At 63.1% G+C, this 113,211-nt stretch carries 106 protein-coding genes, 1 tRNA gene and 1 riboswitch (2 of these 108 running past the window's edge); of the genes, 58 read left to right on the top strand and 49 right to left on the bottom strand.

The window, feature by feature from the left end; all coding sequences use genetic code 11:
• A protein-coding gene (locus M3484_RS08895) for a sarcosine oxidase subunit beta family protein (RefSeq protein WP_249496593.1) crosses the window boundary here: on the bottom strand, positions 1-132 show its beginning. The gene continues 1,125 nt to the left of window position 1, outside the view; the window shows 132 of its 1,257 coding nt (coding positions 1-132); the start codon lies at positions 130-132; its stop codon lies off the left edge, out of view.
• A gap of 211 nt (positions 133-343) precedes the next feature.
• On the opposite strand from M3484_RS08895, the gene M3484_RS08890 reads away from it, so the two are divergent.
• The 8 genes from M3484_RS08890 to xylB are packed head-to-tail and all read left to right on the top strand — an operon-like array spanning position 344 to position 9,940.
• Entirely contained in the window at positions 344-1,432 is a 1,089-nt protein-coding gene (locus M3484_RS08890) for a LacI family DNA-binding transcriptional regulator (RefSeq protein ID WP_249496592.1), read from the top strand.
• On the top strand, positions 1,429-2,745 hold the full coding sequence (gene xylA, locus M3484_RS08885) for a xylose isomerase (RefSeq protein WP_283258370.1): 1,317 nt from the start codon (positions 1,429-1,431) through the stop codon (positions 2,743-2,745). Before M3484_RS08890 ends, xylA begins: the two co-directional genes overlap by 4 nt.
• A gap of 25 nt (positions 2,746-2,770) precedes the next feature.
• Complete coding sequence (locus M3484_RS08880; protein WP_249496591.1) at positions 2,771-3,823, top strand: sugar phosphate isomerase/epimerase family protein; 1,053 nt, start codon at positions 2,771-2,773, stop codon at positions 3,821-3,823.
• 16 nt (positions 3,824-3,839) lie between these two features.
• Positions 3,840-4,973 (top strand): Gfo/Idh/MocA family protein, encoded by a 1,134-nt coding sequence (locus tag M3484_RS08875; RefSeq protein WP_249496590.1) that lies wholly within the window; start codon positions 3,840-3,842, stop codon positions 4,971-4,973.
• A complete protein-coding gene (locus M3484_RS08870; RefSeq protein ID WP_249496589.1) occupies positions 4,970-6,481 on the top strand; it encodes a sugar ABC transporter ATP-binding protein in 1,512 nt (503 codons plus the stop codon). The genes M3484_RS08875 and M3484_RS08870 overlap by 4 nt, the downstream gene beginning before the upstream one ends.
• The gene (locus M3484_RS08865; RefSeq protein WP_249496588.1) at positions 6,478-7,464 is read left to right on the top strand and encodes an ABC transporter permease; all 987 of its coding nucleotides are present in this window, start codon (positions 6,478-6,480) and stop codon (positions 7,462-7,464) included. The genes M3484_RS08870 and M3484_RS08865 overlap by 4 nt, the downstream gene beginning before the upstream one ends.
• Positions 7,465-7,498: 34 nt before the next feature.
• Positions 7,499-8,440: an ABC transporter substrate-binding protein gene (locus tag M3484_RS08860; RefSeq protein ID WP_092895628.1), complete on the top strand. Its 942-nt coding sequence runs from the start codon at positions 7,499-7,501 to the stop codon at positions 8,438-8,440.
• Positions 8,441-8,494: 54 nt separating this feature from the next.
• Positions 8,495-9,940, top strand: a complete 1,446-nt coding sequence (gene xylB, locus M3484_RS08855; protein ID WP_249496587.1) for a xylulokinase — start codon at positions 8,495-8,497, stop codon at positions 9,938-9,940.
• 9 nt (positions 9,941-9,949) lie between these two features.
• On the opposite strand, the gene M3484_RS08850 is transcribed toward xylB, so the two are convergent.
• The 10 genes from M3484_RS08850 to M3484_RS08805 form a co-directional block, all read right to left on the bottom strand.
• A complete protein-coding gene (locus tag M3484_RS08850) occupies positions 9,950-10,267 on the bottom strand; it encodes a DUF3775 domain-containing protein (protein WP_198837978.1) in 318 nt (105 codons plus the stop codon).
• Between the two features lie 36 nt (positions 10,268-10,303).
• On the bottom strand, positions 10,304-10,642 hold the full coding sequence (locus tag M3484_RS08845) for an AzlD domain-containing protein (protein ID WP_249496586.1): 339 nt from the start codon (positions 10,640-10,642) through the stop codon (positions 10,304-10,306).
• A complete protein-coding gene (locus M3484_RS08840; RefSeq protein WP_249496585.1) occupies positions 10,639-11,343 on the bottom strand; it encodes an AzlC family ABC transporter permease in 705 nt (234 codons plus the stop codon). The genes M3484_RS08845 and M3484_RS08840 overlap by 4 nt, the downstream gene beginning before the upstream one ends.
• A gap of 140 nt (positions 11,344-11,483) precedes the next feature.
• Positions 11,484-14,330 carry an aminomethyl-transferring glycine dehydrogenase gene (gene gcvP, locus M3484_RS08835; RefSeq protein WP_249496584.1) on the bottom strand — a complete coding sequence of 949 codons (2,847 nt, stop codon included), beginning with the start codon at positions 14,328-14,330 and terminating at the stop codon, positions 11,484-11,486.
• Positions 14,331-14,474: 144 nt separating this feature from the next.
• On the bottom strand, positions 14,475-14,843 hold the full coding sequence (gene gcvH / locus M3484_RS08830) for a glycine cleavage system protein GcvH (RefSeq protein ID WP_349306268.1): 369 nt from the start codon (positions 14,841-14,843) through the stop codon (positions 14,475-14,477).
• 10 nt (positions 14,844-14,853) lie between these two features.
• Positions 14,854-15,975 (bottom strand): glycine cleavage system aminomethyltransferase GcvT, encoded by a 1,122-nt coding sequence (gene gcvT / locus M3484_RS08825; RefSeq protein WP_283258368.1) that lies wholly within the window; start codon positions 15,973-15,975, stop codon positions 14,854-14,856.
• A 156-nt stretch (positions 15,976-16,131) separates the two neighbouring features.
• Positions 16,132-16,236, bottom strand: a riboswitch (glycine riboswitch).
• Positions 16,237-16,349: 113 nt separating this feature from the next.
• The gene (locus tag M3484_RS08820) at positions 16,350-17,753 is read right to left on the bottom strand and encodes an MATE family efflux transporter (RefSeq protein ID WP_249496583.1); all 1,404 of its coding nucleotides are present in this window, start codon (positions 17,751-17,753) and stop codon (positions 16,350-16,352) included.
• Between the two features lie 113 nt (positions 17,754-17,866).
• Positions 17,867-19,210, bottom strand: coding sequence for a glutamate--tRNA ligase (gltX, locus tag M3484_RS08815; RefSeq protein ID WP_249496582.1), 1,344 nt, complete (start codon positions 19,208-19,210; stop codon positions 17,867-17,869).
• Positions 19,211-19,373: 163 nt separating this feature from the next.
• Positions 19,374-20,315 (bottom strand): MBL fold metallo-hydrolase, encoded by a 942-nt coding sequence (locus tag M3484_RS08810; RefSeq protein ID WP_249496581.1) that lies wholly within the window; start codon positions 20,313-20,315, stop codon positions 19,374-19,376.
• A 152-nt stretch (positions 20,316-20,467) separates the two neighbouring features.
• Complete coding sequence (locus M3484_RS08805) at positions 20,468-20,878, bottom strand: metallopeptidase family protein (RefSeq protein WP_092895606.1); 411 nt, start codon at positions 20,876-20,878, stop codon at positions 20,468-20,470.
• A 112-nt stretch (positions 20,879-20,990) separates the two neighbouring features.
• On the opposite strand from M3484_RS08805, the gene polA reads away from it, so the two are divergent.
• Positions 20,991-23,804: a DNA polymerase I gene (polA, locus tag M3484_RS08800; protein ID WP_249496580.1), complete on the top strand. Its 2,814-nt coding sequence runs from the start codon at positions 20,991-20,993 to the stop codon at positions 23,802-23,804.
• Positions 23,805-24,027: 223 nt separating this feature from the next.
• On the opposite strand, the gene M3484_RS08795 is transcribed toward polA, so the two are convergent.
• The 5 genes from M3484_RS08795 to ruvC form a co-directional block, all read right to left on the bottom strand.
• Positions 24,028-24,213 (bottom strand): zinc-finger domain-containing protein, encoded by a 186-nt coding sequence (locus M3484_RS08795; protein ID WP_092895602.1) that lies wholly within the window; start codon positions 24,211-24,213, stop codon positions 24,028-24,030.
• A gap of 133 nt (positions 24,214-24,346) precedes the next feature.
• Positions 24,347-25,378, bottom strand: a complete 1,032-nt coding sequence (ruvB, locus tag M3484_RS08790; RefSeq protein WP_092901266.1) for a Holliday junction branch migration DNA helicase RuvB — start codon at positions 25,376-25,378, stop codon at positions 24,347-24,349.
• Between the two features lie 170 nt (positions 25,379-25,548).
• Positions 25,549-26,460: a zinc metalloprotease HtpX gene (htpX, locus tag M3484_RS08785; RefSeq protein ID WP_249496579.1), complete on the bottom strand. Its 912-nt coding sequence runs from the start codon at positions 26,458-26,460 to the stop codon at positions 25,549-25,551.
• A gap of 81 nt (positions 26,461-26,541) precedes the next feature.
• Positions 26,542-27,225, bottom strand: a complete 684-nt coding sequence (gene ruvA, locus M3484_RS08780) for a Holliday junction branch migration protein RuvA (protein ID WP_092895598.1) — start codon at positions 27,223-27,225, stop codon at positions 26,542-26,544.
• Positions 27,226-27,238: 13 nt separating this feature from the next.
• On the bottom strand, positions 27,239-27,751 hold the full coding sequence (gene ruvC / locus M3484_RS08775; RefSeq protein WP_249496578.1) for a crossover junction endodeoxyribonuclease RuvC: 513 nt from the start codon (positions 27,749-27,751) through the stop codon (positions 27,239-27,241).
• A 322-nt stretch (positions 27,752-28,073) separates the two neighbouring features.
• On the opposite strand from ruvC, the gene M3484_RS08770 reads away from it, so the two are divergent.
• Positions 28,074-28,277 (top strand): DUF1127 domain-containing protein, encoded by a 204-nt coding sequence (locus M3484_RS08770; protein ID WP_092895596.1) that lies wholly within the window; start codon positions 28,074-28,076, stop codon positions 28,275-28,277.
• 324 nt (positions 28,278-28,601) lie between these two features.
• Here the strand turns inward: M3484_RS08770 and M3484_RS08765 are convergent, their stop codons facing one another.
• Positions 28,602-28,961 (bottom strand): hypothetical protein, encoded by a 360-nt coding sequence (locus tag M3484_RS08765; RefSeq protein WP_249496577.1) that lies wholly within the window; start codon positions 28,959-28,961, stop codon positions 28,602-28,604.
• 120 nt (positions 28,962-29,081) lie between these two features.
• Positions 29,082-29,954 carry a 50S ribosomal protein L11 methyltransferase gene (locus M3484_RS08760; protein WP_249496576.1) on the bottom strand — a complete coding sequence of 291 codons (873 nt, stop codon included), beginning with the start codon at positions 29,952-29,954 and terminating at the stop codon, positions 29,082-29,084.
• Between the two features lie 163 nt (positions 29,955-30,117).
• On the opposite strand from M3484_RS08760, the gene M3484_RS08755 reads away from it, so the two are divergent.
• From M3484_RS08755 to M3484_RS08730, 6 genes are all read left to right on the top strand, one after another.
• A complete protein-coding gene (locus M3484_RS08755) occupies positions 30,118-30,537 on the top strand; it encodes a cytidine deaminase (RefSeq protein ID WP_249496575.1) in 420 nt (139 codons plus the stop codon).
• 1 nt (position 30,538) lies between these two features.
• A complete protein-coding gene (locus M3484_RS08750) occupies positions 30,539-31,894 on the top strand; it encodes a thymidine phosphorylase (RefSeq protein ID WP_249496574.1) in 1,356 nt (451 codons plus the stop codon).
• On the top strand, positions 31,895-33,091 hold the full coding sequence (locus M3484_RS08745; RefSeq protein WP_249496573.1) for a phosphopentomutase: 1,197 nt from the start codon (positions 31,895-31,897) through the stop codon (positions 33,089-33,091).
• Positions 33,092-33,148: 57 nt separating this feature from the next.
• Positions 33,149-34,135 carry an adenosine deaminase gene (locus tag M3484_RS08740; RefSeq protein ID WP_249496572.1) on the top strand — a complete coding sequence of 329 codons (987 nt, stop codon included), beginning with the start codon at positions 33,149-33,151 and terminating at the stop codon, positions 34,133-34,135.
• A 3-nt stretch (positions 34,136-34,138) separates the two neighbouring features.
• On the top strand, positions 34,139-34,786 hold the full coding sequence (gene upp / locus M3484_RS08735) for a uracil phosphoribosyltransferase (RefSeq protein WP_092895584.1): 648 nt from the start codon (positions 34,139-34,141) through the stop codon (positions 34,784-34,786).
• Between the two features lie 165 nt (positions 34,787-34,951).
• Positions 34,952-36,223 carry an SPOR domain-containing protein gene (locus tag M3484_RS08730; protein ID WP_249496571.1) on the top strand — a complete coding sequence of 424 codons (1,272 nt, stop codon included), beginning with the start codon at positions 34,952-34,954 and terminating at the stop codon, positions 36,221-36,223.
• A gap of 60 nt (positions 36,224-36,283) precedes the next feature.
• Here the strand turns inward: M3484_RS08730 and M3484_RS08725 are convergent, their stop codons facing one another.
• Entirely contained in the window at positions 36,284-37,330 is a 1,047-nt protein-coding gene (locus M3484_RS08725; RefSeq protein WP_249496570.1) for a hypothetical protein, read from the bottom strand.
• A 188-nt stretch (positions 37,331-37,518) separates the two neighbouring features.
• On the opposite strand from M3484_RS08725, the gene M3484_RS08720 reads away from it, so the two are divergent.
• Positions 37,519-38,448: a DMT family transporter gene (locus M3484_RS08720; RefSeq protein WP_249496569.1), complete on the top strand. Its 930-nt coding sequence runs from the start codon at positions 37,519-37,521 to the stop codon at positions 38,446-38,448.
• Between the two features lie 54 nt (positions 38,449-38,502).
• Here the strand turns inward: M3484_RS08720 and M3484_RS08715 are convergent, their stop codons facing one another.
• Positions 38,503-39,090 carry a thymidine kinase gene (locus M3484_RS08715; RefSeq protein ID WP_249496568.1) on the bottom strand — a complete coding sequence of 196 codons (588 nt, stop codon included), beginning with the start codon at positions 39,088-39,090 and terminating at the stop codon, positions 38,503-38,505.
• 508 nt (positions 39,091-39,598) lie between these two features.
• Between M3484_RS08715 and M3484_RS08710 the strand changes: the two genes are divergently transcribed.
• Positions 39,599-40,051, top strand: coding sequence for a hypothetical protein (locus tag M3484_RS08710; RefSeq protein ID WP_092895578.1), 453 nt, complete (start codon positions 39,599-39,601; stop codon positions 40,049-40,051).
• A gap of 49 nt (positions 40,052-40,100) precedes the next feature.
• Here the strand turns inward: M3484_RS08710 and M3484_RS08705 are convergent, their stop codons facing one another.
• From M3484_RS08705 to carB, 3 genes are all read right to left on the bottom strand, one after another.
• Positions 40,101-41,462 (bottom strand): DEAD/DEAH box helicase, encoded by a 1,362-nt coding sequence (locus M3484_RS08705; RefSeq protein ID WP_249496567.1) that lies wholly within the window; start codon positions 41,460-41,462, stop codon positions 40,101-40,103.
• Positions 41,463-41,761: 299 nt separating this feature from the next.
• The gene (locus M3484_RS08700) at positions 41,762-42,349 is read right to left on the bottom strand and encodes a PRC-barrel domain-containing protein (RefSeq protein WP_249496566.1); all 588 of its coding nucleotides are present in this window, start codon (positions 42,347-42,349) and stop codon (positions 41,762-41,764) included.
• A 219-nt stretch (positions 42,350-42,568) separates the two neighbouring features.
• Entirely contained in the window at positions 42,569-45,898 is a 3,330-nt protein-coding gene (gene carB, locus M3484_RS08695) for a carbamoyl-phosphate synthase large subunit (protein WP_249496565.1), read from the bottom strand.
• A 202-nt stretch (positions 45,899-46,100) separates the two neighbouring features.
• On the opposite strand from carB, the gene M3484_RS08690 reads away from it, so the two are divergent.
• The 5 genes from M3484_RS08690 to M3484_RS08670 all read left to right on the top strand — a co-directional run bounded on the left by M3484_RS08690 (position 46,101) and on the right by M3484_RS08670 (position 52,617).
• Positions 46,101-47,258, top strand: a complete 1,158-nt coding sequence (locus M3484_RS08690; RefSeq protein WP_249496564.1) for an aminodeoxychorismate synthase component I — start codon at positions 46,101-46,103, stop codon at positions 47,256-47,258.
• Positions 47,216-47,833: an aminotransferase class IV gene (locus tag M3484_RS08685; protein WP_249496563.1), complete on the top strand. Its 618-nt coding sequence runs from the start codon at positions 47,216-47,218 to the stop codon at positions 47,831-47,833. Before M3484_RS08690 ends, M3484_RS08685 begins: the two co-directional genes overlap by 43 nt.
• Before the next feature lie 575 nt (positions 47,834-48,408).
• Complete coding sequence (locus M3484_RS08680; protein ID WP_249496562.1) at positions 48,409-48,765, top strand: hypothetical protein; 357 nt, start codon at positions 48,409-48,411, stop codon at positions 48,763-48,765.
• A 328-nt stretch (positions 48,766-49,093) separates the two neighbouring features.
• Positions 49,094-51,229: a dynamin family protein gene (locus M3484_RS08675; RefSeq protein WP_249496561.1), complete on the top strand. Its 2,136-nt coding sequence runs from the start codon at positions 49,094-49,096 to the stop codon at positions 51,227-51,229.
• The gene (locus M3484_RS08670) at positions 51,226-52,617 is read left to right on the top strand and encodes a hypothetical protein (protein WP_249496560.1); all 1,392 of its coding nucleotides are present in this window, start codon (positions 51,226-51,228) and stop codon (positions 52,615-52,617) included. Before M3484_RS08675 ends, M3484_RS08670 begins: the two co-directional genes overlap by 4 nt.
• Before the next feature lie 23 nt (positions 52,618-52,640).
• On the opposite strand, the gene recQ is transcribed toward M3484_RS08670, so the two are convergent.
• A complete protein-coding gene (recQ, locus tag M3484_RS08665; protein WP_249496559.1) occupies positions 52,641-54,704 on the bottom strand; it encodes a DNA helicase RecQ in 2,064 nt (687 codons plus the stop codon).
• On the bottom strand, positions 54,704-54,991 hold the full coding sequence (locus M3484_RS08660) for a YggT family protein (RefSeq protein WP_092895560.1): 288 nt from the start codon (positions 54,989-54,991) through the stop codon (positions 54,704-54,706). The genes recQ and M3484_RS08660 overlap by 1 nt, the downstream gene beginning before the upstream one ends.
• Positions 54,992-55,594: 603 nt before the next feature.
• Between M3484_RS08660 and M3484_RS08655 the strand changes: the two genes are divergently transcribed.
• The 5 genes from M3484_RS08655 (at position 55,595) to M3484_RS08635 (ending at position 60,017) form a co-directional block, all read left to right on the top strand.
• Entirely contained in the window at positions 55,595-57,073 is a 1,479-nt protein-coding gene (locus M3484_RS08655) for an MFS transporter (protein WP_249496558.1), read from the top strand.
• Positions 57,070-57,990 carry a penicillin-insensitive murein endopeptidase gene (gene mepA, locus M3484_RS08650; protein ID WP_249496557.1) on the top strand — a complete coding sequence of 307 codons (921 nt, stop codon included), beginning with the start codon at positions 57,070-57,072 and terminating at the stop codon, positions 57,988-57,990. The genes M3484_RS08655 and mepA overlap by 4 nt, the downstream gene beginning before the upstream one ends.
• A gap of 263 nt (positions 57,991-58,253) precedes the next feature.
• Positions 58,254-58,874: a queuosine precursor transporter gene (locus M3484_RS08645; protein ID WP_249496556.1), complete on the top strand. Its 621-nt coding sequence runs from the start codon at positions 58,254-58,256 to the stop codon at positions 58,872-58,874.
• Positions 58,875-59,125: 251 nt separating this feature from the next.
• Positions 59,126-59,548 (top strand): alternative ribosome rescue aminoacyl-tRNA hydrolase ArfB, encoded by a 423-nt coding sequence (arfB, locus tag M3484_RS08640; protein WP_092895552.1) that lies wholly within the window; start codon positions 59,126-59,128, stop codon positions 59,546-59,548.
• The gene (locus M3484_RS08635; RefSeq protein ID WP_249496554.1) at positions 59,541-60,017 is read left to right on the top strand and encodes a GNAT family N-acetyltransferase; all 477 of its coding nucleotides are present in this window, start codon (positions 59,541-59,543) and stop codon (positions 60,015-60,017) included. The genes arfB and M3484_RS08635 overlap by 8 nt, the downstream gene beginning before the upstream one ends.
• A gap of 171 nt (positions 60,018-60,188) precedes the next feature.
• Here M3484_RS08635 and M3484_RS08630 read toward each other — a convergent pair whose 3' ends face one another.
• From M3484_RS08630 to pncA, 3 genes are all read right to left on the bottom strand, one after another.
• Complete coding sequence (locus M3484_RS08630; protein ID WP_249496553.1) at positions 60,189-60,497, bottom strand: DUF2834 domain-containing protein; 309 nt, start codon at positions 60,495-60,497, stop codon at positions 60,189-60,191.
• 43 nt (positions 60,498-60,540) lie between these two features.
• Positions 60,541-61,833: a nicotinate phosphoribosyltransferase gene (gene pncB / locus M3484_RS08625; protein WP_092895550.1), complete on the bottom strand. Its 1,293-nt coding sequence runs from the start codon at positions 61,831-61,833 to the stop codon at positions 60,541-60,543.
• Positions 61,834-61,909: 76 nt separating this feature from the next.
• A complete protein-coding gene (gene pncA, locus M3484_RS08620; protein WP_249496552.1) occupies positions 61,910-62,524 on the bottom strand; it encodes a bifunctional nicotinamidase/pyrazinamidase in 615 nt (204 codons plus the stop codon).
• Positions 62,525-62,620: 96 nt separating this feature from the next.
• Between pncA and trhO the strand changes: the two genes are divergently transcribed.
• Positions 62,621-63,538, top strand: coding sequence for an oxygen-dependent tRNA uridine(34) hydroxylase TrhO (trhO, locus tag M3484_RS08615; RefSeq protein WP_249496551.1), 918 nt, complete (start codon positions 62,621-62,623; stop codon positions 63,536-63,538).
• A gap of 135 nt (positions 63,539-63,673) precedes the next feature.
• On the opposite strand, the gene M3484_RS08610 is transcribed toward trhO, so the two are convergent.
• Entirely contained in the window at positions 63,674-64,804 is a 1,131-nt protein-coding gene (locus M3484_RS08610; RefSeq protein ID WP_249496550.1) for an S-(hydroxymethyl)glutathione dehydrogenase/class III alcohol dehydrogenase, read from the bottom strand.
• Between the two features lie 192 nt (positions 64,805-64,996).
• Positions 64,997-65,125 (bottom strand): hypothetical protein, encoded by a 129-nt coding sequence (locus M3484_RS23625; RefSeq protein ID WP_283258366.1) that lies wholly within the window; start codon positions 65,123-65,125, stop codon positions 64,997-64,999.
• Between the two features lie 22 nt (positions 65,126-65,147).
• On the opposite strand from M3484_RS23625, the gene M3484_RS08605 reads away from it, so the two are divergent.
• The 3 genes from M3484_RS08605 (at position 65,148) to M3484_RS23965 (ending at position 66,266) form a co-directional block, all read left to right on the top strand.
• Positions 65,148-65,453, top strand: a complete 306-nt coding sequence (locus tag M3484_RS08605) for an I78 family peptidase inhibitor (protein WP_249496549.1) — start codon at positions 65,148-65,150, stop codon at positions 65,451-65,453.
• Positions 65,454-65,489: 36 nt separating this feature from the next.
• The gene (locus M3484_RS08600) at positions 65,490-65,792 is read left to right on the top strand and encodes an I78 family peptidase inhibitor (protein ID WP_092895542.1); all 303 of its coding nucleotides are present in this window, start codon (positions 65,490-65,492) and stop codon (positions 65,790-65,792) included.
• Positions 65,793-66,134: 342 nt separating this feature from the next.
• A complete protein-coding gene (locus M3484_RS23965; RefSeq protein WP_502942442.1) occupies positions 66,135-66,266 on the top strand; it encodes a hypothetical protein in 132 nt (43 codons plus the stop codon).
• A 328-nt stretch (positions 66,267-66,594) separates the two neighbouring features.
• Here the strand turns inward: M3484_RS23965 and M3484_RS08590 are convergent, their stop codons facing one another.
• The gene (locus M3484_RS08590; protein WP_171909443.1) at positions 66,595-67,026 is read right to left on the bottom strand and encodes a c-type cytochrome; all 432 of its coding nucleotides are present in this window, start codon (positions 67,024-67,026) and stop codon (positions 66,595-66,597) included.
• Between the two features lie 795 nt (positions 67,027-67,821).
• The gene (locus M3484_RS08585) at positions 67,822-68,085 is read right to left on the bottom strand and encodes a penta-EF hand family protein (RefSeq protein WP_249496548.1); all 264 of its coding nucleotides are present in this window, start codon (positions 68,083-68,085) and stop codon (positions 67,822-67,824) included.
• A gap of 478 nt (positions 68,086-68,563) precedes the next feature.
• On the opposite strand from M3484_RS08585, the gene M3484_RS08580 reads away from it, so the two are divergent.
• Positions 68,564-69,469, top strand: a complete 906-nt coding sequence (locus M3484_RS08580; RefSeq protein WP_092895536.1) for a LysR family transcriptional regulator — start codon at positions 68,564-68,566, stop codon at positions 69,467-69,469.
• A gap of 86 nt (positions 69,470-69,555) precedes the next feature.
• On the opposite strand, the gene M3484_RS23775 is transcribed toward M3484_RS08580, so the two are convergent.
• From M3484_RS23775 to M3484_RS08565, 3 genes are read right to left on the bottom strand one after another with little or no spacing between them, the layout of a single operon-like run.
• On the bottom strand, positions 69,556-70,584 hold the full coding sequence (locus M3484_RS23775) for an OmpA family protein (protein WP_249496547.1): 1,029 nt from the start codon (positions 70,582-70,584) through the stop codon (positions 69,556-69,558).
• A gap of 55 nt (positions 70,585-70,639) precedes the next feature.
• On the bottom strand, positions 70,640-71,347 hold the full coding sequence (locus M3484_RS08570) for a GNAT family N-acetyltransferase (protein ID WP_249496546.1): 708 nt from the start codon (positions 71,345-71,347) through the stop codon (positions 70,640-70,642).
• Entirely contained in the window at positions 71,344-72,063 is a 720-nt protein-coding gene (locus tag M3484_RS08565) for a competence/damage-inducible protein A (protein ID WP_092901235.1), read from the bottom strand. Before M3484_RS08565 ends, M3484_RS08570 begins: the two co-directional genes overlap by 4 nt.
• A 204-nt stretch (positions 72,064-72,267) precedes the next feature.
• Between M3484_RS08565 and map the strand changes: the two genes are divergently transcribed.
• From map to scpC, 3 genes are all read left to right on the top strand, one after another.
• Positions 72,268-73,077, top strand: a complete 810-nt coding sequence (map, locus tag M3484_RS08560) for a type I methionyl aminopeptidase (protein ID WP_092895530.1) — start codon at positions 72,268-72,270, stop codon at positions 73,075-73,077.
• A complete protein-coding gene (locus tag M3484_RS08555) occupies positions 73,077-73,547 on the top strand; it encodes a YbaK/EbsC family protein (RefSeq protein WP_249496545.1) in 471 nt (156 codons plus the stop codon). The genes map and M3484_RS08555 overlap by 1 nt, the downstream gene beginning before the upstream one ends.
• A gap of 134 nt (positions 73,548-73,681) precedes the next feature.
• Positions 73,682-75,166, top strand: a complete 1,485-nt coding sequence (gene scpC, locus M3484_RS08550; protein WP_249496544.1) for a succinyl-CoA:acetate CoA-transferase ScpC — start codon at positions 73,682-73,684, stop codon at positions 75,164-75,166.
• A gap of 116 nt (positions 75,167-75,282) precedes the next feature.
• Here the strand turns inward: scpC and M3484_RS08545 are convergent, their stop codons facing one another.
• From M3484_RS08545 to M3484_RS08535, 3 genes are all read right to left on the bottom strand, one after another.
• Positions 75,283-75,675, bottom strand: a complete 393-nt coding sequence (locus M3484_RS08545) for a hypothetical protein (RefSeq protein WP_249496543.1) — start codon at positions 75,673-75,675, stop codon at positions 75,283-75,285.
• A gap of 10 nt (positions 75,676-75,685) precedes the next feature.
• Positions 75,686-76,459, bottom strand: coding sequence for a DUF6478 family protein (locus M3484_RS08540; RefSeq protein ID WP_092895522.1), 774 nt, complete (start codon positions 76,457-76,459; stop codon positions 75,686-75,688).
• Positions 76,460-76,632: 173 nt separating this feature from the next.
• Positions 76,633-77,349, bottom strand: a complete 717-nt coding sequence (locus M3484_RS08535; RefSeq protein WP_249496542.1) for a hypothetical protein — start codon at positions 77,347-77,349, stop codon at positions 76,633-76,635.
• A gap of 299 nt (positions 77,350-77,648) precedes the next feature.
• Here M3484_RS08535 and pheT point away from each other — a divergent pair, with 299 nt between their 5' ends.
• Positions 77,649-80,069 carry a phenylalanine--tRNA ligase subunit beta gene (pheT, locus tag M3484_RS08530; RefSeq protein ID WP_249496541.1) on the top strand — a complete coding sequence of 807 codons (2,421 nt, stop codon included), beginning with the start codon at positions 77,649-77,651 and terminating at the stop codon, positions 80,067-80,069.
• 54 nt (positions 80,070-80,123) lie between these two features.
• Positions 80,124-80,903, top strand: a complete 780-nt coding sequence (xth, locus tag M3484_RS08525; protein WP_249496540.1) for an exodeoxyribonuclease III — start codon at positions 80,124-80,126, stop codon at positions 80,901-80,903.
• A gap of 6 nt (positions 80,904-80,909) precedes the next feature.
• On the opposite strand, the gene M3484_RS08520 is transcribed toward xth, so the two are convergent.
• A complete protein-coding gene (locus M3484_RS08520) occupies positions 80,910-82,091 on the bottom strand; it encodes an FAD-dependent monooxygenase (RefSeq protein ID WP_249496539.1) in 1,182 nt (393 codons plus the stop codon).
• Between the two features lie 142 nt (positions 82,092-82,233).
• Entirely contained in the window at positions 82,234-82,707 is a 474-nt protein-coding gene (gene dksA, locus M3484_RS08515; RefSeq protein ID WP_502942441.1) for an RNA polymerase-binding protein DksA, read from the bottom strand.
• Between the two features lie 132 nt (positions 82,708-82,839).
• On the opposite strand from dksA, the gene M3484_RS08510 reads away from it, so the two are divergent.
• From M3484_RS08510 to M3484_RS08485, 6 genes are all read left to right on the top strand, one after another.
• Complete coding sequence (locus M3484_RS08510; protein ID WP_092895512.1) at positions 82,840-83,679, top strand: AAA family ATPase; 840 nt, start codon at positions 82,840-82,842, stop codon at positions 83,677-83,679.
• Positions 83,680-84,418: 739 nt separating this feature from the next.
• Complete coding sequence (locus M3484_RS08505) at positions 84,419-85,798, top strand: DUF2927 domain-containing protein (protein ID WP_249496538.1); 1,380 nt, start codon at positions 84,419-84,421, stop codon at positions 85,796-85,798.
• A 57-nt stretch (positions 85,799-85,855) separates the two neighbouring features.
• Positions 85,856-86,023, top strand: a complete 168-nt coding sequence (locus tag M3484_RS08500) for a hypothetical protein (protein WP_171909442.1) — start codon at positions 85,856-85,858, stop codon at positions 86,021-86,023.
• 17 nt (positions 86,024-86,040) lie between these two features.
• Positions 86,041-87,222 (top strand): vWA domain-containing protein, encoded by a 1,182-nt coding sequence (locus M3484_RS08495; protein WP_249496537.1) that lies wholly within the window; start codon positions 86,041-86,043, stop codon positions 87,220-87,222.
• Between the two features lie 78 nt (positions 87,223-87,300).
• A complete protein-coding gene (locus M3484_RS08490; RefSeq protein WP_249496536.1) occupies positions 87,301-88,350 on the top strand; it encodes an aromatic ring-hydroxylating oxygenase subunit alpha in 1,050 nt (349 codons plus the stop codon).
• A gap of 53 nt (positions 88,351-88,403) precedes the next feature.
• Complete coding sequence (locus M3484_RS08485) at positions 88,404-89,096, top strand: M48 family metalloprotease (RefSeq protein ID WP_249496535.1); 693 nt, start codon at positions 88,404-88,406, stop codon at positions 89,094-89,096.
• A 202-nt stretch (positions 89,097-89,298) separates the two neighbouring features.
• On the opposite strand, the gene rpsI is transcribed toward M3484_RS08485, so the two are convergent.
• The 4 genes from rpsI to M3484_RS08465 all read right to left on the bottom strand — a co-directional run bounded on the left by rpsI (position 89,299) and on the right by M3484_RS08465 (position 91,833).
• Positions 89,299-89,802, bottom strand: a complete 504-nt coding sequence (rpsI, locus tag M3484_RS08480) for a 30S ribosomal protein S9 (protein ID WP_092895504.1) — start codon at positions 89,800-89,802, stop codon at positions 89,299-89,301.
• A 5-nt stretch (positions 89,803-89,807) separates the two neighbouring features.
• Complete coding sequence (gene rplM, locus M3484_RS08475) at positions 89,808-90,272, bottom strand: 50S ribosomal protein L13 (RefSeq protein WP_092895502.1); 465 nt, start codon at positions 90,270-90,272, stop codon at positions 89,808-89,810.
• A gap of 155 nt (positions 90,273-90,427) precedes the next feature.
• Positions 90,428-91,234: an SseB family protein gene (locus M3484_RS08470; protein WP_249496534.1), complete on the bottom strand. Its 807-nt coding sequence runs from the start codon at positions 91,232-91,234 to the stop codon at positions 90,428-90,430.
• Positions 91,231-91,833, bottom strand: coding sequence for a uracil-DNA glycosylase family protein (locus M3484_RS08465; RefSeq protein ID WP_249496533.1), 603 nt, complete (start codon positions 91,831-91,833; stop codon positions 91,231-91,233). Before M3484_RS08465 ends, M3484_RS08470 begins: the two co-directional genes overlap by 4 nt.
• Positions 91,834-92,027: 194 nt before the next feature.
• On the opposite strand from M3484_RS08465, the gene M3484_RS08460 reads away from it, so the two are divergent.
• From M3484_RS08460 to M3484_RS08450, 3 genes are all read left to right on the top strand, one after another.
• Positions 92,028-93,266, top strand: coding sequence for a Na+/H+ antiporter NhaA (locus M3484_RS08460; protein WP_249496532.1), 1,239 nt, complete (start codon positions 92,028-92,030; stop codon positions 93,264-93,266).
• Between the two features lie 219 nt (positions 93,267-93,485).
• Positions 93,486-94,136: an ABC transporter ATP-binding protein gene (locus M3484_RS08455; RefSeq protein WP_092895495.1), complete on the top strand. Its 651-nt coding sequence runs from the start codon at positions 93,486-93,488 to the stop codon at positions 94,134-94,136.
• A complete protein-coding gene (locus tag M3484_RS08450; RefSeq protein ID WP_249496531.1) occupies positions 94,123-95,868 on the top strand; it encodes a KpsE/RkpR family capsule polysaccharide export protein in 1,746 nt (581 codons plus the stop codon). The genes M3484_RS08455 and M3484_RS08450 overlap by 14 nt, the downstream gene beginning before the upstream one ends.
• 88 nt (positions 95,869-95,956) lie before the next feature.
• On the opposite strand, the gene M3484_RS08445 is transcribed toward M3484_RS08450, so the two are convergent.
• Positions 95,957-97,144: a BaiN/RdsA family NAD(P)/FAD-dependent oxidoreductase gene (locus M3484_RS08445; RefSeq protein WP_171909441.1), complete on the bottom strand. Its 1,188-nt coding sequence runs from the start codon at positions 97,142-97,144 to the stop codon at positions 95,957-95,959.
• Between the two features lie 75 nt (positions 97,145-97,219).
• Between M3484_RS08445 and M3484_RS08440 the strand changes: the two genes are divergently transcribed.
• Together M3484_RS08440 and M3484_RS08435 are read left to right on the top strand one after the other, a co-directional pair.
• Positions 97,220-97,294 (top strand) — tRNA-Gln (locus tag M3484_RS08440).
• Positions 97,295-97,480: 186 nt separating this feature from the next.
• Positions 97,481-98,455 carry a hypothetical protein gene (locus tag M3484_RS08435; protein WP_249496530.1) on the top strand — a complete coding sequence of 325 codons (975 nt, stop codon included), beginning with the start codon at positions 97,481-97,483 and terminating at the stop codon, positions 98,453-98,455.
• A 747-nt stretch (positions 98,456-99,202) separates the two neighbouring features.
• Here the strand turns inward: M3484_RS08435 and M3484_RS08430 are convergent.
• A complete protein-coding gene (locus M3484_RS08430; RefSeq protein WP_249496529.1) occupies positions 99,203-100,018 on the bottom strand; it encodes a tyrosine-type recombinase/integrase in 816 nt (271 codons plus the stop codon).
• A 137-nt stretch (positions 100,019-100,155) separates the two neighbouring features.
• Here M3484_RS08430 and tnpB point away from each other — a divergent pair, with 137 nt between their 5' ends.
• The 3 genes from tnpB (at position 100,156) to M3484_RS08420 (ending at position 101,654) form a co-directional block, all read left to right on the top strand.
• The gene (tnpB, locus tag M3484_RS08425; RefSeq protein WP_249496528.1) at positions 100,156-100,506 is read left to right on the top strand and encodes an IS66 family insertion sequence element accessory protein TnpB; all 351 of its coding nucleotides are present in this window, start codon (positions 100,156-100,158) and stop codon (positions 100,504-100,506) included.
• A gap of 331 nt (positions 100,507-100,837) precedes the next feature.
• Positions 100,838-101,320: a transposase gene (locus M3484_RS23960; RefSeq protein WP_502942440.1), complete on the top strand. Its 483-nt coding sequence runs from the start codon at positions 100,838-100,840 to the stop codon at positions 101,318-101,320.
• A 73-nt stretch (positions 101,321-101,393) separates the two neighbouring features.
• Entirely contained in the window at positions 101,394-101,654 is a 261-nt protein-coding gene (locus M3484_RS08420; protein WP_249496527.1) for a hypothetical protein, read from the top strand.
• Positions 101,655-101,750: 96 nt separating this feature from the next.
• On the opposite strand, the gene M3484_RS08415 is transcribed toward M3484_RS08420, so the two are convergent.
• From M3484_RS08415 to M3484_RS08405, 3 genes are all read right to left on the bottom strand, one after another.
• Positions 101,751-102,032 carry a hypothetical protein gene (locus M3484_RS08415; RefSeq protein WP_249496526.1) on the bottom strand — a complete coding sequence of 94 codons (282 nt, stop codon included), beginning with the start codon at positions 102,030-102,032 and terminating at the stop codon, positions 101,751-101,753.
• A gap of 153 nt (positions 102,033-102,185) precedes the next feature.
• Positions 102,186-103,211: a GSCFA domain-containing protein gene (locus M3484_RS08410; RefSeq protein WP_249496525.1), complete on the bottom strand. Its 1,026-nt coding sequence runs from the start codon at positions 103,209-103,211 to the stop codon at positions 102,186-102,188.
• The gene (locus tag M3484_RS08405; protein WP_249496524.1) at positions 103,208-104,215 is read right to left on the bottom strand and encodes a hypothetical protein; all 1,008 of its coding nucleotides are present in this window, start codon (positions 104,213-104,215) and stop codon (positions 103,208-103,210) included. The genes M3484_RS08410 and M3484_RS08405 overlap by 4 nt, the downstream gene beginning before the upstream one ends.
• A 920-nt stretch (positions 104,216-105,135) precedes the next feature.
• Between M3484_RS08405 and M3484_RS08400 the strand changes: the two genes are divergently transcribed.
• The 6 genes from M3484_RS08400 to M3484_RS08375 all read left to right on the top strand — a co-directional run.
• Entirely contained in the window at positions 105,136-106,347 is a 1,212-nt protein-coding gene (locus tag M3484_RS08400) for an acetyl-CoA C-acetyltransferase (protein WP_249496523.1), read from the top strand.
• A complete protein-coding gene (locus M3484_RS08395; protein ID WP_249496522.1) occupies positions 106,347-106,829 on the top strand; it encodes a cupin domain-containing protein in 483 nt (160 codons plus the stop codon). Before M3484_RS08400 ends, M3484_RS08395 begins: the two co-directional genes overlap by 1 nt.
• Positions 106,822-109,008 (top strand): 3-hydroxyacyl-CoA dehydrogenase NAD-binding domain-containing protein, encoded by a 2,187-nt coding sequence (locus tag M3484_RS08390; RefSeq protein ID WP_249496521.1) that lies wholly within the window; start codon positions 106,822-106,824, stop codon positions 109,006-109,008. Before M3484_RS08395 ends, M3484_RS08390 begins: the two co-directional genes overlap by 8 nt.
• Positions 109,009-109,147: 139 nt before the next feature.
• The gene (locus M3484_RS08385) at positions 109,148-110,191 is read left to right on the top strand and encodes a magnesium transporter CorA family protein (protein WP_092895463.1); all 1,044 of its coding nucleotides are present in this window, start codon (positions 109,148-109,150) and stop codon (positions 110,189-110,191) included.
• A 78-nt stretch (positions 110,192-110,269) separates the two neighbouring features.
• Positions 110,270-112,432 (top strand): esterase-like activity of phytase family protein, encoded by a 2,163-nt coding sequence (locus M3484_RS08380; protein ID WP_249496520.1) that lies wholly within the window; start codon positions 110,270-110,272, stop codon positions 112,430-112,432.
• A 145-nt stretch (positions 112,433-112,577) separates the two neighbouring features.
• Positions 112,578-113,211: the 5' portion of a DUF817 domain-containing protein gene (locus tag M3484_RS08375; protein ID WP_249496519.1), read on the top strand. Its footprint extends 314 nt past the window's final position; the window shows 634 of its 948 coding nt (coding positions 1-634); the start codon lies at positions 112,578-112,580; its stop codon lies off the right edge, out of view.

Raw genomic sequence — 113,211 nt, 5'->3', positions numbered from 1 at the left:
CCCATGGCCACCGCCACCTATGATAATGATATCATAGTGTTTCTTTGGCTCTGGGTCGCGCCAGGCGGGCGTCCAGCCTTTATGGCCCGTCAGGGCCTCTTTGATCACTTTGAAGCCTGAATACCGCATCATATCCCCGCGCCGAAACTTCACCTCAGTGTCAGGATTTTCACCGGCCCCACCCCTCTTGTTTCAGACAGCGACCCTTTCATTTCGGACATGTCACAAAATTCTGTCAGCGGGGTAACGGATCCCGGAAGCATGGCAGAATGACAGACGTATATCAAAAAATGATTGACGTATGTCATTTCCTCATCTCTTCTGCGGGCGGGAGGAGAATCAAATGCGCAAGCCGACGCTGCAGGATGTGGCGCGGGCTGCGGGCGTGAGTTACGCGACTGCGGACCGGGTTCTCAATGAGCGCGGAAATGTCGCCGAAAAATCCACGCGCCGGGTCCTGCACGCCATCGAAACGCTCGGATATGAGCGCGATCTCCATGCCGCGAATCTGTCGCGCGGGCGCATCTATCATTTCCGTTTCCTGCTGCCGGGCGGCGATCACAGCTTCTTTCGCGCCCTGCGCCAGGCGGTTGACGCCGAAGCCTCTGCCCGACGCACCGACCGCGTTCGTTTCACCCTGACCGAAGTGCCGACGCTTGATTCCGACGCGCTGGCACGCGCGCTGGAACAACTGCCGCGCGATTGCGATGCCGTGGCGGTTGTAGCCACCGAATCGCCGAGGATCGCCGAGGCCATCGGCGCGCTGCGCGAAGCGCGCATTCCGGTGGTGACGCTGGTGGGCGATGCAGCGCCAGATCTGCGCGCGGCCTATGTCGGCATCGACAACCAGATGGCCGGGCGCACCGCCGGGCGCCTTATCCGAATGGCGCATATTGCGCGTCCGGCCTCTGCGCCCGGGCTGATCCTGCCGGTGATCGGCGCGCTGAGCGCGCGCGACCACCGCGACCGGCATGAAGGTGCGCGCCTTGTGCTTGAAGGCGGGCCGCAGCTTATGGCCCCTGTTGTGGTGGATGACCGCCCCGACCTGATGCGCCTGCGCGTTTCAGAGGCGCTGGAACAGGAACCCCGCATCACCGGCATCTATTCCATCGGCGCCGGCAATCGCGGGCTGATCGAGATCCTCGCGCACAGGCCAGATGCGCGCCCCTTCACCATCATGCATGATCTGACGCCCACAACGCGCGGCGGTCTTGAAGCCGGCCTTGTCGATGCGGTGATCGACCAGAAACCGGCGCAGGAGGTCGCGCTGTCGGTCGATGTGATGAAGGCGCTCTCGGATGGGCGCGAGCTTCCCGACCCGACGCGCGACATCACGCCGACCATCTTTCTGAAAGACAACCTGCCGGCGGCATTGCCCTCGCCCCCGACCGAACTTCAGCCTGCCCTTTTGCCCACAGGAGACCCCCGTTGAGCGGTTATTTCGACTCCATCGCCCCGGTGAAATTCGCCCCCGAAACTGCCCATGAATCCGGGGGGCTCGCCTATCATCACTACAATCCCGATGAAATCGTGCTGGGCAAACGGATGGAGGATCACCTTCGTTTCGCCGTCGCCTACTGGCATTCCTTTGCCTGGGATGGCGGCGACCCCTTTGGCGGCCGCACCTTTGACCGCCCCTGGTTCCCCGCCGATACGATGGCGCTGGCAAAGCAGCGGGCAGATGAGGCCTTCGACCTCTTCCGCATCCTCGGCGTGCCCTATTACTGTTTCCACGACCATGATGTCCGCCCCGAAGGTGCAACTCTGCGCGAAAGCCGCGCCCGGCTTGAAGAAATCGCCGATTACTTCCAGGCGAAGATGGAGGCAGGCGGGCCGAAACTCCTCTGGGGCACTGCGAACCTCTTTACCAATCGCCGGTATATGTCGGGCGCGGCTTCGAACCCCGACCCGGATGTCTTCGCCTATTCGGCATCCGTCGTACGCGGCGCGATGGAAGTGACCCATCGTCTGGGCGGTGAAAACTACGTCCTCTGGGGCGGGCGCGAAGGCTATGAGACGCTTCTGAACACCGATCTCGGCCAGGAGCTTGACCATATGGGTCGCTTCCTGAACCTCGTTGTCGAGCATAAGCACAAGATCGGCTTCAAAGGCACCATCCTGCTGGAGCCGAAACCGCAGGAGCCGACCAAGCACCAATACGACTATGACGTCGCCACCTGCTACGGCTTCCTCAAGCGCTACGGCCTTGAAAACGAAGTAAAACTGAACATCGAACAGGGTCACGCGATCCTTGCCGGTCATTCGTTCGAACATGAGCTGGCGATGGCGGCGACTTTGGGGATCCTCGGCTCCATCGACATGAACCGCAACGATTACCAGTCCGGCTGGGATACCGATCAGTTCCCGAACAATGTGCCCGAAACCGCTCTGGCCTATTATGAAGTGCTGAAAGCGGGCGGCTTCACCACCGGCGGCACCAACTTCGACGCGAAAGTCCGCCGCCAGTCGCTGGATGCAGAAGACCTTGTCGCGGCCCATGTCGGCGCGATGGATGTCTGCGCGCGCGGCCTGAAAGCGGCGGCGAAAATGCTGGAAGAGGGCCGGCTCGAGGCCGCCCGTACGGCAAGGTACAAAGGCTGGCAGAGCGCTGATGCCCAGGCGATGCTGGGCAAGACCGCCACCCTCGCCTCGATTGCCGATGCGGCAGAGGCCTCCGGGCTCGACCCGCAGCCGGTTTCGGGGCGGCAGGAAATTCTGGAAAATCTGGTTAACCGATACGTCTGAGCACCAGCCCTGGGGAGGAAAGACCATGAAGACGATCAAAGGGCCGGGACTGTTTCTCGCGCAATTCGCAAGCGATGCGGCGCCGTTCAATTCCTGGGACAGCATCACGAAATGGGCCGCCGATATCGGCTATCAAGGCGTCCAGGTGCCCAGCTGGGACGGGCGGCTGATCGACCTCGACCGCGCCGCATCCAGCAAGGATTACTGCGACGAATTCAAGGGCGTGGCCGAGGCGAATGGCGTGGTGGTGACCGAGCTTTCGACCCATCTCCAGGGCCAGCTGGTCGCGGTGCATCCGGCTTATGACGAGGGCTTCGACGGCTTTGCCGCGCCGCATGTGCGCGGCAATCCGAAGGCACGCCAGGAATGGGCCGTGACCCAGGTGAAAAACGCGCTGACCGCCAGCAAACATATGGGGCTGACGGCCCAGGCGTCATTTTCCGGCGCACTGGCCTGGCCCTATATCTACCCCTGGCCGCAGCGCCCGGCGGGCCTGGTGGAAACGGCGTTCGACGAACTCGCCCGCCGCTGGAAGCCGATCCTCGACCATGCCGACGATTGCGGTGTCGACATCTGCTACGAGATCCATCCCGGCGAAGACCTGCATGACGGCATCACCTATGAGATGTTCTTGGAACGCACCGGCAACCATCCCCGGGCCTGCATGCTCTACGATCCCTCGCATTATGTGCTGCAATGCCTGGATTATCTGGACAATATCGACATTTATCGCGACCGTATCCGGATGTTCCATGTCAAGGATGCCGAGTTCAACCCAACCGGCCGCCAGGGGGTCTATGGCGGCTTCCAGTCATGGGTGAACCGGGCCGGGCGGTTCCGCAGTCTGGGCGATGGCCAGGTCGATTTCGGCGCAGTGTTCTCGAAAATGGCGGCGAATGATTTCGACGGCTGGGCGGTCGTGGAATGGGAATGTGCGATCAAGCATCCCGAAGACGGCGCGCGCGAAGGGGCCGAATTCGTGAAACATCACATCATCCGCGTCACCGACAAAGCGTTTGACGATTTCGCGGATGGTGGCACTGATGAGGCCGCGAACCGCCGTATGCTCGGGCTATGAGGGGGGATCTGACAGCATGACAAAGATCAGACTGGGGATGGTCGGCGGCGGCAAGGATGCCTTTATCGGCGGCGTCCACCGGATCGCGGCCCGCATCGATGGCGAATATGACCTTGTCGCCGGCGCGCTGTCTTCGACGCCGGAACGGGCGCTGGAAAGCGGGCTGGCGCTCGGGCTGGCGGCGGATCGGTCCTATGGCAGTTATGAAGAGATGGCCGAACGCGAGGCTGCGCGCGAGGATGGTATCCGCGCCGTATCCATCGTGACGCCGAACCATATGCATGCCGGCCCCGCGATGGCCTTTCTGAAGCACGGCATCCATGTGATCTGCGACAAGCCGCTGACCGCCACAATGGACCAGGCGCGCGACCTGGAGGCTGCGGTCAAAGCGTCAAAAGCGCTGTTCATCCTGACCCATAATTATACCGGCTATCCGATGATCCGCCAGGCGCGGGACATTGTGGCCTCGGGCGAGCTGGGCAAGATTCGCGTCGTTCAGGTTGAATATGCCCAGGACTGGCTGACCGAAGCCGCAGATGACAGCAACAAACAGGCAGACTGGCGCACCGACCCCGCGCGCTCGGGCGCAGGCGGCGCGATCGGCGATATCGGCACCCATGCCCATAACCTCGCCTGTTTCGTGACCGGGCTGGCGGTCGAAAGCCTCGCCGCCGATCTGCAAAGCTTTGTCCCCGGGCGCCGGGTCGATGACAACGCGAATATCCTTCTCAGGATGCAGGGCGGCGCGCGCGGCGTGCTCTGGTGCAGCCAGGTGGCGCCGGGCTGCGAAAACGGGCTGCGGCTGCGCGTCTTTGGCGAAAAAGGCGGGCTGGAATGGAGCCAGGAGGATCCGAATTACCTCTGGCACACCCCCTTTGGCGAGGCAAAGCGCCTCGTGACCCGGCGCGGCGCCGGGGCGAATGCGGCGGCGAATGCCGTCAGCCGCACCCCGGGCGGCCATCCCGAGGGCTATCTCGAAGGGTTCGCCAATCTCTATACCGAGGCCGCCCGCGCCATTCGCGCGGCAGACAGCGGCCAGATCCCGGATACCGGCCTTCTGCCGGGGATTGCGGCCGGGATGGACGGGATGCGCTTTATCGACGCCGCGATCCGCTCGTCCCGGGCCGATGCGGCATGGGTGGCGCTGTGACCACACCCGTTCTCGCCCTGAACGGCGTCAGCCGCAGTTTCGGCCCGATCGAGGTGCTGCATGGCATCTCGATCGCGCTCGCCCCGGGCCGCGTCCATGCGCTGATCGGCGAGAATGGCGCGGGGAAATCCACCACGATGAAGATCCTGGCGGGCTATCAGCCGCCATCGTCGGGCGAAGTACAGCTGGACGGTCGCGCGGTCGCCTTCGCCACCATGGGTGAGGCCGAGGCGGCGGGGATCTCGATGATCCATCAGGAATTCAACCTGGCCGAGCAGCTGACCGTCGAGGAAAACATCTTCCTTGGCCGCGAACTGAAGCGCGGCCTTTTCCTCAACAAAGCCGCGATGCGCGCCGAGGCCCGGACGCTTCTGGACCGGCTGCAATGCCGGGTCGCGACGGATCGCCCGATCTCGAGCCTGTCGAACTCCGACAAGCAGATGGTCGAGATCGCGAAAGCCCTGTCGCGCGAGACCCGCGTCCTGATCATGGACGAGCCGACCGCGGTGCTGACAAAGGCGGAAACCAGGATCCTGATGGACCAGGTCAGGGCGCTCAGGGCGGCCGGCACGGCCATTCTCTTCACCTCGCATAAGCTCGACGAGGTGAAAGAGATCGCAGACGACCTGACCATCATGCGCGATGGCGCAGTGGTCTATTCCGGCCCCGCCGATGCGATGGACGAACATGGCATGGCCGAAGCGATGGTCGGGCGCGAGATGTCGCAGCTTTACCCGGCCAAAGACGGCACCCCCGGCGAGATCGTGCTTGAGGTTGCGCGCCTGACAGTGCCCGGCTTTGCCGAAGATGTCAGCTTCAGCCTGCGTGCGGGCGAGATCCTCGGCATTGCCGGGCTGATCGGTTCGGGGCGGACCGAGACATTCGAGGGCCTTGCGGGGCTGCGACCGGCCACCGGCGCGGTCAAAGTCAAAGGTCGCGCGGTCACTATCCGCCACAACTGGGAGGCGCTGGAGCTTGGCCTGTGCTACCTGACCGAAGACCGCAAGACGCGCGGGCTGCTGTTGCAAAAGGGGATGCGTGAGAACCTCACCCTCCAGGCCCTGCACCGGTTCTCGCATGGGCTTCTGGATCAGCGCGCCGAAGAGGCGGCCCTTGATCAGGCAATCCGCGATTTCGACATCCGTGGCGCACGCGGGATCAATGTCGGACATCTTTCCGGCGGCAATCAGCAAAAGCTCCTCTTCGCGAAAACCATGCTCTCGGACCCGCAGATCATCGTGATCGACGAACCGACCCGCGGCATCGACATCGGCACCAAACAACAGATGTACGAATTCATCCGTCGCCTTGCCCGCGAGGGCCGCGCCATCGTGGTGATTTCTTCTGAAATGCAGGAAGTCATCGGCCTTGCCGACCGCGTTCTGGTAATGCGCCAGGGCCGGATCCGGGGCGAGGTGACCGGCGATACCATCACTGAGGACGCCATCGTGCGCCTCGCCATGGGGGTCGGCCAGACCGCCCCTCTCGCAAAGGAGTTACAGGAATGAGTGTTGCGGCAGCTCCGGCGCGCCGGGTGCAGATGAGCGTGATCGGCCCGATCCTCGCGCTGGTGATCCTCGTGATCATGGGCGCGATGATGAACCCGAATTTCCTCGGCCTCGACAATATCACCAATGTTCTGGCGCGGTCGGCCTTTATCGGCATCATCGCGGTGGGGATGACCTTCGTGATCACGGCAGGCGGGCTTGACCTCTCGGTCGGCTCGATGGCGGCGTTTATCGCCGGGCTGATGATCCTTGTGATGAACAAGATGCTGCCCTCGATGGGCGTGGGCGTGCCGATTGTCGTTGTGGGGATGCTGGTCGCGCTTGGCGCCGGGATCATCGCGGGGCTGATCAACGGTCTTCTGATCACGCGACTGGGGATCGAGGCCTTCATCGTCACGCTCGGCTCGATGGGGATCTATCGCAGCCTCGTCACCTGGCTTGCAGATGGCGGCACGCTGAGCCTCGATTTCGGCCTGCGCACCTTCTACCAGCCGGTCTATTACGGCGGCATCTTCGGCGTCACCTGGCCGATCATCGTCTTTGCCGTGGTGGTGATCCTCGGCGAATTGCTGATGCGCTCCACCGCCTTTGGCCGCCATTGCGCAGCCATCGGATCGAATGACCAGGTGGCGAAATATTCATCCGTCCGCGTCGGCCGCGTGCGGCTTCTGACCTATGTGATGCTTGGTGCCCTCGTCGGGCTGGCCGTCATCATGTATGTGCCGCGCCTTGGCTCGGCCTCGTCCGCCACCGGCCTCCTGTGGGAGCTGGAGGCGATTGCCGCCGTCATCATCGGTGGCACGGCCCTCAAGGGCGGTTTCGGCCGCGTCTGGGGCACGGTTGTGGGGGTGCTGATCCTCGTGCTGATCGGCAACCTGCTGAACCTGACGGATTACGTCTCGCCCTATCTGAACGGAGCAATCCAGGGCGCGATCATCGTTCTCGCTGTCGTTTTGCAGCGCGGAAGCAAAGCGGGCCAGTGACCCTGGCCCCGAATTACTCAAGGGAGGAGAAACTATGAAACATTTCGTATCGGCATTGGCGCTTGCGGTTGCGCTTGGCGGGCCTGCCCTGGCTCAGGACACCAAAGTGATCGGCGTGTCGATCCCGGCGGCGACCCATGGCTGGGCGGGCGGCATGAACTATTTCGCCAAAACCACGGTTGAGCGGCTGGAAGCCACCTATCCCGAGCTGGATTTCGTGCTGGCGACCGCCTCGGACCCGGCCAAGCAGGTCAATGACATCGAAGACATGCTGGCCACCCGCAAGATCAGCGCGCTCGTCGTGCTGCCTTTTGAATCCGAGCCGCTGACCGGCCCGGTGCAGAATGTGAAAGCCTCGGGCGCCTGGGTCACCGTGGTCGACCGTGGTCTGGCGGTTGACGGCATCGAAGATCTCTATGTCGCGGGCGACAACCCCGGCTTTGGCCGCGTCGCGGGCGAATTCATGAAATCCAACATGCCCGATGGCGGCAAGATTGTGGTGCTGCGCGGCATCCCGACCACCATCGACAATGAGCGCCTCGAAGGCTTCCAGGGCGCCATTGAAGGGTCGGGGATCGAAGTTCTTGCCGCCGAACATGGCGACTGGAACCGCGACAAGAGCTTTACCGTGATGCAGGATTTCCTGTCGAAATATCCGGAGATCGACGCGGTCTGGGCCTCGGATGACGATATGGCGCTTGGCGCACTGGCAGCGATCGAAGCCGCCGGCCGCAAAGACATCAAATTCGTGCTCGGCGGCGCCGGTATGAAAGAGATGATCAAACGCACCATGGACGGCGATGCGATGATCCCGGCCAACGTGACCTACCCGCCGTCGATGATCGCCACCGCGATCGAAATCACTGCGGTCGGCCTCGTCTCGCCGGCGCCGGTCTCGGGCGATTTCATCATCGGCTCGGTTCTGGTCACGCCGGACAATGCGGCCACCTATTACTACCCCGACAGCCCGTTCTGAGGCATTACTACCCCGGCCGGTTCGCGCCGGCCGGGGCAATTCCATGAGGTGAATATGTATCTCGGTCTCGATCTCGGCACCTCTGGCATCCGCGCATTGCTGATGGATCCGGAACAAAGGATCATCGGCTCGGCCAGCGCCGCGACCCCGGTGTCACGCCCCCATCCCGGCTGGTCCGAACAGGATCCCGATGACTGGACCGGCGCCTGCAAAGAGGCCGTGGCGGCTTTGCGTGCCTCCCATCCCGTTGAATTCGCCGCTGTTCGCGGCATCGGCCTGTCGGGCCATATGCATGGCGCCACGCTGTTTGACCGCAGCGACCGCGCGCTGCGCCCCTCGATCCTGTGGAATGATACCCGCGCGAGCCTAGAGGCCGCCGCGATGGATGCCGATCCGCGCTTTCGCCAGCTGACCGGCAATATCGTCTTCCCGGGCTTTACCGCCCCGAAACTGGCCTGGGTGGCAAAGCACGAGCCCGCCCTCTTTGACCAGACCGCCATGGTACTTTTGCCGAAAGACGCGCTGCGCCTCTGGCTGACGGGCGAGCATATTTCCGAGATGTCGGATGCCGCCGGCACCAGCTGGCTTGATTGCGCGGCGCGCGACTGGTCAGATGACCTCCTGGCCGCGACCGGCCTCTCGCGTGCACAGATACCGGCTCTGGTCGAAGGCTCGGCCCCCGGTGGCCAGCTGCGCGCGGACCTTCTGGCAGACTGGGGCCTCACCGGCCCGGTGATCGTCGCCGGCGGTGCGGGGGACAATGCCGCCTCGGCCATCGGCATGGGCACCATTCGCGAAGGCCAGGCCTTTGTCTCGCTCGGCACTTCAGGTGTGATCTTCGCCGCCAATGACGCTTTCCGCCCGCTGCCCGAAAGTGCAGTTCACGCCTTTTGCCATGCGCTGCCGGACCGCTGGCACCAGATGGGCGTGATCCTGTCTGCCACCGATGCGCTGAACTGGTATGCCGGCATCACCGGCACCGCCGCCGCCGATCTCGCGCGCGAACTCGGCGACGATCTGGTCGCGCCGGGTTCGGCCAGTTTCCTGCCCTATCTCTCGGGCGAGCGCACGCCGCATAATGATGCGAAGATCCGCGGCGCCTTTACCGGCCTCGGCCACGAATCCGACCGCAAGGCGCTGACCCGCGCGGTGATGGAAGGCGTCGCCTTCGCGCTGAAAGACAATCTGAACGCACTGCGCCAGGCCGGGGCCCGGATCGGGCGCGTCACCGCAGTCGGTGGCGGTTCAAACTCGGGCTACTGGCTGAAGGTGATTGCGACCACGCTCGGCATCCCGGTCGATCTGCCGGTCGGCGGCGATTTCGGCGCAGCCTTCGGCGCGGCGCGGCTCGGCCTGATGGCGGCCACCGGCGCAAGCCCGGAAAGCATCTGTACCGCCCCCGCCACCAAAGCCAGCATCTTGCCGGACGCGGGCCTCATCGCGGCCTTTGATGAGGCTTATTCGCGCTATCGCAGCCTCTACCCCGCTCTGGCGGGGTAAGGTCCGGCTTTACAGCAGATCCTCTTCCTCACCCGTAACATCGACGCCAAGCGCCTCCAGCCCCGCTTCGAGATTTTCCGGAAGATGCGGCATCCCCATCAGGTAATCCGCAGTGGGGGTGGTCGCTTCGGTATAGGCGGTGCGCAGCGCCTCGGCATAATCCTCGGTCTCGAACGCCCCGCGCCCGACCCAGGCAATGGCGGTCAGATGCGCCTTTTCCTCGTCATTCAGCCCGTCGATAAAGGCGTATAGCTGCGCCTGGCCTGCCGGCCCCTCGCGCGACAGGAAAATCACCTGCACCACTTTGCTGGGAGAGATTTCGATCATGGGACACCTCCTGCCGCCATGATCCCGCTTTCCCCTTCAGGGTGCAAGCGCCGGATGCATCAGCGCAAAAGCGATGCCGTAAGCCAGTGACCCCGCGAGCGTCGCCACCACGACCGAGCGTTTCGGCAGGAAGGCCAGCACCGTGACCACCACGCCAACCGCCAGTGGCACGAGATCCGTCTGCTGCGGCCAGAGACGCGGCAGGACCGAGGCCACGAACAGCGTCGCAATCGCCGCCGGCCCGGTCGAAGCCAGAAACCCCGCCATCAGCCCGCCCGGCTTTGCCTCGCCCCGCATCAACAGGACCGGCAGCGCCCGGAAGGCCCAGTTCGCCAGCCCCGCAAGCACCGCCATCAACACCAGATCCGGGTTCATCCGCGCCTCCTGACCAGCCCGCCGGCCATTCCGGCCAGCGCGCCGCAGATCATCCCTGCAAGGATCCCGGCCGTCGCCGACCAGAACACGGTGCCAAGGCATGTCGCGATCACCGCAACCACGATCGCCGGCATCGCAAGCCGCGACAGGATCGACAGCAAAAGCGCCAGGAACAATGCCGAAAGCATGAAATCAAGGCCCGCACTCACCGCCGGCCACCCGTCCAGCGCGCCACCGCCGGCGAATGCGCCGACCGCCGTTCCCAGCACCCAGGACGCATAGGCCGCGAGCCCCAGCCCGAACATATAGGCCTCGGAAAACCGCTGCCCCCGCGCCAGCGCCCCCAGCGCCTGACCAAAAACCTCATCGGTCAGCCCCCAGGCCCAGGCCCAGGCAAAGCGGCGCGACCCGTCCGCCCCCGCCTCCTTCATCAGCGCCGGCCCGTAAAGCACATGACGCACATTCATCGCGATCAGGGTAAAGGCCGCCACCAGCACCGGCGCGCCACTGGCAAACAATGTCAGCGCAAGGAATTGCGAGGCCCCTGCATAGACCACCAGCGACAGCATCACCGCCTCGGCCTGGCTCAGCCCGCCTCGGGTGGCCGCGACGCCAAAAGAAAACGCAATCGGGAAGTAACCCATCACGATGGGCAAAGCGGCCAGAAGGCCACCGCGAAACGAGGCTGGTTTGTCACTCATGATGCAGCAGCGCTACCCCGCCATAACACCAATGTCAAAACCCCCACCCGGTCTTTCATCTGTCTGAAAATATCCTCGGGGGGAGGAAGCGGCCAAAGCCGCTTCCCGGGGGGCAGACAGCCCCCCGTGCCCGGGTCACATCACTCCGCCGCGTCGAGATAGCTCTCCAGCGGCGGGCAGGTGCAGACGAGGTTCCGGTCGCCATAAACGTTGTCGATCCGACCGACCGGCGGCCAGTATTTATCGACCCGGAATGCGGCCGGCGGGAAACATCCCTGTTCGCGCGAATATTTCCGGTCCCATTCGGCAACCAGATCCTGCACCGTATGAGGCGCGAACCGGAGCGGGCTTTCCTCGGCCGAAATCTCGCCCGCCTCTACCGCCCGGATCTCCTCGCGGATCGCCAGCAGCGCGGTGATGAACCGGTCGATCTCGGCCTTGGTCTCGGATTCTGTCGGCTCCACCATCAGCGTGCCGGAAACCGGCCAGGACATGGTCGGCGCGTGGAAGCCGTTATCGATCAGCCGCTTGGCAATGTCATCCACCGTCACGCCATGATCGGCAAAGGGGCGTGTATCGAGAATACATTCATGCGCCACACGGCCCCGGTTCCCCATGTACAGAACCTCATACGCCCCTTTCAGCCGCGCCGCGATATAGTTGGCGTTCAGGATCGCCACCCGCGTCGCCTGGGTCAGCCCCGCCCCGCCCATCATCAGGCAATAGGCCCAGGAGATCAGCAGGATCGAGGCCGAACCATAAGGCGCCGCCGAGACCGGGCCCGCCTCGTCCTCACTTACGCCTTGCGGATCGCCCGGCAGATGCGGCGCGAGATGCGCGCGGACGCCGATCGGCCCCATTCCCGGACCGCCGCCGCCATGCGGAATGGCAAATGTCTTATGAAGGTTCAGGTGGCTCACATCGCCGCCGATCTCGCCCGGCTTCACGAGGCCCACCATCGCATTCATATTGGCGCCGTCGATATAGACCTGGCCGCCATGGTCATGGGTGATCTTGCAGACCTCGCGCACGGTCTCCTCGAACACGCCATGCGTGGACGGATAGGTGATCATGCAGGCTGCCAGCCGGTCACCGGCCTTTGCCGCCTTGTCGCGGAAATCATCCAGATCGACATCCCCGTTCGGCGAGGATTTCACCACCACAACCTCCATTCCGGCCATCTGCGCCGAAGCCGGGTTGGTGCCATGCGCCGAAATCGGGATCAGGCAGATCCGGCGGTCATGATCACCACGCGCCTTGTGATAGGCGAGGATGGTCAGAAGCCCGGCATATTCCCCCTGGGCGCCGGAATTCGGCTGCATGGAAAACGCATCATAGCCGGTGATCTCGCAAAGCTTCGCGGTCAGATCCGCAATCGCCTCGCCATATCCCGCCGCCTGATCGCGCGGCACAAACGGGTGCAGCGAGCCAAATTCCGGCCAGGTGATCGGCATCATCTCGGCGGCGGCATTGAGCTTCATCGTGCAGGATCCGAGCGGGATCATCGCCCGGTCAAGCGCCAGATCGCGGTCGGAAAGCCGGCGCATATAGCGCATCATCTCGCTCTCGGCCCGGTTCATCTGGAACACCGGATGGGTGAGATAGGCGCTTTGCCGCAGCATCGTCTCTGGGAACCCGAGGCCTCCGCGATGCGGCGGTACGCCCTCGATCCCGAAGGCCCGCAACACCCGGCTCAGCACCTCTTCCGAGGTGGTCTCATCAAGGCTGATCCCGATCCGGTCATTGCCGATCCTGCGGAAATTCAGCCCTTCGGCCCGTGCCGCAGCAAGAATGCCGGCCTGACCCACGCCGACCTCAACCGTGATCGTGTCGAAAAAGGCCTTCGGCGAGACCCTGGCCCCCGCGGCCATCAGCGCGCGCGCCAGCCGCTGGGTCAGGAAATGCACCCGTTCGGCAATCGCCCTGAGCCCGTTCGGCCCGTGAAACACCGCATACATCGAGGCCATCACCGCCAGAAGCGCCTGCGCCGTGCAGACATTCGACGTCGCCTTCTCGCGCCGGATATGCTGCTCACGGGTCTGCAGCGACAGCCGATATGCCCGCGTCCCGTGGCTGTCGACCGACACGCCGACAATCCGCCCCGGCATGTTGCGCTTCAGATCATCGCGACACGCCATGAAAGCCGCATGCGGGCCGCCATATCCCATCGGCACGCCAAAGCGCTGCGACGAGCCGATGGCAATATCCGCCCCCATCGCGCCCGGCTCTTTCAGCATGCAAAGTGCCAGTAGATCGGTCGCGACAATCGCCAGCGCCTTCGCCTCATGCAGATGCGCAATTTTCGCTGTGAAATCCGTCACATGGCCGTAAGATCCCGGATATTGGAAGATCGCGCCGAATACCTTTTCCGGCTCCAGCAGGCCGACATCGCCCTCGATGATCTCGATCCCCAGTGGCTCCGCCCGGGTGCGGATCACCGCAATCGTCTGCGGATGACAGAAACGGTCGACAAAGAACGCTTTGGCTTTGGATTTCGCCGAACGCTCCGCCATCGCCATGGCTTCCGCCGCCGCCGTGGCCTCATCCAGAAGCGACGCATTGGCAACATCAAGCCCCGTCAGATCACAGACCATGGTCTGGTAATTCAGGAGGGCTTCAAGCCGCCCCTGCGCGATCTCGGGCTGGTACGGTGTATAGGCGGTATACCAGGCCGGGTTCTCGAGGATATTGCGCTGAATGGCCGGCGGCGTCACTGTGCCATAATAGCCCTGCCCGATCAGCGAGGTCATGACGCGGTTCTTCCCCGCCACCTCTTTCATCTTCGCCAGCAGCTCATGTTCGGCCAGGGGTGCCCAGGACAGCGGCTTTTCCTGGCGGATCGACTGCGGCACCGTCTCGGCGATCAGCGCGTCCAGCGAGGCCGCGCCCACCGCCTTCAGCATCTCCTCCATCTCAGCCGGAGATGGTCCGATATGGCGACGATTGGCGAAGTCATAGGGGTTATAATCGGTCGGAGTGAAACTCATCTCGCACCTCCGGACAGTCGGGCGACGCACCGCGCCCCACTTCATCTGTCCTTAAATATCCCAGGGGGTCCGGGGGACTGGTCCCCCGGCGTTCAGGCAGGTCCGGGGGGCTGCCCCCCGGCGCTCAGCTAACCCTCACCGGCCTCAGCCGATGAAGTCCTTATACTCATCCTCATCCATGAACTGATCGACCACCGAGAGATCATCGACCTTCAGCTTGAAGAACCAGGCACCACCCAGCGGATCCTCGTTCACCAGCCCCGGATTATCCGACAGGGCCTCATTCACCGCGACGATCTCGCCCTCGACCGGCGCCAGAATATCCGACGCCGCCTTAACGCTCTCGATCACCGAGACCTCATCTCCGGCTGCCACCTGGACCCCCGTTTCGGGCAGTTCCACGAATACAACATCGCCAAGCGCTTCGGCCGCATGCTCGGTGATCCCGACCACGATCAGGTCACCCTCGACGCGCAGCCATTCATGTTCCTTGGTGAATTTCATCTTTTCGATCCCCTGGGACTTAACGTTTGTAATGGGTTGGATGGAAAGGCGTGGCCGCAACCACAACCGGAAGCTTCTTGCCGCGCAGCTCCGCCTCGATGGCGGTGCCAGGGGCCGCAAAGGCGCTCGCAACATAGCCCATGGCAACCGGTGCCTGGACCGAGGGGCCAAAACCACCCGAGGTGATCGCGCCAAGCGGCGTGCCGTCCGTCGCAAAGAGTTCCACGCCTTCACGCATCGGCGCACGGCCCTCGGGCCGCAGCCCCACGCGTTTGCGCGAGGGGCCATCCGCCAGCTCAGCAAGGATCCGCGTCTCGCCGGGGAAGCCGCCCGCCCGCGCGCCACCGGTGCGACGTGCCTTCTGGATTGCCCAGGTCAGGCCCGCCTCAACCGGGCTGGTGGTCTCGTCAATATCATGGCCGTAAAGGCAAAGCCCTGCCTCAAGCCGCAGACTGTCGCGCGCCCCAAGGCCGATCGGCGCCACGCCGTCCAGCGCCAGCAGCGCCCGCGCCAGATCCAGTGCCGCAGCCCCGGGGACAGAAATCTCGAACCCGTCCTCTCCCGTATAGCCCGAGCGCGAGATCCAGAGATCACCGAACACCGTGTCGAGCGAAACCACATCCATGAACTGCATCGCCGTCACTTCCGGCACCAGCACCGCCAGCGCGGCCTCGGCACCCGGCCCCTGAAGCGCCAGAAGTCCGCGCCCGGTCTGGATGTCGATTTCGGCCACATCGGCGAGATGCCGGGTGAGATGCGCGAAATCATGCTCCTTGCGCGCCGCATTCACCACCAGAAGGTAATCCGTCCCGCGATTGGCAAACATCAGATCATCAAGAATGCCGCCGGTCTCGCTGGTGAAAATGCCATAGCGCTGGCGGCCCGGGGCAACACCCAGCACATCGACCGGCATCAGCCGCTCCAGCGCCAGCCCGAGGCTCTCCATCGAGCCTTTCGGGCGCAGGACAACCTGGCCCATATGGCTCACATCGAACAGCCCTGCTGCCGCCCTGACATGCAGATGTTCCGCCATCACCCCGGCCGGATACTGCACCGGCATCTCATAGCCCGCGAAGGGCACCATTTTCCCGCCAAGCTCCAGATGGAGCCCGTGCAACGGAAGGCGCAAAAGGTCGGTCAAACCGCCTCTCCCCTGTCTGTCGGCCGAAAATATCCGGCACCGCACACGGCAGTTCCCCTGCCGCCCGGTGCCCCCTCTGTCCTTGCCCGCAATTGGGGCGCCTGAGATCGTTATCCCTTCGGCGGGCGCCTCACGCGCCACTCTCCAGAGTCTTCAAATGCAGAAACGGTCCCTTGCGCCTGAGAGTTTACCGGGGCGGTTGCTCCTTCGGCACCGGACCCGCCCTGTCAGGGGCTGCCCGGATTCTCCCGATCCTGCCCGTTCTGACTAACCCGAGGCTCCCCCATCAGGCAAGTGAAAATCCGTATACGACGGTATTCCCCCGCAAGACGACATGCGTGATGCGGCAGGGGCCGGCGAAACTGTGGCTCAGATCAGGCCCGCCGCTCGCCCGGCGCGGCGGCTTCCGCCTCGGGCTGGCTGACCGCGACCGGGGCCGGCGCACCGCGCCCCGTCGGCAGATTCGGATGCGCAATCGCGAGGCGCGCAAAGATCACCGCCAGAAGGCCAAAGGCAACGCCGCCCACCGCCTGCCCGATCAGCACCCCCTGGGCGCCCCAGATCTGGCCGAACCAGATCGCGAAGGGTATCGTGCCCAGGGTATGGCGCCCCCAATTCACCACGGTCGACCAGAACGGCCGGCCAAGATTGTTGCAGACGGCATTCCCCGCAAAGATCAGCCCATTGAAGAACCACATCAGCGCCAGGGGGCCGCAGAACAGATAGACGATCTCGCGCGTTAGGCCCTGCGCATTGAACAGATCGGCAATCGGCGCGCGCAGCAGGAACAAAAGCCCCGAGACCACAAGGATCACCAGCCCGGTAAAGATCACCGCATCGCGAAAGGCCTGCCTGACACGGTCCATCCGCCCCGCGCCGATATTCTGGCCGATGATCGGCCCGATGGCGCCCGCCAGTGCGAAAATCACCCCGAAGGCGACCGGCGTCAGCCGCCCGGCAATCGCCATCCCCGCCACCGCCGCCTCACCAAAGCCCGAGGCCGTGCGGGTCACGAATGCCTGCCCCACCGGCGTCGCCACCTGGGTCAGGATCGCGGGAATGCCAATCGCCCAGACCGGTGCCATATCATGCCAGACCTGCCGCAGCGAAGGCCGGTCAAACCCGCCATAGCGCGTCACAATCGGTCGCACCGCCATGAAAAGGATCACCGCGCGGCTCACCAGCCCGGCCAGCGCCGCACCGGTCAGATCAAGGCCGAAGCCGAAGATCAGCACCGGATCCAGTGCCGCCGTCACCACCGCACCCCAGACCGTTGCCATCATCGCGGCCCGGGCATCGCCATGGGCGCGCAAAACGGCGGAACCGATCATTCCCAGCATCAGCATTGGCTGCCCGAGGGTCACAATCTGCAGGTAATGTACCGCCAGATCATGGGTCTCGCCCTCAGCGCCCAAAAGCCGCACCATCGGCGACAGCAAGAGCCAGACCAGCCCCGCAAACGGCACCCCGAACAGCAGCCCGAGCAGCATCCCGGTCGTCGCCTTCTCGCGCGCAAGCCGCAGATCCCGCTGCCCGATGGCCCGGCTCACCAGAGCCGAAACCGCAATCGACAGCCCGATCCCGAAGGAGGTGGTGAAAAACAACACCGCCCCGGCATAGCCAACAGCCGCCGCCAGCTCGGACCTGCCGAGCCAGGAAATATAGGCCATATTAATCAGATCGACGACAAACACCGCCATCAGCCCGATGGAGGAGGTCAGCGACATCACCACGATGTGGCGGAAGAGATTTCCCTGAACGAATTTCGCCTCAGCCATCCCTCACCCCCAAGATTAAGGGCCGCGCCCCTGTCCTGATGAAAATACTCCCGGGTGAGGCGCGGGCTTTGCCCGCGACGCGGGGGCGACAGGCAGCCCCCGCTTTCCCGGCCTCAGAACACCGGCAGTTTTTGCAAAAGCGGCAGGACATCCGACATATCCGGCCCATGCGCCTGGCCCGTCAGGGCTTTTCGCAACGGCATGAACAGGTCTTTGCCCTTGCGCCCGGTGGCGGTTTTCACGGCGCCCGTCCATTGCCCCCAGGTCTCTTTTGTCCAGGGCCGCGGTGGCAAAAGCGCGAGAGCCTCGCGCAGGAAGTCGCGGTCGGCCTCGTCAATGACCGGCTCCGCCCCTTCCGAGAAGAGCTTCCACCAGCCCTCGAGATCCGCCGGCACGGTGATATTGTCCTTGGCCACGGTCCAGAACTGCGCGGCCTGATCTTCCGGGACGCCAAGTGCCAGAATGCGCTCACGCACCTGATCAAAGGGCCAGGCCTGGACGTAATGCCGGGTCAGCGGGAAAAGATCGGCCGGGTCGAATTTCGTCGGCGCCGCGCCGAAGCTTTCGATGTCGAACCCCTCGGCCAGTTCGTCGATCGAGGAAACCGGCTCGACCGGTTTCGAAGACCCCAGCCGCGCCATCAGCGACAAAAGCGCCATGGGCTCGACGCCCTGCGCGCGCAGATCGCGCAGCGAAAGTGCGCCAAGGCGCTTGGACAGCTCTTCGCCTTTCGGGCCCGAAAGCAGCGAGTGGTGGGCAAATTCGGGCGGGGTGCCGCCCATCGCTTCCATGATCTGGATCTGGGTCGCGGTATTGGTCACATGGTCGGCGCCGCGCACGATATGGGTCACGCCCATTTCCACGTCATCGACCGAGGAGGCGAAGGTATAAAGCACCTGGCCATCGGCGCGGATCAGCACCGGATCCGAGACCGAGGCCGCGTCGATCGAGATATCGCCGATGATCCCGTCATGCCATTCGATGCGGTTCTGGTTCAGCAGGAAGCGCCAGTAGCCGGCCTTGCCTTCGGCGCGGAACGCGGCCTTCTGCTCTTCAGTGAGCCCGAAAGATGCGCGGTCATAGACCGGCGGGCGGCCCATATTCAGCTGTTTCTTGCGCTTGAGGTCAAGCTCGGTCGGGCTCTCGAACGCCTCGTAGAAACGTCCGTTTTCGCGCAGCTTTTCGGCGGCCTCGTGATAGCGGTCATAGCGCGCGGACTGGCGCTCGATCCGGTCCCAATGCAGGCCGAGCCAGTCGAGATCCTGTTTAAGCCCGTCGATATATTCCTGTTTCGAGCGCTCCTGGTCGGTATCGTCGAGCCGCAGGATGAAGGTACCACCGGCCTTGCGGGCGATCAGGTAATTCATCAGTGCGGTGCGCAGATTGCCGACATGGATATAGCCGGTGGGCGACGGGGCAAAGCGGGTGACGACAGGTTTCGACACGGGTTTCGACATGGGCGGATCCTCGGGCAGGACAGATGGGGGCCTGCAAAGGCTTTCCTCTGTCACAGGCGCCCGGTTTTGTCCAGTTTTGCGCGGGGCAAAAACAGGGAGGGGGCCAGCCCCCTCGCCCGTTCCGGGCTCACCCCCGGGATATTTTCAGACAGATGAAAGCGGCTTAAGCATCAAAAGCCAGCTGATAGCTGTGGGGGACGAAGCGGAAGCCCGCCCCTTTTGGCTCGGCATAGCCAAGGCCCGGGAACGGCATATGATAGCCGATGAAGGGCAGGCGGTCGGCGGCGATCATGCCGAAGATGCGCTTACGGGTGGCGGCGGCCTCGGTCTTGTCGAGATCGAACCGGACCTCCCAGTCGGGGTTTTCCAAAGACCAGACATAGTGATTTGCGGTATCGGCGGTGAGAACGAGCAGCTTGCCCTCGCTCTCGATCATCCAGGCCATATGGCCTGGCGTATGGCCGTAGGCGGCAAGCGCGGTGATGCCGGGAGCGGCCTCGCCGCCATCGGTGACGAATTTCGTCAGATCGCGCAACGGGCGGACCTTTTTCTCAAAGCCTTCATTCTCCTGGCCGGCCCAGTAGTCATATTCGATCTGCGAGGTGATGTAGCGTGCACGCGGGAAAACCGGCGTGGCGCCATCCGACATGGTCAGCCCGCCGATATGGTCGGCATGCATATGCGTCAGCACAACCGCATCCACCTGTTGCGGTGAGATCCCCGCCTGGCCGAGCGCCGCCAGCACGCCTTCGGCCGCGAGCCCGGTGTCAAAGAGGATGAGTTCTTTGCCGGTATTGACGAGGACCGGCGTGAAGAAATTCACGGCGCGGTCGACAGGGATAAACGCCGCCTGCGACGAGGCGGCGAAATCCGCGTCGCTGACATTCAGCCCGAAAGTGCCTTTCGGATTGGAATTCTCGCCCGTGCCGGCAAGGAGCGTCGTCACCTCGAATGCGCCATGGCGGAAGCGGCGGAAGAGACCGCCTCCGGCGCCCTGCAACTCGGCCTGGGCGCTGGCTTTTTGCGGCAGGCCCAGGGTTGCGGCGGCGGCAAAAGGCAGGGAGGCAGTGGCAAAAAGCGCGTGGCGGCGGGTCAGTCCTGACATTCGGATTTCCTCTGGGCGGATCGGCGGATGGCGGCCCCGGCCGATGCGCAGGTATTCAGAGAAGCGCGTCGGGCGGGCGGCTCGCAGAAGATAGCCGCCCCATGTGACAGAGGCACATCACAGTCCCGTCAGGCGAAGGACTGTAGGCGGGATCATTCCCACCAGCGGTCGACCTCGGAGATTTCCGCATCCGACCAGCCGAAATGATGCGCCAGTTCATGGATCACCACATGGCTGACCAGCTCCTGGAGCGAGACATTGCCGCGCTCGGCCCATTCATCAAGGATCGGGCGGCGGAAGAGCCAGACCATATCCGGATGCAGCGCCTGGTCCGAAACCGATTTCTCGGTCAGGGGAATGCCCTCGTAAAGGCCGGTCAGCTCGAACGGATCATTGAGATCCATCGCCTCGAGCATCTCTTCAGGCGCGAAATCCTCGACCCTCAGCACGACATGGGTCGCGGGCAGCCGCCAGGGTTCCGGCAGGGTCGCGACCGCCTCGCGGGCGAGGCTTTCGATCAGGTCAAGCGAAGGGGCGATAGCGTCGGGCGAGGGATTTGTCATATGCCCAGACTAGCCCCGGTACGCATCCGGGAAAAGGCCCGGAATGCCGCCCGGCTGGACCGCGCCGCCCGTCTCTGCCATATCTGCCGCCTGACAGAACGGGGAGCATGACATGACGTTCGGCAAAGGCCATCACCTGCATCTGATCGACGGCTCGGCCTATATTTTCCGGGCCTATCATGCGCTGCCGCCCCTGACGAAATCCGATGGCACGCCGGTTGGTGCGGTGCAGGGGTTCTCGAATATCCTCTGGGGCGAAATCACGAAAGAGCGCTCTTCGGGCGCGGCCACCCATATCGCGGTGGTGTTCGACCATTCGTCCAAAACTTTCCGCAACGATATCTACCCCGATTACAAGGCAAACCGTCCGCCGCCGCCCAAGGATCTGCGCCCGCAATTCCCGCTGACGCGCGAGGCGACGCGGGCCTTCAACGTCGCCTGTATCGAACAGCCGGGCTATGAGGCCGATGACATCATTGCAACGCTGGCGCGGCTTGCCGTTGAGGCCGGGGGATCGGCCACGATCATTTCATCCGACAAGGATCTGATGCAGCTGGTGCGCCCCGGCGTCGATATTCTCGAGCCGATGAAGAACCGCCAGATCGGCCCGGATGAGGTATTCGAAAAATTCGGCGTCGGGCCGGACCGGGTGATCGATGTCCAGGCGCTGGCCGGGGATGCGGTCGATAATGTGCCGGGCGCGCCGGGGATCGGGCTGAAGACGGCCGCTTTGCTGATCAATGAATATGGCTCGCTCGAAGAGCTGCTGGAGCGCGCGGGCGAGATCAAACAGCCCAAGCGGCGCGAGACGCTGATCGACAATCGCGACCAGATCCTGACCTCGAAACAACTCGTCTCGCTGGATGCTGATGTGCCGCTGGAGGTGACGCTGGATCAGCTGGAAGTACTGAAGCCTGACGCTGAAAAGCTGCTGGGCTTTCTGACCCATATGGAATTCCGCGGTCTGTCGCGCCGGGTGGCCGAAAAGCTGAAGGTCGAGGTGCCGGTGATCGAGGCAGCGAAACCCGCCGCCGTCGCGACCGAGGTGGAGGTGACCGCGATCAGCGAGGCCGGCTACGTCACCATCACCGATCATGCCACGCTGGATGCCTGGATCGCCCGAATTCGCGAGATCGGCCATGTTGCCGTCGATACCGAGACCACCTCGCTTGACGAGATGCAGGCCGATCTGGTCGGGATCTCGCTTTCGGTCGATACCGGCATCGCGGCCTATATCCCGCTGGCGCATGTGAAGGGCGGCGATGATCTCTTCGGTGCGGCCGAACGGGTTGCGGGCCAGCTGGATCCGGCCGAGGTGCTGGCAAAGCTGAAACCGGTGCTGGAAGATCCGTCGATCCTGAAAATCGGCCAGAATATCAAATATGACTGGAAGATTTTCGCGCGCCAGCATCCGTCAATCCGGATCGCGCCCTTCGACGATACGATGCTGATGAGCTATGCCATGTTTGCCGGCCTCAACAATCACGGCATGGACGAGCTTTCCGAGAAATATCTCGGCCATCATACCAAACCGATCAAGGATCTGATCGGCACCGGCAAATCGCAGGTGACCTTCGACAAGGTCGAGATCGCGGCTGCATCGGCCTATGCGGCGGAAGATGCCGATGTGACCCTGCGCTTCTGGCAGCAGTTTAAGCCGCGCCTGCACCGTGAGAAAGTCACCACCGTCTATGAGACGCTGGAACGCCCGCTGGTCACGGTGCTGGCCGAGATGGAAATGGCGGGGGTGAAGGTCGACCGCGACACGCTGTCGCGCATGTCGAATGCCTTCGCGCAAAAGCTCGCACAATATGAAGATGAGATCGTTGAGATTGCGGGAGAAAAATTCAATCCCGGCTCTCCGAAACAGCTTGGCGAGGTGCTTTTTGACCGGCTCGGCGTGCCGGGGGGCGAAAAGGGCAAGACCGGCGCCTATGGCACCGGCGCCGATATTCTCGAAGACATCACCACCCTGGAAGACAGCCATCCGCAGGGCGCGAAGCTGGCGGCCAAGATCCTTGACTGGCGCCAGATCGCAAAGCTGAAATCGACCTATACCGATGCGCTGCAACAGGCGATCAATCCGGAAACCGGTCGCGTTCATACCTCTTATTCGATTGCCGGCGCCAATACCGGGCGCCTCGCCTCGACCGATCCGAACCTGCAGAATATCCCCGTCCGCACCGAGGAAGGCCGCCGCATCCGCGAGGCCTTTGTGGCGCCGGAAGGCCGGGTGCTGGTCTCGCTCGACTATTCCCAGATCGAATTGCGGATCCTCGCCCATATCGCCAATATCCCGGCGCTGAAACAGGCGTTCAAAGACGGGCTGGACATCCATGCGATGACCGCCTCCGAAATGTTCGGCGTGCCGGTTGAAGGCATGGATCCGATGATCCGCCGCCAGGCGAAAGCGATCAATTTCGGGGTGATCTACGGGATTTCGGGCTTTGGCCTGGCGCGCAACCTCCGCATTCCCCGCGCCGAGGCCCAGGGCTTTATTGACCGCTATTTCGAACGCTTCCCCGGTATCCGCGCGTATATGGACGAGACCATCGACTTCGCGAAAAAGCATGAATTCGTGCAGACCCTGTTCGGGCGCCGCATCAACACACCGCAGATCAATGCGAAAGGCCCCGGCGCCGGTTTCGCCAAACGCGCCGCGATCAACGCGCCGATCCAGGGCACAGCTGCCGATGTGATCCGCCGCGCCATGATCCGGATGCCGGCCGCGATTGCGGGCATCGACGCGCGGATGCTCCTCCAGGTGCATGACGAGCTTTTGTTCGAGGTGGCGGAAGACCAGGCAGACCGTCTGATTGCGGTTGCGAAAGAGGTGATGGAAACCGCCTCTGACCCGGCGGTAAAGCTGGATGTGCGCCTCGTTGTCGAAGCGGGCACCGGCCGCAACTGGGCCGAGGCGCATTGAGCCCCCTGTTCCCCGCGTTGCATGGCGCAAAGCGCGCTGCGCGGGGATCAGGTCTGCGAAACACCTCTGTTGCAGCGAGATCTCCCTTGAGGATCGCTGCACGAAATGGCCTGCGGCCAAAGGTATAAAAGCCGATCAGCGCAGGCAGACCTCTCCGACTCGGTGTCGGAACGAAAACTGCATCGCTGATTTGCGAAATAAAGGTCGGGGTTACCGGGCTTTTTCAGTGATCATCATGCGCATGGGCACGGTCGATCTCGAACCGGCGGTCGCAATAGCCACATTCGACAAAGCCGCTGTCCTGCGGGATGGCAAGCCAGACGCGCGGGTGACCCAGAGCGCCCTCGCCGCCGTCGCAGGCCACTTTCCAGGTGGTGACGATCTTGGTGTCAGGGGCTGGCAGGGTCATAGCGGGCATCCTTGGGGGCTTAACGGCTCTGCGCCTATAATACCCATATGGCCCAGCCGGGTGCAAGAAGCCCCGTCGCTGCAGCGAAGGCCCGGAGCCTCGGGTCTGATGGTCATGCCCAGGGTGAATGAGATCAATCCTGGAAGAAATCACTCTGCCCCAGAGGCGGGCGCGGCGCCACGAGCCCGAGATGGCGCCAGGCTTTGGCGGCAAGCATCCGCCCGCGCGGGGTGCGCTGAATCAGCCCCTGTTGCAACAGATAGGGCTCGATCACCTCTTCCAGCGCGTCGCGTGGCTCTGAAAGCGCGGCGGCAATGGTCTCCACGCCGACCGGGCCACCACCATAATTCTCGGCAAGCAGCGAGAGATAGCGGCGGTCGGCCCCATCAAGCCCGATCGTATCCACGCCAAGCCGGGTCAGCGCGCGGTCGGCAAGCTCGCGGCTGATGCGGCCACCGGCCTCGACCAGTGCGAAATCGACCACCCGGCGCAGAAGACGGCCGGCGATACGGGGCGTGCCGCGCGCGCGCCGCGCGATCTCGCGGCAGCCCGGCTCGTCAGCCTCGATGCCAAGGAGGCCCGCGCCCCGCGAGACGATGCGAAACAACTCATCCTCGGTGTAGAATTGCAGCCGGGTCGGAATGCCGAACCGGTCGCGCAGCGGCGTGGTCAGGAGGCCAAGGCGCGTGGTGGCGCCGACCAGGGTGAAGGGTTGCAGATCAATCCGGACCGTGCGCGCCGCCGGCCCCTCGCCGATCACCAGATCCAGCGCGAAATCCTCCATCGCCGGGTAAAGCACCTCTTCGACCACCGGAGACAGCCGGTGGATCTCGTCGATGAAAAGCACATCGCGCGGCTCAAGATTGGTGAGGATGGCGGCAAGGTCGCCGGGACGCGCCAGCACAGGGCCCGAGGTCATGCGAAAGCCCACGCCAAGTTCGCGCGCCATGATCTGCGCCAGGGTGGTCTTGCCAAGGCCAGGCGGGCCATGGAACAAAGTGTGATCCATCGCCTCGCCGCGCATCTTCGCGCTTTCGATAAAGACGCGCAGATTGGCGCGGGCCTCGGCCTGGCCGGTAAAATCCTCCAATGCCTGAGGGCGCAGCGCGCGGTCACTGTCTTCTGGCAGGCGGTCAGGGCGAAGCGAGGGGTCGGGCTGGGTCATGGCCGGAACAATCCCCGAACGGCGCGCGCTTTGCAAGCCGCCGGAAGAGGCAAATCCGGGCAGGTTGTCCCGCCTTGCGGCGCGGCGCCTCTGGCAGGGGTATTAAAGTCAGGAGGCGTTCATTTCTCCCTGATCCAGTTACTCATCTGAAGCCGGAAGGAGACGCGCTCTCAGCCCCATGGGTCCTGGCGGATCTTGCGCCCGGATTTCGGAACGGAACTGCGGCCGATATTGCTCTCCTGACGGGTCGGGCGCAGCTCCATCAGGGCCGCGATCCGGTTTTCCGTCGCGGGATGCGTGGAAAAGAGGTTATCGGCGCCGCGCCCGTTCAGCGGGTTGATGATGAACATATGGGCCAGCGCCGGATCCTTCTCGGCCTGGACATTCATCCGTCCCCGCGCCAGCCCGTCGATCTTGCGCAGCGCAGAGGCGAGCCAGTCCGGACGGCCGCAGATTTCGGCGCCAAGCCGGTCCGCCTCATATTCCCGGCTGCGCGAGATGGCCATTTGCACGATCCCTGCCGCCATCGGGGCGAGGATCATCAGCGCGATGGTCCCGATCATACCACCGGGGCGCTCGCGGTCGGAATTTCCGAAGAACATGCCGAAATTCGCCAGCATCGCGATGGCGCCGGCGAAAGTCGCGGTCACTGTCATCGTCAGCGTGTCACGGTTTTTGATATGTGCCAGCTCATGCGCCATCACCGCCGCGATCTCTTCGCGTGAAAGGCTGTTCAACAGGCCCGTCGTCGCCGCCACTGCGGCATTCTCGGGGTTGCGCCCGGTGGCAAAGGCATTGGGTTGCGCGGTCTCCATAATATAGACCTTCGGGCGCGGCATTCCGGCGGCATCCGCCAGCTGGTTCACCATGCCCACGAGATCCGGGGCGGAGCGCTCATCTACGGACCGGGCGCCGGTCATCCGCAAGACCGATTTGTCGGAATTCCAATATGTATAAAGGTTCATCGCCGCCGCGATCAAAAGCGCGACAACGGCGCCGGTCGCGCCTCCGAGCAACGCGCCCAGCCCCATAAACAGCGCCGTCAGCACCGCCATCAGGGCGAAAGTGCGGATATTTCCCATCTGTATACGGTCTCCTTCTCTGTCAAAGATATGGAGAAGAAGCGGCCGGTCGCAAGATCGCCCGCAAGATCGGAGAGAATATCAGCGCGGCGCGAGAAGTTTCAGGGCCAGCCGGATCAGCGCCGCCGTATCTGCTTCGGGGTTTTCGCCCGAGACCCGCGCCACGGCCTCGGCCGCATCCGACGTCCCATAGCCGAGATTGGCCAGCGCCGAGAGCGCATCGGCGGTATAAGCGGCGCGGATCGCCCCTTCGGACGGGGGTTTCGGCTTTGCGGCTTTGCGCGGCGCAGGCGCAGGCGCGGCTTCGGGTTCTTCCAGAACCGGTGCATCGCCATGAGCGAGGCCGGCGCCACGCGCCATGAGAGATGGCGCTTTCGATTTCAGTTCGAGGATCACGCGCTGCGCCAGTTTCGGACCAACGCCGGGCGCCGCCTGCACCGCCCGCGCATCCCCCAGCGTGATCGCCCGCGCGGCCCCCTCGGCCCCGAGCGCACCGAGGATCGCCATCGAGGCCTTGGCGCCCACCCCCTGCACCGTCATCAAAAGCTTATGCCATTCCTTTTCCATCATGGTCGGAAAGCCGAAGAGCTGCAAAAGATCCTCGCGCACCAGCAGGTCGGTATAAAGCGCCACCATCTCGCCCTCGGGCGGCAGACCCGCCAGCGTGCGGTCCGAGACATGGACAATATAGCCGACGCCCCGGCAGTCGATCAGCACCGTATCGAGCCCCTTCCAGTCCAGCCGCCCCGAAATTTTTCCGATCATCCCCCAAATCCTTTCAACCGGCGGCCCTTTTCACGGCGGCCTGCAACCGGCCCGCGCTTTGCGTGTGATGGGCGTGGCAGATCGCGATCGCAAGCGCATCCGCCGCATCCGGCCCCGCCACCTGCGCGCCCGGCAAATGCAGCCGCACCATATGATCCACCTGTTGTTTAGCGGCATGGCCCACGCCGACCACTGTTTTTTTCACCGCATTTGGCGCATATTCCCCGACCTCCAGCCCGAATTGCGCCGGAACCAGCAATGCGATCCCCCGCGCCTGGCCAAGCTTCAGCGTCGCCACCGCATCCTTGTTGACGAAAGTATGTTCGACCGCCGCCGTTTCCGGCTGCCAGTCCTGAAACACCCGGGTCAGCTGGAAATGCAGCGAGGCGAGGCGGCGGGCGAGGTCTCCGGTCGTTGCATCTGAATGGCAGATGCCATTCGCGACATGGGTCAGACGCGATCCCGCGACATCAATCACCCCCCAGCCAAGGTTCCGGAGCCCCGGATCAATGCCGATTACGCGCATGACTGCCCTCTTTTTGCTTTTGAACCGTACTAGCACGAAAAGTGAACATCCGCCAATCGCGTTCTTTCCGCCTGCATTCCCTGGCACAGATCCGGCTTCGGGGCTGAAAGCGACACCCGGCGCCATCTCGCCGACAGGATGCTGCACCTGCAGCATCAGACCAGGGCGGATCAAGGCAAATTTGTGACCTGAGGCATGCAAGAACTGCATTGCAGGCTTGCTGGCGCATGACTTGCTTTGCACCTGCAGCACGTTTATCTGGCTGCACGAGGCGTTGATCGCCCGGAAAACAGTCAGTTTAAAAAGATAAGGAAACAGTCCCATGGCCGCCATCGAAACGAGCCGCCCTGCGCCGTTCGGCGCCATCACGACGTATCGCGCCGTTAACGGCTTTGGCGGCATTTTTGCTGCCTTCAAAGCCTGGAACGACGCACGCGTCACCCGGAAGGCCCTGTCGAAGCTCTCGGATCGCGAGCTTGACGATATCGGCCTGTGCCGCGGTGACATCGAGATGCTGGGTCGCTGAGGTAACGCCTCAGTCTCCCTGACCGAACGGGTCACAGGACAAGTAAGGGACCGTCTCGCGACAGAAGTCGCAGGCGGTCCTTCTGCTTTTCAGGGCTTTGATGATCTCAGGGCTTCGATTTTCTGTCTCCACGCCAGCCTGATGCCAGTACGCCAGTCGCATGCCAGCCCCTTATGCCCATAGCTGTTGCGCCCGCCTGAGCCCCGAATGAGAAAACCGCCACGCGGCATCGGCCGGGGCGGTTTCGCGCTGAACAGTATGCGCAGGATCAGACGACAGCGACCAGCCCGCGCAGACCCTGGCCGCGCCGCCGCGAGGTCCGGGTTACTGGCGCTTTTCCGGGAAAACCTCGCCCAGGAAAGAGGCCACCAGCTTTGTTACCGGATCGGCGGACATGATTCTCGCGGCGATCGGGTCGAAATCGCTGCCGGTCGCCAGACCGGCCACGCGTTGCTCATAAACCTCGTCGCCAACGTAAAAATAGATGGCGCCCTTCATGATCCAGCCGATCATAAGCAGGACCAGTATTGCGCGGATCGTCTTGCCAAATGAACGCTCCCGCCGCCAGGTCGACGACCGGCCCATCGTGCCTTTGGCCTCGAAACCATAGCCCTTGCTATGGGCCTTTTCGATCCGGCGCAGACGCCCGGAGAACGTTTTGTAATTCGGGTCAGTCAAAGTCATGACCAACTACTCCCATAGCCCCCGCCATAAGGAATTCATGCGGTTTAAATATGGTGGAATTGGGGCAATCGCCCCGAATACCGTCAAATCAATGCAGTTTTTATTTGCATTTTCAGGTGCTTACACACGTTCCATGATCAATGCCGACCATTCACCCAGATCGTTTCTGTCTTGCAAACAAAACTGGGAAGCCATGTAACTTTCAATGATGCTTTCCGCCTGAACGACCAGCAGGCCGGAAAGAATCACCTTCGATCCCGGCTTTGTCATTTTCGACATGATCGGTGCCAGTTCGACCAGTGGCCCTTTCAGAATATTGGCAAAGACCAGGTCCCAGGGCGCTTCGTCGCGCAGCCTGCGGTGGTCGAACCCGGCGGCCTCGACGCATTCAATGCGGCCCTCCAGATCATTGATCGCCACATTGGCTTTGGCGACATCCACCGCCACCGGGTCGATATCCGAGGCAATCACCAGCGCATCGGGCAGCATTTTCGCCGCAGCCATTGCCAGCACCGCCGTGCCCGCGCCGATATCGGCGACTTTGGCGGGGCGGTAGCCCTCCTCGTAAAGCTTGTCGAACGCCAGAAGGCAGCCCAGCGTCGTGCCGTGATGGCCGGTGCCAAAGGCCATGGTCGCCTCGATCTGCAACGCGACGCGTCCCTCGGGCACCTTATCGGCGTCATGGCTGCCAAACACGAAGAAGCGCCCGGCATCGACCGGATGCAGCTCGCGCTGAACTTTCGCGACCCAGTCAACCTCGGGGAGTTCGGAAATCAGGAAGCTTTTCGCGCCATAGGCGGCGGCGAGAATATCCAGCACGATGTCATCGGGGGCCTCGGTATAATAGGCACCCACCTCCCAGAGGCCGGACCCGTCCTCGACCTCGAAAACGCCGACGCCATAGGGCTCGGGCTCCTGATCCTCGATCGCCTCGCCAAGCGCGCGGGCGGCCTCTTCGCCGGTAAGCGTGGTCAGAGCGGACCAGGTTGGCATGGTGTTTTCTCCGGATCTGGGGTTGATCTGGTCCTAGACCCCGCCCCCGTCAGGGTCAACCTGCCATGGGCAGGCTGTGCCGCCCTCGGCGCCGGTCCGATCAGCGCGCTTGCGGCGCACGCCCCTTCGCGCCAGGGTTGGCCGGCATATCCCGGAGTAACCGATGCCGAATGAGAGCCTGCGCGCGCCCGCAACCCGCATCCGCGATCATGCCTATGCGCCCTATTCGGGCTTTAAGGTCGGGGTGGCGCTGCGCACGACCAGCGGCGCCGTCTTTACCGGCGTCAATGTCGAGAACATCGCCTATCCCGAAGGCACCTGCGCCGAGGCCGGCGCCATTGCCGCCATGTGCGCCGCCGGAGAGCGCCGGATCGCCGGCCTCCTGGTCATCGCCGACAGCCCCGAACCGGTGCCCTGTTGCGGTGGCTGCCGTCAGAAAATCGCCGAATTCGCCGCCCCTGATATGGTCGTGACGCTCGCCACCACCGAGGGCAAGACCCTGAACATGACCGTGGCCGAGCTGTTGCCCGGCGCTTTCGGCGCAGCACATATGACCCGCACCGAAAGCGGCGGGGCCGCCTGAGATGGAGCCCGCCCGTGTCATCGCGACCATCCGCGACGGCAATACCTCCGATGAGGAAGACCTGCGCGGCTTCGCGCTCGGGCTTGCCAGCGGCGCGGTCTCGGATGCCCAGGCGGGGGCTTTCGCGATGGCGGTGCTTTTGCGCGGCCTGTCGGATGAAGGGCGCGTCGCGCTGACGGAAGGAATGCGTGACAGCGGGCGCCGGTTGCGCTGGTCGCTGCCCGGTCCGGTGGTGGACAAGCATTCGACGGGCGGCATCGGCGATTGCATTTCGCTTTTGCTGGCGCCGGCGCTGGCCGCCTGTGACGCCTGGGTTCCGATGGTCTCGGGGCGCGGGCTTGGCTTTACCGGCGGCACGCTCGATAAGCTCGAGGCGATCCCGGGGCTGCGCACCGCACTGCCCGAGGCCGAAATGCAGCTTCAGGTCTCGCGGATCGGCTGCGCGATCGTCGCGGCGGGAGAGGCGCTGGCCCCGGCGGATCGCCGGCTTTACGCAATCCGCGCTGTCACCGGCACGGTCGAAAGCATCGACCTGATCACCGCCTCGATCCTGTCGAAAAAGCTCGCGGCGGGGGTCGGAGCGCTCGTGCTTGACGTGAAATGCGGCTCTGGGGCGTTCATGAAGACGCTTGCGGATGCCGAAAAGCTGGCGCGCGCCCTGGTGCGAGTGGCGCAGGGCGCAGGTTGTCAGGCGCGGGCACTGATCACCGATATGGATCAGCCGCTTGCGACCGCCGCCGGCAATGCGCTGGAAGTGATCGAGGTGATGGAGACGCTGACCGGTACTTCGGTCAATTCCGACCTGCGGCTTCTGGCCGGCGATCTGGGTGGCGAGGCGCTGGCGCTGGCGGGGCTGGCCCCGGATGCGCAGGCGGGGGCCGCGAAGATCCTTGCAGCCCTGGATTCCGGCCGGGCGGCCGAGATCTTTGGCCGAATGGTCGCAGCCCAGGGTGGACCATCGGATTTCGTCGAACGCTGGCCGGACCGCCTGCCCTCGGCCCCGGTGGTGGTGGAGGTCCCGCCACCCGCAGGTCTGGCAGATGGCGGTATCATCACCGCGATTGACGGCGAGGCGCTTGGCCATGTGGTCGTGGCGCTTGGCGGCGGCAGAACGCATGAAGGGGCGCGGATCAACCCTTCGGTCGGGCTTTCCGATCTGGCCGCACCGGGCGAAGATGTGGCGGATGGCGCGCCGCTGGCCATGGTCCATGCCAGCAGCATCGAAAGCGCCGAGGCGGCGGTGGCCGCCGTGCAGCGCGCCTACCGGATCTCGGATCCGGCGGGCTTTGCGCAGGATCGCGTGGCCGGCGGCTGCACGCCTGGCGACGGGCCGCTTGTGTTGAAAAGGATCGGCTGAATGGCGCGCGCCTTTCTGATCGTGCTGGATTCCGTCGGCTGTGGCGGGGCCCCTGATGCGGCGGATTTTGGCGATGAAGGCGCGAATACGCTCCTCCATATCGCCCGCGCCTGTGCGGCAGGGAAAGCGGATCAGGGCCGTAAAGGCCCGCTTTCCCTCCCGAATCTTGACCGGCTGGGGCTTGGTGCTGCGATCCGGCTGGCCTCGGGCGAGGCCGCGCCAGGGCTCGCGGCCACGCCCGAGGGCCTTTGGGGCGCGGCGGAGGAAATCTCGAACGGCAAGGACACGCCTTCGGGCCATTGGGAGCTCGCGGGTGTGCCGGTGCCCTGGGACTGGACGCTTTTCCCCGATGAGACCCCCGCCTTTCCGCCGGATCTGGTGGCCGAGGTCTGTCGGCTCGCTGGAACCGGGGGGATCCTGGGGAACTGCCATGCCTCGGGCCTGCCGGTGATCCGGCGCTTTTGCGAAGACCATAAACGCAGCGGCTGGCCGATCTGCTATAGTTCGGCCGACAGCGTGTTCCAGATCGCGGCGCATGAGGACTGGTTCGGGCTGGACCGGCTTCTGGCCCTCTGTGCAGCGCTGGCGCCCTATCTGCATGCGCGCCGCGTTGGCCGGGTCATCGCGCGGCCCTTTACCGGAGATTGCGATGCGTTTCACCGCACTGCGAACCGGCGTGACTATGCCCATCTGCCCCCGGCCCCGACGCTGCCGGAACATGTGATGGCCGCGGGCGGCATGGTGCACGGGATTGGCAAGATCGGCGATATTTTCTCGATGCGGGGGATCGGAAAGCTCTGGAAGGGCCAGTCCGATGCCGATCTCTTTGACCATCTGGTCCGGCTGGCACGCGAGGCCGAAGACGGCGCCCTGGTGTTCGCGAATTTCGTTGAATTCGATACGCTTTACGGCCATCCCCGCGATGTGGCGGGCTATGCGCGGGCGCTGGAAAGCTTTGACGCCGCCCTGCCCCGCTTTCTCGACCGGCTTGGGCCCGGAGATCTGGCGATCTTTACCGCTGATCACGGCAATGACCCGACCTGGCCCGGCACGGAACATACCCGCGAACGGGTGCCGGTGCTGGGCTATGGCGCGGGTCAGCGCGGAATCGGGCTCCGGGCCTTTACGGATGTGGGGGCAAGTGTGGCGGCGCATCTGGGCGTGGCATTGCCCGGGCCGGGGCGGTCGTTTTTGTGAGGCGTTGGGCCGGGGGCCAGCCCCCGGAACCCCCGGGATATTTAAGGACAGATGAATATGAGCGAATTTGCAGAGCTGCCGAAGGTGGAGTTGCATCTGCATCTGGAAGGGGCGGCACCGGCCTCTTTCATCCGGGGGCTGGCCACGGAAAAGCGCGAGGATATTTCCGGGATTTTTGGCGCGGATGGTGGCTATGCCTGGCGCGATTTTCCGCATTTCCTGAAGGTCTGTGAGGCGGCTGCTTCGGTGTTGCGCCAGCCCGGGGATTACCACCGGCTGATGCTTGCCGTGGCGGAGCAGAGCGCCGCTTCGGGGGTGATCTACAGTGAGATTTTCATCTCGCCAGATCTTTGTGGCGGGGGCGATGCGGCGGCATTCGCTGATTACATCGCGGCAATCCGCGAGGCAGCCGCCGCCGCCGAAGCCGGGTTTGGCGTCACGTTCCGTGGCATCGCCACCGCGATCCGGCATTTCGGGCCGGAGCGTGCGAAACGCGCGGCGCTGGCGGCGGCAGAGGTGGCAGGGGACTTCCTCACCGGCTTTGGCATGGGGGGTGATGAGAGCGTGCTCGCCCCCGGTGATTTCGCCTGGGGCTTTGACTGCGCGCGTGAGGCCGGGTTGAACCTGAGCGTCCATGCCGGCGAATGGCGCGGCCCGGAGGCGATCCGCGATACGCTGCGCGCGCTGAGACCTGCGCGGATCGGGCATGGCGTGCGCGCCATCGAAGATCTCGCGCTGGTGGATGAACTGGCGGAACAGGGCACCGTATTGGAGGTCTGCCCGCTCTCGAATATCGCGTTCGGGCTTTACCCGGAAATGCGCCATCATCCCATCAGCGAGCTGGACCGGCGCGGCGTAAAAGTGACGATCTCAACCGATGACCCGCCGTTCTTTCACAGCAGCATGGCGCGCGAATATGAAGAATTGCACCGCGCTTTCGACTGGGATGAGGGGCAGTTCCGCAAACTTGGCCTTCAGGCGCTTGACGCCGCTTTCTGTGATGCGGATACGAAGAAGAGATTAGCCAAAAAGCTGGAGGCCTGAGCCATGTCGGATATTCTGACCCCGAACCACCTGACGGTCGTCACCCATCCGCTGGTTCAGCACAAGCTTACCATCATGCGCGACAAGGACACTTCGACTGCGAGTTTCCGCAAATTGCTGCGCGAGATCAGCCTGTTGCTGGCCTATGAGGTGACGCGTGGCCTGCCAATGACGACGCGCCGCATCGAGACGCCGATTGAGACGATGGATGCCCCGGCGATCGAAGGCAAGAAGCTTGCCCTGATCTCGATTCTGCGCGCCGGGAACGGACTGCTTGACGGTATCCTCGAGCTGATTCCCGCCGCGCGTGTCGGTTTTATCGGCATGTATCGCGACCCCGAGACGCTGCAGCCGGTGCAATATTACTGCAAATTGCCCGAACATATGGAAGAGCGCATCTCTATCGTCGTCGATCCGATGCTGGCGACCGGCAATTCCTCGGCGGCGGCGGTGGATCTGCTGAAACAGTCGGGCGCGAAGAATATCCGCTTCCTGTGCCTGCTGGCCTCGCCGGAGGGGATTGCCAAAATGAAAGAGGCGCATCCCGATGTGCCCATCGTCACGGCGGCGGTTGACCGGCAACTTGACGATCACGGCTATATCGTGCCCGGGCTTGGCGATGCCGGGGACCGGATGTTTGGCACGAAATGACCCTGCCGGGGTAAACAAGGGCGCGCAGAGGGGGCCGGGGCGCGCAGAAAGGGGCTGATCTGCGTCGCAATCGGTCGCCGGTCTGGTGGGCTATGGCTTTACTCACCCGCAGAAACCCTTAAAAATCGGCTCAGCTGTCCCTTCCGCTGCCCTGGGAGTACCCTGATGTCTGCCAAGATCCTGCCCGTCGCCTTTCTGGCGGCGGTTTGTTTCGCTGCACCAGCATTTGCCGATCTGCGCGGCCCGGCGGAACTGCCGCCGGCAGGGTATAAAGGCCAACAATATGTCGACAGCCGCGGCTGCGTCTTTCTGCGGGCAGGCAATAGTGGGCGCGCGACCTGGGTGCCCCGCGTCGCGCGCGACCGCAAACAGCTTTGCGGCTATGCCCCCTCGGGGCGGCCGACAGAGACCGCCGAAGCGGCACCCGCAGCGGTAGCGCCCGCAGCCGTGCCGGCAGCGAAATCTGCCGGGACGACCTTCTCCCCGCCCCGCAACCCGGGTGCACCATTGCCGCTACCGGCACCGATGCAGAGCGCCTTTGAGGCTGCCGGCAAGAAACCGGGCGCTGTGGCTTCTGCGCCTGCCGGTAGAACGGCTGCGACCAGCTTTGCCGCCGCCAAAGCCCCCGCCGCCGCACCGCGCATCGTCACCGGGACCGGGGCTGAAGGCCATCGGCTCGCCTGCCCCGGCTCGGCCCCGGTTGCGCAGAAATTCCGCGTCGAGGGCGGCGGCACCAGGACGCTTTGTACCAGAGGCGATGGCTCGCTTGAGGGCGCGAGCTTTCCCCGCCTTGTCACCGGCGGCATCGACAGCTGGGCAGGCACCGCCACGGCGGTGGCGACCGGACAGACCATCACTGTGACCACCCGCCAGGCGGCGACCGCAAGCGCTGTTCCGCCCCCGCCGCCGGGCTATAAACGCGCCTGGGAGGATGACCGGCTGAACCCGCGGCGCGGCCAGCAGACCGCGAAAGGCATCGCAGATCAGGAGACAGTCTGGACCAGATCAACCCCCGCAGAGCTGCATGACGGCACCGGTCGCGAGACCATGGTAAAGGTGCGCCGCAGCGATGGCAGCACGCGGATGGAGCCCGCGATCGTGACCACCGCAGCCGATGGTGCGCAAAGCGTGGTATTGCTGGCTGCCCCATCCATTTCGAACTCATCGAAATCCACAGTGACCGTGGCAAAACCGGCGGCTGCACCTGCGGCCGGCGGTCGGATCTTTGTTCAGGTGGGGACATTCGGCGTCACCGCCAATGCCGAGGGCACGGCGGGGCGGCTCAAAGGCCTGGGCCTGCCCGTGTCGCGCTCGACGATCCGGGGCGGGGCGCTCCATGTGGTCTATGCCGGTCCCTTCGCCAGTACAGGCGAGGCCCGCGCCGCGCTGTCACAGGTGCGGGGCGCGGGTTTTGGCGATGCGGTGATCGTGCAGTAAGGCCGGATCGGACCTGCCGGCCCGCCTGGGCGGTGCCGGCGGGCCTATACTGATGCGGCCTCAGCCGCTGCAGACCGATTGCAGCGCGATCCAGTCATCATCGGGCATCAGCGGGCTTGAGATCCGGCCCTGGAACGGGTCAGCGGCAATCAGTTCAGCTGCCTTTTCCGCCGGGATCACGCCATTGGCCGCCAGCCAGCTGGCATAGGGCGTCAGCGGCACCTGGGCGGTCTCGAAGGCGGACTGGAGGCGCGACAGCGCCGGCAGCTCATGCTCATCACGGATGAACGCCTCGCCAAAGCCTTCCAGTGCGGTGACCGGCAGCTCACCCGAAACCAGCAGGTCAAAGGTAGCCTTCAGCCCGGCATGATCCAGGATGCCGCGCATCGGATCGGCGATCCCGGCCTTGATCCCCTCGGCCAGCGCCGCCCCGGCAAGCGCGTCAGGTGCATCCTCGTCAATCAGCGACCCCGGGAGCAGGATTACGCCACCTGGCAGATGCGCCGGGCGCGCCAGACCCTCGGGCAAGACATAGAGGATCGGCGTATTCTCGGCCCCGAAAACCCGGTCCGACAGTTCGGCCAGCGCGGGCAGCCCCAGCTCTCCCGCACAGGGCGCCCCCGTCAGGCGGATCACATCATCGAGGGCCCGCATGCCGATCTCGACCTGTTTCGACGGCGGCACCACGGCGACCGTATGGGACACAAGGATGCGTGGCAGAACCAGCGTCACAAGGCCGAGAAGCCCGATCACCGCACCGCCGATCAGCGCGAAACGCAGCCGCCCGGGATGCGGCGAATCTGCGCGAACCGCCGAATTCACCATTTTCAGCGCGGCGAGCATGGTCTCATCGTCGATCTCGACCGATTCCGGGCTGTCTTCCCCGGGCGAGAACAGCGGCGGCTGCTGGCCCGGATTGACCCGCCTGACGGCCGGCAGAGACCAATGGCTGAGCGGCGTTCCCGAGCGCGGATCGCTGAGCACCAGCGTCGCCTCCCCCATCAGCACCACTACCTCGCGGCGCTGACCATCTTCGGTATCGCGCCACAGGCCGAGCGATTCCAGTCGCTGGAATTTGCTCAGCGCGGTGCCTGACCCTGGTGCCAAAGAACTGCCCGTTCGTCTTTTCATCTCCTGACCTTAGCCGCCCCGCGCCTGCGCCACAACGCCCTGCATCGGAATGGGCAGGTATCGGATGCCCCCGGAGACACCAGGCAGGCGGTGAATGTCGCATTCAGACGCGCAGAGGTTGCGCAGCCGGGCTTCACAGGAAAGGGAATGGGATGAGGAAGCCGATGACTGTCTCTGTGATGGCACCCGACCGCACGCTGATGGCGGTGGGGCTGACCCTGATTTACGCCGCGATGGTCGGCTTCAGCGATAATTATGTGCAGGCGGTGGCCGGGACCACCGGGCTCTGGCAGTTCCATGCGACACGCAGCTGCCTTGCTTTGCTGATGATGGGGCTGGTGGCGCCCTTTCTGGGCCTGCGGCTTCGACCGCGCAATGTAAAGGCAGTGGCGGCGCGGGCTTTGCTGCAAGGCATTGCGATCATGATTTACTTCGGTGCTCTGGCCTTCATGCCGGTTGCGGTTGCGGCAGCGGGGCTTTTCACCGCGCCGATCTTCGTATTGCTGATTTCGCGCCTGGTTTATGGCGAGCGGATCGGCCCGGTGCGGCTGGTGGCGGTGGCTCTGGGGTTTCTGGGCGTCGTGCTGGTGCTTGGCCCCCGCGCGCTGGCCGGGGCGGGGCTCATCGGCCTTGTGCCGGCCCTGGCAGGCGCGGTTTATGCCATGGCCAATATCGCCACACGGCGCTGGTGTGCCGAAGAAAGTGCCAGCACCCTGCTGGCCGGGTTCTTCGTAAGCCTGGGCCTTCTTGGGCTGGCGGGGCTGACAGTTCTGGCGATCTGGCCGCAAGCAGTACCCGGCGGCAGCGATGGCTTTCTGTTGCGCGGCGCGGTCTGGCCGGATGGCGAATACCTGTCCTGGATGCTGCTCCATGCCAGTTTTTCAGCGATCGGGGTCGGGCTTTGCACCAGAGCCTATCTTCTGGCAGATGCGGGCCGGGTCAGTGTGGTGGAATATATGGTCCTGCCGACTTCCGCGCTCTGGGGATGGGCGATCTGGGGGGAACGCCTCGGCGCTCTCGCCTGGATCGGCATTGTGCTGATCATTCTCGCCGGCACGATCATCGCCCTGCGCGCGCGGGATCAGGAGCGGTGATCGAATTCCTTCAGAGGAATTCGGTGAAAAATTCCTTCTCAGGAATTTTTTCGCTCAGCGGTCGTTGACCGCCTCGCGCCAGTGGCGGCGGCAGAGGCTCTGATAGGTCTCATTGCCGCCGATCACCACCTGGTCGCCATCGGTCAGCACTTGGCCATCGGGCCCCTTGCGCACCACCATCGTCGCCTTGCGGCCGCAATGGCAGATCGTGCGCACCTCGCGCATTTCATCGGCCCAGGCCAGCAATGCCGCCGAGCCGGGAAAAAGATCGCCCCGGAAATCGACCCGGAGCCCGTAGCACATCACCGGCACACCCAGATCATCCACCGCCTGGGCGAGCCGCCAGACCTGCGCCCGCGACAGGAACTGCGCCTCATCGATAAAGACGCAATCGACCTGGCCGCGCGCCTGCCGCGCCGTGATCATCGCGAAGAGATCATCTTCCGGTCCGAAAACATCCGCATCCATCCCGATGCCGATGCGGCTTGCGATACGGCCCGCGCCCGCCCGGCCATCCATCTGCGCGGTGATCAGATAGGGCGACATGCCGCCTTCCTGATAGTTATAGGCCGCCTGCAACAGCAGGGTCGATTTGCCCGCATTCATCGTCGAATAGTGAAAATAGAGCTTGGCCATGCTCATGCCCTGCCCCTTTGGCCCGGGCCCTGTCAAGCCCGCCGGCGGATCCGGGCCAGCAGCGCGCCGGGCCTGAAAGATTGCTCTGTTACTGCGCCCGCTTTGCGGTCTGGTGGACCTGTTGCCACCGAATGTGCCTCCCGCACTGATCCTGCCATCGGCCGCCCTCGGATATGGGGCCGCGCCTGCGCGAAGCTGGAGGGCCATTCAGCCACCAATTACCCGCAGGCGAGGGCCTGCTTCACGCGTTACCTCCCGTCCGGCCTGCGGGCTGCCACCCGCATCTGCCTGAAGCCGGAAAACTCAGACAGCCCCCACCCACACCGGCAGAATGTCGAAGCTCTGCGGCGTTCCGGACGCTCGCAAAGACCCACGCTCTCCGGTTTCTCCTTTATCGGTGACAAAGACTTGCAGTGAGATTAACAGGAAAAGATTGAATTATTTAGCGCTGCTGCCCCCGGATCGCCGCGCCAGACCGCCCTGCGCCGCATCCCGGATCTGAATGAGGTTGGTCATGTCTGTGGCGAGATATCTGAAAAAACACACTGAAACCCTGGTCAAGGATGTGGGCATCGAGGCCGCCTGCGCGCTGACCGGAAAATCCAAAGCCACATTGGGGCGCTATTATTCCGACAGCGACGAGCATGAGGACCGTTTCATGCCGGTCGATGTGGTGGCCCAGCTCGAGGCCGCCGCGCGTTTCCCGCATGTCACCTCGGCGCTGGCCGATCTGCGCGGCATTACGCTTGCCTATGACAGTGACCGCAAAGAGCCGGAAACCTCGGGCATCAATCAGGATGTTGTGGCCCTCGCGCAGCGCTTCGCGATGTTGATGAGCGAATACAACCTGGCGATTGCCGACGGGAAAATCAGCATCAACGAATCGAAACGGCTCCTGCGGGAGACCATCGCGATCCAGCATGTGCTGTTGCAGATGAAGCTGAACCTTGAGGATGAGGCGGGCTGAGCCGCCTCATGCCCTGACTTGCGGGCGCGCCCCGGCCGGGCCCGCGCGATTATCCGCGCGGTTTGGGCCGGCGTGACGGGGCCTGTGCCCCGCCCTGCGGACGTGCTGCGGACGGTTTCGCTGCACCGGGCCGTCCGCCCTGCGGCTTGCCGGCACCCGGACGCGACGCTTTCGGCGGCAGCGGTTTCGAGCCAGCTTTCTGCCCGCCACGGTTCTGGCCACGTGCCTGATTCTGCCCGCGATTCTGCCCCGGCTTCGGCGCGGCTGCGATGGCATCGGCGCCCCAGGCAGCGCCCCCGAGGATCGGCAGCGACTTTTTCAGAAGCTTTTCGATATCGGCCAGCTCGCCCATCTCGGCAGGCGAGCAGAAGCTGATCGAAGAGCCGCTGGCCCCGGCCCGCGCCGTCCGCCCGATCCGGTGCACATAGTTATCAGCAACATTCGGCAGATCGTAGTTATAGACGTGCCGTACGGTCGGAATATCGATGCCGCGCGCCGCGACATCGGTTGCGACCAGCACATCGACCGCGCCGGATTTGAACTCGGTCAGGATGCGGTCGCGCTGGTTCTGGCTGCGATTGCCATGAATCGCGCCCACTTTGAAGCCCCAGCCGCCCAGCACCTTGGCCAGTTTATCGGCGCCGTGCTTGGTGCGCGAAAAGACAAGCGCCTGTTCGCCCGGGTGCTTTTTCAGATATTCCTCAAGCAGCTTCGCCTTGTCGCCATTGGGAATAAAATGCACCCCCTGGGTGACCTTTTCGGCCGGTTTGCCCGGCGGTGCGACCTGTACCTTGACCGGGTCACGCAGATAGGTTTCGGCGATCTCATTGATATCCTTAGGCATCGTCGCCGAGAACATCATCGTCTGGCGCCGCACCGGAATATGTTTCGCGATCTGGCGCAGCGAATGGATAAAGCCCATATCAAGCATATGATCGGCCTCGTCCAGGACGAGATAGCCGCATTTTTCAAGGCTGACATCACCACGCCCAAGCAGATCGATCAGCCGGCCAGGCGTCGCCACCAGCACATCGGCGCCGCGCACCAGCGCCTGGGCCTGTTTGTTGATCGACGCACCGCCGACCACGATCACCACCTTCACCGCAGTTCCCTGGGTGAACATGGTGATATTGTCCTTGATCTGCGTCGCCAGCTCCCGCGTCGGCACAAGGATCAGGGCGCGGATGTTCTTCGGCCCCGGCGGATGACCAAGGTCAAGGATGCGGTGCAGAAGCGGCAGGCCGAACGCTGCGGTCTTGCCGGTACCGGTCTGGGCAAGGCCCATCAGATCCTTTCCAGCCATGATATGCGGGATGGCCTGGGCCTGAATGGGGGTCGGCGCCTTCAGCTGGGTTTTTTCCAGCGCGGCGAGAAGTTTCGGCGAAAGGCCGAGATCTGCAAAAGTCGTCATGTTCATTCCATACGTCAAGGAAGACAGCGGCCCTCGCCCCCGGAGAATTCCGGATGCCGTGCGCGCCATCGGCGCCCCTGCGTGATGGTGGGAACCTGTCGTCCGGGCCTTTCAGTGCTCACGCGGCACGGGCTGACGGACCGCAGAGAAATGAGCTTATCACACTCAAAAGTCAAGACAGAACGGCCCGCAGCTGAGTGCGGGCCGTCCCGACCAGGATCCTGGGCGTAGAAATGATCCTGATCATACACCCGTCAGGCCCTGAGCCCGCCCGACAGGTGATCGGGTTGTGGGGGCGCTTACTGGGCAGGCTCCCAGGCGGGGAGCGCTTTCAGCGCCTCGGCGCCAAGCGTGGTCGCCGCGATCACCGTGCCGCTCTCGTTGCGGTAAAGGGTGACCTGGTCATGACCCAGATTGACGCGATGGGTGCCGATACCAAGGAAGCCGCCGACATCGGCGACCACGCCCTGAACCGGTCCTTCGGTGCTGAGGACGAGATCGGCGACCGACCCCATATTCGAGCCATCCGCCGCATAAAGCGTCGCGCCCATCAGCTGATCGGCGGTCACGGTCGTCCAGTCGCTGACCACGCTATAGCCTTCGGGCACGGTGAAAGTGTCAGTTGCAGGCAGTTCGGCGGGGGCTGCGGTCGCATCGGGCAAAGGGGGCACATCGGCGGTCGCCGGGTCAGGCGCTGCCGGGGTGGCCTCGGGTTGCCCTTCGATCATGGGATCTGCGGGGGCGCCGGTCTCATCGACGGTTCCGGCTTCCGGCATCGTCTGCGCCGGATCAGTTGTGGCATCCTGCGCCAGGGCCGCCGTGCCGAGCATCAGCGAAGCGGCAAGCGCGATAACCGGCGGGGCGGCGAAGGGGGGGATCCGTTTCATGGTTCACTCCTTTGGTTCGTTAGCCTCACGTTCAGTGGACGCGGGGATAACGGGCCGGATGCGGAATGGGTCCATGCGCCCCGAAAGAGTGGCGAAGCCCCGCCGGAATCGTCAGAAAAACATGGGGGGAAACCGCCACGTCACATGATTGTTGGAAATCATGACGAAAAAGCCGCCCCGGAGGGCGGCTTTTGTCGGATGAGTGAAAGTCGGGCGGGCTCAGCCCTGAAGCGTTCTGACCCCGTAGCCCTCGCCACGCGCCTTCATCGCGGCGACAGCGGCCACCGAGGCCGCAGCCGTGGTGAAATACGGGATGCGGTCCATCAGCGCCACGCGGCGGATGTCGCGGCTGTCGGCGATGGACTGGGTGCCCTCGGTCGTGTTCATCACCAGCGCGATGTCTTCGTTTTTCAGCCGGTCGACGATATTCGGGCGGCCTTCATAGACCTTGCTGACCGATTCCGCCTCGATCCCCTCAGCTTTCAGCCAGGAGGCCGTGCCGCGCGTGGCGACGATGGAAAAGCCCATCGAGATCAGGTCGCGCGCCGCCGAGGCCAGCGCCTCAGACTTGTCGGCATCCTTGACCGAAAGGAACACGCGCCCCGTCTCGGGCAGCACCATTCCCGCTCCCATCTGCGCCTTGAGGAAGGCGAGGGCAAAGGTCCGGTCCCAGCCCATGACCTCGCCGGTCGAACGCATTTCCGGCCCGAGAAGCGGGTCAACACCGGGGAAGCGGGCGAAGGGCAGCACTGCCTCTTTCACCGAATACCAGGGCGTGATCGGGTCGGCCAGCGTCATCGCATCCGCCAGCGGCAGCGAGCTGTCCGGGCCGACATCCGCCGCGTAAGGCGCGCGCTCGGGGAAGGCCGAGAGCTTCTCGCCCGCCATCAGCCGCGCCGCGATCGAGGCAATCGCCGAATCGGTGGCCTTGGCCACGAAAGGCACCGTACGCGAGGCGCGCGGGTTGACCTCAAGCACGTAGATCACATCATCCTTGATCGCGAACTGTACGTTCATCAGGCCGACAACCTGCAATGCCAGCGCCATCTGCACGGTTTGTTTCTTCAGCTCGGCCACGGTCTCGGCGGAAAGCTGGTGCGGCGGCAGGCAGCAGGCAGAATCGCCCGAATGGACGCCAGCCTCTTCGATATGTTCCATGATTCCGGCGACATGGACCGATTCGCCATCCGAGAGCGCATCAACATCGACCTCGACTGCGCCCGAAAGATAGCTGTCCAGCAGCACGGGCGAGGTGCCTGAGACCTGCACGGCGGTCGCGATGTAACGCTCCAGCTGTGCATCGTCGCGCACGATCTCCATCGCGCGGCCACCAAGCACGTAAGACGGGCGGATCACCAAGGGATAACCAACGCGGGCCGCGATGTCGAAAGCCTCGTCGCGGCTGTGGGCGATGCCATTGACCGGCTGTTTCAGCCCGAGATCATTCAGCAATGCCTGGAAGCGTTCACGGTCTTCGGCAAGGTCAATCGCATCCGGCGTGGTGCCGAGGATCGGGATGCCCTCTTCTTCCAGCGCATTCGCCAGTTTCAAGGGCGTCTGGCCGCCGAATTGCACGATCACACCATGCAGGGTGCCATTCTCCTGCTCGACTCGCAGAATCTCCAGCACATGTTCCAGTGTCAGCGGTTCGAAATAGAGCCGGTCCGAGGTGTCGTAATCCGTCGAAACCGTTTCCGGGTTGCAGTTGACCATGATGGTCTCATAGCCGGCCTCGGTCAGCGCGAAACAGGCATGGCAGCAGCAATAGTCGAACTCGATCCCCTGGCCGATCCGGTTCGGACCGCCACCGAGGATAACCACCTTTTTCGCCGCAGAAGGCCGCGATTCACATTCCACATCGCCCATCGCGGGCATCTCATAGGTGGAATACATGTAAGGCGTCTGTGCCTCGAATTCCGCCGCACAGGTGTCGATCCGCTTGAAAACGGCGGTGACGCCAAGACCGCGACGCGCGCGACGCACCGAGGATTCTGCCTGGCCCGTCAGCCGCGCCAGACGCGCATCGGTAAAGCCCATGATCTTGAGCGCGCGCAGCCCTTCGGCCGTCGACGGCAGCCCATGGGTGCGGACTTCATGTTCCTGATCAATGATTTCGCGGATCCGCGCAAGGAACCAGGGATCGAAAGACGTGATCGCCTGGATCTCGTCATTGGTCAGCCCCTCGCGCATCGCCTGGGCGATCACGCGCAGGCGGTCGGGGGTGGCGACGCTCAGCGCCTTGGAAATCGCGGCGCGATCCGGTGCGCCGGCAATCTCGATCTCGTCGAAACCGGTCAGGCCGGTTTCCAGCGAAGCCAGCGCCTTTTGCAGCGATTCGTGGATGGTGCGGCCAATCGCCATCACCTCGCCGACCGATTTCATCGCCGTAGTCAGCAGCGGCTCGGAACCCGGAAATTTCTCGAACGCGAAACGCGGGATCTTGGTCACGACATAATCGATGGTCGGCTCGAAGGATGCGGGCGTCACCTTGGTGATGTCGTTATCCAGCTCGTCAAGCGTATAACCCACCGCCAGTTTCGCGGCGATTTTCGCAATCGGGAAACCGGTCGCTTTCGACGCCAGCGCCGAGGACCGCGACACACGCGGGTTCATCTCGATCACGACCATACGGCCATCAACCGGGTTGATCGCCCATTGCACGTTCGACCCGCCGGTCTCGACCCCGATCTCGCGCAGGACGGCAATCGAGCCGTTGCGCATGATCTGGTATTCTTTGTCGGTCAGCGTCAGCGCGGGCGCCACGGTGATCGAATCGCCGGTATGGACGCCCATCGGGTCGATATTTTCGATGGAACAGACGATGATGGCGTTATCCGCTTTGTCACGGACCACCTCCATCTCGTATTCCTTCCAGCCGAGCAGCGATTCATCGACCAGAACCTGCGCCATCGGCGAGGCCTCAAGGCCCGATTTCACAATCGCCTCGTAATCGTCGCGGTTATAGGCGACGCCGCCGCCGGTACCACCGAGCGTGAAGGCGGGGCGGATGATCGCCGGCAGGCCGATATGTTCCAGATCGCCCATGGCTTTCGCCACACCAGCGGCGATGTCGTATTTGCCGTTCGGCAGCTTAGGCGCGGCGACGATGGTTGCCTTCGGGTTCTCGATCCCCAGCCGGTCCATCGCCTCGCGGAACAGCTTGCGGTCTTCTGCCATTTCAATGGCTTCGCGTTTCGCGCCGATCAGTTCTACATTGAACTTGTCCAGCACACCCAGATCCGCCAGCGCCAGCGCGGTGTTCAGACCGGTCTGGCCGCCCATGGTCGGCAGAATCGCATCGGGGCGCTCTTTCTCGATGATCTTCGCCACGACTTCGGGGGTGATCGGCTCGATATAGGTGGCATCCGCCAGACCCGGATCGGTCATGATCGTCGCCGGGTTCGAGTTCACAAGAATGACCCGATAGCCCTCTTCGCGCAGCGCTTTGCAGGCCTGGGCACCGGAATAGTCGAATTCGCAGGCCTGGCCGATCACGATAGGACCAGCGCCGATAATCATGATCGAGTGGATATCTGTCCGCTTCGGCATGTCGGGAACCTCAGGTTTTTGGGCTGGCTGTCGCTAAATTTTCCGGGGTTATAGAGGGGCGCGGCATGGGCGCAAGGGCAAACCGACACCCGCGCCAGAGCGCGCGCGCTCACCCCGCCGGTCTCCTCCGCCCGCCGCAAAGGATCCCACCCGTTATTCCGGCTGGCGCAGTTCTCCGCCAGCCCCTATTCCTGAGCCCATTATGCAAAGCAGCAGACGCCAGATTTTTTTCGAACACGGCCCGGGCGAGCGCCCGGCGCTGTTTGATGATGCGTTGTGGGTGAAAATCGCACGCAACCCCGATGAAGTTGAGGCGGTTTTGCGCGAGGCCGAAGAGGCGCGCCGGGCCGGGGCCTGGATTGCGGGCTATATCTCGTATGAGGCGGGATATGCGTTCGAGGATCGGCTCCTGCCACTGATGCCCGGGGATCGCCGCCTGCCGCTGGTGCATCTCGCGTCCTTTGCCGGCCCCTGTGACCCCGCACCGATTCTGGCGAGGATGGCGGAGGAAGCCGGGGCGACCCGTATTTCCGCGCCCGAGCCGGTGATCTCGCGCGAAGACTACAACCGTGCGATTGCCCGTGTGCTGGAGCTGATCGCGGCCGGCGATATCTACCAGGCCAATCTGACCTTTCCGTTGGTCTCGCGCCTGCTTTCGGGCACGCCCGAGGGGCTTTACGGCCGTTTGCGGCGCTCTGGCCCGGTCGGGCATGGCGCCTTTGTCGATCTGGCGGGCGAGCCGGCGCTGGTCTCGCGCAGCCCCGAACTGTTTTTCCGCCTTGATGCCGATGGCCGGATCACCACCCGCCCGATGAAAGGCACCCGCCCCCGCGACGCCGACCCCGCCCGCGACGCGGACCTTGCACAGGAGCTGCGCTCCAGCCCCAAGGACCGGGCCGAGAATCTGATGATCGTCGACCTGCTGAGGAATGATATCAGCCGGATCTCGCAGATCGGCAGCGTGAAAGTGCCCGAACTTTACACCGTCGAACATTACGCGACCGTGCATCAGATGGTGTCCGAGGTGCAGGGCCAGCTTGCGCAGCCTGCCAGCCTGCCTGAACTGATCCGCGCCTTGTTCCCCTGCGGGTCGGTCACCGGCGCGCCGAAGATCCGCGCGATGGAGGTCATCCGCGAGGTCGAACCCTTCGCGCGCGATGCCTATTGTGGCGCGATCGGCTGGATGGCCCCCGATGGAAGCGCAGATTTCTCGGTCGCGATCCGCACGCTGACCGTGGATGACAGTGAAATCAGGATGAATGTCGGCGGCGGCGTGGTACATGGCTCGACCGAGGCCGGCGAATGGGAGGAGGCGCTATGGAAAGCGCGCTTCGTCAATGCGGCGGTGAGCCGGGACTGACGCTGATCGAGACGGTGCTCTGGACCGGGGCCACCGCGCCGCGCTGGCCGCTGCATCTGGCGCGGCTGCAGCGCAGCGCGCTGGCGCTTGGCTGGGCGCGGCCAGAACCTGCGGTGCCTTCGGGCCCGGCGACCGCCGCCCGCCTGCGGCTGACCCTGGATGCAGCCGGACGGCTGCTCTGGGAAACCCATCCCCTCCCCGCTGCGAAACCGTATTGGAGCGTGAGCCTCGCCGGACAGCGGCTGGCTTCGGATGACCCCTGGCTTTCGGTGAAATCTTCGCGCCGCGCGATCCACGATGCGGCCCGGGCGGCATTGCCCGCCGGGGTCGACGAGGCGCTGTTTCTGAACGAGCGTGGCGAGGTCAGCGAGGGCACGATCACCACGGTGTTTTTCGACCGTGGTGCCGGGCTGCGCACACCGCCGCTGAGCTCTGGCCTGCTGCCGGGTGTCCTGCGCAGCGAGCTGGCCTGCCCCGAAGAGATCCTGCGACCCGAAGACCTGGGAGTCGTGCGGCTTTGGGTCGGCAATGCGCTGCGGGGGCTGATTCCGGCCGAGTACCGCGCCAGGGCGTGACCCGCCCGTGCGTCCGGGCGCCGCAGCCAGGCTGCCCTCTTGAATGGGCCGCGCTTTTCCGGACCCTGGCCGCTCCCGGATCCGCTGCCCGTCTGGCTCAATGCGTCCTTCTGCTTACCAAGCCGGAGCGCATATCAACTCTTAATTGATTAAATCACGGCACGGTTGATTTACATATCGAAGCGATACAATCAGGCGATGACCACCCCTTCACTTCGAAAAAAATGCCGGCCACCGTTGTTGCAGATCCAGCCCGAAATCTCACAACCATCAATTGAATTAAGTCGATAAATTATCCGATACTTACAACTACAGAGTCGGCAATTGTTATTAAATGACACGAAAACAACCAGAGGCAAAATACCTCAGACCGCATCAACCTGAGAAGGCAAATAATAACTAATTACATGATTCATATACATATTTATCAACTCCAAGAATCCCAAAGTCAAAAATAGACATTATTGCGCCAAAATCATTACCGCACTTTCTCAAAATGGATCCAATCAGGTCAATATTCAAACAAATGTTGAATTCAAAAATGATCCATCGTGCAAAAAAGGATATCATTCAAAATGTCGACCAATATCTCTGAGCTGAAGAAAATCGCCGGCTTTATCGGCGCCTGTCTCGTTGACAGCGAAACCGGCCTGATGCTGGCAAGCGAGTCGAGCGGCATCAAATTCGACCTCGAAGCCGCTGGCGCCGCAAACACCGAAGTGGTGCGCGCAAAGAACGCTGCGATGGCCGCACTGGGCCTCGATGATCATATCGAAGACATCCTGATCACGCTTGGCACCCAGCTGCACCTGATCCGCCCGCTGGCCTCGAACCCGAGCGTCTTCGTTTATGTTGCGCTGGACCGCAGCAGTGCGAACCTGGGCCTCGCCCGCATCTCGGTGAAAAACGTCGAAGGCAAGCTGAAGGTCTGATGCAGGCCCGGTCTTCCTGCGTCTTCTGTCTTCTGGCGTCACGTAACGCCAGAAGACCGGGCCGCTCCGGGGGATGTTCAAAGCCCAGACTTGGCCCTCAGACGGCCATAACCCAGCCACCATTAAGCATATCTGTCCGGCTGTGACGCGAAGCAATCGGACAGGGGTAACGAGTAGTGCGGCCAGAACGGCCCGAAAGGGCCAGTACCCCCCCTTTGTCCCGGCGCGCGGCCGGGGCAGCGGACTGTCAGCGCTGGCGAGATATTTGCCCGGTGCTGGCCGTTTTTCCTGTCAGCGTGGCCGGAATCCCGGCCGGAAGGAGGCCGTCGTGAAAATCGCTCCGCAACTGCGGCAGGAGCTCGCCTTTTTGCGCGACGGGCTCGACAGGGCCGACCACCTGGTCGATCCGAAAACCAGGCCGAATTTTGCCCCCTTGCGCAACCGGCTTGAAGACTGGACCGCCCGCATCGCGGTGATCGGTCAGGTCAAGGCCGGGAAATCCACCTTCCTCAACGCCCTTTTGCATCAGCATGATTTCCTGCCCTCTGATATCAATCCCTGGACATCGGTGGTCACCAATATCCGCGTCAATATCGCCTCGGACCCGGCCTCGGGCGCGCGTTTCGAATTCTTCGACGAAGCCGACTGGCAGGACATCATCGACAGCGGCTCTGCCATCCGCCAACTGACCGAAGACCTGTTGCCAGGCTTTGACAGCGACCTTCTGCGCCGCCAGAGCGAAGAGATGCGCGAACGCGCGCAGCGCCGGCTCGGGCGCCATTACCATGCGCTGCTTGGCAGCAGACATGACCATGACTACCTTTCGGCAGATCTGCTGAAGCGCTATGTCTGCGCGGGCCCGGGAAGCGATGACGGGCTCGACCGAGAAGCGCTTGGCCGCTATGCCGCGCTGACTAAAAGCGCCAGTATTTACATGCGCTTGCCGGAATTCGACGTGCCGGCTATCATCACGGACACCCCCGGGGTGAATGACCCATTCCTTCTGCGTGACGAGCTGACCTGCCGCAGCCTCGACAAATCCGATGTCTTCATCATGGTGCTTTCGGCGCATCAGCCGCTGACCGATATTGACGTAGTGCTGATCCGGATCCTTGCGCGCCAGGACGACAAGGATGTGGTGATCTTCATAAATCGCATCGACGAGCTCGATGATTACAGCATCCAGGTGCCGCGCGTCATCGCCGATGTCGAATGCCGGCTGCGCGCAGCAATCCCGGAGATCGACTTTCGTGTCGTTGCGGGGTCGGCCTGGCTTGCCGATCTGGTGCTGCGCGACGACGAAGAGGCCGATCACCTCCGCGAGGCCGCCGACAGCGACGAGCTTGCGCAATATATCCGCGAAACCTGTGGCCGCCTGCCGCGTGAGCGCAAAGACCGGCTGATGTTCGCCTCGGGGCTGAACCGGCTGAAAGACACACTCTCGGCCACGCTTGACAGCGGTGTGGGCAGCCAGCAGCTCAACCAGTTGCGCGGTGATATCCGGGCCGAGCTGAATGCGGCCCGGTTCATCGATAACCGCGAACGCGACGCTTTACGGGTGCAGATGGAAAGCCTGCGCAGCGATATCGCCAGAGCTGCGGCCCGTGATGTGGGTTGCGAAATCTCGGGCATCCGCGATCTGCGCAACCGGCTCGAGGGCCTCGTCGACGCTGCGGATGCGCAGATCGAACAGGTGGTGTCGAAATCCTGGACAGGGCTTGAAGCGCGCCTCATGGAGGCGATCGGCGATTATGTCGATCGCCAGAAAAATGCGTTCGAGGACAGGCTTTTTGGCGAAGATCGACAAGGCGATGCCAGTACGACGCTCGATTTCGACCTGCTGCCGCTTCAGTCCGCGCTCGAGGCCGAAGTGCGCCAATGTTATATCGGCTCGCGCAGCGGAACGGATGCCGCGCTGCAAGGCTGTATCCAGGCCTGCCGCCAGGCAATCGGTTCGGAATTCCAGGACCGGACCTCCGGGAATCCGACCGCCGAGATAACGCTGGAGGGTCTGCCCTGCTACAGTTTCACCTCGACCCTGACTTTCGCGAAACGTAACCTGCGCGTCGGCATGATCCTTGACCGCAGCTGGGCCTTCTGGCGCAAACCTTCGCTGAATGTCGATAAATCGCTGGGCGCTTTGCGTATGCTGACCACCGAAGAGCTGCGGCCCTCGGTCGAGAAAATTCTCGCGGCCTATAATGAGGCGCAGCTGGAGCGCGCCAGTGCGGGCATGTCGCGGATCCGTGTGATGCTCAGGATGTTCGACGCGATCCTGTCGGAAAACGCGATCCGGCTGCAGCAGGACAAGACGGATATGGAACGTATTACGCTGAACCCCGAAGGCCGGAAGGCCGTCTTGCAGCGCCTGCAAAGCAAAATAGAGGCGCTGGAGCACCGCCTGACCGCGCTTGCCGCGCTGGAAACCGGGCTGAAGCGTCCGGAACTTGGGGCTGCCGCATGAAAATGACAGATCTGACCGCCCTTTTGCAGGAAAAACGCGCGGCCACCGGCACTGGCTCGCCCTTGCGCGTGGTGATCTGCGGTGAAGTCAGCGCCGGAAAATCCACCGTGATGAATGCGCTGATGCGCGACCAGATGCTGCCGGACAATATCGGGCAAAGCGCGCGTCCGGTGCTGGTCGCCGGCTGGCGTGAGATCCCCGGGATCGAGGCCTCCGGGCGCGATGGCCGCGAGATCCGCGCCGCCCTCCCCGGCACGCCAGAGTTGTTTCATGGGGCCGACTTCATCCGTCTCTGGCTCGATCAGCCGCATCTGTCCGGAATCGAGCTGATCGAATTGCCGATGACCAGGGCCGAAGAGCTGACCGGGGCTCAGATCGACCTCGTGCAATCGGCCGATGTGATGATCTGGGTCACCATCGGCTCGCAGGCCTGGCGGCTGACGGAAAAGGCGATTGTCGAAGCCCTGGGCGAGACCCGGCCCGACCGTTCCATCCTGATCGTGTCGCGTGGCGACAAGCTGCGCTCGGATAAGGATCGTGGCAGGCTGATGGAGCGGATGGAGCGCGAGACCGCTGCCCTTTTCGGGCATCGCTTCTTTCTCTTTGGCGACCGCCGCAAAATCGCCGCATCTGCCGGGTCCGAAGCAGATTGGCAGGCAACCGGCGGCGCGCCTCTGGCGGCGCTGCTGCGTGGCTTCGCCGGCCAACCGGACCGCACCGTCTATGACCGCGAGCCACGCGAGAAGCCGGTGGAAACCCGGACCGCCCCAGGTTTTGAGGCCAGGTTCGCGGCGGAAACTGAGGAAGACCCACCATTTATCGTGGAAGTGGCGAAAACGGATGAAACGATCCTTGCCGACGCCGGGTCTGATACAGAGGTCTGGGCCCCTGCAAACCCGGGACCCGACACCGCGCCCGTCATGGTTGACGAAAGTGTTTCCGAGACCGTCGCAGCGGTAGAACACATGCCCGTCGCAGCAGCCGGGGCTGACCACGGGACCGGGGCCCGGGTTGAGGTTCAGCCAGACCCCGAACCGGTTGCACCAGTTGCCAAAACAGCCCCGCCCGCCCGGCCCGGGATCTTGCAGGCGGGCCTGCTGCATGAAGATGGCGCAGGACATACCCTGCTTGCAGGCGATGCGGAAACCCTGGCACAGCTTGCCGATTTCTGCCGCGTGATGCTGACGCAGCTGCAAGATGCGCGGCTGACGGCAGAGGGGGGTCCGGTCAGCTTCTTCAGCCTCTCGACCGCAAAACGGCGGCTGCTGATCCAGGTCAGGAACGGAGCCGGCGCGGTCTTTATGCTCGCCGATGCGGCGGTCATGAACCAGGGTATGGCGCAGATGGCGATCGGCCAGCTTGGCGGCGACAGGCGGGTGACCGGCTGAGCCGCAGCACCGGTCGTGGGGCCTCAGCGCGGGCCGGCAGCCCGATGCAGGATATCAAGAAAGGCCGGGCCGAAACGCTCGGCCTTTTGCTGTCCCATGCCCTGAACCCGCTCCAGCTCGGTCAGGCTTGACGGGCGGCGTTCGGCAATCTGGCGCAAGGTGGTGGCATTGCAGGAAAGATGTTTGCCGATCCCGTCCTCGCCCCGCGCGAGCCGCAGCTGCGCCTCGGCCAGAAGGTCATAGACCGCGCCCGCCGCCTGCCCCGCCAGCGCCATCCGCGCCGGATGCGGCGCCTGCATCCCCGACGCGATCACCTGCAGGAAGGCCAGCCCGTAGCTTTCCAGTTTTTTCGCACCAACCCCGGAAATCTGTGCCATCTGATCCAGCGTCTCGGGCCGCTTCTCGGCCATTTCGATCAGGGTGCGGTCGGCGAAAATCACATAGGCCGGCACGCCCGCCGCCTCGGCCAGCGCCCGGCGTTTGGCCTTCAGTGCCGAAAGGATCGGCGCATCTTCTTCGGCCACCAGCGCCTTGACCACCGATTTCGGGGCACGGATATCGGGGCGGCGGAGCTGGATTTCGACATCGCCGCGCAGCACCGGGCGGGCGGAATCGGTCATTCTCAACGCGCCGTGGCGTTCAAAATCCGGCCGCAGAAGATCGCGCCCCATCATCTGGAGGAAGACCGAATTCCAGGCCGGTTTCGACAGCTCGCGCCCGACACCGAAGGTCGGCAGATCCTGATGCCCGCGCGCGCGGACCTTTTCCGTCGATGTGCCGGTGAGAATGTCGATCAGATGACCCGCACCATAGCTTTCGCCGGTCCTGAGCACGGCGGAAAGCGCCTTACGGACAGGTTCTGTTCCGTCAAACACCGCCGGCGGCGTGGTGCAGAGATCACAATTGCCGCAAGGCCCGCTTTCCTCGCCGAAATAGGCCAGCAGGACCTGACGGCGGCAGGCCAGCGCCTCGGCCAGACCCAAAAGCGCATTCAGCCGGCCATGATCGGCGGCCTTGCGCTCGGGCGGCGCAGCGCCCTCGTCGATCTGGGTGCGGCGGTAGCGGATATCATCGGCGCCATAAAGCGTCAGCGCCTCGGCGGGCGCGCCATCGCGCCCGGCGCGACCGATCTCCTGATAATAGGATTCGATGGATTTCGGCAGATCGGCATGGGCGACCCAGCGGATATCGGGCTTGTCGATCCCCATCCCGAAGGCCACCGTCGCCACCACGATCAGCCCGTCATCGCGCTGGAACCGGGTCTCGACATGGCGGCGGTCACCCGCCTCCATGCCGCCATGGTAATGCAGCGCGGCATGACCGGCCTCACGCAAAGCCTGGGCAAGCGTCTCGGTCTTGGCGCGGGTGCCGCAATAGACAATGCCGGACTGACCGCGCCGTGCGGCCGCATAACGCAGGATCTGTTCCCGCGGGCCGTCTTTGGCGGCAAAGGACAGATGGATATTCGGGCGGTCAAAGCCGCGCAGAAACGTCTCGGGCTGCGCGCCATCGAACAGGCGCTGCACGATTTCGGCCCGGGTTTCCTCATCTGCCGTGGCGGTGAAGGCGGCCAGCGGCACATTCAGCGCACGCCTCAGCTCCCCGATGCGCAGGTAATCAGGGCGGAAATCATGGCCCCACTGGCTGACGCAATGCGCCTCATCGACCGCGATCAGCGTCACATTGATCCGGCGGAGCAGCGCGGAGGTCGCCCCTGCCGCCAGCCGTTCCGGCGCCATATAGAGAAGCTTCAGCCGCCCCTCATCCAGCGCCTGAAAGACCTCTTCGGTTTCCTCATCGGTATTGCCAGAGGTCAGCGCCCCGGCCTCGACCCCTGCCTCGCGCAAGCCCCGGACCTGGTCGCGCATCAGGGCGATCAGCGGCGAGATCACCACGGTCACGCCGTCGCGGCACAGAGCAGGCAGCTGGAAACACAGCGATTTCCCGCCACCCGTCGGCATGATCGCCAGCGTGTTCAGCCCGGCCGTCACCGCCTCTACAATCTCGGCCTGACCGGGGCGGAAGCCCTGGAATCCGAATATTTCCGCCAGCAGCGCGGCGGGAGAGAGGGGGGCGCTGTCGCGCATCACATGAAGGCGTATTGGTTGTTGAGAAGGATCATCCGAAGCCCGATGATCACGAGCAGGACCACCAGCGGTGCGAAATCAATGCCCTGCATCGATGGCAGAATGCTGCGGACGCGGTTGTAAACCGGCTCGAGCAGGCGGTTCAGGCTGTACCAGATCTGGGCCACCAGCGGCTGGCGGATATTCAGCACCTGGAAATTGATCAGCCAGCTGAGAATGACATGGGCGAGCACCACAAATTGCGCCACACCGAGGAGAAGCATCAGGATATCGAAAACGGACTTCATCTTTTCCTCATCATGCCAGCTTTGGAACAGGTAGCGCGAGCCGGGTCTCAGGGCAAGTCAAAGCGGGCTGACGCCAGTCTGTCATGCGCCCGCTCTGTCTGGCGCCAGATCCGTCGGGCCCCAGGCCTTCAGTGCCGCAAGTCTGCCTCTCCCCAATGGTGACAGGACAGCGGTGAAGCCCCGGTTAACGGATGCAGCCGGAGCGCTGCTGCGCGCGTGGAGGCATCCTTTTCCTCAGGTCCGGATCCCCCCGCGGCGCGCACGATCACGCGCAGTTCAGAGCCGGGCGCCATACGGAGAACACGATCTATCCCTGGATGGGCATGGCCCTCGTGATCGCCAGAGCACGGCGACAACCGGCACTCGCGCCCTTTGCCACCCATCTCTCCGGCCATCTCTGCCTGCCCCCGGATATCGCCCCCTGGCCTGAGCTGAACCATGGCCGAAGCGCCTGGCTTGCCGACCTGAAGCCCGCCGCTTCCCGCCTGAATCACGGCCTGGTCACACGCCGATGTCACCCGCCCCTGGCCGCCGATGCCGGCCTGAGCGCTTGCGCCCGGGGCCGTTTCGCGATTCACTGATGACCAAAACAGAGGGCGTGTGATGGTCAGTGCAAAGAAACGGATCTGGGGCTGGTATTTCTTTGACTGGGCCAGCCAGCCCTATAGCACGCTCCTGCTGACATTCATCTTCGGCCCCTATTTCGCCGAGGTGGCGCGCGGCTATTACATGGGCACCGGTCTCGACGAAGAGGCCGCCAAAGCCGCCGCCCAGAGCTTCTGGGGCTGGGGCATCGCCGCAACCTCGATCATCATCGCGTTTCTGGCACCGATCCTTGGCGCCATTGCCGATTCCACCGGACGGCGGCTGATCTGGGTCTGGATCTTCTCGTCCTTCTACGTGATCGGCGCCTGGGCGCTGTGGTGGGTGGCGCCGGGCGGCGAGATCGGCATCCTGTGGTGGGCCGTCGTGTTCTTCGGCATGGGCTTTATCGGGATGGAATTCGCCACCATCTTCACCAATGCGCTGATGCCGTCCTTGTCAGATCACGAGGATCTCGGCGCGATTTCGGGCTATGGCTTTGCCTTTGGCTATCTGGGCGGGCTGATCGCACTGGTCCTGATGCTGGGCCTTTTCATCACCGCCCCGCAGGACGAAGGCGGCGAATATGCCGGCGCAATCGGCGAAGCCGGCCAGCCACTGGTCGAGGATGACAGCCTCGCCGGGCCGGAACTCAGCGCAATCGAAACGGCCGAGGCCGGGCCGCGCACCTATCTTGGCATCCGGCCGATCCTCGGCGAAGACAGCGAAACGATGATCGGCACCCGCATCGTCGGCCCCTTCACCGCCATCTGGTTCATGGTCTTCATGGTTCCCTTCTTCCTTTGGGTCAAAGAACCGAAAACCGTCAGCCGGCCACTGCAACTGGGGCGCGCCCTGACTGAGCTGAAGGATCTGATTGCCTCGCTGCGGTTCCGCCGCAGCCTGAGCGCCTATCTCGGCTCCTCACTTTTGTACCGCGACGCGCTGAACGCGCTTTATGCCTTTGGCGGGGTCTATGCCTCGGGCGTTCTGGGCTGGAGCGTCGGGCAGATCGGCATTTTCGGCATCGTCGGCGCAGTGGCAGCCGTGGCCTGTTCCTGGGCAGGCGGCCGCGCCGACCGCGCTTTCGGGCCCAAGCCGGTGATCGCAGTGGCGGTTCTGGTGCTGACGCTGGTTTGCCTTGTGCTGCTGGGCCTGACCCGCGACCAGATCTGGGGCATCGCGCTGGATTCCGCATCCAATGAATCCGACCGGATCTTCATGATCTGCGGCGCGCTGATCGGCGGCGCGGGCGGCGTGGTCCAGGCGGCATCGCGCACCATGATGCTGCGCCACACCACCCCCGACCGCGCCACCGAAGCCTTCGGCCTCTTCGCGCTTTCCGGCAAGGTCGCGAGCTTCATCGCCCCCTCGGCCATCGCGCTGGTCAGCATGATCTCGGGCTCGCAACGTATCGGGATCGGCCTGCCGCTGATCGCGCTTTTCCTGCTCGGGCTGGTGCTGCTGGCCTTCGTCAATGCCAAAGGTGAACAGTCATGATGAAACTGCGTGCCCTCCCCCTGCTCGCGGCGCTTTGTGCAGGCCTGACCACGCCGCTTCCGGCAGCCTCGCAGCAGCTGGCCAAGGACCTGCTCGGCGCCTGGAAGACACCTTCGAATCAGGATCCGATGCCGATCGGATCCTATGCGAAAGGCTGCGCGGCGGGGCTCCTGAAAATGCCGGAAAACGGCCCGCACTGGCAGTCGATGCGCCTGTCCAGAAACCGCAACTGGGGCCAGCCGGTGATGGTCGAATTCCTGATGGACCTGTCCTATGCCGCAAGCCAGATCGGTTGGGGCAAAGGTCTCTATATCGGCGATATCAGCCAGCCGAGGGGCGGACCGATGATCACGGGGCATGCCAGCCATCAGATCGGGCTGGATGCCGATATCTGGTGGCTCGCGCCGAAACGGCTCGACCTCTCGGTCGCTGAGCGCGAGAGCCTGTCCTCGATCCCGATGCGTTCGGCCGATCAGAAATCGGTCACCCGCGCCTGGGGGCCAGCGGCACAGAACCTGCTGAAGGTCGCGGCCTCGGATCCGCGGGTGGACCGGATCTTCGTCGCCGCCGCGATCAAGCTGGAAATCTGCAAGACCGCGAAGAAATCCGACACCGCCTGGCTGCAAAAGCTGCGCCCGGTGGCAGGCCATGACACACATTTCCACGTGCGGCTGAAATGCCCGGCGGGTGCGACCGCCTGCGAGACCCAGACACCCGGCGTCGCCGAACTCTCCAAAGGCGGCAATGGCTGTGACGAAACGCTGAACTGGTGGGTCACCGATTATCTGAACCCACCGAAGCAACAGCCCGGCAAGAAGAACCCGGACGAAGAAGATCCGCCGAAGAAGAAACACCCGCGCCAGTTCACCATGGCCGACCTGCCGCGCCAGTGCCAGGCCGTGCTCGACTCGAACTGAAGCAACAGATCTCCCGGAGCCGCATGCGGCCCCGGGAAGGCCTCCGGCGGGGATATTTAAGGACAGATGAAAAGCAGCCCTTCTTTCATCTGTCTCTAAATATCCCGGGGGGCTCCGAAGGAGGCGGGGGGCAGCGCCCCCCGATGCCCGCGCAGCAGGCATCCGCGCGATTGACGGCCAGGCGGGACAGGCGTAATGAGCGCCGTCCCCTGCGCAGGTGGGGGCCAAGTCTCCGCTACCTTGTCAAAACGGAAAACAAATCCATGACCCGCCTTCTGCCTGGCATTCTTGCCATGGCCGCCATCGTGCTGGCCTCAAACATCCTCGTGCAGTTTCCCTTTGGGGATTTCCTGACCTGGGGTGCCTTTACCTACCCCTTCGCCTTTCTTGTCGGAGATCTGGTCAACCGCTTTCAGGGCCCGCGCGCCGCGCGGATCGTGGTGCTGGCAGGGTTTCTGACCGGCCTCGTCTGCTCGCTGATCGGCACACAGATCATGGGTGCGTCCGGCCCCCTGGTCACGCTGCGCGTCGCCATCGGCTCGGCACTGGCTTATCTCGTCGCGCAGATGACCGATGTCTCGATCTTTACCGCGCTGCGCAACCGTCCCTGGTGGCAGGCGCCGCTGATCTCATCGCTGATCTCGTCCAGCATCGACACGGTGATCTTTTTCTCCATCGCCTTCTCCGCCCTCTTCACCTTCCTCGAGCCAGGCGTCGATGTCTCCTGGGCCGCCGCGCCCTCCCCGCTACTGGGCTTTGGACCGGCTGCTCCGTTCTGGGTCTCTCTCGCGATTGGCGATTGGTGCGTAAAAATTGCGCTTGCCCTGGTCGCACTGGTGCCTTTCCGCATCATAATCAGCAAAGTGACCGCTAGATTTGCGTAAATTTACTTGATCGATACCAAATCTGTGCCAGCATCACCTTATCGGAAACTTTTCGAAAGGAGGTGATCCAGTGTCTAGAGTGATATTGGAGAGAGGTGTCAAGACAGTCAGGAGGGGTGTTTTCTGAGGGCAGCCCCTCAGCAAGACGAACGACTGATTGGGCCTTCAATTCCTAACTGGCCCATCTCCTTGGAACTCGGAAAGGGTCGCCGATCAGGCGGCCCTTTCTCTGCTTTGCGCCCCATTTTCCCATGTTACATGTCACCGAAACCATCTCTATCGCCGACTGGGAGCTCTCGGAGAGCTTCATGCGGGCCTCCGGTCCCGGCGGGCAGAATGTCAACAAGGTCTCGACCGCAGTCGAGCTGCGATTCGAGGCCGAACGCTCGCCGCATCTGACAGGCCCGGTCAAAACCAGGCTGAAACGCCTCGCCGGGCGGAAATGGACGCTGGAAGGCGCGCTGGTCATCCAGGTCGACGAGACCCGCAGCCAGGCCCGCAACCGCGAGATCGCCCGCGAGCGGCTGATTGAGCTGATCCGTCAGGCACTGGTCGTCCCGAAGCGCCGCATCGCGACCAAAGCCACCTGGGGCAGCCAGCAACGCAGGCTCGCGTCCAAATCCGCGCGCGGTGAGGTCAAATCGATGCGGGGCAAGGTGGGCGACGATGACTGATACCCGCGCCGATACCCGGAAGGCGCCGATGATCCGTCGGGCAAGGGCCTGCGACGAAGCCGCCATTCTTGCCTGTGCCGAACAGGCCTATTCCAGGTATATCCCGCTGATCGGGCGCAAGCCTGCACCGATGCTGGCGGATTACCGCGGTCAGATCGCCGCCGATCAGGTCTGGATCGCAGAAGATGGCAGCGATCTTACGGGCTTCATCGTCTTTGCTCCGGAAGGAGATGTGATGCTGCTGGAAAATGTCGCTGTGCTGCCCGCCGCCGCAGGGCGTGGCATCGGCAGGGCCCTGATTGGCCATTGCGAAGCAGAAGCGCGCCGCCTGGGGCTCCGGGCCATTTCTCTCTATACCAACGAGAAAATGGTCGAGAACATCGCGATTTACCCGAAGCTTGGCTATATCGAGACGCGCCGGGGCGAAGAAGACGGCTTCCACAGGGTCTGGTTCGAAAAGCCGCTCTGACCGCGTGACGGGCGCGCATATCCTGGTGCGATCACGGGCCTCTGCGGGAAATGCACCTTGCCCCGTTTCCGGTCCGGCGTATCGGAGGCCGCCGCTGCGGCAGACCGACGGGCCATATGCGACGTGAGATCAGCTTGCCTGCCGTCACACCGCGCGCGCGCGCGCCCCGCGTCACTCCCGCTCGCGCAGCCAGAGGTAAAGCGGCAGCGACAGTGACAGGCCCACGAAGAAACTCGCGGGCAGCACCAGCCACCAATGCCGGATCCTGTTGCGCGCCGCATCCCGCCAGGACCAGACCCAGAAGACGAGGATCGACAACAGCACGTCGATGGAAAAACCCGCTGCGGCGCCGTTCGCGAAAAGCGATTGCAGGAAGAGCGGGATATCGAGACCGTTCAGGGCAAAGAACGAGCCGAAGAACAGCCAGGGCACCAGAGTGCCGATGACCGCCATCGCCAGATAAAAATGCCTGACCGTCACAGAAATACTCCCGCTCTGCCCCTGATCCCGGGGATGCGCCTGATCAGACCAGCACCTCTTGCGCCTGCTGGTCGCCAACCGCGAAGACGCGCTTGTAACGGGCGATTTCCGCCGCCGGCCCCATCGCCTTGTTGGGGTTGTCGGACAGTTTCACCGTCGGGCGCCCATTGGCCGAGATCGCCTTGCAGACAAGGCTGAACGGCGCCAGCGCGTCATTTGGCACAAAGCCGCGGAAGTCATTGGTCAGATTGGTGCCCCAGCCGAAGGAGACCTTCACCCGGCCCTGGAATTGCATATGCAGCTTTTCGATCATCGCCACATCCAGCCCGTCCGAGAAGATCACCAGCTTTTCGCGCGGGTCTTCGCCGCGCTCTTTCCACCACTGGATCGCACGCTCTGCCGCCGCCGCCGGGTCGCCGCTGTCAATCCGGATGCCGGTCCAGCCCGCCAGCCAGTCAGGCGCGCGCTTCAGGAAACCCTCGGTCCCGAATGTGTCGGGCAGGATCATCCTGAGATTGCCGTCATGTTCGTCATGCCAGTCGGCCAGAACCTGATAGGGCGCCTGTGCCAGTTCGGCATCATCCTTCGCCAGCGCCGCATAGACCATCGGCAGCTCATGCGCGTTGGTGCCGATCGCCTCGATATCGCGCTTCATCGCGATCAGGCAATTCGAGGTGCCGGTAAAGGCCTCTCCCAGCCCCTCCTGCAGCGCCTGGACGCACCAGTCCTGCCAGAGATAGCTGTGCCGCCGGCGTGTGCCGAAATCGGCCATTTTCAGCCCCGGGATCGCCCGGAGCCGTTCGACCTTTTCCCAAAGCCGGGTCATGGCGCGGGCGTAAAGCACCTGGAGCTCGAATTTGTGCATATCCTTCAGCACAGCGCGCGAGCGCAGCTCCATGATCACCGCCAGCGCCGGGATCTCCCAGAGCATGACTTCGGGCCATTTGCCCTCAAAGGTCAGCTCATACTGGCCGTCGCGCTTTTCCAGGTAATAGGGCGGCAGTTTCAGCCCCTCGAACCATTCCATGAAATCCGGGCGGAACATCTGACGCTTGCCGTAAAAGGTATTGCCGCGCAGCCAGGTGCTTTCACCGCGGCGCAGGCTCAGCGAACGCACATGATCCAGCTGCTCGCGCAGCTCGCCCTCGTCGATCAGATCGGCAAGGCGCACCGACTTTGTGCGGTTGATCAGCGAGAAGGTGACATTCGTATCCGGGCGGTTCCGGTAAATCGACTGACACATCAACAACTTGTAGAAATCGGTGTCCAGCAAAGACCGGACAATCGGGTCAATCTTCCAGTTGTGATTGTGCACGCGCGTTGCGATATCGACCATGTCTCAGCCTCCTCCGGGCAGTGAAGCGGTTAAAGCAACCCCCCGCGTCACTGTCCAGCATTCCTGTCAGGAAATATCAGCGCGGATCCACCATCACGACCCCCGCATCGGTCATTTGCGCCCGCGCCTCTTCCAGCGAGCCGTCCAGATCAATCGCGCGACTGAGATCCTCGCGCAATTCGACCCGGAACCCGAGCCGCACCGCATCCAGGGCCGAATAGGCCACACAAAAATCGGTGGCGAGGCCCGCCAGCACCAAAGTCGTGATCCCGCGCGCGCGGAGCCAGGCCTCGAGCCCGGTCGCAGTTTCCCGGTCATTCTCGAAAAAGGCCGAATAGCTGTCGATCCCGGCGCGAAACCCCTTTCTGAGGATCAGCTGCGCCGGGTTGGTCGCGAGGTCAGGATGAAACGCCGCACCGTTCGATCCGATCACGCAATGGCGCGGCCAGAGAACCTGAGGCCCGTAGGGCATCTCCGTCACCGTAAACGGCGCTGCACCGGGATGGTTATCTGCGAAAGAGCTGTGATCCGCCGGATGCCAGTCCTGGGTCAACACCACGCAGCCAAATTCCGGCATCAGCGCATTGATCCCGGCGATGATCTCATGACCGCCTTCGACCGCCAATGCGCCGCCGGGGCAGAAGTCATTCTGAACATCAATGACGATCAGCGCCGCATCGGTTTCGCGCATCTCAGGCCCTCCGGATTTTGGTCACCCTCACGCGGGCAGGCGCCTGCGTCAACCAATCCGCTTGATTTCGCGCCTCCAGAGGTCCATTTCGCGCCTATGATCACCATCGCAGCCCTCTATCACTTCACAAGCTTCCCCGACCCTGCAGCCCTGCGCGAGGCCCTGCTGGATCTTTGCGCGCGCGAAGGCGTCAGGGGCTCGCTTTTGCTTGCAACCGAAGGGGTGAATGGCACCATCGCCGGCCCGCGTGCGGGCATCGACGCAGTTCTGGCGCATCTGCGCGCCCTGCCCGGCTGCGCGGATCTCGACTGGAAAGAAGCACAGTCGGAAGAGATGCCCTTCGGCCGTATGAAGGTGAAGCTGAAGCGCGAGATCGTCACCATGGGCGTCGAAGGCGTCGATCCGCGCGCCTCTGTCGGCCATTACCTTTCGCCCGCTGAATGGAACGAGATGATCACCGCCCCCGATGTCGCCGTGATCGACACCCGGAATGATTACGAGGTGGGCATCGGCACGTTCCAGGGCGCCATCGACCCCGGCACGAAAAGCTTCCGCGACTTCCCCGCCTGGTGGGAGGCGAACCGTGACCGTTTTCACAACAAGCGGATTGCAATGTTCTGCACCGGCGGCATCCGCTGCGAGAAATCCACCAATTACCTGATCTCGCAAGGGGTTGAGGATGTGTTCCACCTGAAAGGCGGCATCCTGAAATATCTCGAAGAGATCCCCGAGGAAACCTCGCTCTGGCAGGGCGAATGCTATGTCTTCGATGGCCGCGTCTCGGTCGGCCATGGCCTTGTTCCCGGCGATTACCACAGCTGCGGCGCCTGCCGCCGTCCGGTTTCGGCCGCAGATCGCCGGCACCCTGCCTATGAAGAAGGCGTCTGCTGCCCGGCCTGCGTCTCGGAATACAGCCCCGATGATCGCGCCCGTTTCCGCGAGCGCGAAAAACAGATGCGCCTGGCAAATGCGCGCGGCGAAAGGCATCTGGGCGGCAACCCGTCCGACGCCTGATCCTGCCCCCTTTCGGGGCCGGATACAGAAAAAGGGGCGCAACGCGCCCCTTTCCTTTTATCTGCAACTTATCTGAAACATTCCTGCCTTAGCCCGCCGCCCCCGAAAAGGCGGGCGGGCTAAGGCGGGTTGTCCTTAATAGACCACGACCGCCCGGATCGACTTGCCCTCATGCATCAGATCGAAACCATAGTTGATCTCTTCCAGCTTCAGCTGATGGGTGATCATCGGGTCGATCTCGATCTTGCCATCCATGTACCAGTCTACGAATTTCGGCACATCGCGGCGGCCTTTCGCGCCGCCGAATGCGGTGCCCTTCCAGACCCGTCCCGTCACCAGCTGGAACGGCCGTGTCGAGATCTCCGCCCCCGCCGGCGCCACGCCGATGATCACGGAAACACCCCAGCCGCGATGCGAGCATTCCAGCGCGTCGCGCATCACTTTGACATTGCCGGTCGCATCGAACGAATAATCGACACCGCCAAGATGATCCGCGCCGCGCTTCGTCAGATTGACGATCTCCTGCACCACGCTGCCTTCGATCTTCGAGGGGTTCACGAAATGCGTCATGCCGAATTTGCGCGCCATTTCCTCTTTATCGTCATTCAGATCGACGCCGATGATCATATCGGCCCCGGCCATCCTGAGGCCCTGGATCACATTGAGACCGATGCCGCCAAGGCCAAACACCGCCGCGGTCGAGCCGATCTCGACGCCCGCGGTATTGATCACCGCGCCGATGCCGGTGGTCACGCCGCAGCCGATATAGCAGATCTTGTCGAACGGCGCGTCATCGCGGACCTTGGCCAGCGCGATTTCCGGCATCACCGTATGGTTCGCAAAGGTCGAGCAGCCCATGTAATGATAGACCGGCGTGCCATCGAGCAGCGAGAAGCGCGTGGTGCCGTCGGGCATCAGCCCCTGGCCTTGCGTATTGCGGATCGCGGTGCAGAGATTGGTCTTGCCCGAGAGGCAGGAATAGCATTCCCGGCATTCCGGCGTGTAAAGCGGGATCACATGATCGCCGGGCTTCAGCGTCGTCACGCCCTCGCCGACCTCGATCACGATCCCGGCCCCCTCATGGCCGAGGATACAGGGGAAGATCCCCTCCGGATCCGCGCCGGAACGGGTGAATTCGTCGGTATGGCAAAGCCCCGTGGCCTTGATCTCCACCAGAACCTCGCCCCGCTTCGGGCCTTCAAGGTTCACTTCCATGATTTCAAGCGGTTTGCCTGCAGCAAGAGCGACGGCGGCACGGGTACGCATGGCTGATGTTTCTCCCTTAACAATCGCGCGTAACCTGGGGCAGACGGGCACGGAAAGCAACGCAGGAAGAGACATGTTTTCTCTGGTTTCCCGCTTTGCCGCAGCCTCTCTGTGGCGCGGAGCCTGCCCGGCGTGACTGCCGGCCAGATACCTGCCGCCTCGCAAGGGATCGGCGCGAAAAATGGCCTGCCTTCAGGGATCATCCCGCCAGACATCCCGCCGCGCGGCATCGTCGGTCACGGCGATGGCAAGCCTCAGCGGATCACTGCGTATGGCGTCGATCAGGGGATCATAACCCGGGCGGAATGTGATTAAATCCACCGATACTGCCGGGAGGAAGATGATGCGAAGCCGCGCCTTTGGATTTGGACTGATGATGCTCGCGGGCTTTGGCCTTGCGGGCTGTGTCGGAGGCGGCGGAGGCGGAAGCAGCCCGGCCCCGCGCAAAGTCGCTAATCCGGCGCTTTGCGGCGCGGATCGCATGGCGCATCTGACCGGCGGCCCGGCAACCTCGCTGCCCGGGGACGAGGTGGACGGCCCGCTGCGCCTGATCCGTCCCGGCGATATGGTCACCGAAGATTTCAACCCCGCGCGCCTGAATGTCGCGCTGAATGCGCAGGATCACATCACCAGCCTCACCTGCGGCTGACACCATTCCCCTTTGCCGGAGAGAAGGAAGAAAGCAATGACCCTGTTACGTCTGACTCTGCTGCCGCTTTGTGCGGGACTTGCCCTGAGCGCCTGCGTCCCTGCGCCCCCGGCGGATATCGCTCCAAGCCTGCCCGAGCCTGCCAATGACACTTGCGGCGCCCGTGCCGTCGGCCATCTGATCGGTCAGGATCAGGCCGTGCTCGCGAGCCTTGCGGGGCGCCGCGATCCGATGCGGGTGATTTCGCCGGGCCAGGCGGTGACGATGGATTACATCTCGACGCGGCTGAATGTCCAACTGGACGCGGCGGGAAAGATCACCGCCATGCACTGCGCCTGACGCCGCGCCTTAAAAGGAAGCTGAAAACCCTTTCCTCGCCGCCCCTCGAATACCATGGTCCATCGCCACCCCTGCACAGACAGAGGTGGCGATGCGTGGATCGGACGCGGCGACGGGATCGTTGCTCAGCGACCTCGCCCCGGGGAGCGCATCCCGGCACGGCATTCGCTGCACTGGCCGGAAGCTGAATTCGACCTGCTCTGCGCAGGAGAGAGTAGCTCCTACATCGTGCCGGAATGGCCGATCCGCTCCGGGCGGCAACTCATGGAGCTGATGGATTGCAACCTGCTGTTTGGCCGGGTCGCTGGCCTTGGGGTCGGCAACGCAGTCCGGATCCCAACTGTGCCTACGAAAAACCGTGACCTGCGGCTGATCACGGCCATGTCCCGTCGGGTAATGGCCGCCATTCTGGTGCATCGTGATGCGGCACCACTTCTGTCAGCCGATCCCTTCCGGTCGGTGGCACCCCGGTGAAGGTCCGGGCGACCTCCTACGCAGGCGACGATCCGGGCGATCCGCCATATATCTGCGTGCCACCTATATCCTCACCTGACCGGTCCGGACGTCCCCGCCCTCCGCCATCGACGGCAGACCTGATCGGCAGCACGGTTACGCAAGATCACGGCAGTGCCGGAAGAGAATCAGGGAGCCTTTCGGCCTGACCAGGACAGCCGGCGTCATCGTGCCCCGCTCAAGGGAAACAGGTCCGCATAACTGAGTTGTTCAGCGGTCTGCAAAAACCAGAAAAGCCGCTTCAGAGCGATGCGGCGCGGTCTTTTTCAGGGCATGTGGCCAAAACGGATTACTCGCGAAAGACTGAATGACAGGCTTTGCAGCTGGCGCCGATCGTGGCCATACCGGTCTTGATCGTCTCGGCCGAACTGGTGTCCAGCGCTCCTGCCGCCTGCCCGAAACCGGCGGATTTCCCGGTGAAATCTTCCCAGCTGGTCCAGATCGAAGGGAGAGCCTCGGAGGCCGGGTCCTCTGCGCCTGCGGTTGCGAAAACCGTGTCGATCCGGCCTGCTGCGGCGATCAGGACGGTTTTGGCGGCGTCGGCGGCTACGGCATCATAGGGCGCTTTACCGCTGGCCATCTCGCCAAGGATCTTCGTGGTCAGGCCGATTTCTTTCATCAGCTTTGCGCGTTCAATGGCTTCGGGCTGGCTCGGTTCGGCAGCAAAGGCGGCGGTAGCAAGCAGGATTGAGGCGGAAAGCGCGGCGGTGACGGGTCTCATGGTCTGGCTCCGGTGCTGGACATGGATGGGCGGAGTTAAGCATGTGACCGGGCACGGCGATAGCGGGGTGATCCCGGCCTGCTTCACAGCAGCGTGAACCTGCCTGCGCGCGCGGGTGGACGCAGGGCGGCACCGAAATGATTGCCACCGCCGCCACCCTTGCCGGAGGGGCGGGCTTTACCGGGGTCGCGGAAATGGTTTCGGACGGCTGTTTCCATAACCGGCGCTTCGCCCCCCCTCTCTGCCAGAGCGAATTTCGCTGGTGGAGGTGACATAGCAACGGGGTGAGACCGGCGGCCAGCGGCACAGCGCGAAACGGGCGCCGTAAAAGAAGGAGCCCCAAGGGCGGATAGCCCGGTTTCGCCCCCTGCCTGACCCGCCCGACCTCTCGCGGCGCGACATCTTCCGGTTCATGTCCACGAACCTTGCAGAGACTGGGCGGTGATCCTCGCCATCAGGGTGGTGCCGCACAATTCTGGCCTTCGTTCCGAGATGGGCCTGCATGTGCTGCGCGAGGCAGATCGGCTGACGGGGAGTGAAGTGCGGCGCTCGTATTGCGAGGTCAGGGACCTGGGATGCCGGGTCTGATGTGGCAAGATATCTGGTGGGGACGCAATACCTGGTCGGGGGAGGCGGATGGGGCCACCGGGCCGGACGCGAAACGCGCCGCTGATCAGCGCGCCATTGTTCAGGCCCTGCGGCTGGCGACTACGCTTTCACGCGCCGGAAAGGGAAAAGGCGAGTTTTGGGGGGGGCGGCACGGCCCCCCCCCCTGTCTGCTGTGTATCTGCCGCGTTACTGCGCGGGCAGCTGCACGAGGCCTGCATCAACTGCGGCCTGCAATTCCTCCGGCGAGACCGCGCCATTGGCATCGGTATCGATAGCAGCGAAGCCCTCAGCGGTCAGATCGGGCCAGACCGATTGCAGCTCGGCATGCGACCAGTCGCCGCTGGCATCCAGGTCCTCGATCATGGGAAGCGCGGTCTGGGCGACCGCCGCACCTGCAAAAAGGCCAAGGGACATTGCGAGAAGAGCCATGCGTTTCATCGGGCGTGTCATCTGGTCATCCTTTCGGTATTTCCGTTTCAGTCCGACGGGGCGCAGCATCACCGGCCCCGTCGTCCAATCTGGGCAGGATCGCGGCAGGGTAAAGAGCCGCCGCCAACCGGCGGGGATCGCCCGCTGAAACCGCCCCTGCACGCGGGTTTTCCCCGCCTGGAGCGGCTTTGCGCCCTTTTCCCGCCAGGGCCCGCCCGCGCTTTGCGCAAGACCCTGCCTCTCAGATGAGGTCAGGCAATCCGGCGATCCGAGCCGGGGCCGCCGTTTCCGTGCCATCAACGATCCCCGCAAATTCCCCGGATAGGACGCGTCTCTGCCCCGATCCCGCCCGAATTGGGGGGCAAAGAGAGGGCAGGCCCAGGATCTGGAGGGGCTTTCCCGGGTAAAGATGCGCTGACCGCGCAGCCCGGACCTCCGGGCACAATGGCTGCGTCGCTACCCCAGTTTTCTGCCCTCAATTCTGCTGCCGAGGAACCCGATGGATCGACTGACCGAGATGGAAGCTTTTGCCACCGTTGTGGATCAGGGCGGATTCACAGATGCGGCCAAGAAGATGGGGATCTCGAAATCCGCCGTCTCGAAACATGTCTCCTCGCTTGAGGCACGGCTTGGCGCGCGGCTGCTGAACCGGACCACCAGACGCGTCTCGCCGACCGAGATTGGCCTTGCCTATTACGACCGCGCCCGCCGCGTGCTGAATGACGCGGGCGAAGCGGATGCGCTGGTGACCTCGATGCAATCGGCACCTTCGGGGCTGCTCAGGATTTCGGTTGCGACCGATTTCGGGGTGAACCTGCTTTCGCCTATTCTGGGGGATTTCCTGCTGGAATACCCGGATATCACCGTGAATATGGTGCTCAACAACCGGTATGTAGAGCTGATCTCGGAAGGTTTCGACATGGCGATCCGGGTGGGTGAGCTGGAAGACAGTTCCCTGCGCGCCCGCAAACTGACCGAGACCACCAAGCGCATGATCGCCTCGCCGAGCTATTTCCAGCGCTATGGCCGCCCGATGAAAATCGACGATCTGAACGAACACAAGCTTTTGCACTATTCCAACCAGGCCAATGGCAATGTGTGGAAACTCACCGCGCCCTCGGGGGAACGCCGCCAGGTGCGCTCGAATGGCTGGCTGACGGTGAATGACGGGCAGAGCCTGCTGAATGCCGCGCTGGCGGGGCTGGGGATCGCCTATCTGCCCTCGTTCCTTTATGCGGATGCAATGCGTCAGGGTCAGGTCGAAGAGGCCATTCCCGGACTGCCGACCGAAGTTCTGGGCATCTATGCCGTCTACCCGCCGGGCCGCTTCACCCAGCCGAAAGTGCGCGCCTTCATCGACTTCCTCGCGCGCCGCTTTATCGACAAAGGGCCGGATAAGTGGTGACAACGCAAAGGTAACCCCGGGGCGGCTGACTGCCCCGGCCCGTGAAATTTCGCTTTCCCGCTATACGCCTTATCGGGAAGCCAGACTCAGGTCGGGGCCGGAATGGCCTCGACCCTTCTGTTTTTCTGGCGCCCCTCATCATTCGCATTGCTGGCGCGCGGCGCAAGCGGGCCGGCGCCTTCGGCGGTCATCCGGGCGGCCGGAATGCCGAAATCGGTGATCAGGGCCTGACGCACCGCCTCGGCCCGCCGCTTCGACAGCGCGACATTGGCCCCAAGCGCGCCCGAGAGATCGGTATGCCCGACCAGGATGAGACGCCGGGCCGGATCGGCCTGCAACCAGGCTGCAACCAGCGTGAGCGAGGCGTAGTCGCGATCGCTGAGCGCGGCGGAGCCGGTCTCGAATACCAGATCGTCCAGCGCAAAGGGCAGACCGGCATCCAGCTGCGACTGCCCGTTTGCCTCAGCCCCGGGGGCGGCAGGCGTCACGGGTTTGCTCAGGGGAACTGCCACAGCATCCGACCGACCGGGACCTGTGCCCGACATACCAGGCTCCGAATTACCCGGGCCCCCGATACCCGGGATTGGCGCCGGCAGCGCCTCGGGTCCGACTGATATCATCTGCACAAATCCCGCGCTGGCCGAACGGCTGACCATCAGCCCCACGGCATCACCGCCCCGGCGGGCAGAGAGAAAGCGGAATTCGTTGAGATCGACATGCATCCCCGGCTCTGGCAGCACCTCGGTCGCGAAGCGGAAATCAAAGCCGCCACATCTGCGCGCCTCGCAATCCAGCACAACCTCGTAGCCCAGGGCCAGAAGCTGGTCGCGCAACGGCGCCAGCAATTCCAGGGGCGAGGCGCCCGCGCTTTCCAGCTGCCAGGCGCGGCGGTCGACCTGCCCCTCGAAGGTTTCCACCGTCAGCTCGTCATTCCGCCAGGGCGCAACAGGCAGATCATAGCTGTCATAGACAGCAGGCAGCGCAGTGGCGCCTGCCACAGGGAAAGAGAACAGCGGCAGGAACGGCTCGGCCGCGCGCAAAGGCTGCGGCGCGGCGAAGGGCAGCGCAGGAACAAGAACCAGCACAAGGGCCGGCAGGGGCAAGCGGAAGGTCACGGCGAACGGAAACCCCTGTAACGACCTCTGTCAGGCCGGACCGGAGCGCCTGATGTCAGGCCTTCCGGATCCGGTAATGGTATTTTCCCACAATCGTCATGCCGGCGCGATCATAAAGCGCGCGGGCGGCGGTGTTCTGCTCTGTTACCGCCAGGCTGAGCGAATGGGCCCCCGCATCTGCGGCCCAGTTTGCCGCCGCAGCCAGAAGACTGGCGCCTGCGCCCTGGCGGCGCATATGGGGCGCGATCTCGATCGCATGGATCATTGCATGATGCCCGGAAAGCGCCACGAAACAGGCGCCGGCCGGGCGGTCGCTGTGACGCGCGAGAATCGCGGTCTTCGCGCCGGTCACACGCTCCATCACCCGGATCCGGGCCGGGCCGATCCCGCCCTGTTCCCAGATTTCGCGCGCGGTCTCCAGCGGCGGCCAATGCGGGAAAGCGGCCAGCGGCGGCAGATCCTGTTGCAGATCCGCGACCCGGGCAGCATAGATCACCACCGGATCAATCACCTCATAGCCCCGTGCCTCAAGCGCGGCATCAAGGGCTGCGTCACCCTCGTAAATCGTGAAAAGCGGCTCGGCCATCGCGGCCTCGGCTGCGATGAGCGCCGCCTCATCCCAGGACCCATGCACGGTGGCCGCCGAGACGCGTTTGCCGCCCCCTGCCCCGTCGCGCAGGCGGAAAGGCCCCAGATCACGGGTGGCAAAGGGCGGCCAGGTGGCCTCCATCACCTCGGCTATGAGTTTTCCCGGCCAGTTCATCCGAACATCCCCACAAGACGCATCATCGCCTGATCAAGTCGCCCCGGATCGGTGCCACGGATCACCAGATTGGTGCCGAAGGCGCCGTTCTGCTGGAACGGGTAAGAGCCCATGCTGAGATCGGGATAATCTTCCGCCAGGCGCCCGAACTCGCCGGCAATCTCGCCCTCGCCACGCATGACGCGCAGGTTTTGCGACAAAAGCGGCGCCCCACCGGTGAGGCGCGGAATGACCGATGCCAGCATGGATTCAAAGATATTCGGCACCCCTGCCATCACATGGACATTGCCGAGGATGAAGCCGGGCGCGACCGAGATCGGATTGTCGATCAGCGTCGCGCCATCCGGGATGCGGGCCATACGCTGGCGGGCCTCGTTGAAGGGAAGGCTCTGGCGGTCGTAATGCGCCCTGAGCAGCGCCATCGCATCCGCGCGGTGCGAGATCGCGGCGCCCATGGCCTCGGCCACCGCATCGGCGGTGATATCGTCATGGGTCGGACCGATGCCGCCCGAGGTAAAGACATAGTCATGCGTCTTTGAGAGCGCCCGGACCGCTGCGACGATGGAGGCATGCGCGTCGCCGACCACACGGGCCTCGGTCAGGTCGATGCCGGCGCGGGTCAGTTCGCCCGCCAGATGCCAGAGATTGGAATCGCGGGTACGGCCGGAGAGGATCTCGTCCCCGATCACCAGCATTGCGGCTTTGGGATTAGCCATGGTCGCCTCATCAGATGCGTTGCGCATAAAGGTATAGCGCGGCGGTGGGGGTTTTCCACCCCCGGGAGACCATCGATCCCTGAACCGATGGCGAGCCAATGGCCTTCCCCTCGGAGGATATTTACGGACAGATGAAAGGCGCAGGGCTTGCTCTGGTGTTTTTCTGGCTGCTTGCCTATTTAGGGCAACAGAAAGCGAGGGGCGATGGACACGCGCGGACGGATCACGAAAGACGGTATTCGCATCTATGAAGAGGCGGATTTTGCGGGGATGCGTGCGGCGGGCCGGCAGGTGGCCGAGATCCTCGACATGGTTGCGCCTCTGGTGCAGCCGGGGGTGACCACGGCGTCCATCGACGATTTCATCCGCGAGGAGATCAGTCGGCGCGGGCTGATTTCGGCGACCATCGGCTATAAGGGCTATCAGCACGCCTCGTGTATTTCGATCAACCATGTTGTCTGTCACGGAATCCCGGGGCCGAAGGTGCTGGCCGAAGGCGATATCACCAATATCGACGTGACGGTGATTGTCGATGGCTGGTATGGCGACAGCAGCCGGATGTATGCGGCCGGAAAAATGCCCCGCAAGGCCGAGCGGCTGATCGAGGTCACCCATGAAAGCCTGATGCGCGGCATTGCCGAGGTGAAGCCCGGCGCGAGCTTTGGCGATATCGGCCGCGCGATCCAGACCCATGTCGAGGCGCAGCGCATGTCGGTGGTGCGCGATTTCTGCGGCCACGGGCTGGGGCTGGTGTTCCATGCGCCGCCGAATGTGCTGCATTACCACACCCGCAGCGCCGATAAGATCATCCTCGAAGAGGGCATGTTCTTTACCATCGAACCGATGGTCAATCTGGGCCGCCCCGAGACCAAAACTCTGGCCGATGACTGGACTGCCGTGACGCGCGACAAATCGCTTTCGGCGCAATATGAACATTCGATCGGGGTGACCGCCACCGGCTGCGAGATCTTTACCCTCTCGCCCGCAGGCACTTTTTTCAAGACCTGGGACTGATGGCAGCGACACGGGGCACCGATCAGCTGACGCGCGCCGGTGTGGCATTCACGCTCCACCCGTATAACTATGATCCGGGAGCGGAAAAGATCGGCATGGCGGCGGCTGAAGCACTTGGCCTTGACCCGCATCTGGCGCTGAAATGCCTGATGGTCGAGGTTGACGGCAAGCCTGCCTGCTGTGTGATCCCGTCGGATGCAAGCCTGTCGATGAAGAAGGTGGCGGCGGCTTTCGGGGCCAAACAGGCGGCGATGATGCTGCCGGCAAAGGCCGAGAAGCTGACCGGCTATCATACCGGTGGCATATCGCCTTTCGGGCAGCGCAAAGCGGTGCCGATTGCGCTGGAAGTGACGGTCTCGACAGCGGAGAAGGTCTGGATCAATGCCGGCCAGCGCGGGCTGTTGCTGGGGATTGCGCCCGGGGATGCCCTGATGGTGAGCGGCGGCAAAGCGGCGGCTCTGATCGCCTGAGATATGCATTTATTGGCACGCATATGCATTTTATGCATATCAGGTCTTCGCATACTTTTGCATACAAAAGTTGCGTGACAGGTGCGCAGCCCCTAGCAGGGGTCAGCCAGCCATGATGCCACAGGAGCACTGCCATGTATGAGGACCGGATCCGTCACGGGGCGTTGCGCGACAAGGTGGTCTCAGCCGCCGAGGCAGCAAGCCTGATCCGGGACGGGATGGTGGTCGGCATGTCGGGCTTTACCCGCGCGGGTGAAGCTATGGCGGTGCCATTGGCGCTTGCGGAACGGGCAAAGACCGATCCTCTGAAGATCACGCTGCTGACCGGGGCGAGCCTCGGCCATGACCTCGACAAGATCCTGGCAGAGGCGAAAGTGACGGCGCGGCGGATGCCCTTCCAGTCGGATCCGGGCCTGCGCCGGGCGATCAATCAGGGCGAGGTCATGTTCATCGACCAGCATCTGTCGGAAACCGTTGAACAACTGAGGCGCGGCCAGATCCCGGGCGTTGATGTGGCGGTGATCGAGGCAGTGGCGATCACCTCGGATGGCGGCATCATTCCCACGACCTCGATCGGCAATTCCGCATCCTTCGCCATCCTGGCGGATAAGGTGATTGTCGAAATCAACCTTTCGCAGCCGCTGGGCTTCGAGGGGCTGCATGATGTCTTTATCCCGACCTATGCGCCGAACCGGATGCCGATTCCGGTGGTAACGGTGGACAGCCGGATCGGCACGCCCTGGATCGCCATTCCGCCCGAGAAGATCGCAGCGATTGTGATCACCGAGAAACAGGATTCGGCGGCGGCGATTTCGGCGCCTGACGATGAGACGCGGGCGATTGCCGGCCATCTGATCCGTTTTTTCGAGGGCGAAATGGCGGCGGGGCGGCTGACGAAACGGCTCGCGCCCTTGCAGGCCGGGATCGGGACGATTGCGAATGCGGTGTTGCATGGGCTGATCGACAGCCCGTTTGAAGACATGCGGATGTATTCCGAAGTGTTGCAGGACAGCACTTTCGATCTGATGGATGCGGGCAAGCTGAGTTTCGCCTCGGGCTCGTCGATCACGCTGTCAGCTGAATGCAATGCGCGGGTGATGGCGCAGTTCGACCGTTTTAAGCCAAAGCTGATCCTGCGCCCGCAGGAGATCTCGAACCATCCCGAAGTGGTGCGCCGGCTGGGACTGATCGCGATCAATACCGCGCTGGAATTCGACATTTACGGCAATGTGAATTCGACCCATGTGATGGGAACGAATATGATGAACGGGATCGGGGGATCGGGGGATTTCGCGCGTAATTCCATGCTTTCGGTCTTTGTGACCAAGTCGATTGCGAAAGCGGGCGTGATTTCCTCGGTGGTGCCGATGGTCAGCCATGTCGACCACACCGAACATGACGTGGATATTCTGGTGACGGAACAGGGGCTTGCGGATCTGCGCGGGCTGGCCCCGCGCGAACGGGCGGTGCGGATCATCGCCAATTGTGCCCATCCCGACTGGCGTGCGGGCCTTGCAGATTACTATGAGCGGGCGCTGAGCTTTGGTGGCCATACGCCGCATATTCTGGAAGAGGCTTTGTCCTGGCATGTCCGGCTCAGAAAAACCGGGCGGATGTGACTGTTTCGCCCCCTTTTCAGGGGACGAAACGCCTCCCGCCAGGGAGAATTTACGTCAGAAGGCCAGGGCGCGTCTCCACCCTCGCCATATTCCGGTTTCAGGCGATCTGCCGGAAGTCAGCTCTGGCCGGCGGTTTCCACGCAATGGCGGCGGAAGGCGCGTTTGAGCATGTCGAGCTCGGCGCGCAGGAGATCGAATTCGGCGCGCAGATCGTCTTCCATGGCGACACCGGTGATGATGGTGAAATGGGCCAGTACCGGTTCGGCCGGGTCCCCTTTGCGCCGGATCAGGAAGGTCTGGACGCCTTCTGACAGCACCTCGGACCGGACCGGCACTTTCACCGCGTAATCGCCGGGGCGGGCGGGGATCGGGGTGACGGTGACGCCGGGTTGCAGCGCGCCATCCAACGTGACCTCAAGGGTCGGGGCCATGTCGCCAGCACCCGAGAGGATTCCCTCCCAGGCTCCGGCGCGGATGCGGGTGCGGGTCAGAGTGACAGCGTCCGGCATGGTCAGTTCCTTACAGTTCAGCCCTGGGGCGCCGGCTGATCGTCAGATCGCGCAGCGTCACCTGGTTCATTTCGGGCCTTTCGAAGATCAGGTCGATCCAGAGCTTTTCGATCCGTTTCTCATTGACCCTCGTATAGGCGAGGTCGAATTCGACAAAGGCTTCTTCGCCGTTCAGCGGCAGCTCGCGCACCACCTGTTCGACATTCGGCCCATGGCGGATATTGAGCCGCGCAAAGATTTCGAGCGGCTTTTCCACCCCGATGACAGCGTCAAGCCGGATCAGGTGCCGCAGCCGCAACCCCTGCGCCGCCGCATCGGGCAGATCAAGCACCAGCGACAGGAAGCTGCCGTCAAAGCGGAAGACATCCATGCGCAAACCGAAAGGCGCCATATCCTCTTCGCGGGTATTGCGCAGCTGGCGAACGGTCAGTTCCGAGCGACGGCAGTCATGAAACAGCGTGGCGCCCTCGCAAATCAGCGATTTGCCGTCGACCGCCGTCATGCCGGGGACCGGGATCGGGCCTTTCCACAGATCCGGGCGCCAGGCCCAGTCAGTGCCCGGCAGGCGGCGGAAGGCCCCTGCGCCGATCAGCGGCAGGTTCAGGCGGTAATCGGCCTCGAACAGCACGCGGTCGATCTCGCGTCGGGTCTGGCGGGCATAGCCGCGCAGGCTGCGCAGACGGTCAAGCGGAGTGGTGGAGGCTTCGCCGGCGTTTTCCGACCAGCGCGCCAGCGCCCGGCGGAAGATGAGCCGGTCAAGTTTCTCTCTCAGTCGCCCTGCCATTGCTTTCCGTTCCGTCTGTCTGGCCGAAATTTCCGGGGCCGGATGCCGCATTGTGACCCGCCCGCCGGAACAGTCCCTGGCCCATGCCTGGCCCATACCCTGGTTAGCAGGCCGGGCCGGGTGCTGCAGCAGAAAACATCGCCCCGCTGCGGGCCTGATCCCCGGCGTGCCTCTCAGGGTGCCGCAGCCGCTGGCTTTTTCACCGTCGAACCATTGGCGGCGCGGATCGAGGTGATGGATTTTTCCAGCAATGTGCGGCTTTGTTCCGGGGACAGGCTGCTCGTCTCGGGCGCCATGACCGAAACCGAGACCAGTCGCCCCCGCAGCCCCAGCACCGCGCGCCAGTATTCCCCCACCTGGCGGTCAAACATCCGCATGACCAGCGCCCCTCCCGACAGCGCGGTCTGGCGCACATTGACCGAGGCCGGGTTGCCATCCCGTGCAAGGGCGGCGCGACCCGGGCGCGACATAAAATAATCCGACAGCGCTTTGGCGCCCGATTGCAGGATCGCGGCCGATCCCTCGCCGCCGATGGTGACACTGATCACGGCGGGGATCACAGCCCCTTTGGCCGCACATTCACCGATCAGCACCACCGCGCCATCGGACGAATCGCTGCTGGCGCCGGGATGGATGCAGTAGCCGGCGGGTGGCTCGATCCGGATCTCTCCGCCGATAAAGCTCATCGCGCCGCCTTTGCCAGTCCCGCCGCTGCCCGTGCCACCGGGCGCAACACAGGCCGAGAGCAGCGCGGCGCAGGCAAGCCAGACGAAAAGGCGCGGACCTTTGCCCCCGGATCTGGCCTCAGGTCTGGCCCCGGATCTGGTCGGGGCCGCAAATTGCTTATTCAGGGAAAACGTCGGCGTTGAAATCAGAGGCGCGTCATACAAAGTACTTTTCCTTCACACTGCCCGGCCCGCCGCCTGTTATACTGTCTTTCATGGGTTCCGGCACGTTTTCGGGCGCGTAACGATCCGGTGATGGTTAAATCGCCCGGCCCTTTCGGGCAAGCACTCTGTCGGGGCGCCTGCCTTGCCGGCTGGGCCATCCATGCCGCCCGATAAAGGGCAAATGCCGCTGCCGCCTTTCCCTTTGAGCGCCGTTGCGCTAATGCCCTTTGCGATACAAGCGACTGCCCACCTGCGACACCACCGGCTGCCCTATAGCCTCGCCTCAGCGGAACCTGACGATGAAATTCACCCTCTCCTGGCTCAAAGACCATCTGGAAACCGGCGCTTCCGTCACGGAAATCGCCGATGCGCTGACCGATCTGGGGCTTGAGGTCGAGGAGATCGAAGACCCGGCGGCACGGCTCGGAGCCTTCCGCATCTGCCGCGTGATCGAGGCGGTGCAGCACCCCAATGCCGACCGGCTGCGGGTCTGCCGCGTGGCGACCTATCCGGGCGGGCCGGGGTCAGAACCGGTCGAGGTCCAGGTTGTTTGCGGGGCGCCCAATGCGAAAACCGGGCTGGTGGGGGTGTTCGCGCCCGTGGGCACCCATGTGCCCGGCACCGGGGTCGATCTGAAACCCGGCAATATCCGCGGCGTCGATTCAAACGGGATGCTGTGTTCCGAACGCGAGCTGGAACTGTCGGACGATCATGACGGCATTATCGAACTGCCCTCGGACGCGCCGCTGGGTGCGCGCTATATCGACTATAAGGGCGTCAATGACCCGGTGATCGAGATCAAGATCACCCCGAACCGCCCCGACGCGCTTGGCATCCGGGGTGTGGCGCGCGATCTGGCCGCGCGGGGGCTTGGCCAGCTGAAACCCTTGGAAATCGCTGCTGTTGCCGGCACATTCGACAGCCCGGTGACAGTGCGGATCGAACCTGCGCTGAAGACCAAGGCCGCGCCGCATTTCGCGGGTCGCGTGATCCGGAGGGTGACGAACGGACCCTCGCCCGCCTGGCTGCAAAACCGCCTGAAGGCCATCGGGCTGCGCCCCATTTCGGCGCTGGTCGATATCACCAACTATTTCACCTTCGCACTGAACCGCCCGCTGCATGTCTTTGACGTCGACCGGATGGAGGGAAGCGAGCTGCATATCCGCCCGGCAGATGCCGGCGAGACCCTGCTGGCGCTGGACGGCAAGACCTATACCCTGCGCGCCGGTGATATGGTCATCGCAGATGCGCGCGGGCCGGAAAGCCTTGCCGGGATCATGGGTGGTGAGGACTCGGGCTGCACCGATGCGACCACCACGGTCTTTCTGGAATCCGCCTTCTGGGATGCGATCACCGTCGCCGCCACCGGGCGCGCGCTCAAGATCAACTCGGATGCGCGTTATCGGTTCGAGCGCGGCGTTGACCCGGCTTTCACCCTGCCGGGGCTGGAACTGGCGACGCAGATGGTGCTGGATCTGTGCGGCGGCGAGGCCAGCCATGTCGTGACCGATGGCGCTGCCATCGACACCGCCCGCGCTTACCGGCTGGACCCGGCACGGCTGGTCAGCCTTGTCGGCATGGAGATCCCCGAAGCCGAACAGATCCGCACGCTGGAAGCCCTTGGCTTCACGATGGACGGGCTGATGGCCGCCCCGCCCTCCTGGCGCCCCGACGTCCAGGGCGAGGCGGATCTGGTCGAGGAAGTCGCGCGGATCGCGAGCCTGACGAAACTGGTCGGCGCGCCTTTGACCCGCGCGCTCCCGGGCGTGCCGAAGCCGATCCTCACGCCGATGCAAATCCGCGAGAAAGCCGCGCGGCGCCAGATTGCCGGTCTCGGCTATAATGAATGCGTGACCTACAGCTTTATCGACGGCGCTTCGGCGGCTTTGTTCGGCGGTGGCACGGATGCGGTAAAGGTCGACAATCCGATCTCGTCCGAGATGAGCCATCTGCGCCCCGATCTGCTGCCGGGTTTGCTGGCGGCAGCGGCGCGCAATCAGGCGCGCGGCTTCCAGGATATGGCGCTTTTCGAGGTTGGCCCGGTTTTCTCCGGCGGTGAGCCGGGCGAACAGGTTCTGCTGGCCTCGGGGCTTCTGGTCGGTGCCTCGGCCCCGCGCGATCCATGGGCCTCGCGCCGCCCGGTCGATCTGTTCGATGCGAAAGCCGATGTCGAGGCGGTGCTGGCCACGCTTGGCGCGCCCGCCAAGGTGCAGATCACCCGCAAGGCCGATGCCTGGTGGCATCCCGGCCGATCGGGCGTGATTGGTCTTGGGCCGAATACGCTTGCGACTTACGGCGAGATCCATCCGCGCGTTCTGGCCGCGATGGGGGTCAAGGGCCCTGCGGTCGGCTTTACCGTGCAGATCGCCAATATCCCGGCGCCCAAGGTGAAGACACCGACCCGCCCGGCGCTGGTGATCAGCGATCTTCAGGCGGTCGAGCGCGATTTCGCCTTCGTGGTCGATGCAAGGACCGAAGCACTGGTGGCCGTCAACGCCGCGCAGGGTGCCGATAAGGCGCTGATCGAATCTGTCCGCGTCTTTGACCACTTCACCGGTGACAAGGCCGAGGCACAAATGGGCGCGGGCAAAAAATCGCTCGGGCTGACCGTGCGGCTGCAACCCACCGCCGCCACGCTGACCGATGCAGATATCGAAGCGGTCTCGGCAAAGGTCATCGAAAAGGTCACGAAAGCGACCGGCGGCGCGCTGCGCTCGTAACCCTTTCCGGCGCGGGGGCCTCTCCTCGCGCCGCCATCCTCGCGGGAGAATGCCATGAAGATCGCCACCTTCAACATCAACGGCATCAAGGCCCGGATCGAAGCGCTGCCGCGCTGGCTGCGCGAGGCAGAACCGGATGTGGTCTGCCTGCAAGAGATCAAATCCGTCGATGACGGATTCCCGCGCGAGTTGTTCGAGGAGATGGGCTATCAGGTCGAAACCCATGGCCAGAAAAGCTTCAACGGGGTGGCGATCCTGTCGAAATACCCGCTTTCCGATGTGACACGGGGTCTGCCGGGGGATGACAGCGACGAACAGGCGCGCTGGATCGAGGCAACGGTTGAGGGCCCGCATGTGGTCCGGGTCTGCGGGCTTTATCTGCCGAACGGCAACCCGGCGCCGGGGCCGAAATATGAGTATAAACTCGCCTGGATGGAACGGCTTGAGGCCCGCGCGCGCGCCCTGCTGGCGCTGGAAGAACCGACGCTTTTCTTAGGCGATTACAATGTGATCCCACAGGCCGAGGATGCCGCAAAGCCCGAGGCCTGGCTGGAAGACGCGCTTTTCCTGCCGCAATCGCGCGCGGCGTTCCGCAGGCTGCTGAACCTCGGCCTGACCGAGGCGATCCGCACCCGCGATCCGCGTCCGGGCGTCTATACGTTCTGGGATTACCAGGCCAATTCCTGGGAGCGTGGCAACGGGATCCGCATCGACCATGTGCTGATGACGCCCCAGGCCGCAGATCTGCTGGAAGAAGCCGGTATCGACAAGGATGTGCGCGCCGGTGACAAGCCGTCAGACCATGTGCCGGTCTGGGTGCGTCTGGCCGCGTAAGCGATCTCAGCCGATCTTCGTCACATCGTAATCGTAAAGCCAGTTGAACCGCGACAGCGCGGCGCCTGGCGCGATGCGGCCCCCAAGCCGCAGCCCCAGATGCGCCACCGCCCGCAACGGGCCCGAAAGGTGATAAGCGCGCGCATTGCGACTGGCCGCCGTCACGATGCGCTGCGTGCGCCGCGCCCGCGCCACCTGATAGGCAACCAGCCCGGCCGTGCCGTGGCGCTCCAGGATCGCCGCCAGCGTCCAGACATCCTCCAGCGCCATATTCGCGCCCTGGGCCAGGAAGGGCAAAGTCGGATGCGCAGCATCGCCAATGAGCGCCACCGCACCTTCGGGCAGAACCTGCACCCAGGTCTTCGCGACCGGATGGCGGAAGAGACCCCAGAGCCAGACATCCCCGGCCTGATCAAGCCAGCCCTTCACCCGCGGGCTGAAATCTGCAAAGGCCAGCCGCAGCTCCATCGTATCATCGCGGATCGACCAGCCCTCTTCGGTCCAGCGGTCGCGCTCTTCGATGGCGACGATATTGCGCATCGTGCCGCCGCGCAGCGGATAGCTGACGAGATGCCGCCCGGGCCCCATATGGACTTCGGCAACCTTCGGCTCGGCAGGATCGCAGGGCACAAGACAGCGCCAGGCGACCTGCCTGGTGAAAACCGGCTTCGCCTCGCCATTCAGCGCGGCACGGGTATGGGATTGCAGCCCATCGGCTCCGATCAGGATCGAGGCGGGCTCCAGCGCGCCGGTGCAGGTCTCAACCACGGGCTGCGCCCCGCTGAGATCGACACGGCGCACCTTTTGCAACAGCCGCAACTCGGCGCCGGCGGCTTTGGCGCCATCGAGCAGAAGCGAGATCAGATCGGCGCGGTGAAGGAAATGCCAGCCCTGATCAGGGCGGAGCCGCGCCACATCGAGCCGCGTCACCAGGCTGCCGTCATATCCATCGCACAGCTCGACCGCCTCGGCGCGGCTCGACGCAGCCTCCAGCGCCGGACCAAGGCCAAGCGCCTGCAAAACCCGCGCACCATTCGGACTGATCTGCAAACCTGCGCCGACCTCGCGGATGGCATCGGCCTGTTCCATCACGATCACCCGCGCGCCTTTCAGCGCCAGTGCCCGCGCCAGCGCAAGACCCGCAACCCCCGCCCCGAGTATGGTCACCGCCTGGTCTTTGAGCGCCATTCTGTCCTGATCCTGAGAAACCGGTCAGCCCGCCGGCAATGACAAAGCCGGGCAAAAGCCCGGCTTTCTTTTCCTGTGTCAGCGGCCGGGTTGCAAGCCTTGCCGCAGTTGCAGCAGTCCCGGACCGGGCCTTTGACAGCCCTCAGTCGTCGCGATGTACCTTTTCACGGCGCTCATGCTTTTCCTGTGCCTCGAGCGTCATGGTCGCAATCGGCCGCGCATCCAGCCGCTTGAGGCTGATCGGCTCGCCGGTCATTTCGCAATAGCCATATTCATTGTTCTCGATCCGCCGCAGAGCCGAGTCGATCTTCGAGATCAGCTTGCGCTGCCGGTCACGGGTGCGCAGTTCCAGCGCGCGGTCGGTCTCTTCCGAGGCCCGGTCAGCGAGATCAGGCACATTGCGACCGCTTTCGGTCAGGTTGCCCAGGGTCTCGGCGGACTGGCCAAGAAGTTCCTGCTTCCAGATGATCAGCTTGCGACGGAAATATTCCAGCTGACGATCATTCATAAAGGGCTCGCCCTCGGCGGGGCGGTAATCGTCGGGCAGGAAAACTTCGGCCTTCATCGCAGATCTCTCCTTGTCGCCGGCGGGCGCCGACAGGTGGGCTTCTGTCATATGCGCACTCCCGTTGGCGCGGCATTTAGCCCATGTGGGCAGCAATGTCACTAGCAGTTGCGATAAATTCGCCGCCCCGATAGGGTCCGCGAGGCCCATTGGGCACCCAATCCGGCAAGGGCGTGTGAACAAATGAAATTCCAGTCAACCACAGGATATATCGCGGCCCCTGACCTCGCGGTGGCGGTGAATGCGGCGGTGGTTCTGGGCCGCCCGCTGCTGGTCAAGGGAGAGCCCGGGACCGGCAAGACCGAGCTCGCGCGTCAGGTCTCGGCCAGCCTCGGAATGGAGCTGATCGAATGGCATGTGAAATCGACCACCCGCGCCCAGCAGGGGCTTTATGAATATGACGCGGTCAGCCGGCTCAGAGACAGCCAGCTCGGCGATGCGCGGGTCCATGACGTGCAGAATTACATCCGGCGCGGGAAACTCTGGCAGGCTTTCGACGCGCCCGAGCGGGTCGTGTTGCTGATCGACGAGATCGACAAGGCCGATATCGAATTCCCCAATGACCTGCTTCAGGAACTCGACCGGATGGAGTTCCATGTCTATGAAACCGGCGCGACGGTGAAGGCCCGGCAGCGCCCGGTGGTGATCATCACCTCGAACAACGAGAAAGAGCTGCCCGACGCCTTTCTGCGCCGCTGCTTCTTTCACTATATCCGCTTTCCCGATGCCGAGACCCTGGCCGCGATCATTCGTGTCCATTTCCCCGATATTAAGGAAAACCTGCTCACCGCCGCCCTGACCGAGTTTTTTGCCATCCGCGAGACATCGGGGCTGAAGAAAAAGCCCTCCACCTCGGAGGTGCTGGACTGGCTGAAGCTGATCCTCGCGGAAGACCTCGCGCCCGAAGACCTCGCACGCGACCCCCGGCATCTGCTTCCGAAACTGCATGGTGCGCTTTTGAAGAACGAACAGGATGTGCAGCTTTTCGAGCGGCTGGCCTTCATGTCTCGGGGGAATCGCTGAGCCCCGGATCGCGCGACAGGGGATCAACCCCGAATTGCTTTTGCCCGAATCCTGCCCCTGTGTTGCATCCTGCGGGACGAACGATTCGGGCAACTTTGCCCCGATTAGGCCACGATATTGCCACAATCACATCACGGTATCGAAATTTCTGAAATATATTGAAACATTCCGTGAATAATTCAGGCCATATCTGGTTCCTGAAGCAAAAGTGACCGCGATGGCTGGTGACCCGCTGAACACGCAGATTCCGCGCAATTGACACATACAGGCCCCGATCACGACAAAGGGATTGTGTTGAATAGAAACACAGAAGCTTTGGTGATGGAGTCACAACCCTTATGTCGGCAACAATGGACATCGTTCTGACCGCGACCGGACTTTCCGGCGGCCCGGACAATGCCTGGTTCAACCGGTCGCAACCGGCGGACCCTGCCGCATTTCATCCCACTTCACCAGCATTCTCTGACCGCCAGCGCATCCCTGCCCGGATCGCCCTGCCGTCAGAGATTTCGCGCGTCGCTGCCCGGAAGGTCCCCGGGACGGCTGTGAACGACGCGGTTCCGGGGGGCACCCATATGTCTGCTCGCCCCCCCGTTACCGCGCCGTCGGATGCGCTCGTCACGGACCACCATCGGCTCGGGCCAGCATGTGATGCGGGGGCATCGCGTGCTGGCCTGGCCGGAGGCCAATGCAACTGCCGGGGGCAAACCCCCGCACGCAAAGATCGAGCTGCCACTCAATGCGACACATTCCGCTGCTTGCCGCCTCCCTGGCGGCCCTTACCGCCTGCGCACCCGCGCCAAATGCCGACGTAACCAAGGGACGGCTGGTTCCGGCCACCGAAGCCAGTGCCCTTTCGGCTCCGGCTTTCGTAGACCCCGTTGCGGGTCTGGCGCCGGTTGCCTCGGTGCGTCACAGCCCCGCCGATATGACAGCCGCCTTCCTCGGGCTTGGATTCCGGCTGGAAAGCGGGCGCGAGCTTCCGTATTTCAGCCGCTTTGAAGGGCCGGTCACCGTGGCCCTCACCGGCAATGTTCCCGCCACCGCCGGCGCCGATCTCGACCGCCTGCTGCAGCGGTTCCGCAGCGAGGCCGGCATCGATGTGCGCCGTGTGAGCGCCTCGGAACCGGCTTCTGTCACCATCGAATTCAGCACCCGCCGCGAACTCAGCCGCGCCGCTCCGAATGCCGCCTGTTTCGTGGTCCCCAACGTTTCCAGCCTCGCGGAGTACCAGGCCAATCGCGGCACCTACCGCGTCGACTGGACCCGTGTGACCGAGCGCAGGACCGTCGGGATCTTCGCGCCCTCGGATGCCAGCCCGCAAGAAGTCCGCGACTGCCTGCATGAGGAACTGGCCCAGGCCATGGGCCCCCTGAACGACATGTACCGGCTGACCGATTCGGTCTTTAACGACGATAATTTCCAGGCCGTGCTGACCGATTTCGACATGAAGATCCTGCGCGCCTGGTATTCGCCGAAGCTGCGCTCCGGCATGTCGAAGGCCGAGGTTGCCGCCCAGATGCCGGCAATCTTCGGAACCGGCGGGCCGCTGACCCAGGACACTTCGATCACGCCCCCGGCCTGGAAGGAGTTTATCGCTGTTGCGCTGGACCCGGGCTATGGCCAGGCGCGCCGCAAAACCGCCGCCGAAAAGGCGATTGCGATGGCCCATGCCCAGGACTGGAAAGACAGCCGCCTCGCCTTTGCCTATTTCGCCAATGCGCGGCTTCTGGTCGGATCGGATCGCGTCGCGGCCGTGTCGGAATTCACCAAAGCCGCCGCAATCTGGCGGACCCAGCCGGCCGGGGCCGTCTATGTCGCGCATGTCGACATGCAGCTGGCCGCGCTGTCGCTGGCCAATGGTAAGCCCGACCAGGCACTGCGCTTCACCGAACGCGCCGTTCCGGTGATCCGTCAGTCACAGAACCACGGGCTGCTGGCCACGACCCAGCTGATCCGCGCCGAGGCGCTCGACATGCTGGGCCGCAAGGCCGAGGCCGACCGGCTGCGAGTGGACAGCCAGCCGCTTGCGCGCTATGGCTTCGGCTCTGAGGCCAATATCCGGGCGCGGACGCGTGAAATCAGCGCGCTCGGGCTGCGCGGCCTCTTCCGCGGCTGATCGCCGGGCTGACACAGCCCCCGACCGGCCCAGACAGGCAGGACGGGGGCGAATACAATGCTGGCAATCGGGGGCTTCCTTCTGGGGGCAGTGATCGGCGCGGTCCGCGCCCGCCAGCTGGGCGGTAAAGCGGCAGATATGGCGCAATATGCCTTTGGGATCGGGCTTTTGCTGGGGGTGACCGGCCTTTTTGCGCAGGTCATCCTTCTGCGTCTCTACAGCTGACACCGGAGGGCGGCGCGATGTTCCTGCCCTTTTTCGAATCGCTGCGCCGCGAAGCTGTGCCGGTCAGCCCGCGCGAATTCCTCGCCTTTCTCGAGGCGCTGGAAGCCGGGCTTGCCACCAATGATATCGACGCCTTTTACCATCTCGGTCGGATCACCCTGATCAAGGACGAGCGTCATCTCGACCGCTATGACCGCGCCTTTGCCCAGACCTTTGCCGGCCTTGACCAGATCACGGATGAGGCGGTGATCGAAGCGCTGGACCTGCCCGGCGACTGGCTGGAAAAGCTGGCCGAGAAATTCCTCTCGGATACGGAAAAGGCAGAAATCCAGGCGCTTGGCGGTTTTGACAAGCTGATGGAAACACTGCGCCAGCGGCTGGAAGAACAGAAGGGCCGTCACCAGGGGGGCAATAAATGGATCGGCACCGCCGGCACCTCGCCTTTCGGCGCCTATGGCTACAATCCCGAAGGCATCCGTATCGGCCAGAATGAGAGCCGCCATCGCCGTGCGGTCAAGGTCTGGGATAAGCGCGAATTCCGCAATCTTGATGACAAGGCCGAAATCGGGTCGCGCAATATCAAGCTCGCCTTGCGTGCGCTGCGCCGCTGGGCGCGGGATGGCGCGGTGGAAGAACTAGACCTTGCCGGCACCATCCGCGCCACGGCGAAACAGGGCTGGCTGGATGTACAGACGCGGCCTGAGCGCCGCAATGCGGTCAAGGTTCTTCTGTTTCTGGATATCGGCGGTTCAATGGACCCGCATGTGAAGGTGCTGGAAGAGCTGTTCTCAGCCGCAAAATCCGAATTCCGCCATCTCGAGACCTGGTATTTCCACAACTGCCTTTATGAGGGCGTCTGGAAAGACAATCAGCGCCGCTGGACGGATCAGACGCCCACCTGGGATATTCTGCGCAGCCATGGGCCTGACTGGCGCGCGATCTTTGTCGGCGATGCCGCCATGTCACCCTATGAGATCAGCCATCCAGGCGGCGCCAATGAACATTGGAACCGCGAATCCGGACAGACCTGGCTGACCCGCGCAACCGAACAATGGCCGCATCACCTCTGGATCAACCCGGTGCCCGAAGGACAATGGAATTACAGCCAGTCCACCCGGATGATTGATGCCATTTTCGAGGGCCGCATGGTGCCGATGACCCTGGACGCCATCACGCGCGGCGTGAAAGCGCTGCGCTGAACGCGGCTCTTGCCAGGCGCGGGAAGAATCTGGCACATTCGTACAAATGCCCGTGATGGCACGAATGGAGGCAAGCCGATGCCAGCCGATACCCGCCATGATGACGTCCTTCCAGGCCAGCAATATCTGAACCTCGATCCTGCTCTCTATATCCGGCCCGAGGTGTTTCAGGAGGAGCGCGCCCGGATCTTCAACCGCTCCTGGCAGCTGATGGGTCCGGCCTCGGATGTCGCGGCAAGCGGGCAGTATCTCGCAATCGACATTGCCGGCATCCCGGTCTTTGCGATCCGCGGGCGGGACGGAGTGCTGAGGGGGTTCAGAAACGTCTGCCGCCATCGCGGAGCAAAGCTCCTGGCGGATGGAGCAGGCAAATGCGGGCTGATCGTCTGCCCCTATCACAAATGGTCCTTTGCCGACACAGGCCGGCTGGTTCAGGCGCCCTGGTATGGCAAAGACCCCGCTATCATCCCCGAGGACTGGCCTCTGGAGCCGGTCTCGCTTGCGCAATGGCGCGGGCTGCTCTTTGCCGCGATTGATCCGGTGGAAAGCCTGCAGGACCAGCTGGGCGATCTGCCCGAAGAGCTGGCAGATGAGCCGATGGAGAGTTACCAGGCCACTGACACCGCAACCGTCAGTTTCGACGCGAACTGGAAGGTCTATACCGATAATTTCGTCGAAGGCTACCATATCCCCGGCACGCATCCGGGTTTCTTCGCGGCGATAGATTTCGAGGCCTTCGCCACCACCGCCCATAAAGGCTATGTGAAGATGACCGCGCCGCCGAAAGACGGGCTGTTCTACCGGGGCAAATGGCTCTGGATGTGGCCGAACTGGACGCTGTCGCTGTTTGATGGTGGCATGAATGTCAGCCGGATCAACCCCACCTCGGTCGGGCATACCGATCAGCATTACCATTTCTTCTTTGCGGATACTGCGCCCGCGGCCGAGGAGGCGCGGCGGAAATCGGTACAGGGCACGCTTGCAGTGGTGCGCGAAGATTATCAGGTCTGTGTGGAAACCCACCGCAATTACGCCGCCGGCGCCTATACCTCCGGCCCGCTTTCAGGCCGCCATGAACGGGGTGTGCAGTATTTCCAGGAGCGGATCGTGCAGGCACTTGACGTCTGAGGCCTGTTCAAACCGCCACACTGCCCTATATTCAGCGCATGATCCTGCGCCTCATGCCCTTTCTTCTGCTGATCGCTTATGGCTTCCTGATGATGCGCTTTTCGGTCTGGCGCTCGAAACGGATGCTGGATCAGCAATCCCGCCCGCTGGATGATCCGGAGATCCAGGCGGTTGCGGCGCGGCTTGCCCGTGCCCTCGACCTGCCAGAGGTCAAAGTGAACCTCCTCGACATCGAGCCGGTGAACGGACTTGCCGCACATGATGGCCGCATTTTCCTGACGCGGGGGTTTCTGACGAAAAAGCAACAGGGCCATGTGACGCCCGAAGAACTGGCTTCGGTGATCGCGCATGAGCTTGGCCATGTGGCACATGGCCATACGCGGCGGCGCATGATCGATTTCACCGGTCAGAATGCGGTCGGCATCCTGCTCGCAGGCGTCCTTAACCGATTTCTTCCCGGCATTGGCGGCATGATCGCCAATATGCTGTCACGCACGCTGATGGCCAGGCTGTCGCGGCGCGATGAATTCGAAGCTGATGCCTGGGCCACCGCCCTGATGATCCGCGCGGGTTACGGCTCCGGGCCGCAGATCAGCCTGTTCCGCAAGCTCGAGACCCTGACCGGCGGAGGCGGAGGCGAAGTGCCGGTCTGGCTGCGCAGCCACCCGAAAACCGCCGACCGCATTGCGGCCATAGAGGCCAATGAGGCGCGCTGGACCCGGCCTGCTTTGCCCGCCCCCCGTTGAATAGCTGCGCAAAGGGAGGGGCTCTGCCCCTCGCGGCTTCGCCGCTCACCCCGGGATATTTGAGGACAGATGAAATCAGTAAAGGCCTTTCATCTGTCCTCAAATATCCCCGCCGGAGGCTTCCGCAGCCAGCCAGAAGCGGCGGCTGAACGCAAAAGGCGCGGAGGTTTCCCCCCGCGCCTTTCGTATAATGTGAAACGGATCAGCGCTTCGAGAACTGGAACGAGCGGCGGGCTTTGGCCTTGCCGTATTTTTTGCGTTCCACAACGCGGCTGTCGCGGGTCAGGAAGCCTGCTGCCTTCAGGGCGCCACGGAGCGACGGCTCGAACAGCTGCAGCGCTTTCGAGATGCCGTGCTTCACGGCACCGGCCTGGCCCGAAAGGCCGCCGCCGGCGACAGTCGCCATCACGTCATACTGACCTTCGACATTCGCGACCTGGAAGGGCTGACGCAGGATCATCTGCAGCACCGGGCGCGCGAAATAGGCGGTGTAATCGATATACTCGCCCTTGTTGTTGCGGATCAGGAACTTGCCCGAACCCGGCTTGATCCAGACGCGGGCAACCGCATCCTTACGCTTGCCGGTCGCATAGGAGCGGTTCAGCTTGTCACGAACCGGGGCGCGCACGGCAGCCTCGGCAGCGGCGGCCGGAGCAGCGGTGCCCACAGCGGCCTTCAGATCGTCGAGAGACTTGATATCGGCCATTTAAATCACGCGCTCCGGGTGTTCTTCGGGTTCAGCGGCTTGACGTCGAGGACGGTCGGCTGCTGAGCTTCATGGGCATGCTCTGCGCCGGCATAGACGCGCAGGTTCGACATTTGCTGACGGCCCAGGCTGTTGCGGGTGATCATACGCTCGACAGCTTTGATCACGACGCGCTCGGGGTGGTTGCCTTCCAGCACTTCGCGCACGGTGCGCGACTTGATGCCGCCCGGATGGCCGGTGTGCCAGTAGTAGCGCTTGTCTTCGCGCTTGTTGCCGGTCAGCTGGACCTTGTCCGCATTGATCACGATGACATTGTCACCCATGTCCATGTGGGGCGTGAAGGTCGGCTTGTTCTTGCCGCGCAGAATATTGGCGACGATCGTAGCGAGGCGACCCAGAACGACGCCCTCTGCGTCGATCAGGATCCACTTCTTCTCGATATCCGCCGGGGTAGCGGTGAAGGTTTTCATCGGTGGTTCCATCAAAGATAGAGGCGGAGGAATCCCCCCGCGAATTCGGATGGGGGCTTATCGCTGATGAAACGGATGTGGTCAAGCGGTCGATTTCATATAAAATACAATAAAATCAATTAGTTGACTTATGGGGTTCCAAAATACCCCATAAGTCAACGCAGATAAGGCGGTTTTTCCGGGTTCATGCCGGGCCCGGCGGGGACCGGGCGCTCTTGCGCGACCGGCGCCTCGGGTTCGGGAAGGTCGAACCGCTGCGCCTCAGCCGCAAGGGCGGTCAGCGCCCTGTCATCCGGCCCGAAAAAGGCGACATCCAGCGCCGCGGCGTCGAGGCCCGAGAAAACCAGCGCCTCCTGCACTGCCCGGGCCAGCGCCGGCTCTGCCTCGGGTGTCGCGCCGATGAAGGCCAGAAGATGGCCACGCCGCCCGTCATCATATTCTACGCCGGTCAGAAGCGCGGCCCGGGCCAGCCCGCGCGCCGAGGCAAATTTGTCCTGGAGCGCCAGGCTCAGCCCCGCCGGAACGGCTGGAGCAAAGAACCGTGCCGGACGGCCAAGCGTTTCCTCCGGAGCGGGGTCCAGCGCCTCGGACAGCCAGTCCATGGCTTCGGGAGGCAAAAGCATCTCGGATGGCGCGACCCCCAGATTGACGCCCAGCCCGATCCCCTGGCCGCGCAAGAGCCCCGCGATCACCCGCCCCGGCAGCGCCGCCCAGGGGGCAATACCGCCGGTGAAATCCGCCAGCCGTTCTTCGCGGTCGAAGACCAGAACGACGGGGCCGGATTCCAGGTCGAAGACCTTCGGGTCCAGGGTCTCTCCCGCCGCCTCACGCTCCAGCAGAAGGTACAGCTCGCCATCCGCGAGCCGGTCATAGAAGCGCAGAAGCGCCGCCTCATTGCCGGAATCGGCGCTGAGCGCCGCATGGGCCTCGTCAAGCAGACTGGGAAGCGTGGACTCGCTCATGGCATCTCCATCACGCTGCGGATCCGGGCGCGCAGCTCCGGCAGCAGCTCGTCCCCGAACCAGGGGTTGCGTTTCAGCCATCCCGTATTGCGCCAGGAGGGATGGGGCAAGGGAAAGATCCCGCGCGCCCCGAAATCGCGCCAGGCGCGGACAGTGGCGGTGACATCACGCGCGCCGAGATGCCAGCGGATCGCAGCACCCCCGACCAGCAGGGTAAGCCGCAGATCGGGAAGACCGGCAATCGCGCGCGCCCGCCAGGTCCGGGCACAAATTGCAGGTGGTGGCAGATCGGCCCCTTTCGCATCATATCCCGGAAAGCAGAAGCCCATCGGCACAATGGCGATGCGCGAGAGATCGTAGAACTGCGCCTCCTCCAGCCCGGTCCAGGCGCGCAGCCTGTCGCCGCTCGGATCGGTAAAAGGGCGCCCCGAAAGATGCACCCGCGCGCCCGGTGCCTGGCCCGCAATCAGCAGCCGCGCCCCCTGCCCGACCGGCGCAGGCCGGAACCAGACCACCGGTCGCGGTTCATGCGCGGTGGCGGTCGCCTCGAACCTTGCCTCACAAAGGCGGCAGGCCCGGATTTCATCGGTCAGATCCATCGGATGAAGATAGGCAGTGTGTTTTTCTTTTGCCAGCCGGGCCGGGGGTAAGCCCGCGGCACAGCACCGGGCGCAGGCTCTGCCTGTAAGAGGGCAAGCATGCAACAGGCCGGGGGGGATCGGGGACGCCACGGTTGCGGGCCGGGACGGGCATGGCTAATCCGGTAGGGTCAGCTGCCTGAAGTCCTGCCGCCATGTATCGAATCTCGCCCCATATCCGCATCTTTGCTCTGGCCCTTCTTTCCGGTGCCGGGCTGGCGACATTCTGGGTCAACCTGGATCCGGGCAGCTATTACGATTTCATCGAATGGCGGATTGCGGATCTGGTGCTGCCCGGCTGGGTCTGGGCCGGTTCGGTCAGCCTGACGCCTTTCATGATCGTCGCCGATATTCTGATGGCGCTGTTCTTCTTCCTGATCGGCAAAGAACTCTGGGAAGCGATGACGCTGGAGCGTGGCTCTTTGTCGGGGCGGCGCGCGATCCTGCCGCTGGGCATGACCGCGGGCGGGCTGATCGGAGCCGGCGCGGGCTGGCTGATCCTGTCTGCGCTGATCGAAACCGCAGAAGAAGCAGTGAGCGGTGGCGGATGGCAGGCGCCCCTGGGCAGCGATACGCTGCTGGTCTGCCTTTTTGGCCGCATGGTTTTTGGCCGGCGTCCGGCGCTGCATCTGGTGATGCTTCTGGCGATTGCCACCGATATCCTCGCGCTGGTGATCCTTGGGCTCAGCAATCTTGCCTTCTCGCCGCGCCTGATGTGGCTCCTGGTTACGCTGGCTTCGGCACTGGTGGTGTACCGTTTCTTCGGCCGCAGCCCCGGCGCGGGCGCCTCCGAGCGCGAGCGGCGCGCGGCGGCGGCGCTCTGGCCCTATGTGATTGCGGGCGCCTTCTGCTGGTTCGGGGTCGCTGCCGCAGGCCTGCCGGCGACGCTCGGGCTTTTGCCGCTCCTGCCGGCCATCGCCCATGCCGACCGCAGCTTTGGCCTTTTCGCCGAGGCCGAAAGTTTCCTGCATGACCCGCTGAACCGGCTTATCCGGCTTCTCGTATGGCCGGTCATTTTCATTCTCTTCCTCTTTGGCCTGATCCGGGGGGGCGTCGATCTCGCCGCCTTCGCGCCGACCACACTGGTGATGCTTGGCGCGCTCTGGCTCGGAAGACCGCTGGGGATGGCGCTGGTGGTTCTTGCGCTGGCGGCGATCTTCGGCTCGCGCCTGCCGCGCGGGCTCCGGGTGCGGGACCTGGTGTTGTCGGTCATGCTGCTTTCAATCGGCTTCACCGTGCCCGCCGTTGCGATCGAGGCCAGTCTGCCCGGCGGCGCCATGCGGGAGGCGGCGCGGATGGGCATGGCGATCAGCCTGCTTGCCGGCCCGATTGCCGTGCTCGTCGCGCGCGGCCTCCTGCGCCGGGGTCCGGCCCCCTCTGCCCCGACGCCGTGACCCGTCCGTCCCCCGTAAAATCGCGGGGCTCACAATTCTGTGTCACAGGACTGTCGCCGCAGACATAATGCAGCCAGAATGTGCAGCGACACTGATCAGAACGCGTTAACACAAATGCCGGATTATCCACCTGGTCTGTGGATAGCTCTGTCGCCCCCCGGGCGTCAGAGGCCGTAAGACGGAAGGACAAAGGGCCAATAGCCCGGAGCAGGTTACAATATGATCGAGTTCGACAGTGTTTCCAAATCCTTCTGGACCGGCACAAGGCGCAAGGTGATCCTTGACCGCGCCTCTTTCCGGGTCGAACAGGGGCGCTCTCTTGGGATCCTCGCCCCGAATGGCACCGGCAAGACCACCCTGATCCAGATGATGGCAGGGCTGGAGAAACCCGATGATGGCCGCATCACCAAAACCAGCCGCGTCTCGTTTCCGCTGGGCTTCATGGGCGGGGTCTCGGGCAAGATGTCGGCGCTGGAAAACAGCCGCTACATTGCCCGGCTCTACGGGCTCGACCCCGATTATGTCGAAAGCTTTTGCCGCTGGGTCTGTGATCTTGGCGACTATTTCCGAATGCCCTATGCGACCTATTCCTCGGGGATGAAATCGCGCTTCAACTTCTCGCTCCTGCTGGCGCTGGAATTCGACATCTACCTGATCGACGAGGGCATGCCCTCGACCGGGGATGTGGAATTCAACCGCAAAGCCGGTGGCATCCTGCGCGAAAGACTGAAGAACGCGACGGTTGTCATCGTGTCGCATTCGGCGCAAACGCTGGAAAAATTCTGCCGCCAGGCGGCGGTGCTGCGCAATGGGCAGCTTTATATGTTCGACACTCTCGAAGAAGCGAAACGCCTCTATGACTATGCTTAAGGCCGCGCGGTTCAACATTCGCCGCCAGGAGACGCCTGCGCCACCGGCCCCGCGTCCGGCGCCCGTGCTCGTTGCCACAGCGACCCCGGGCGAGATGTTGTTCGACAATCCCGAAGACGGATTCGGCGATCAGAAATTCGAAACGGCAGGTGGCCCGGTCGCATCCGGGGCCAGGGCCGGGAACGCCGGCAGCCCTCAGGAACCAGAGCCCTCCGCCGGGACGGAGGCGAATCATCCGATAGCGCATGAGCTGGCAGCGATCCGCAAGGAAGGGCTGACCGGGCGCCAGCTGCGCACCGCCCGCCGCCTTGCGCAAAGCCACAACTTGCCCGCGACCTCGGATCACGATGCGGTGCGCCTGCTGCGCGCCGCCGGGATCAACCCGTTTGAGCGCGGCTCGATGCTGGATATGGTCTCGGCCGAACCCGGCACCGCGGTTGCTGCGGCCGGCGAAGGTGGCGGCGGCAAGGCGGGCGGCGGAACCGGGCGGGCGCTCTCGCCCCTGCCCGGCGACGGCGTGCAATTGCCCCAGACCATCAAGCCGATCCAGGTGCCCTCGACCGAACAGCGGATCGAGGTGAATCACGCCGCCGAGATCCTGCGCATGCAACAGGACATCGCCAAACGCCGGCGCCGCAAGCTGGCGCTTCTCTTCGTGCGGATGTTCATTTTCGTCCTGCTGCCGACGCTGATCGCGGGCTGGTATTTCTCGTCGGTCGCGACGCGGCAATATGGCACCAAATCGGAATTCGCGGTGCATAAGGCGGAAAGCCCGCAGGCCGGAGGGGCGCTTGGCGGCATGTTGCAGGGAACGTCGCTGGCAACCTCACAGGATTCCATCGCAGTGCAGGGCTATCTGCAATCGCGCGAGGCGATGATGCGGCTGGAAGGCGATGTCGGGTTCCGCGAGGCTTTTATGGGCGCGGCAATCGACCCGATTCTGCGCCTGCCGCCCGAGGCCTCGTTGGAAGATGCATATAAGCTCTATAAATCCCATATCCTGATTTCCTATGACCCGTCCGAGGGCATCATCCGGATGGAAGCGATTGCCCCGGATCCGCAGCTTTCGGTCGAATGGTCAAAGCAGCTGATTTCCTATGCCGAGGAACAGGTTGACCAGCTTACCCACCGCCTGCGCGAAGATGCGATGCAGTCTTCGGACGAAGGTTATACGGATGCCGAGGTCAAGCTGCTCGAAGCGCAGCAGAAAGTCATCACGCTGCAGGAACAGTTCAAGGTTCTCAATTCCGAGACCGAGCTGACGCTGCTGACCACGCAGATCGGCACGCTGGACAATCAGCTGATCCAGGAACGCCTGTCGCTGGCGCAGATGGAGGCGAACCCGAACCCCAACGCCGCCCGGCTGGAGCCGGTCAAGCGCCGGATCATCACGCTAGAGGCCGAGATCGCGACATTACGTACCCGGCTGACCGAAGGCCAGGGCGGCGAGAGCTCTCTGGCGCAGATCCAGGGCCAGCTGCGGCTTGCCCAGGCCGAGGTCGAGACGCGTCAGATGTTGCTGGCGCAGTCGCTGCAGGCCAAGGAAACCGCACGGATCGCCGCGAACAGCCAGACCCGCTATCTGTCGATCTCGGTGGCGCCGGTGCCGCCCGATGTGCCGACCTATCCTCGCGTCTTCGAGAATACCCTTGTAACACTGCTGATTCTGATCGGCATTTATCTGATGATCTCGATGACGGTGGCGATCCTGCGCGAACAGGTCTCGTCCTGATCCTTCACTGGTCCTGACCTTTCAACAACAGAAAAAAGGGCGGCCTTCGGGTCGCCCTTTTTCAATCTGCTCTGGCTGCCGGTGCCCCTCAGGCCACCTGCCCGGCCGCCCAGCCCGAAGACCAGGCCCATTGGAAATTATACCCGCCAAGCCAGCCGGTGATATCCACCAGCTCGCCCACCACATAAAGACCCGGCACCGCCTTCGCCTCCATGGTCTTTGCGTCCAACCCGTCGGTATCGACACCGCCCAGCGTGACCTCGGCCGTGCGATACCCTTCTGAGCCCACCGGCACCAGTTGCCAGTCATGCAACCCCGCCGCCAGCTGGTCGAGCTTTGCATCCGCCATTTCCGCCAGAGGCCCCGGCTCTGCCTGGCCCAGATGTTTTGCCAGCCGCTCCGGCAGCACCGGGCTCAGCGCCTGGGTCAGCGTGCCCCTCCCGCCCTTGCGTTTCGCGGCCTTCAGCAATGCGGCAAAGCCTGCGTCCCGCGCCCGCCCCGGCAGAAGATCGACCGAGATCCGGTCGCCCTCGCGCCAATAGCTCGAGATCTGCAAGACAGCCGGCCCCGACAGCCCGCGATGGGTAAAGAGCATTGCCTCATCGAATCGCCCGCCCCGGCAGCTGATCTGCACCGGCGCCGAGACCCCGGCCAGCGGCGAGATCCAGGCCAGTTCCTGTTCCGCAAATGTCAGCGGCACCAGGGCCGGACGCGTATCCGTCACCCTGAGCCCGAGGCTTTCCGCCACCCGGTATCCCCAGGGGCTGGCTCCCATTTTCGGGATCGACTTGCCCCCGGTGGCCAGCACAAGCGACCGCGTCTCCTGCACCCCGCGCGGCGTGGCCACGCGAAAGCCATCGCCCGACCGGCTCACCTCTCCGGGTTCCGTCGCAAGCCAGAGCTCGACCCCGGCCTCGCGCATTTCCCCGACCAGCCAGGCCACGACCTGTTTCGCCGATCCGTCGCAGAAAAGCTGCCCCAGTGTCTTTTCATGCCAGGCGATCCCGGCCTGATCGAATCGCGACACCACATCCCACTGGCTGAACCGCTTGAGCGCCGAAAGCGCGAAACGCGGATTGGCCCCGAGGTAGTTCCCGACCCCGATGCCGGTATTGGTGAAATTGCAGCGCCCGCCACCCGAAATGCGGATCTTCTCGCCCGGATTCGCGCTATGTTCGATCACAAGCACCCGCCGCCCGCGTCGTCCCGCCTCAACAGCCGCAAGCATCCCCGCCGCCCCGGCGCCAAGCACGATGACATCCCAGATCCCCGCCATACAAACTCCTGCCAAATTTCCTTCATATCCCCTCTTGCAGCCTGCAAGAGCCTTCGCTAAACACCCGCTCACGGTTGGGGCGTCGCCAAGTGGTAAGGCAGCGGTTTTTGGTACCGCCATTCCCAGGTTCGAATCCTGGCGCCCCAGCCAATCTTCCTGTGACAGTTGAGAAGACCAGCCGCAAGCGGGAAACCGTGTGCGGGCAAGGGGTTGGACTGTTGACGGTTTGGGGCGGCGAGGACGGAATGCCCCAGGGAGTGCCCCAGCGGGTTGGGTTCTTTCCAGCAGAGTCAGACTGGTGTTACGCTGATCGTGGATCAACCGGAACCCGATCAGATGCCGAACAAAATCAGGCTGCCCGTTTATCTCGATCAGTGCGTAATCAGCAGGTTGCAACCCGACAGCCCAGAGCGCGACGACCTGCTCGCCACGCTGAAGCTCATGGCCGAGAAGGGAGCAACCTTCGTCTACTCCTGGCTCAACGTTGAAGAGGCGCGGTCGTCAGACAGGCCTGAAATATTCGTTGTAATCCTCGAAGAGCTTTCTGCTTGGCTGTTGGAACCCAGCGGCAAATCTGATGGCAAGGCGACTCTCTCCCATGATCGGGCTCGGGAGCTTATCCTGGCCGAAAATGGACCCGCCGACGATGCAATGCGCGTCATGGAAGACCTGCTCAAGCCGCTCCACTTCAGCACCGGCTGGCTGGGTGATATGACGGAGAATGATCTACGAGCAGACATGCTCGCTGACATGGAGGCGTTCTGGACCTCGATGGAGACAGAGCTGCCTACGTTCACACACGGACATCTCCGGCTGGCGGGCAACAATATGTCCAACCTGATACAGGACATCCCACTGGAGCGCCTCAAGATCGAGCAGTTGCAGTGGCAATCAGAGCTCCGTCAATGCCTTCCACAGAATCCTGCGCAGTTGGATCAGGTGCCCGCAGCAGAAGCAGTCGATTTCTTGCTTGCCAGCATGGATGAACGAGCCAGAGCTGAAATCAGCGGTCTCTATCCGCAAGGGTTCTGGGCATCGCCAACCGAACGCGAGGATGGTACCCTGACCAGCTTTGCCTTCATGCTCTTCATGATGGGACTGGTCAGAGACAAAAGGACACGCACGAAAGGTCTGCAAAGACGCCAGCAGCACTTCCGGGGCCAGTTTCGCGACTGCCACCATATTGAGCTAGCCTCCGTCTGTCCGGTTTTCGCCACATGGGACAAGGGTGCGGCAAGACTTGCTAAGACAGCATACTCATATGCAGGCGCTATAACCGAAGTTCTTCATATTTCCAAAGTCAAAGGGTGAACCTGCCACTCCTCATGGCGCATCGACCATCAGCGCAAAACCGGGCTTCGTCAGGGCAACACAGGCATCAAGCTGGTGGCCGAGGTGGGCGTTAGCAGTCATTGGTGTGGGGCCTCTGGAGGGTCAGGTCAGGCAGGTGGTAGCTGGTAGAAAGATCAGCCTGATCGCGCATAGTTCCTTCAACGCTCAGCCAAAATTATTATGTATCAGTATGTTAACCTACATGGGTCATTCTTGGACATGGTGCTTCGAGCGATGGGACAGGGGAGGCAATAGGTATAAATATGGGGAAGAAGGGATGATGAAGGCTGAAGAAGAGGAGCAGCTTCTTCAAGGCTACACCCCCTCCTTCATCTTCCTCTGCTTCATCCCGAAAGGAACAACCTCCAGCCCCTTAGTTTCTTCCCAGACCTTCAGCCTCCGAAGATACCCCTCGCAGCGACCATCTTTCTTCTTCTCGGGTCTCATTAGAGGTGCAGGACTACGACCTTCCCCTCGGCGACGACCGATCTTTCGTTCTCCCCCTGCCAAAGGCAAAGGCCGACCGACGACTTCTGCTGCCGCCTGAACCATGAAGTTCCTGACTTCCTCCCGATGGACGGAAGGTACGATCACACTGTCATGCACCGTCAGCACCGGAAGCCCGGCGTCAGTGCAGCGTTTGATCACCCTTTCGACGATCTGCGAGTCTGTGAACATCAAGCCAATGCCCTGATCCTTGCAGAGGTAGCCATGCAGCCAAGGCACCTACTGTTTCAGCACCAGTAATGCCTTCTTCAGCTGCGCGTCCTTCAGATGCTTGCCCCGATGGTCGTTCTCCAGCCCATTCCTGAAGGCGGCGCAAGCCTTCGGAAGATCACTGGCATTCAGCGCGGTCAGGACCAGCAGCTTCACCAGCTTCCTCTGTTCGGCCTCATCAAACCCCGGAAGCGTTCCCGGTGGTAAGACGTAAGGATCAGTCATCACCTCAACCCCCTCGCGGGCTGCAAGGATCTCCGACCTTGCCGACTGGTGGCCGACGATAGACGCGGTGAAATGCTCCGGGACGCCCGCCCGTTCGCACTGGGTCACGAACCACTTCCGGGTGCTATGGAAGACCACGCCGGGTCGTGAGAGCCCCAGAGAGGTCCGCAGGGACGCAAAGCGCTTGGTTACGATGGAAACGGTCAGATCAGGAAACAGCCGCCCCTGTCCCGGCAGTCTGGCCAGCAGCGGGGTCAGGGCCGAGTGCAGAGGAATAAACCGTTCCGCCGCATCGGTCTTTAGCGACCGGACCTCGTTGGGACGTATCCAGGCGAACCAGCCCAGATTGCCCTTCCAGACCAGATCACCCCGAACCAGCCCCACCGCCTCACCAGCCCGCATCCCGGTCAGCAGGCAGAAGGTCAGAACATCGCCTATGCGGGGATCATCCTGCGCCAGCAACAGCCTGACCTCGGCATCGGTCAGCGCAGCATAGCTCCGGTTCTTGCCCTTCGCCTCCACCCTGACCGTGCTGAAAGGGTTCTGGATGTGCATGGACTTGAAATCGATCGTAAGCGAAGCATCGGGCGTCTCTGACATTCTCTAGGATTATGTTGCAGCCTTCAGGGGGCTAAGAAGGAACCCCCAAAAATGGCTACTCACCACCAGACCCGCACCGTGACACCTCCTAGGGTGTCTGCTCTTCGTTGGCTGGTCAGTCGGCTCGGTGGCCGCAGATGATCAACGGCCTCGGCATCGAAAAAATATACCTCTGGACCCAGCCAATCGATTTCCGCAAGGGCATCGACGGGCTGCAATCTCTCGTCGTCTCGCAGTTCGGCCTCAAGCCTTTCAGCGGCGCGATTTTCATCTTCAGGTCACGCCGCGCAGACCGCTTGAAAATGGTCTTCTGGGATGGCTCTGGCGTGGTTCTCGTTTTGAAGCGCCTTGAGGATCGCCCATTTACTTGGCCAACACCAACCGGAGACGCGCTGATAATATCGAACAGCCAGTTCTCAGCCCTGTTTGAAGGCATTGATTGGCGGCAGGTTTTTCCGCGTCTCACTCATACTCCGACAAGCCTATGATGGTCACCCATATGCAACCAGTTTGCGCGGAGGATCGTCCATCCAAGCGTATTGGCCTATTCTCTCTTCTCTACGGAACTGAGGATCCAAAATTCAGCGAGACATGCAGCATTGTGGCATCCGAACACAATGATGGAACTCGCAATAAGGAGCTGTCCGACACGAATAGTTTGACGTCGAACTCAATTGAGATCCGCACCAGCACACGGGGTGATAGATCCACTCCGACAGATCTTGAATGTCAAATACTCACCAATTTCCATCCGATGTCGTCATTTAGTTCGACAGCGAAGCGGATCGTTACACAGGCAGTAAATATAGGGGGGCAGCCATGCGGAGTGAAGATGGAAACATCGTCCCGACGTCCATCGAAATTTGGGGCATCTCAGTTCTGACTACCGCTCGCGGACGGCGCCAGTGGCCCAATGATATCAAGCAAATGGCCCTACACAAAGTCGCGTCTGGAACCGCAATTGCGAAGGTCGCGCGAGAGATTGGTGTCAATGACTGCATCTTGCGAAGATGGATCAAAGGCAAACATGCTGCAACTGCAGGCGAGCCACGTTTCATTCAGATCGAAGTCTCAGAACCGCCGCGGATTTCGCGGGCATTTGTTCCCCTAGCGAAGGATCCCACAGAAATCCATTCGGAGCAATCGGACCTTACACGTGACGCCTATGATTGCGCGCTGTGTGTTGGATCATTGACCTTGAAATTCCCTGCCAGGATAGGTTCAGAACGTCTCTCCAATATAATCCGAGCGATTGCTCAATCGCAGGAAAATCACCTTGGAAATTTGACCACAGTTCCTTAGCCCAACGGGTTTCGGTCTAAATTAAGATTCCCATGAAGAATAGTTTGCTCCGGAAAGTCTCTGGCTTTTCCGAATGGGCACGCATGCAAAAGGTTTCGCCGTAATGACTACTATACCCAAGCTCGGGATCAGACTGTTCGATCCGGATCAGACCCCCGACGTCCTCTGCCAACGCTTTTTGACCCATCTCGCGACGCTCCGGTCCGCCAAGGATCCGGAGCTTGCCGGAAAGCCTTTGCGCCCCGTTATCATCACCGCCGTTGCCAGAAAGCTGATCACCACCGCAAACGCGCTATGCAAAACCCGTCAGAAATGGGCAGCTCAGGCTTGCTGAAAGATACAATTGCTAGGGGATAAGAAACAAAGCCCGGAGCTTTGCGTGCCAGAGTCTAGCTTTTCTCAGGCCGAACGCTGAAAATAATTCGGGGCACTATAACCATATAGGGCCGATACACAGCTTATTCACCGGATCAACATGGGCGGTGATCTTCGGATCAGCCGCCAGCAGATCCGTACTTTGGGTCGCTGATTCCAACACCGGCATGATGCTGCGTACTGGGGCTTTTAAGCGCTCGAAATGGAAATGAGCTTCACACGACACTGCCGCCCGAGTCAGCATTTCATTTAGATCGAAGCTCGCCATGGTGATCCCGTGCTCCCGGCAAAGCTCAGTCGCGGCTACGCCGCTTTCAGTCAGACGCAGCACAGCCATGATCTACGGGTTCCGCGAAGCGGCACTTTCTCATTCGAATCTCCTCAGCTCACGGCTCACGGCTCACGGCTCACGGCTCACGAGAAAACTCTACAAATGCAGCCCCGTAATCATGGGGAGGATTGCCCTCCGACCTCCGGGTGCAGCGCGCCATCAAAGAGCAGAAACGTCAAGGCGGCTCTCGTCGCAAATCGGGGTGTCTGGCGCTGACGTGTCAGTGACCACGACCGGCTGCGCGCCCAAAGCGCCGAAGAAATGCTGCATGACCAGACTGACCCCGAAATCGTTCACATTCCTCTGGTCCGGTTCGAAGAACATCCCCCGTGCTGGATGAGAGGAAATGATCTCGTAGGAGGGAAAGTAAAAGATATCCTCATGACTGCGGGCAAGGTCCCCCGCGACTGCACGCAAGGTCGCCTTCGACTGGCCGGTCGCGACAAGTACATGCCCGCCCGATGCCGTCGCCGCCAGCGGCACCGGCGACACCGTCAGGATCATCCGCCCCACCGGGTTGATGCTGTGCAAAAGCTTGCGGAACTCGGTCAGATCCGCGAGCACATCTGCATAGCTGAAATTGACGAATTCGTGGATTTGCGGATCATAGACTCCTGCCACCGTTCCGGGCGCAGTCGGATAAACCGTGCCATCGCGGCGGTCGCGCCAGGCCTCGGTCAGGCCCAGCGTGAAGACCATCACATCCAGCGTTTTGAGCATATCGAGCACCGCCCGCAGATGCATGGCCCGCAACGCCAGCACATCCGCCGCCTGCGCATGGCCGACCGGATCAACCGAAGGGCGCAGCGCATCGACATGGCGCTGGCCCAATGGCCAGACAATATCCAGCGGCTGCCGCAGGCCCATTGCCTCCTGTGTCAGCTGCAAGAGCTGCCGGGCCGTATAGACATTGCCATAGCGGCAGGTGAACAGACCATACCCATTCTGCCGGGCCTCTGCTTCAGTCAGGAAATCAGGCGCGGGCTCCATGTCCAGATAGCCCTGACCGCGCAGGCGCAGATGGCGTCCGATATGCTGGGCAAAACAACTGCCTGCCGTGGCGATCCGCGCCCCCTCGGGCACAGGGATCGGCTCGGCCAGGTCCTTAAGGTCGGCGTAGTGACGCCCCCCAACGGCCGCGCGCCAATAGGCTCGTTCCGGCAGATCCGAGTAAGGGTGGCTCATGCCCTGATCTCCTTTACCCAGGCGGCAATGCGGTCTGCGATATTAATCTGGCGCGGATCAGCCGGCTTTGTCTTGCCACCCCTGCCCGCAGCGGGCGCGGCAATCCGTTCCTGCATCGTCGTAAAATAGCCTGCGATCCCGACCAGACTGGCGTCCGGAGCTTCTACCGCCGCCCTGACCCAAAGCGCCCAGAGGGCCGGATCAAAGCTGTGACCGACAAGGCCGGGCAGAAAGGTGCTGAGGAACATGAGCTTTTGCGGATTGTTCAGCCTCGCAAGCGCTGGCAGGGTCTGATTGGTGATGTGATGATCGGTCGCATTTTGCAACCAAAGCACTTTTCCGGCCATCCTGGGCCCAAGAACAATTGAGGCATCGGTCATGATCCGGCTTTCGATCTCCTCGATGGAAAGGTCGGGCCAGCAGATCTCATAATAGCGACGAACGGTAGGTTGATAATAGATTGATATGTTGGTCAAAGGGTTACACAGGACTGCGATGCTATCCTCGAAGCGGCTCGCCTGCAAAAGCGCAGGATGGCCGCCGGCGGATCCTCCGACAAAGATGATCCGCTCGGGTTTGATGCTTTCTGCGACCGACTGTATCACGGCAGTAATCTGCGCGGGCGTGTCACCAAGGTGATTGCCGGCAAAAAAACAGGCCGCGAGATCATCCGCCATCGCAAGTGACGGGTCGGCAATCGACAATAAAATCGTCTCGCGCCGATCCGGAGCCGACAGGATGAAGCGACCGTCAAATACCGGAATCTTCATCTTTTCCCGGTTGACCCCGCCATGGAACGCCACCACCAGCGCTACGCCAGTCAGATCCCCGCGCGGCGCCGCGAGAACCCGTACCGGCAACCGCTGAGGCCCTGTACCGGAGACAGCGATTTCTATCGTCGTTCCCAGAACTTTCGGGGATCGCGCCAGGAGCATTGCCCCCAGATCCGATACATCAACCACTTCATATGCCACTTCCGAAGGGGGAACAGTCACCTGCACCATGTCGGCACTTTCCTTTTGCAAAGCTTGTAGCGGTTCTGCAGTGAAATCATCTCATTATACGTAACTCTATCAACCCCCTGTTACGTCAAATAAAACCATTCTCTTTCGCTGTAATATGGCAAAATTCCGCCCTGCAGTATTGCTGCCCCCAGGTATTGATTTGGCGACGGCTTCCCACCCCATTCATATCCGATCAGACGAGGCTTGCAAATCCCAGGGTGCGCCGACTGGTGCCAACCGGTGCCCCTGACGTTTCATTGCAAGCACAGGTTGCCCTCTGAAAAACCTGGTACATGTAAGGGAGAAAAGAAGTAACAGAGGTAAGGCAGAGGGTGTAAGCTGGACAGATCAGTTTGATCGCGCATATTCCCCACATCTCTCAACTAAAATATTTCTGTATCAACATGTTATCCCAAATAAGCCACTCTCTGGCCTGGTGCATGGAGATATAGGACCGGGGGGGGTAACGGGTATAAATATGGGGAAGAAGGGAGGATGAAGACCGAAGAAGAGCAGCACTTTCTTCGGGGCTACACGCCCTGCTTCACCTTCCTCTGCTTCATCCCGAAAGGCACAACCTCCAGCCCTTTCCCCTCTTCCCAGGCCTAAAGCCTCCGAAGATATGCGAAACAGAGGGTCGGCTATCAGAGCACTCTTGTCCGCGCTGCCGCTCCTCCGCATGCGTTTTACGAACTGTCGTGACGCAGCGGTATCATTGCGCAAATCCACCAAAGACAAGAAGATGAACAGGAAAACGACATCAGACCGAGGCCGGAATGGCTGCGAAAGCGATCCCTGCCCCTTCCGGCCCCGACGAGGCAAGTGGCTGTCATGGTCGGAAATCGACACCGGACTGCGACCCGCCCTGCGATTGTGACGGCCCGTGAGAGGTCCGGCCTGAGACGGATGGAGGAAAGACGATGACTGACGCTTATATCTATGACGCCTTGCGCAGCCCGCGCGGGCGCGGGCGCCCGGATGGCGCGCTGCATGAGGTCACCTCGGTCGCGCTTTCGGCGCAGATGCTGAACGCGGTGCAGACCCGCAACGGGCTGCAAGGCCATGCGGTCGAGGATGTGATCTGGGGCAATGTCACGCAAGTGGGCGAACAGGGCGGCTGCCTGGCGCGCTCGGCAGTGTTGCTCTCGGATCTGGACGAGGCCATCCCCGGCCTCTCGATCAACCGGTTCTGTGCCAGCGGCATGGAGGCGGTGAACCTTGCCGCCAACCAGGTGAAGGCCGGCGCGGGACAGGCCTATATCGCCGGCGGGGTCGAAATGATGAGCCGGGTTGCCATGGGCTCGGACGGGGCCGCGATTGCGGTGGATCCGGCGCTGACATTCAAAACCCATTTCGTGCCGCAGGGGATTTCGGCGGATATCATCGCGACGAAATTCGGCTTTTCGCGGCAACAGGCCGACCAGCTGGCCGCCGAAAGCCAGGCCCGGGCGGCGGCGGCCTGGGCGGATCAGCGTTTCGCGAAATCCATCGTGCCGGTCCGTGACATCAACGGCCTCACCATCCTCGATCATGACGAATATATGCGCCCCGGCACCACGGCCGAGGCCCTGGGCGCGCTGAAAGCCAGTTTCAGAGACATCGGCGAGGTGATGCCCGGCTTCGACAGGATCGCGCTGATGAAATACCCCGAGCTGGAGCGGGTGACCCATATCCACCATGCCGGAAATTCATCGGGGATTGTCGATGGCGCGGCGGCGGTGCTGATAGGCAATGCCGAATTCGGCCGGGCGCAGGGGCTGAAGCCGCGCGCGCGGATCCGGGCGACGGCGAAGATCGGCACCGATCCGACGATCATGCTGACCGGTCCGGTGCCGGTGACCGAAAAGATCCTGAGAGAATCCGGTCTGAAGATCGGCGATATCGACCTGTTCGAGGTCAATGAGGCCTTTGCCGCGGTGGTTTTGCGGTTCATGCAGGCGTTTAGCGTCTCGCCCGATCGCGTGAACGTCAATGGCGGTGCAATCGCGATGGGGCACCCGCTGGGCGCTTCGGGCGCGATCATCATCGGCACCCTGCTGGATGAAATGGAGCGGCGCGACCTGACCCTCGGCCTTGCCACTTTGTGCATCGCATCCGGCATGGGCGCCGCCACCATCATCGAGAGGGTCTGATGAAAAAGCTCGATCTGACAAAGGTTCCGATCAGGACCGGCTCCCTCTACCCACCGCCCTATGCTGAAATGATGGAGGGGCGCTCCAGCCTGCGGCTCGGGCAGGCCGCCGGGCTGACGCAATTCGGCGTCAATCTGGTGACGCTGAAACCCGGGGCGCTGTCGAGCTTACGCCACTGGCACCGGACGGAAGATGAGTTCGTCATGATGGTGGCGGGCGAATGCGTGATGATCACCGATGACGGTGAAGAGATCATGCGCGTGGGCGATTGCGCCGGTTTTCCCGCTGGCGCGCCGGACGGGCATCACTTCATCAACCGGGGCGATACGCCGGCGGTGTTCGTCGTCATCGGCGCGAAGGCGCGCGAAGAGGTGGTGACCTGTTCAGATGTCGACATGGTGCTGACTGTCACCGATGGCGCCTGTGTTTACACCCATAAGGACGGGCGCCCCTGGCAGCCCGAGGGAGAGGAAAATGGCTGATTTCATCTGGGATCTCGACGCAGACGGCGTGGCGACCATCACCTGGGATACCCCCGGCAAATCGATGAATGTCATGTCGATGGCAGGCTTTGCCGAACTTGATGCGCTGATCGACCGGGCGCTGACCGACGCGGCCGTGAAGGGGGTGGTGATCACCTCGGGCAAGAAGGATTTCGCCGGCGGCATGGATCTGAATGTGCTGGCCGGGATGCGGGCGGGGGGGGCCCGGGCGATCTTTGACGGCGTGATGCAGATGCATACTGTGCTGCGCAGGATCGAACTCGCGGGCATGGATTTCAAGACGAAGAAGGGGGCCAAACCCATCGTGGCGGCGCTGCCCGGCACCGCGCTCGGCATCGGGCTGGAGCTGCCGCTGGCCACCCATCGCATCTTTGCCGCTGATAACCCGAAGGCGAAAATCGGTCTGCCCGAAATCAAGGTCGGCATCTTCCCCGGCGGCGGCGGCACCACACGGGTGTCGCGGAAGCTTGGCGCGATGATGGCTGCACCCATCCTGCTGGAAGGCAGGCTCTCGGATCCGAAAGGCGCGAAAGCGGCCGGGCTGATTGATGAGGTCGTGCCGGCGGATGATCTGATCGGGGCCGCAAAGGCCTGGGTTCTGGCCGCGAAAGACGCAGATCTGGTGAAGCCCTGGGATGACAAAGGGTATAAATTCCCCGGCGGCGCGCCCTATCATCCGGCAGGGTTCATGACCTTTGTCGGCGCCTCGGCCATGGTGAACGGCAAGACGCAAGGCGTGTTTCCGGCGGCGAAGGCGCTGTTATCGGCGGTCTATGAAGGATCGCTGGTGCCCTTTGACCAGGCGCTGAAGATCGAGGCGCGGCAGTTTACCTCTGTGCTGATGAACCCGTCCTCCTCGGCGATGATCCGGTCTTTGTTCATCAATAAAGAGGCGCTTGAGAAAGGCGCGAACCGGCCCAAAGTCGCCGATCAGACGGTAAAACGGCTGGGCGTGCTGGGCGCGGGCATGATGGGCGCGGGCATCGCCTATGTCGCCGCCAATGCGGGGATCGAGGTTGTACTGATCGACGCGACGCAAGAGGCCGCAGATCGGGGCCGCGCGCATTCGGGGAGCCTGCTCGACAAGGGGATCAAACGCGGCAGGATCAGCCCCGCGCAAAAAGACGAGGTGCTGTCACGCATCACCGCCACCACCGATTACGCAGCGCTGCGCGGCGTTGATCTGATCGTCGAGGCGGTATTCGAGGACGCCAAAGTCAAGGCCGGTGTCACGAAACTGGCCGAGGAAGCGGCGGGTGCGGATGTGATACTCGCCACCAATACCTCGACCCTGCCGATCACCGGGCTGGCCGCCGCCAGCGCGCGGCCCGAAAATTATATCGGCATTCATTTCTTCTCGCCCGTCGACAAGATGATGCTGGTCGAGATCATTCGCGGCAAGAAAACCGGTGACCGCGCGGTGGCGAAAGCGCTCGATTTCGTGCGCCAGATCCGCAAGACGCCGATTGTGGTCAATGATGCGCGCTTCTTCTACGCCAATCGCTGCATCATTCCTTACATCAACGAAGGCATCCGCATGGTCGCCGAGGGCATCGAACCGGCGCTGGTCGAAAATGCCGCGAAACTTCTGGGGATGCCGCTCGGGCCGTTGCAGCTTGTCGATGAGACCTCGATCGAGCTTGGGGTGAAGATCGCCAAAGCAACCAAAGCCGCGATGGGCGCCGATTACCCCGATGAGGCAGTCGACAAGGTGATCTTCTGGCTGGCCGATCAGGGGCGGCTGGGCCGCAAGACCAATGCCGGATTTTACGATTACAGCGAAAAAGGCGAACGCCTGGGGCTCTGGGAAGGGCTGGCCAGGAAATACCCTGCCGACAAGGTGCAGCTTTCGCTTGCCGATGTGCAGCACCGGCTGTTGATGGCCCAGGTGCTGGAGGCTGTCCGGGCGCTGGAAGAAGGCGTGCTGACCGATATCCGCGAAGGCGATGTCGGCGCGATCCTGGGCTGGGGGTTTGCCCCCTGGTCAGGCGGGCCATTCGGCTGGCTCGACATTATCGGGGCGGCGCGTGCCGTGCAGATCTGCCGCGAGCTGACTGCGCAATTCGGACGCCGCTTCGAGGCCCCGGCCCTGCTGCGCGAGATGGCAGAAAAGGGTACGGCCTTTTACGGCCAGCCGGGCGCAACCAGGGCCGCCTGACCCGCACAGGCCCGCAAAACAGCCGAAGCAACAGTCCGGACCCGCAAGGCGGGCCCGGGCTTTTCTCTGCCACGATGCGGCGCTAGTCTCGCCGCTGATCCCGGCGCAGGGCGCTGGCAGTAAACAGGGACGTCCGGATATGATCAGAGGCTACCAGAGCCAGGGCATGCGGCTGGCTTCCGTCCCGCCGGAAAACTTTATCCCTTCGACCTTTGGCCGGCTCAGCCCCGAGACGCCGGTTCTGGCGGGGGACAGCTCTGCCGCCACTGCGGCCCTGCGCGATATGGTCTGGATCGACATCGAGGCGCCGACCCATGCCGAGGAAGACCTGATCGAGAACGCGCTCGGCTTTGGCATCCCGACCCGCGAGGATATGCAGGAAATCGAGCCCTCGTCGCGGATCTATGTCGAGGATGGCGTGCTGTATCTGACCGCCCAGGTGCTCGCCTCGCCCGATATGAAGCAGCTCATGATCGGGCCGGTGACCTTCATGGTGCAGCCCGCCCGTCTGGTGACGGTGCATTATCACCGCCCCGGCTCTTTCGCGTTTTTCGCCGATTGGGCGGCGCGCCATGACACCCCCTGTTCGACCGGGATCGCGACCCTGCTCGGGCTGATGGAGGCGATGGTCGACCGGCTTGCCGATATCCTGGAAAACGAGGCCCGCCAGCTGGATGATCTGTCAAAGACGATCTTTGACAGCCGCAACGCAGCCAGCGATGCGCTGTCGGGCGTGGTGACCCGGATTGGCGCCGCCGAAGACCGCAACGGCAAGATCAATGAAAGCCTTTCGACGATCCAGCGGGTGCTGGGCTATCTTTCGGTGCCCGGCGCTGTGGCCGCGAAAGAGGCGCTTAAGGGCATCGACCGCGACCAGCTGAAAAGCCTGATCCATGACGTGCGGTCCTTGCGTGAAGTCGCGGCGGTTCAGGCAGAGAAAGTGCGGTTTCAGCTGGATGCGACGCTGGGCGTGATCAATATCCGCCAGTCCGACATCATCAAGGTCTTCTCGGTTGTGGCGTTCGTCTTCCTGCCGCCGACGCTGATCGCCAGCATCTACGGCATGAATTTCGAACATATGCCGGAACTTGCGGTGAAATGGGGCTATCCTGCGGCGCTGGTGATGATGGTGGTCTCGGCCGTGGCGCCCTGGCTGTTCTTCCGCTGGAAGAAATGGCTCTGAGGAAAGGCGACAACCACCTTCACCCCGCTGTTGCAATCGACGGTTAGGGAACAGGGCGCAACGACCTGAGGTGCTGCCATGTCCCCCCGCCTTCTTTCCGCAGTTTCTGTTTTCGCCCTGCTGGCCAGCCCGGCGCTCTCCCAGAGCTTCAACCGCATCGCGTCTTTCCCGGTGATCGCCAATATGGCCGATGGCGAGGACAAATCGCGCGAATCCTCGGCCGAGATCATCTCGGTCTCGAAAGACGGCAACACGCTGATCTATACCGACAGCCCGCTGGGCGGCGTTGGCCTGATCGACATCACCGACGCCAAAGCCCCGAAACCGCTAGGCAATATCGATCTGCATGGCGAGCCGACCACGGCCTATATCATCGGCGACAAGGCCGTGGTGGGCGTCAATACCTCGGAAAGCTATGCCAATCCTTCGGGCCGTCTTGCGATCATCGATATTGCGACGGCAACCGAGACCGGATCCTGCGATCTGGGCGGCCAGCCGGATTCGGTCGCCGTGGCCCCTGATGAGAGCTTTATCGCCGTCGCGATCGAGAATGAGCGCGACGAAGACCTGGGCGATGGCGGGCTGCCGCAAATGCCGGCGGGCTATGTGGTGAAACTGCCGCTGAAAGATGGCGCCCCCGATTGCGCGAATCTGCAAAAGATCGACATGACCGGCCTTGCGAGCGTTGGCGGCGAAGATCCGGAACCGGAATTCGTCGATATCAATGCAGCCGGTGAGATCGTCGTCACGCTGCAGGAAAACAACCATATCGTGGTGATCGGCGCGGACGGCCAGATCGCTTCGCATTTCTCTGCCGGCGAGGTCGTGCTGGAGAACATCGATACCAAAACCGACGGCAAGCTCGACTTCACCACCACAACCGACCCGATCCCGCGCGAACCCGATGGCGTGCAATGGATCGACAATGACCATTTCGCCACCGCCAATGAAGGCGACTGGAAGGGCGGCTCGCGCGGGTTCACGATCTGGAAAAAGGACGGCACGATCGTCTGGGATTCCGGCAACAGCCTTGAACATGCGATCATCGGGATCGGCCATTACCCCGAGAAACGCTCGAAAGCCAAAGGGATCGAGCCGGAGGGCATGGAGTTTGCCCGCTTCGGCGACACGCCCTATCTTTTCGTGCTGTCCGAACGTGGTTCGGTCGCGGCGGTCTATGATGTAACCGATCTTGCAGCCCCGAAACTGACCCAGCTTTTGCCCTCGGGCATCTCGCCCGAAGGCGTCATGGCGATCCCTTCGCGCAACCTGCTGGTCACCGCGAATGAGGCCGATCTGGGCGAAGACGGTGCCGCGCGGGCGCATGTGATGATCTATGAGCGGAGCGATGCCGCGCCCGCCTATCCGATGCTGACCTCTGCCGGGGCGGAGACGCTGATCGGCTGGGGTGCGCTTGGTGCGCTGGCCTCGGTTGAGGGCGTCGAAGGCCGTCTCTTTGCCGCCTCCGACAGTGTCTACAGCGCGATGCCCTCGATTTACGAGATCGACATCACCTCAAAGCCCGCGAAGATCATCGCCCAGACCGTGGTGACGCGCGGCGGCCAGCCGGCGCAGAAGCTTGATATCGAAGGGCTGACCTCGGATGGCGAAGGCGGGTTCTGGCTGGCGAATGAGGGGAATGCCGAGAAGCTGGTGCCTCATGCGATCCTGCGCGTGAATGCGAAAGGCGAGATCAGGGAAGAGATCTCGCTGCCGGTTGAATTGCTGGCGCATCAGACCCGCTTCGGCGCTGAAGGGATCGCGAAAGTCGGCAATGTGCTCTGGGTCGCGATGCAGCGCGAATGGGGCGATGACCCGAAGGGTCAGGCAAAGCTGCTGGCCTATGACCTTGACGCAAAAGAATGGAGCGCCGTCGCTTATCCGCTGGAGCCAAAGGGCGAGGGCTGGATGGGGCTGTCGGAACTGACCGTCCATGGCGATCATGCCTATGTCATCGAACGCGACAATCTGATCGGCGATGCGGCGGTGGTGAAAAAGATCTTCCGCGTGAAACTGGCCGATCTGAAGCCGGTGAAACTGGGCGAGACCCTGCCCGTCATCGCCAAGGAAGAGGTTCGCGACCTGATCCCCGAGCTGAAATCGTTGACCAATGGCTATGTGGTCGACAAGGTCGAGGGTCTGGCATTCGATCACGAGGGCAATGCCTGGATCGTCACCGATAATGACGGCGTCGATGACAGTTCGGGCGAGACCCTGTTCTGGAACGCCGGCAAGCTCTGACCAGCCGCTTCTTTCACTGATAAAAGGCCGGGCTCCACCCGGCCTTTTCCTGTTCTGCGCCAGCCCACGTGGCAGAAATCCCCCCTTGCGGAGGGTCTTATGCCAACGGATCCTACGGCGGTTCTGCCCTTTCCTGTCAGGTATCATGTCGTCGCAGCCCCGCACCACCCGCAGCCTTGAACGCCGTATGGGCACAAGGGTGCGCTCTGCCCTGCCCTATGGCCTCGCAGAGCTGGTGATGTTCGTGCTGAAACAGGGTTGGGCCTGCCTGTTTGGCGGGTTGTTGCTGGTGGCGATCCTGGTCAGCCGCGCGGTCTGGCACCCCGACTGGGCGCTGGCGCGATACGATTTCCTGTTTCTCTTCGCGATTGCCACCCAGGCCCTGTTTCTCTGGACCAGGCTCGAGACCTGGGACGAGGCGCGCGTTATCCTCCTCTTCCACCTGACCGGCACCGCGATGGAATGGTTCAAGGTCGGCGCCGGGTCATGGGCCTATCCCGAAGCGGGGCTGCTGAAGCTGATGGGCGTGCCGCTGTTCTCGGGTTTCATGTATGCGGCGGTGGGCAGCTATATGGTCCGGGTGATCCGCATTTTTGAGATGCGCTTTGCCCCCTATCCACGGTTCTGGATGACCTGGATACTGGCGGGCGCGATCTATGTGAATTTCTTCAGCCATCACGTCCTGCCCGATATCCGTGTCATCCTGTTTGCCGCCACGGTGCTTTTGTTCGGCCGCACCCGGATCTGGTTCCGCATCTCGGACCGGGACTGGTGGATGC

This window comes from Pseudomonas sp. GX19020 (genome assembly GCF_023371075.1).
In the GTDB taxonomy this organism is placed as follows: Bacteria; Pseudomonadota; Alphaproteobacteria; order Rhodobacterales; family Rhodobacteraceae; genus Pseudogemmobacter.
The sequence above is the reverse complement of the archived record's forward strand: the minus strand, read 5'-3'. Positions and strand labels throughout refer to the sequence as shown.

Excerpts from the sequence above, each read along its gene's own strand:
- M3484_RS08890 (WP_249496592.1), top strand. The coding sequence starts at position 344 with ATGCGCAAGCCGACGCTGCAGGATGTGGCGCGGGCTGCGGGCGTGAGT.
- M3484_RS08880 (WP_249496591.1), top strand. The coding sequence starts at position 2,771 with ATGAAGACGATCAAAGGGCCGGGACTGTTTCTCGCGCAATTCGCAAGC.
- M3484_RS08875 (WP_249496590.1), top strand. The coding sequence starts at position 3,840 with ATGACAAAGATCAGACTGGGGATGGTCGGCGGCGGCAAGGATGCCTTT.
- M3484_RS08865 (WP_249496588.1), top strand. The coding sequence starts at position 6,478 with ATGAGTGTTGCGGCAGCTCCGGCGCGCCGGGTGCAGATGAGCGTGATC.
- M3484_RS08860 (WP_092895628.1), top strand. The coding sequence starts at position 7,499 with ATGAAACATTTCGTATCGGCATTGGCGCTTGCGGTTGCGCTTGGCGGG.
- xylB (WP_249496587.1), top strand. The coding sequence starts at position 8,495 with ATGTATCTCGGTCTCGATCTCGGCACCTCTGGCATCCGCGCATTGCTG.
- M3484_RS08850 (WP_198837978.1), bottom strand. The coding sequence starts at position 10,267 with ATGATCGAAATCTCTCCCAGCAAAGTGGTGCAGGTGATTTTCCTGTCG.
- M3484_RS08845 (WP_249496586.1), bottom strand. The coding sequence starts at position 10,642 with ATGAACCCGGATCTGGTGTTGATGGCGGTGCTTGCGGGGCTGGCGAAC.
- M3484_RS08840 (WP_249496585.1), bottom strand. The coding sequence starts at position 11,343 with ATGAGTGACAAACCAGCCTCGTTTCGCGGTGGCCTTCTGGCCGCTTTG.
- gcvP (WP_249496584.1), bottom strand. The coding sequence starts at position 14,330 with ATGAGTTTCACTCCGACCGATTATAACCCCTATGACTTCGCCAATCGT.
- M3484_RS08820 (WP_249496583.1), bottom strand. The coding sequence starts at position 17,753 with ATGGCTGAGGCGAAATTCGTTCAGGGAAATCTCTTCCGCCACATCGTG.
- gltX (WP_249496582.1), bottom strand. The coding sequence starts at position 19,210 with ATGTCGAAACCCGTGTCGAAACCTGTCGTCACCCGCTTTGCCCCGTCG.
- M3484_RS08810 (WP_249496581.1), bottom strand. The coding sequence starts at position 20,315 with ATGTCAGGACTGACCCGCCGCCACGCGCTTTTTGCCACTGCCTCCCTG.
- M3484_RS08805 (WP_092895606.1), bottom strand. The coding sequence starts at position 20,878 with ATGACAAATCCCTCGCCCGACGCTATCGCCCCTTCGCTTGACCTGATC.
- polA (WP_249496580.1), top strand. The coding sequence starts at position 20,991 with ATGACGTTCGGCAAAGGCCATCACCTGCATCTGATCGACGGCTCGGCC.
- M3484_RS08795 (WP_092895602.1), bottom strand. The coding sequence starts at position 24,213 with ATGACCCTGCCAGCCCCTGACACCAAGATCGTCACCACCTGGAAAGTG.
- ruvB (WP_092901266.1), bottom strand. The coding sequence starts at position 25,378 with ATGACCCAGCCCGACCCCTCGCTTCGCCCTGACCGCCTGCCAGAAGAC.
- htpX (WP_249496579.1), bottom strand. The coding sequence starts at position 26,460 with ATGGGAAATATCCGCACTTTCGCCCTGATGGCGGTGCTGACGGCGCTG.
- ruvA (WP_092895598.1), bottom strand. The coding sequence starts at position 27,225 with ATGATCGGAAAAATTTCGGGGCGGCTGGACTGGAAGGGGCTCGATACG.
- ruvC (WP_249496578.1), bottom strand. The coding sequence starts at position 27,751 with ATGCGCGTAATCGGCATTGATCCGGGGCTCCGGAACCTTGGCTGGGGG.
- M3484_RS08770 (WP_092895596.1), top strand. The coding sequence starts at position 28,074 with ATGGCCGCCATCGAAACGAGCCGCCCTGCGCCGTTCGGCGCCATCACG.
- M3484_RS08765 (WP_249496577.1), bottom strand. The coding sequence starts at position 28,961 with ATGACTTTGACTGACCCGAATTACAAAACGTTCTCCGGGCGTCTGCGC.
- M3484_RS08760 (WP_249496576.1), bottom strand. The coding sequence starts at position 29,954 with ATGCCAACCTGGTCCGCTCTGACCACGCTTACCGGCGAAGAGGCCGCC.
- M3484_RS08755 (WP_249496575.1), top strand. The coding sequence starts at position 30,118 with ATGCCGAATGAGAGCCTGCGCGCGCCCGCAACCCGCATCCGCGATCAT.
- M3484_RS08750 (WP_249496574.1), top strand. The coding sequence starts at position 30,539 with ATGGAGCCCGCCCGTGTCATCGCGACCATCCGCGACGGCAATACCTCC.
- M3484_RS08745 (WP_249496573.1), top strand. The coding sequence starts at position 31,895 with ATGGCGCGCGCCTTTCTGATCGTGCTGGATTCCGTCGGCTGTGGCGGG.
- M3484_RS08740 (WP_249496572.1), top strand. The coding sequence starts at position 33,149 with ATGAGCGAATTTGCAGAGCTGCCGAAGGTGGAGTTGCATCTGCATCTG.
- upp (WP_092895584.1), top strand. The coding sequence starts at position 34,139 with ATGTCGGATATTCTGACCCCGAACCACCTGACGGTCGTCACCCATCCG.
- M3484_RS08730 (WP_249496571.1), top strand. The coding sequence starts at position 34,952 with ATGTCTGCCAAGATCCTGCCCGTCGCCTTTCTGGCGGCGGTTTGTTTC.
- M3484_RS08720 (WP_249496569.1), top strand. The coding sequence starts at position 37,519 with ATGACTGTCTCTGTGATGGCACCCGACCGCACGCTGATGGCGGTGGGG.
- M3484_RS08715 (WP_249496568.1), bottom strand. The coding sequence starts at position 39,090 with ATGAGCATGGCCAAGCTCTATTTTCACTATTCGACGATGAATGCGGGC.
- M3484_RS08710 (WP_092895578.1), top strand. The coding sequence starts at position 39,599 with ATGTCTGTGGCGAGATATCTGAAAAAACACACTGAAACCCTGGTCAAG.
- M3484_RS08705 (WP_249496567.1), bottom strand. The coding sequence starts at position 41,462 with ATGACGACTTTTGCAGATCTCGGCCTTTCGCCGAAACTTCTCGCCGCG.
- M3484_RS08700 (WP_249496566.1), bottom strand. The coding sequence starts at position 42,349 with ATGAAACGGATCCCCCCCTTCGCCGCCCCGCCGGTTATCGCGCTTGCC.
- carB (WP_249496565.1), bottom strand. The coding sequence starts at position 45,898 with ATGCCGAAGCGGACAGATATCCACTCGATCATGATTATCGGCGCTGGT.
- M3484_RS08690 (WP_249496564.1), top strand. The coding sequence starts at position 46,101 with ATGCAAAGCAGCAGACGCCAGATTTTTTTCGAACACGGCCCGGGCGAG.
- M3484_RS08685 (WP_249496563.1), top strand. The coding sequence starts at position 47,216 with ATGGAAAGCGCGCTTCGTCAATGCGGCGGTGAGCCGGGACTGACGCTG.
- M3484_RS08680 (WP_249496562.1), top strand. The coding sequence starts at position 48,409 with ATGTCGACCAATATCTCTGAGCTGAAGAAAATCGCCGGCTTTATCGGC.
- M3484_RS08670 (WP_249496560.1), top strand. The coding sequence starts at position 51,226 with ATGAAAATGACAGATCTGACCGCCCTTTTGCAGGAAAAACGCGCGGCC.
- recQ (WP_249496559.1), bottom strand. The coding sequence starts at position 54,704 with ATGCGCGACAGCGCCCCCCTCTCTCCCGCCGCGCTGCTGGCGGAAATA.
- M3484_RS08660 (WP_092895560.1), bottom strand. The coding sequence starts at position 54,991 with ATGAAGTCCGTTTTCGATATCCTGATGCTTCTCCTCGGTGTGGCGCAA.
- M3484_RS08655 (WP_249496558.1), top strand. The coding sequence starts at position 55,595 with ATGGTCAGTGCAAAGAAACGGATCTGGGGCTGGTATTTCTTTGACTGG.
- mepA (WP_249496557.1), top strand. The coding sequence starts at position 57,070 with ATGATGAAACTGCGTGCCCTCCCCCTGCTCGCGGCGCTTTGTGCAGGC.
- M3484_RS08645 (WP_249496556.1), top strand. The coding sequence starts at position 58,254 with ATGACCCGCCTTCTGCCTGGCATTCTTGCCATGGCCGCCATCGTGCTG.
- arfB (WP_092895552.1), top strand. The coding sequence starts at position 59,126 with ATGTTACATGTCACCGAAACCATCTCTATCGCCGACTGGGAGCTCTCG.
- M3484_RS08635 (WP_249496554.1), top strand. The coding sequence starts at position 59,541 with ATGACTGATACCCGCGCCGATACCCGGAAGGCGCCGATGATCCGTCGG.
- pncB (WP_092895550.1), bottom strand. The coding sequence starts at position 61,833 with ATGGTCGATATCGCAACGCGCGTGCACAATCACAACTGGAAGATTGAC.
- pncA (WP_249496552.1), bottom strand. The coding sequence starts at position 62,524 with ATGCGCGAAACCGATGCGGCGCTGATCGTCATTGATGTTCAGAATGAC.
- trhO (WP_249496551.1), top strand. The coding sequence starts at position 62,621 with ATGATCACCATCGCAGCCCTCTATCACTTCACAAGCTTCCCCGACCCT.
- M3484_RS08610 (WP_249496550.1), bottom strand. The coding sequence starts at position 64,804 with ATGCGTACCCGTGCCGCCGTCGCTCTTGCTGCAGGCAAACCGCTTGAA.
- M3484_RS08605 (WP_249496549.1), top strand. The coding sequence starts at position 65,148 with ATGCGAAGCCGCGCCTTTGGATTTGGACTGATGATGCTCGCGGGCTTT.
- M3484_RS08600 (WP_092895542.1), top strand. The coding sequence starts at position 65,490 with ATGACCCTGTTACGTCTGACTCTGCTGCCGCTTTGTGCGGGACTTGCC.
- M3484_RS08590 (WP_171909443.1), bottom strand. The coding sequence starts at position 67,026 with ATGAGACCCGTCACCGCCGCGCTTTCCGCCTCAATCCTGCTTGCTACC.
- M3484_RS08585 (WP_249496548.1), bottom strand. The coding sequence starts at position 68,085 with ATGACACGCCCGATGAAACGCATGGCTCTTCTCGCAATGTCCCTTGGC.
- M3484_RS08580 (WP_092895536.1), top strand. The coding sequence starts at position 68,564 with ATGGATCGACTGACCGAGATGGAAGCTTTTGCCACCGTTGTGGATCAG.
- M3484_RS08570 (WP_249496546.1), bottom strand. The coding sequence starts at position 71,347 with ATGAACTGGCCGGGAAAACTCATAGCCGAGGTGATGGAGGCCACCTGG.
- M3484_RS08565 (WP_092901235.1), bottom strand. The coding sequence starts at position 72,063 with ATGGCTAATCCCAAAGCCGCAATGCTGGTGATCGGGGACGAGATCCTC.
- map (WP_092895530.1), top strand. The coding sequence starts at position 72,268 with ATGGACACGCGCGGACGGATCACGAAAGACGGTATTCGCATCTATGAA.
- M3484_RS08555 (WP_249496545.1), top strand. The coding sequence starts at position 73,077 with ATGGCAGCGACACGGGGCACCGATCAGCTGACGCGCGCCGGTGTGGCA.
- scpC (WP_249496544.1), top strand. The coding sequence starts at position 73,682 with ATGTATGAGGACCGGATCCGTCACGGGGCGTTGCGCGACAAGGTGGTC.
- M3484_RS08545 (WP_249496543.1), bottom strand. The coding sequence starts at position 75,675 with ATGCCGGACGCTGTCACTCTGACCCGCACCCGCATCCGCGCCGGAGCC.
- M3484_RS08540 (WP_092895522.1), bottom strand. The coding sequence starts at position 76,459 with ATGGCAGGGCGACTGAGAGAGAAACTTGACCGGCTCATCTTCCGCCGG.
- pheT (WP_249496541.1), top strand. The coding sequence starts at position 77,649 with ATGAAATTCACCCTCTCCTGGCTCAAAGACCATCTGGAAACCGGCGCT.
- xth (WP_249496540.1), top strand. The coding sequence starts at position 80,124 with ATGAAGATCGCCACCTTCAACATCAACGGCATCAAGGCCCGGATCGAA.
- M3484_RS08520 (WP_249496539.1), bottom strand. The coding sequence starts at position 82,091 with ATGGCGCTCAAAGACCAGGCGGTGACCATACTCGGGGCGGGGGTTGCG.
- dksA (WP_502942441.1), bottom strand. The coding sequence starts at position 82,707 with ATGACAGAAGCCCACCTGTCGGCGCCCGCCGGCGACAAGGAGAGATCT.
- M3484_RS08510 (WP_092895512.1), top strand. The coding sequence starts at position 82,840 with ATGAAATTCCAGTCAACCACAGGATATATCGCGGCCCCTGACCTCGCG.
- M3484_RS08505 (WP_249496538.1), top strand. The coding sequence starts at position 84,419 with ATGCGACACATTCCGCTGCTTGCCGCCTCCCTGGCGGCCCTTACCGCC.
- M3484_RS08500 (WP_171909442.1), top strand. The coding sequence starts at position 85,856 with ATGCTGGCAATCGGGGGCTTCCTTCTGGGGGCAGTGATCGGCGCGGTC.
- M3484_RS08495 (WP_249496537.1), top strand. The coding sequence starts at position 86,041 with ATGTTCCTGCCCTTTTTCGAATCGCTGCGCCGCGAAGCTGTGCCGGTC.
- M3484_RS08490 (WP_249496536.1), top strand. The coding sequence starts at position 87,301 with ATGCCAGCCGATACCCGCCATGATGACGTCCTTCCAGGCCAGCAATAT.
- M3484_RS08485 (WP_249496535.1), top strand. The coding sequence starts at position 88,404 with ATGCCCTTTCTTCTGCTGATCGCTTATGGCTTCCTGATGATGCGCTTT.
- rpsI (WP_092895504.1), bottom strand. The coding sequence starts at position 89,802 with ATGGCCGATATCAAGTCTCTCGACGATCTGAAGGCCGCTGTGGGCACC.
- rplM (WP_092895502.1), bottom strand. The coding sequence starts at position 90,272 with ATGAAAACCTTCACCGCTACCCCGGCGGATATCGAGAAGAAGTGGATC.
- M3484_RS08470 (WP_249496534.1), bottom strand. The coding sequence starts at position 91,234 with ATGAGCGAGTCCACGCTTCCCAGTCTGCTTGACGAGGCCCATGCGGCG.
- M3484_RS08465 (WP_249496533.1), bottom strand. The coding sequence starts at position 91,833 with ATGGATCTGACCGATGAAATCCGGGCCTGCCGCCTTTGTGAGGCAAGG.
- M3484_RS08460 (WP_249496532.1), top strand. The coding sequence starts at position 92,028 with ATGTATCGAATCTCGCCCCATATCCGCATCTTTGCTCTGGCCCTTCTT.
- M3484_RS08455 (WP_092895495.1), top strand. The coding sequence starts at position 93,486 with ATGATCGAGTTCGACAGTGTTTCCAAATCCTTCTGGACCGGCACAAGG.
- M3484_RS08450 (WP_249496531.1), top strand. The coding sequence starts at position 94,123 with ATGACTATGCTTAAGGCCGCGCGGTTCAACATTCGCCGCCAGGAGACG.
- M3484_RS08445 (WP_171909441.1), bottom strand. The coding sequence starts at position 97,144 with ATGGCGGGGATCTGGGATGTCATCGTGCTTGGCGCCGGGGCGGCGGGG.
- M3484_RS08435 (WP_249496530.1), top strand. The coding sequence starts at position 97,481 with ATGCCGAACAAAATCAGGCTGCCCGTTTATCTCGATCAGTGCGTAATC.
- M3484_RS08430 (WP_249496529.1), bottom strand. The coding sequence starts at position 100,018 with ATGTCAGAGACGCCCGATGCTTCGCTTACGATCGATTTCAAGTCCATG.
- tnpB (WP_249496528.1), top strand. The coding sequence starts at position 100,156 with ATGATCAACGGCCTCGGCATCGAAAAAATATACCTCTGGACCCAGCCA.
- M3484_RS23960 (WP_502942440.1), top strand. The coding sequence starts at position 100,838 with ATGCGGAGTGAAGATGGAAACATCGTCCCGACGTCCATCGAAATTTGG.
- M3484_RS08420 (WP_249496527.1), top strand. The coding sequence starts at position 101,394 with ATGGGCACGCATGCAAAAGGTTTCGCCGTAATGACTACTATACCCAAG.
- M3484_RS08415 (WP_249496526.1), bottom strand. The coding sequence starts at position 102,032 with ATGGCTGTGCTGCGTCTGACTGAAAGCGGCGTAGCCGCGACTGAGCTT.
- M3484_RS08410 (WP_249496525.1), bottom strand. The coding sequence starts at position 103,211 with ATGAGCCACCCTTACTCGGATCTGCCGGAACGAGCCTATTGGCGCGCG.
- M3484_RS08405 (WP_249496524.1), bottom strand. The coding sequence starts at position 104,215 with ATGGTGCAGGTGACTGTTCCCCCTTCGGAAGTGGCATATGAAGTGGTT.
- M3484_RS08400 (WP_249496523.1), top strand. The coding sequence starts at position 105,136 with ATGACTGACGCTTATATCTATGACGCCTTGCGCAGCCCGCGCGGGCGC.
- M3484_RS08395 (WP_249496522.1), top strand. The coding sequence starts at position 106,347 with ATGAAAAAGCTCGATCTGACAAAGGTTCCGATCAGGACCGGCTCCCTC.
- M3484_RS08390 (WP_249496521.1), top strand. The coding sequence starts at position 106,822 with ATGGCTGATTTCATCTGGGATCTCGACGCAGACGGCGTGGCGACCATC.
- M3484_RS08385 (WP_092895463.1), top strand. The coding sequence starts at position 109,148 with ATGATCAGAGGCTACCAGAGCCAGGGCATGCGGCTGGCTTCCGTCCCG.
- M3484_RS08380 (WP_249496520.1), top strand. The coding sequence starts at position 110,270 with ATGTCCCCCCGCCTTCTTTCCGCAGTTTCTGTTTTCGCCCTGCTGGCC.